The following is a 115,343-nucleotide window of genomic DNA, read 5'->3' as shown; positions in this document are numbered from 1 at the left end:
GCACAATTAAAATTTGAAGCAATACGCTTAATTGTGGTGAGTAACTAATCATGATGACCAATCAAGAAAAGCAAACTGAGCTACAAGCACAACAAAAAGTTGTGCGAATGGTTCCAAATCCTGATTTTGTTTATTGCCCTCCAATGTCTCCTTATCTTGATATCATTTATCAAGATAATGATATTGTTGTGCTTAATAAGCAAAGTGGCTTACTCACTGTTTCAGGCCGTTTGCCCGCTCATAAAGACTGTTTACAAAGCAGAGTCAATAAAGTCCTGCCTACGGCAACGGTTGTTCATAGACTCGATATGGCCACATCAGGTATCTTGATCATGGCATTGCACAAGCCTGCCCATGTAGCAATTAGCCGGATGTTTCAACAACGAGAAACAAAAAAAAGTTATATTGCCCGAGTATATGGTCATATGAAAGCAGAAAGTGGCTCGGTTGATCAGCCACTCATTTGTGATTGGCCAAATCGTCCTCGACAAATGGTTGACCATGAACGTGGTAAACAATCACTGACTCACTACAAAGTTTTATCTCGAGATACCGATGATAATGCTGTGCCAAGCACTTTAGTAGAATTAACCCCCATAACAGGGCGCTCTCATCAATTGCGTGTCCATATGCTATTTTTAGGTCACCCTATTCTCGGTGACCGATTATACTCACACGAAGCAGCGGTTACCGCTAGCCCACGTTTATTGTTACATGCACAAATGTTAGAACTAGCACATCCTGTTAATGAAAAGACCCTCACTTTCAACGTTCCTTGTCCTTTTATTTGATGCTAAGCTCTTTCTTGTTAAGAAAATAAAGTTTCTGCCGATAATTTATAAAGTACCTATTAACAAATTATCGGTAAATTTTTCCCCTTCGATCTCTAAGGAACTTATGATAAAACGTTTTTTAACTTCGTTAACCATTCTTTGCTTGTTCACTGTTAGTGCAAGTAATAGTTATGGTTTTCGCTATCAAGAAGAAACTAAAACTGAACAGAAAAAAACGAAAGAAAACAAAGCAGCAACCAAAGAAGTGGAAGATAAGCCCAGTGATGTTGAAAAGATAATCATTAAAAAGCGCCCTAAAATTTTTGCGCCTATTAATGCCCTTCTACAAAAAGAACAAGACCTGAGCCATTACTTAACCCCTGAAAAATTGACACCTATGCTCGCTGGAGCTCAAGATTTTATTACCATCATTAACGAGAATACGGCAAGTAATCAAAAGGGTGTAATGATATTACTGCCTGACTGGGAAATGAGTGCAAAAAGTAGTAATGCGTTAAATTACTTACAAAGAATGCTACCCAGTCAGGGGTGGACAACGATTGCTATTCAACCCCCCAGTAGGCCTGTAGATTACCCCTCTACTGCATTTAAGCAACCGCTACAACTTGAAGAAAATAATAAACACTTAATTGAACACCAAGACAAATTAACCATAATGATGACTGCAGTGATTAAGAAGGCGAAAAGTTATCCTGGAATATTTGTTGTAGTATCGCAAGGTAGTCATGCAATATTACTCGCCGACTTATACGCCACAGGAAAGCTTCAATCACCCAGTGCTTTGATAATGCTTAGTGGGTATATGAATACAGCGGTTGATAGCCTATCATTTGCCAAGTCACTGGCGAAAAGTCAGTTTCCTGTCTTAGACCTCTACTTATCAAGAGAACATCAATTGGCAAATACCGATGCAATACTTCGTAAAGCACAAGCAACGAAAGAAATGAAAGCGTATTACCGACAAACTCAACTACATAATAACCAAGTGGGCTATTACCCTGAGAAGCAACTTTTGAGGTCTATAAACGGTTGGCTTAAATCAATTGGTTGGTAAAATGAGCTCCCACAGCCTACAGTAGTAAAGAATGACAATATAAAAACAACAAACTAAAAGGCCTGTTGAATATATTTATTCAACAGGCCTTTTTTAATCGTTTACGCTTAAAGAAACGACAACTTTGTCGTCATTAATTTTAAGTTATTATAGTTTAAACTGTTGCACTGATTGCTGTAATTCTTCAGCTAACTTAGCCACTTCATTACTTGATTGAGCGGTTTGTTGCGAACCTGCAGTGGTTTGCTCTGCAATTGCAACAATAGACTCTAAGTTCTCACTTATTTCATGAGCAACAACACTTTGTTCTTCTGCTGCAGAAGCGATTTGAGTACTCTTGTCAAAGGCTTCATGAACCGAGTGAGTGATCGTTTGCAGTGCTTTCTCAGCTTCTTCACTTTGCTCAACACAATTGGCGGCTTGTTTTTTACCAATATCCATAACACTAACAGCACGTTGGGCACCACTTTGTAGTACCTCAATCATATTTTGTATTTCTTGTGTTGATACTTGTGTTCTACTGGCAAGCGTTCTTACTTCATCAGCAACAACCGCAAATCCACGACCTTGTTCACCCGCTCGTGCGGCTTCAATGGCAGCATTTAATGCCAGTAAGTTAGTTTGTTCAGCGATACCACGAATAACATCAAGAATGCCACCAATAGAGGCACTATCTTGTTGTAGTTTATTAATAACTTGTGCAGCTTCATCAACTTCATCAGCTAATAGTCCAATGGTTTGACGATTACGTTCAGAAATAATTTTGATACGTTTCGCTTCATCATCAGCTTGTTTTATTTCACCTAGCGTATCATTAGCACTTGATAAAACACTTTGAGAAGTACTGCTCATTTGTGTTGTTGCTGAGGCGGCTTGTTCAACCTGTGAACGTTGCTCTGCAATAGCAACCGTACCTTGCGCTGTTACGGCTGAAGTTTCTTCCGCAGCAGTTGCCAGTTGTGTTGAGCGACTGACAATACCCTGAATAAGGGTACGTAAACTATCAATTAATAAATTACAATTACGTGATAATTCTGCAAATTCATCTTTGCCACTTTCATCTAATTTATGTGACAAGTCGCCAGAAGAAACAATATTCAACATTTTATTCACAAGACTTAATGGACGAGTAATACTGATAAGGGTAAACCATGCAATAGTAATTGCCGCAGCAATTGAAAAAATCATAATACCAATCGTTTGTGTCGTACCATCAGAAACTTTCTCTTGAACAAGATAACCTGCAGCTTTGGCAGTTTTGTCTGCAAGGTTTACTTGCGTTGCTAATATAGCGTTGGCTTTTTTGATATTTTTTTCAGCCGCATCTAAATTTTCAGTTGCTGTTTGTAAGGCTAATAACTGTTTTTCTTTATGAGAAAAAATATCATTATCAGAATTAATGAGGGTAGTTAATTCACGTAAGGCCACCGATAAATCGTCTGCTACGTCTTTTGCGCCCTTATTAGACAATTCAGAAATAATATCTATAAATGATTTTTCAACATCTACAAAAGCATTAGTAATTTGATTACCGACTAAATCTACTGATGATCTATCAATTAATCCCCTGTATTCAAGTGCCGAACTTACAGCACCGTTAAGCAGCGTTTCTATACTCTCACCTAAACTAACCGCTCGCTGTAACTTAGTATCAGCCAAGTCATGATCCGCGAGATCTAATAATAATGTTGCCGCATCATCCGCTTTGTCTTCAAGGCTACTTATTTTTTTACGTAATGTAAGCGCTTCATTGATACTCATTTGTCGGTTACTAAAAACTAAGCCAATTTCTTGCTCAAGTTGTGCATAGACTGAATCGACTTTGCGTAAGTTAGACAATAATGAATTTTCATTTTGGACAACAGTTTTTAATTTTTGCAGCTCTGTTGAAAAACCTTCTTTTTCTTGGTTAAAAGAAGCGAGATTAGTACTAAGTGGCGCTAATTCTGTTTGATAGTATGCACGTAAAGTAACATTACCTATTTGCGTTAAGGTCGTAGCAAGTTTGTTGCTGCCTTGTAAGGTGGGTATCGCTAGTTCACTTTGCTGAACTGTAGAGCCTTTAATTATGTTTAAATTCCATAGAGATATGGCACTAGTTATTACCAGCAAAACTGCAATAATGGCAAAACCACCCATTATTTTCATTGCTACCGTTAAATTCATAAATGTCACCGTGTAAATAGATAGTATTGAGTACGAGTGTAAACTAAATTAACTGCTAATTTTTTAGTTGCAACTCTTTAGTTTCAAAGCCAATAATCATAGATTATTGATCATTATTGTCGATTAAATTATCGGCTAATGCTATGAAACATTAAGCCATGAAGTTCAGTATAACAAGCTTAATCTATTTTTCATCTTTAGTTATTGCTTTATCGTGCGTTTTTTATTTTTTTCTCTCGTTTATTCTCTCTATGGGAGTGTTCTGTAAATAATTTCTTATCAGACCATCTTAAGAGTGTTAGATGCCCGCCCCACACACAGCCTGTATCCAGCGCATAAATATTTTCAGCTGAACAATGTCCCATTAATGAAGCCCAATGACCAAATATCCATGAATAACCTTTTTGATTTTTAGAAAATTCAAACCAAGGCTTTATATAATTTGGCGCTTGTTCTATGGAAAGTTTACATGAAAACTCTAATGCCTGATTAAGTTGGCAGTAGCGCATTCTGGTCAGTGAATTAACGGTTATTCTAAATTTTTCATTAGGCGATTGAGCTAATGACCATAGTGTAGGATCTTCACCATACATAATTGCTAACCATTCTTTTCTGAGCCCTGAAGCCAAGTTTTCACTGACTTTTTGTGCTTGTAGCATTGCTTCTTCAGGAGACCAAAATGGCGGTAAACCCGCATGGCTCATGTAAACATTTTCATGAGGAATTTTTTGAATAAGAGGCTGTTTTGCTAGCCAGTCCATTAATTCATTAACATCTGGAGCCGCTAATAATTCATCAAAAAAATCTGCAGGTTTTGCTTTTTTTAACCCTGCATGAATCGCTAACAGATGCAGGTCATGATTACCTAAAACAACTTTGGCACTATTGCCTAGTGCCTTTACATACCTGAGTGTTTTTAAAGAATCGGGGCCTCTAGCAACAAGATCACCGGCAAGCCAGAGCTGGTCATTTAACGGTTCAAATGCGACTTGGTCAAGTAAAGCCCGAAGCTCATTATAACAACCTTGAACATCTCCAACAAAATAAATGGCCATAACGGTGGTCTCGCTCTTAATTTAAAATGAGAGGTTGAGCTAAGCCAAAAACAGGTATCTCAACTTGTTGCAAGTTTTTATCATCACTGAGCATTTGATAATGCCCCTGCATGGTGCCAACAGGCGTTTTTAAAACGCAACCACTGGTGTAGCTGTAGGTTTTTTCTGGTGCTATTGTCGGTTGCTTACCAATAACTCCCTCACCGACAACTGTCGAGGTTTTATTGTCGCCATCAGTAATTAACCAATAACGAGACAATAATTTAATGGGCTTGTTACTGTTATTAGTAATACTAATGGTATAACTAAAAATATAATTTTTTTCGTTCTCAATCAATTGCGAAGTAATGTATTCAGTTTTAACGCTTACTGAAATATTATCTTTCATTCCAATTGACTCGACTGTTTCCAGCGGTGACTTTACATTCATAACTCGACCGGATTATCTGTTAAAAAGTTGGCAAGCTTGATGTAGTCACTAATGGGTAGGTTTTCAGCACGAAGCCTAGCATCAATACCTAAATCGGCTAATTGCTCAACAGTAAATAACTTTTTAAAACTATTACGTATGGTTTTTCTACGTTGATTAAATGCCGCTAGACAAACTTGATTGAGCGAGCGAATGTCTTTTACAGGATTTTTAATTTCGCGATGCGGTATTAATCTTACAATAGCAGAGTCAACTTTTGGCGCAGGTTTAAACGCTTCAGGCCCTATTTGCATAACAGGAATAACCTGGCACTGATATTGAGTCATAATTGAAAGTCGTCCATAAGCTTTGCAATTTTCACTCGCCGCCATGCGTTGAACAACTTCTTTTTGTAGCATGAAATGCATATCTTTCACACTATCTTTAAAAGTAAGTAGGTGGAAAATTAATGGTGTTGAAATATTGTAAGGTAAATTGCCAAAAATTCTTAAAGGTTTTTCTTTGGTCGCTATCTCACTAAAGTCAAATTTCAATGCATCAGCTTCATAAATGGTCAATTTTGAAGCAATAAAAGGATGATGGCGTAAACGATGAGCAAGATCTCTATCAAGTTCAACCACTGAAATAGCACCTGCTCGTTCAATGACAGGCTCGGTTAATGCCCCTAACCCTGGACCAATTTCAATAAGGTTTTCACCCGGTTCTGGATCGATAGCGTCAACAATTTTGCTGATAACACCTTCGTCATGTAAAAAATTTTGTCCGAAGCGTTTTTTGGCCTGATGGCCTAAATGAGTTTTATTATTCATGATTGATTATTTGCTAATTTAATGGCGGTGTTGATAGCTTCAATAATACTTCCTGAATCAGCTAAATTTGTACCGGCTAATTCAAGTGCTGTACCGTGGTCTACTGAAGTTCTAATAAAGGGTAAGCCTAAGGTAATGTTAACCGATGAACCAAAGCCTTTATATTTCAATACAGGCAGTCCTTGATCATGATACATAGTTAAAATAGCATCGGCGTCTTTTAGGTACTTTTCTTGAAATATAGTATCTGCAGGCAATGGCCCTATAAGCTTGAGACCTTCATCCCTTAAGGTATTTAAGGCGGGGATCATTACATCGATTTCTTCTCGGCCTAAATGCCCATCTTCACCGGCATGAGGGTTTATGCCACAGACATAGATTTTAGGCTCTTTAATACCAAATTTGTTAATAAGGTCCGTATTTAAAATACGCGTTACTTTTTGTAAACGTTCTGCTGTTATCGCTTTAGACACATAAGCTAAAGGAATATGCGTTGTGACAAGAGCCACTCTTAAACCTTCAGTTGCCAACATCATCACGACATCCGCACAATTGGCTTGGCTGGCGAAATATTCAGTATGGCCACTAAAAGCAATGCCAGCTTTATTGATTAATCCTTTATGTACCGGGCCTGTAACGATGGCATCGATTTCTCCCGAAATGTTTTTTTCACTAGCAATTCTTAATGTTTCAATAACATAACTGCCATTTTCAGCATTAAGCTCACCTGGAACACAAGGTTCAGCCATATCAACCGAGAGTATTGTTAAAGTACCTGCTTTTTGTGGTTTTGCAGCTACCGCACTATCATAATCAATAAGTGTTAGTGGTAAACCTAAAGTGGCTGCTCGCTCTTGCATTAATTTTTTACAAGCAACAACCACAAGCTCAACTGACCAATCTTGTTGTGCTATAGCGATAGTTAAATCAGGTCCAATTCCCGCAGGTTCACCTGGAGTAATGGCTATGCGTTTTATCATTATTTTTTATCTCTATTGAAAATCTCTATATATGCTTCGTCGCGAAGCTCTTTAAGCCAGCGCGCACTTTCTAGACTAAACTTTCGATTAAAAAGAATTCTTCTTGCTTTATTTTCGTTCATCTGTTCTGTTGCATCAAGCGTTCTACGGCCTGTTAGCTGTGCTAAATGCCAGCCAAATGAAGATCTAAAAGGCTTATGTATTTCATCAACTTTCAAACGAGCTAACGCATTCTTAAAAGCGGGGTCATAAGCATCAGGGTCTGCCCAACCTAAGTCACCACCTCTCACTGAGGTAGGTCCATCAGAATGCGCTTTAGCGAGGTCAGCAAAATCGGCTTCTCCAGCATTAATTTGATCCATATAGCCTTGTAACAGCGCTTCTGCCTTGGCCTCGCTTAAGATAACGGATGGTTCTATCAATATATGTCGTGATTTTACTTCTTCTACTTCAACAATCTGTCTACCACGAATATCTATAATTTTTACGATACTAAAACCTAAGCCTGTACGGATAGGTCCTAAAATTGCTTCTTTACTTTCGCCATCAACAATAGATGAGAATAGCGTGGGTAATTCATTGATGTTTTTCCAGCCTAAGTCACCCCCTTCTAAAGCATTTGAACCACCAGAAGAAGCAATAGCAATTTTAGCAAAATCACTGCCGTTGTTAAGTAATTCAATCACTTTCTCAGCACGCACTTTTGCAGCGTTCATATCCGCTTGTGTAGGTTCAGTTGGAAATTCAATAAGTATGTGACCTAAGCGGTATTCAACGTCAGCAGTTGTTTGCTCTTTCATTGAAGAAAGTAAGTTAGCCACATCTTGTGGTGAAATATAAATACGGCGCTGCACACTGTTACGGCGAACTTCGCCAGAAATAAGCTCCGTTCTAACATCTTCACGATATTTGTCGTAATCTGTGCCATCTTTAACAATATTTTGACGGAACTCTTCTAACGTGAATTTTTCTTCTTTAGCAATATTCGTTAAGGTTTCATCAAGCTGAGCATCACTGACTTGCACACCCATACGTTCGCCAAGTTGAGTAATTAAACTATCGTTAATCAATTTTTCAGTAACCTGGGTTCTTAACGCTTTATCCGAAGGTAATTCTTGTTTTTTCTTTTCTGCTTGCTTTTTTATGGTTGCGATTAAGTCTTTGATTTCAGACTCTAAGACAACGCCACCATTTACAATAGCTGATACCCGATCAAGTTCAACCTGTTCGGCTTGTACTGGAAAAAAAGAAGTTATCGCCAAAGCGCTTGTTAAAAGTAAAAATTTCAATGATTTTTTCATGTATCGTCTATTTCTTATATTTAATTATTGAGAAAGTAAGGGCGTTTGTAGCCAAATATACTTGAGTTGAACATATCTGTAATGTCTTTTGTTCTCATGCTAAATCTTATCATAAAACCATTGTTGAATTCATCGCGATTTTCATTATTACCGGACGTCTCATCAAAGTTCGCAGTGATATAGCGATGATAAGCAAAGCTAAGTGACCAACAGCAACTTTGGTACTGTAAACCTGCATAAGTTTCTATGCTGCGATTTTGCTGTAAATCTTGAGTTATTCTCGTAATAACTTGCCAGTTTTTATTTATTCTGACGTTCCCCGCTAAAGACAATTGTTCTAATGTCATACCTGAGACATCACGAGTATATCGATGGTTCAATTGTATTGTTTGATTTTTACCAAAAAGATAATCAATGCTGGTTTGGCTCTTATTGGTGACATCATCTTCGGTATTATATTGAATGTCACTGCTGAACTGCCACTTTCTATTTATACGTGCGTATACTTCTGCTGCTAGCGCAGAGGTATCAGCGACAATACCTTGATTTTCATCTAACGTAAAATTACTGTCATTTAGATAAACAATTCGTCCTAAGCTCAAACGAAATTGCTCTTGGTTTGTACTATCTAATAAACGACTGGTCACCCCCCAGGAATATTGATTAGCTTGCGCTATTCTATCTAAACCACTAAAGCGTTTATCTCTAAACAACCCATTATAATCATCTTGTAACGGTGTCGTATCGTAAACTCCTATGTTACTTTGGTCTTTTTCTGGGATGTATAAATATTGTAACTGAGGCTCTAAAGTCTGTGTAAAACCCCTCCCCCAAAAGCGTGTTTGTCGGTCAAAGTTAACCCCACCATGAAAGCGCACTTTGGGTAAGGTTCTGCTGACACTTTCTTCAAGCTTACTGTCTACAGGAATATTGTCTTGTTCATAATGCGTTTGTAATAATTTAAATTCTGAATTTAAAAACCATGCGGGTGTAACCATCGGGAAAGTAAAGCCCGCTTCTACATGGTAACGCTTTGCTGTCGGTAGCGTTTCATCTGCGGTATCAAAATTTGTCATTTCTGAATAGACATCAAACAGCCCATCTAATAAATCAATTTCTTGATGGCTGTTTAGTTCAAGTTGAGCAAGCGCTTTATAATTTGTTTGATTATCCCCTAACACCTCAAAATCTTGTAATTTGACTTTTGCTTGCCAACTATCAGCGAAATAAGCTAACTCACCCGTTTGGTACAAGTAAGCATCATTGTCATTATAATGCTTACTACCAATGTCAGCTAAGTAGTTATCATCACTAATTGCCGTGTAATCAATATAAGCACGAAACCTTTCTGAAAAAGTACCTACATGCTGCATACGCACTAAATAACGTGCATCGCTACTTTGTTCTTGTTTATTGTCTTGATCTAAGTACTCGAGATCAAATTGTCCTTGTTGCTCATCGTACAAGTAACGAAATTCGGTAATCAACTGATTACCCCGTTTTAACATATACTTAGGAGTAATGGTTGCATCGATATTAGGCGCTATATTCCAGTAATAGGGAATTGACGTGGTGAAACCTGATTTACCTGAGCTACCAATTTCAGGATATAAAAAGCCAGACTGTCTTTCATCACCAATAGGAATGGTAAAATAAGGAAGGTATAAGACCGGCACATTAAACACTGAAAATCTTGCATGATAGGCTTCTAAATAATTTTCATTTTTAGAAATATTAATTTCACTAGCATTCATTTGCCAATCAGGTGAAGCGCCATAACAAGTCGTAAAAGAAGAATCAATTAATGACAGCGTACCTTCTTTAGAAACGGCAATAACTCCAGCACCTCCGTGACCTGCTGCTCCAGTAAGCTGGTATTGAGTATTGTGTAAGGTCGTTGCGCTTAGAGTTTCACTAATATTCAATTGATCCGCAAAAATATCAATACCTTTATTTTGAAAATGAATATCGCCTGTCGCATTAATTGTTGAGTTTTCTCGGTTTAGCTCAACCTCATTGGCTAGAACTGTCTGCTGATTATTTAACAGCATGACATTACCCGTAAATTTGGCCACTTTATTTTTATTAATACCCGTTTTTTCAGCCAAAATAGTAATTGCTTTACTATTTTCAATAGATTGAGGCTCAGTTAACTGCGGGTAAATAGGTATAGGGCATTGAGCCATATCATCGAGAATATGTGTAACTTGTTCAGCAAAGCTATATTTAGCTATTGATAAACAAGCAATTATTAAAATTAAATAACGCGGAAATGACATTAAAAGTCCGATGGGTGAATGATTAAAGCAATAAAAAGAAAATCGAGCAACATTTTATACTCAAACACTTAGATAATATAGCAATTTTCTTTAGTGTGCTAATTCGGTATATTGGTACTCCTAATGGACATTACATATTTTTGCTGCCATTAATGGACACCATGAGAATAATTTACATGAGGAATACAAAACTTGCCAAGCTCTAGAGTTCAAGCGCTACACCAATGGTTAAATCAACAATTTTCAAACGAAAACATTCACTTAACCCCCTTGTCTGGCGATGCTGGCTTTCGCTGTTATTACCGTTTTATTGTTCGTGGTCGTTCATTTATCGCTGTTGATGCACCCGCAGAAAAATCTAACAACGCTGCTTTTTCGTTTATGCAAAAAAGCCTTAGTAACAAAAGTGTTTTAGTGCCCGAAATTATTGCGGTTGACCTGTCGCTCGGTTTTTTTTGTTTAACTGATTTTGGCGAAACACTTTTAGCTGATGTTTTAACGACTGAAAATATGGCAATGTTCTATCAAAAAGCTATTGATATTTTACCAAAGATTCAATCAGCGTTACCTCACAACACCAAAGAATTAACACATTATAACCAAGAATTTGTTGAACTTGAGCTCAATATTTTTTCACAATGGTTATTAGCAGAGCACTTATCATTAGCATTAACTAATAATGAAGAAAAAGAGTTAGCGCACTGTTTTGCTATTCTTACAGAAAACATACTAAGTCAGCCACAAGCTCTTATTCACCGTGATTACCATAGTCGAAATATTATGGTGTTAAAAAATAATGCATTAGGCATTATTGACTTTCAAGACGCGGTTATTGGCCCTATTACTTACGACATCGTTTCACTGTTACGTGACTGTTACCTAAAATGGCCTAACAAGTCTGTTGCACTGTTATTAACCAACTATATTGAAATGATAACTAAACAGTATGCATTAACTGACATTAGTCGCGAACAATGGCAGCGCTGGTTTGATTTAACCGGGTTACAACGTCATATTAAGGCCAGTGGCATATTTGCACGCTTACATCACCGTGATAACAAAAGCAGTTATTTAGCTGATATCCCTCTTACACTTAACTACATCGTAGAGATAAGCCAGCAATACCCTGAATTAGCCTTTTTACATCAGTTTTTATTAAATAAAGTGCTGCCAGCAATGAACAAAATTAAGGAGAAAGCGTTAACATGAAAGCGATGATTTTAGCCGCTGGTCGGGGTGAGCGTATGCGGCCATTAACCGATTATTGCCCAAAACCCTTGCTTAAAGTAGCTGGCATTCCCTTAATTGAACACCACATTAATAAACTTGCCCAGAGCGGTATTACCGATATTGTGATTAACTGCGCTTGGTTAGGAGAGATGATTTCTACCTATTTGGGGGATGGTAAACAATTCGGTGTTAATATAAGCTACAGCCCTGAAAATGATGGTGCGCTTGAAACTGCCGGCGGCATCATTCAGGCATTACCTTTATTAACTAAAAATCAAGGCAATAAACCTTTTATGCTCATTAATGGTGATGTATTTACTGATTTTAACTTTGCTGACATGCCGATATTGGCTAACGACTGTTTAGCTCATATCTGCTTAGTTAACAATCCAGAGCATAATAAAAAGGGTGATTTTATCTTTGATCACCATCAACTAAAAAACATTCAAAATCAGTCAGCGTTGGAGCTAACGACATTGCAGACTTATACCTTTAGTGGTATCAGTCTTTTTCATCCTGATTTTTTTAAACGTGAAAATACTCGACAAGTGTCAAAATTGGGGCCAATGCTTAAAAGAGCCGTTGAGCAAGGTAAAGTTTCAGCCAGCATATTAACTTGTGCATGGACCGATGTTGGCACACCAGAGCGTTTAGCTAATCTAAATAAATAATACAGGTAATATTGATAATGAGAATATGGGGAAAACTTTTAGGCTTTATATTTGGCTTTATGCTGAGTAAAAACCTACTGGGTGCATTAATAGGTATGTTTATTGGCCATAACTTTGATAAAGGTAGAGCACTGAATTTCGGTCATTCATCTGGTTCAAAAGAGTCAGAAAGCGAACGTCAAACCACCTTTTTTTATACCTCTTTTTCAGTCATGGGTTATATGGCAAAAGCTAATGGCTTAGTGTCTAAACATGAAATTGAATTTGCAAATGCCTATATGGACAAGTTATCACTGCAAGGAGAATTGAGACAACAAGCGCAAGATGCCTTTCGAGAAGGGAAAATGGCTGGTTTTCCACTGAACGATCGTTTAGCTAAATTTAAACAGGTTTGTGGGAATCGTCATGATTTATTGTTACTTTTTTTAGAGATTCAAATTCAAGTAGCTTTCGCTGACGGCACATTAGACAGTGACGAACGTCAAGCTTTGCATACCATTGCGCAACATTTAGGATTTTCAAGTAAAGAACTCGACCAACTATTAGAAATGATCATAGCTGGCGCACAGTTTCACCAGGGGCAATCAGGTAAAAGCTCGCAGTCTCAATTAGACAATGCCTATAAAGTATTAGGCGTTACATCAGACACCCCAGAAAAAGATATTAAGAAAGCTTACCGAAAATTAATGTCACAGCATCATCCAGATAAAATGGTTGCTAAAGGGCTTCCTCCTGAAATGATGGAAATAGCCAAACAAAAAGCGCAAGATATTCAAGGTGCATATGAGTTAATTACAAAAAATAAATAACCGTTAATGCTTGTGATTATTGGCAGAGAATAGCCGCTGTAGTTTACTAGAAGCTAAATGAAAAAACGCATATTTGCCTATGCGTTTTTTTGCTTTTAAAAGGCTACTTTCGCTGATAGATACAAAAATCGAGATCAAAATGATTCTTTTCGTCGGCACTACATTTAGTACTTTGTGTTAATTGCCAATCATTATCAGTATCATATTCAGGAAACTCGGTGTCCCCTTCGATGTTGGCTTTAATATGGGTAACGTAAAGACGGTGAGCAAAGGGTAAACAATGTCTATAAATGGCCCCACCACCAATCACCATAACTTCTTCAACATCTCCTGCCAAAATAAGCGCTTGCTCAACAGAAGTCGCACAGTCTACGCCGACAGCTTGGTAGTTTACATCGCGTGAGATAACAATGTTTTGTCTACCGGGTAATGGTCGGCCAATAGATTCATAGGTTTTGCGTCCCATTATAATAGGCTTACCAAGTGTCGTTTTTTTGAAGTAAGCTAAATCAGCAGGCAAATGCCAAGGCATGTCATTATCTTTGCCAATAATACGCTTATTGGCATGTGCGACGATCAGAGAAAGTATTGTCATTAAAATTTTCGCTATAATTTTAATAATTCACTATTTTATTAATAAAATAACAAACTATTATTGTTAATGAGTTAAGTAATTGGATGGCACTTTAAACGTTATTGTGACACTTTACCACCGACGCTAGGGTTAGGTTGCTTCAATCTATTAAGGGGATTTACATCTGCCTGATAAATGACGAGCAGCAAGCATCAATGCCTAAGAACAGTCATGACCATTAATTTGGGATATAAAAATTGCCATATAAAAAAAGCTCAAGTAAGTGATACTTGAGCTCTCTTAAAAACTGAAATGCTAGGTTAATAATCTATTTACGATATTCAACTTCTACGTCGTATTCGTCTTCATCCCAGTCTTCATCATCAAGCATGTCTCCAGCCTCTGCAACAGCATCTTCGTGGTAAGTATCCCACTTAAATTCAACCGTTTTATCTTCAGGCGTCTCTTCGACTTCTGGAGGTAGACCTTCAATAAAGGTCATCACACCTTGTGTTAAGTCACCGGTGCCAGATCTATTGATTGCAGAAATACTACGTACTTCACCCTGCCAACCTAAACCAGCGATAATACTATCCGTTAACTCTTTCGCTTCATCTTCTAACATTAAATCAAGCTTGTTAAAGACTAACCAGCGTGGCTTAGCAAAAAGCTTAGATGAATGTCGTTCTAATTCACTGATAATAGTTTTAGCGTTTTCAAGTGGATCAGAACCATCAGCAGGCATCACATCAATAATGTGTAATAAAATTCGACAACGTTCTAAATGCTTAAGAAACTGTGTGCCTAGGCCTGCGCCTTCTGCTGCACCTTCAATCAACCCCGGAATATCAGCAATAACAAAGCTACGCTGGGTGTCTAAACGAACGACACCTAAGTTAGGCACTAATGTAGTAAATGGGTAATCTGCTACTTTTGGTCGAGCCGCTGATACACTGCGTATCAAAGTAGATTTACCCGCATTAGGTAAACCTAATAAGCCCACATCAGCTAAGAGTAGAAGTTCAAGCTTCAAGCTACGAATTTCGCCTGGCGTACCATCAGTTTTTTGACGAGGGGCGCGGTTAGTACTACTTTTGAAACGCGTATTCCCCAAACCGTGCCAGCCGCCTTTAGCAACAAGCATTTTTTGCTCATGATGGGTCAAATCACCTAATTGTTCACCGGTGTCAACATCAGCAGCACGTGTTCCAACAGGTACTTTCAAGATTAAATCGTCTGAACCTTTACCCGTACAATCACGACTTTGACCGTTTTGACCGCGCTTAGCACGATGAAAACGCTCAAAGCGATAATCAATTAAGGTATTCAGGCTTTCATCCGCCATTAAATAAACGTCACCGCCGTCACCGCCGTCACCACCATTAGGTCCGCCGTATTCAATGTACTTTTCTTTTCGAAAACTTACACAACCGTTGCCGCCGTCACCGGCCTCAACTCTAATTTCAACTTCATCAACGAATTTCATGGTGCTTTGAAACACTCCAAGATTAAACTATTGCCTTATTATAAGTTATTTTTCGCACTTACGAAAACAAAGTTATTTTTTATACAAAATGAATACCATTTGGATTAATTAAAATGACAAAATTCAATGAGAATAAATTTTCAAGAACAAGGTGCTTGATTGAACAAGAGCTGGCCATTGCGATGCAAAGCAACGACGTTATTGTCTATTTAAGTCATTTAAAAATGAACAGTTAATTAGTGCAATTGATATAAGATACTTATCTAATTAAGTATCAAAAAAAAACCCTGCTTAAAGCAGGGTCTTTATTAAGATTGAGTAGCGTTACTAAGCAACAATACTTACAAACTTACGGTTTTTAGGACCTTTAACATCAAATTGTACTTTACCATCTGTTAAAGCAAATAATGTGTGGTCTTTACCAATACCCATGTTTGTTCCAGCGTGGAATTTAGTACCACGTTGACGAACAATAATGTTTCCAGCTAATACAGCTTCGCCACCAAAACGCTTAACACCAAGGCGTTTAGCTTCTGAATCGCGACCATTTCGTGTACTACCTGCAGCTTTCTTATGTGCCATCTTGAATCGCTCCTAATTAGCCGTTAATGCCAGTAATTTTCACTTCAGTGAACCATTGACGATGGCCCGCTTCTTTACGTGAATGCTTACGACGTTTAAATTTAACAATCTTAACTTTATCAGCACGGCCTTGATTTACAATCTCAGCTACTACTTTACCACCGGCAATGTAAGGCGCGCCTACATTAACTTCTTCGCCGTTAGCGATCATTAAAACGTTATCGAATTCTACTGTTGCACCAATTTCAAGCTCAAGCTTTTCAAGGCGAACTGTTTGTCCTTCAGTTACGCGATGTTGTTTACCGCCACTTTGGAATACAGCGTACATACCTACTCCGTACAGCGTCATTTTATTTAGACGCTAAATATTAAAATATAGGGCGCGAATTCTACGCGAAGATTTTTATTCAGGCAAGTCTAATTCGCATCTATTTCCAATTAATTTGCTTATCGTTAAACTAATCCGCTACAGCCCTTTATTGCTCAATAATTTCGTGTAAACTCATGCTTCATAAAATGTCCTCAATACAACAACAAAGGTAGCTGTAGCTTTCTATGGATATCAAAAATATACAAGCCCTCGCTCAAAAAGATATGACTGCGGTAAATGATATAATTTATTCGCAAATAAACTCTGATGTTGCGTTAATTAATCAACTCGGTGTTTATATTGTTAATGCGGGTGGCAAAAGAATGCGGCCAATGCTAACGGTGCTATCTGCACGTGCATTTGGTTATCAAGGTGAAGAACATATTTCTATCGCCGCCATTATTGAATTTATTCATACCGCAACATTATTACATGATGATGTTGTAGATGAGTCGAATATGCGCCGTGGTCGTGAAACCGCAAATGCCTTGTTTGGTAATAGTGCGAGCGTACTTGTTGGTGACTTTCTTTACACCCGTTCTTTTCAGATGATGACCCAATTGGGCAACATGAGAATAATGGATATATTATCTGATGCCACCAATATTGTTGCAGAGGGTGAAGTGCTGCAGTTAATGAATTGTAACGACCCAGACACAACAGAAGAAAGTTATTTTGAAGTTATTTACTGTAAAACGGCCAAGCTATTTGAAGCCGCCACGCGTTTAGCTGCCGTTATTGCAGGGCAAGATGAAACAACTGAAAAAGCCATGCAGGAATATGGAAAATATTTAGGGACTGCTTTTCAATTAGTCGACGACATTATGGATTACACCGCTGATGCAAAAGCGATGGGTAAAAATATTGGTGACGATTTAGCTGAAGGTAAACCTACTTTGCCATTACTTTATGCAATGCAACACGGTAATACACAGCAGAAGCAGCTAATAAGAGATGCTATAGAACATTGTAATGGTATGGAGCACTTAGACGAGATACTCGCCGCAATGGAGCAAACAGGCTCTTTAGTGTACACACAAAAGAAGGCAGAGTTAGAAGCTGACAAAGCCATTAGTGCCTTACACATATTACCTGAATCAGAACACAAGCAAGCGTTAATTAGTCTTGCTCATATTGCTGCGAATAGAACGGTGTAATGATGAAAACTCATTTTGGCTTTCTTTTTAACGTCATCGCTATATTGTTATTTATTCCAGGCATATTTCTGCCGATGTTCTTTTTACAGATGGATGTTAGCGCGAGTATTAGTGGACCCGCACTTACCTCTGAACTGATAAACAAAGAACTTTCACTATTAACAACTATTCAAGAATTATGGCAACACGATCGTTTATTGGTGGCGGCGTTAATTTTTATTTTCTCTATTTGTATTCCGCTACTCAAAGCGTGCTTAGTGACTTGGTCTTATTTTAAAAGAAATACGCAGATAGAAAGAAAGATCATCAATTTTGTAGGAACTATTGGTAAGTGGTCGATGGCAGATGTTTTTGTAGTCGCAATATTTCTAGCGGTGTTATCCACTAATCATGCAGAAACGGCAAACCAACAAACACTCAGCATCATGGGTTTTAAACTTAACTTAATGATCAGCAGTGAAACGTTATCTTCTGTAGGGCATGGGTTTTATTTCTTTACCGCTTATTGCTTACTTTCATTGATAGGAACGCAGTTAAGCCAAAGTGGTTTGAAAAAGCAACCAAGCTAAACGATTATCTATTCACTCTGACAAACTAATTCTTTATCACGCTATTTTCATTCATTATTTTAACGCATAAAAAAACCGCTATTCTTTCCAGAGTAGCGGTTTTTTTTGCAGAGAATATCAAACAATAAATATAAATTTACCTATTAATATCAATGCTAACGTGCATCAAAATTAACCTTTGATGAAGTTAATGCCTTCAGTAATGTCAGCTTTTAATGTGTCTAACATATCTACTTTCGCTTTTTCTTCAAAAGCACTTAGTTTGCCGTAAGATAAAATTTCGCTCACGCCATTTACACCTAAACGTACTGGTTGTGCGAAAAATTGTGCATCTTCGCCTGCGCCTTCAACGTAAGCGTAATCAACCACGTCTTTGCCTTGTAAGCCTTTAACCAAAGACATACAAAAACGAGCGGCTGCTGCGCCCATTGATAAAGTAGCGCTACCGCCACCCGCTTTAGCATTAACAACTTCCGTACCTGCATTTTGAATGCGTGGCGTTAAAGCAGCAACTTCTTCATCAGTGAAAGTAACACCTTCAACTTGTGAAAGAAGCGGTAAAATTGTTGTACCTGAATGGCCACCGATAACGGGCACTTTAACTTCAGCTACGTTTAAGCCTTTTAATTCAGCAACAAAAGCTTCACTGCGAATAACGTCTAGTGTAGTAATACCAAATACACGAGCAGCGTCATAAGTACCTGCTTTTTTGAATACTTCAGCAACAATAGGAACCGTGCCGTTTACTGGGTTAGTAATGATACCAACCAACGCTTTAGGACAGTTAGCAACAATGCCTTCTGCTAACGTTTTAATAATGCCCGCGTTTACTGCGAATAAATCAGCACGATCCATACCTGGTTTACGAGGCATGCCAGCCGGAATTAAGACAATATCAGCACCTGTTAATGCATCGCCTAATGCGTCAGCACCAAAACCTTCAACTTTAACCGCTGTAGGGATGTGTGATAAATCGACAGCAACACCTGGAACAACGGGTGCAACGTCATATAAAGATAGCTCAGAACCAGCTGGTAATTGAGTTTTTAATAATAATGATAACGCTTGGCCGATTCCGCCAGCAGCGCCTAAAACAGCAACTTTCATTTGATGTCTCCGGTAGTTAAAGAATATTTGAGTAAATACGTAAATTTTCGTGCCCAAAAGATATAGCATCGGCCACTAAAAAACAATTAATATTAAACGATATATGGCATTAGGATACCGTATAATACTTTTAATGAAATAATACTTAGGTCTTACTTCCTCATCATTAAGAATTTAAGATTAAAAAAAGTGTAGTAGAAAAATAATAAAGAGTACCGTTAAATTATGACAGTTTCACAAAAACAAGAAGCATTAACACAAGCTTTTAAAGATTTATTAAAGCAAGAGCAGTTTGGCTCTCAGGGCGATATCGTTGAGGCTTTGAAAAAACAAGGCTTTGATAATATTAGCCAATCAAAAGTTTCGCGTATGCTCAGTAAATATGGTGCTGTTCGCACCCGTAATGCTCGCCAAGAAATGGTGTATTGTTTACCCGCTGAATTAGGCGTTCCAACAGCAAAAAGCCCTTTACGCCAGTTAGTTATAGATATTGAATACAATGAAGTGATGATCATTGTTAGAACAAGCCCAGGAGCGGCACAGCTCATTGCCCGATTACTCGACAGCTTAAGTAAGAGTGACGGAGTACTAGGAACGATTGCCGGAGATGATACTATTTTTATAGCCCCAACCCATGTTGGCCAAATAGAAGAAACCATTGCTAAGTTAGAGTTACTCTTTTCTAGAAACTTAAATTAAGCAAGCACCAAAAGAGTTGAAGCAAACGTATATGTTATTGTCATTCTAAAATTTCTGCATAACCTATCAATGAAGATAATTTCAGAATGACACGCCATCAACTGTATTTTTTCATGACTGAGCTAGTTTAGCTAAAAAATTCAAACTTGGGGCAAAGAAAGACGCCCCTGTTTCTGCCTGGGTATATTTCAGTAAATGGTCAAAATGACCATGTGCATCTGTTTTGATCATTGCTTTAAGCATCATCTCAAAAGGTTCTGGCGATCGGCAATATGCAACGAAAAATAAGCCCTGCAACTTCATATCACCGTATGGCATGCTTTGGCGTACTATCTCAATAGCATTACCGTCTGCATCTTTTAGGTTTACACGTTTAGTATGCGATGTGGGTGGTTTGTTTTCACTCGTATACTCTTCATTTTCTAATTTTGTACGCCCAAAAATATCTTCTTGGTCTTTAACTTTTAAACTGTTCCATAGATTTAAATTATGGCGATAGCGTTGAATATGTAAATAACTGCCCGCGGCAAATTCAGCATCATCTTCATTAGCAACCAACGCCACTATACGGCGGTGTGAGCCTTGTGGGTTCTCAGTGCCATCGACAAAGCCAGTTAAATCACGACCATCGAGAAACCTAAAGGCGCGTACCTGCTCAACAAGTTCAACACTATTTGCTAATAAAGCGCACACTTTTGTACTGACAATGTGATTGACATCAGCACGATCGCTTCTTATTTCAATATAGAGATCATAACTATCAGCAGGCGCTGCGCGGTCATCACATTCAATCGCTGAAAAAGGCTTAAGATTTTTGGGTCTTGCTTGAGGATAAAGTTCATCCCAGTAGTTAGCGCCAATAGCAATAACACCTGCAAGGTTTGATTCTGAAAAACGATCAGCGTAATGATCAAATAAGGCAGGTAATCGAGAAAGGGCTAGACGCACATGAGCATTTTTATCATCTAAAACATTAAACAATAGATAATAGCCGTGCAAACTAGGTTCCGCGCAAATACCAAATTGTTCTCTTGCCATCAAAGCTTCCAAAATAAAACGTGAGTTAATTTCTTAATTTTACACAGTTTTCTAAAATTGACAGTATATCTTTTGATTTATTAAAATAAGCACAAACTCAGTTGTTCTGTGACCTTCATGTGAGCGCACCATTGCTTGCATGGCAACACGACATACCGTTCATCCTGAACATCGTCGCTCTTTGCCATCCGTGGCAACACGACATACCGTTCATCCTGAACATAAAAAACAGCCCGTAGGCTGTTTTTTTATCTTTATTCATCTAATAAACTAAAGACTGATAAGTATTAAGTAAACTCTGGATAAGCTTCCATACCACAATCTGTTTTATCAACGCCTTCATATTCTTCTTCTTCAGTCACACGAATACCCATGACCTTTTTAAGCACATACCAGACAACAAAACTTGCACTAAATACCCAGACAAATATTGTTGCTGCGCCGATTAATTGTCCGCTAAAGGTTGAGGCTGGGTTTGTAAGAGGAACAAGTAGTAAACCAAAGAAACCAACAACACCATGAACTGAGATAGCACCTACTGGATCATCTATTTTCAACTTATCTAATCCAATAACCGATAGCACCACCAATACACCAGCGATCATGCCAAAGAGTGTAGATTGTAGCGCAGTAGGCGTTGAAGGTTCTGCCGTAATCGCAACTAAGCCCGCTAACGCACCATTTAATGTCATGGTTAAATCTGCTTTCTTAAATAAGATTTTAGCAAAAATCAATGCAGCTATTGCACCACCTGCGGCTGCAGCATTGGTGTTTAAGAAAACCATAGCAACAGAATGTGAACTGTTAATATCTGCAAGTTTTAATACTGAACCACCGTTAAAACCAAACCAGCCCATCCATAAAATAAACGTACCTAATGTGGCCATTGGCAAGTTAGCTCCAGGAATAGCATTTACACGACCGTCAGGACCATATTTACCTTTACGTGCACCGAGTAATAATACGCCAGCGAGTGCTGCTGATGCGCCGGCCATATGCACAATACCTGAGCCTGCGAAATCAGAGAAACCTAAGTCACCTAAAGTGTATAAACCAAATACAGCATTACCGCCCCAAGTCCAGCTACCTTCAAGTGGGTAGATTACTGCTGTTAGAGCAACGGTGAAAGCAAGGAATGCCCACAATTTCATACGCTCAGCAACGGCACCTGAAACAATCGACATGGCCGTCGCTACAAAAACAACTTGAAAGAAAAAGTCAGACGCTTTTGAATAAATAGCGCCGCCATTAAAACCATCTTCACGACCAGCAAATTCTTTTAATACTGCATCAGCATCAACCGTTTCGATGCCCGACAAGAAGAACCCACCACCGTACATAATTTCATAACCACACGCTAAATACATCATGCAAGCAATTGCATAAAGCGCAACGTTCTTAGTCAAAATTTCTGTGGTATTTTTCGCTCGAACTAAACCCGCCTCTAACATAGAGAAACCTGCTGCCATCCACATAACGAGGGCACCACAGACTAAGAAATAGAAAGTGTCCATTGCATACTGTAACTGAAAAATGTTTTGTTCCATGATTTACCCCTTAAATAGCTTCAACATCTTGCTCACCAGTACGAATACGTACAGCTTGCTGTAAGTCATAAACAAATATTTTACCATCGCCTATTTTACCCGTATGAGCAGATTCTGTAATTGCTTTCACTAAGCGTTCAACAACGTCGTCGTTCACTGCAATTTCAAGCTTCACTTTTGGTAAAAAATCAACTTGATACTCTGCACCACGATACAATTCGGTATGACCTTTTTGTCGTCCAAAGCCTTTTACTTCACTTACGGTTAATCCTTCGACACCAATTTCAGAAATAGCTTCTCTGACATCGTCCAGTTTGAAAGGTTTTATTATTGCGTTAACCATCTTCATTTTGTTTAGCCTTATTTGTGATTTGTACATAACAATACAAATGTTATGCCAAGCACTAAAAACAATAAAATTCAGTATGTTAAAATAAAAGTTAAAATAAAAACTGTTATTAAGCACTTCTGTGGTGCATAACATATTGCGAATGACTGTAATTGGTGCATGAGGTAATGATCACCGCCACTTAAGTTGAGAATTCACGGCAACCTGAGAATTTTGTTGAGGTTCAAAGAGCAAGCAGAAGCTAAAACCCTATATAAATCTGTATATAGAGACTACAAATAAGTAACTGTAGATACTTATTTGTAAGTAGGATCATATGTGGTTTCCAATTTAATTCGAAATTTTGTCAAGAGTACTTCAACTCAAAACATCCATGAATACATAGGTACATACTTCACTAGTGATATTGTTGGATATTAAATGGATTGAGTGGGGACAATATTCACTAATGCCACATTAGAGACATTAGATAATTGAGTTAAAACTGAGGTTAGGATTAGTTTTCGTATGGATAATATCGAAATAATCAGCATTTAAACTGTAAGTTAACCTCTGCAAAAAATAAAACCAACGGTAATTTGACAAACTTGAAAAGTCATATTCATAGAGTATTTAGTTTTTCCAAGTTAAATTCCTACAAATTATAGCTTCACTGCTTTTTGAGGAGTAGATGATAGTCTTGGGTAATAGCTCAATGTAAGCTTTCCCGTATCATCTTCATCAATAACAAAGTAGGCTAATGTACCTTTGTAGAAAAAGCTGTTTAGAGACATTGGGATTACTTCATAAGGTAATGAATCATCTCTTTTAGTGTATATAACTCCTTCTTCAACGAACAATGTACGTATTGAGTCGTTATCTACTTTATAACGTCCCAACAATTTATTAAGTTGAGTTTGTTCAATATCAAAGCGGCTATAGCCAGGGTGATTAATAGCAAACATTTCAGCCGATAATAATAGAGTCAAATTGAAAGGTTTTGAGGAGCTGTCATTACTCAATACTGCAATATAAATATCCTCTTCAGGGAAATACACTGAACTAGTTCTAAAACCAGGAGTTCCCCCTTGATGAATAATTGCTTTACGTTCGTGGATTTTAATATTGTTTAACCCGAAGCCATAACGAGATGAACTTCCATCATTAAGTTTAAACCCTGTAATCATCACCTTATAACTTTCTGCTGAAATGAGTTTTCCTTGGCTCAGGCTGCGATACCAAGTGGCCAAGTCGTCAACTGTTGAAACTAAACCTCCAGCAGAAAAAGCCCATGATACATCTACTGGATTTGCTTTTTTAATAACACCTTTACGTGTTCGATAATAACCTATCACGCCTTTTGAATTTGAATCCAGCCCGCCATAATAGCTGTTACTCATACCTAATTTATTAAATATGTTACTTTCTATAAATTGACCATAAGTTTGCCCGCTAACAATTTCAATAATTTTACCAAGCAACAGATAGCCTGTATTTGAATAACTCATCTTTTCACCAGGCTGAAATTTAATTTTTTCCTTCAGCAATAAAACCATTAATTTTTCTAAGGTTGTTGATGTCTTTCTATGTACAGCTATTTTTTTCGGGTTTCTGTAAAATCCTGAAGTATGACTCATTAGGTGTTCGATTCTTATTTCATTTTGTTGCGGTGGGAAGTTTGGAAAATATTTGCGAATATCATCTTTTATGGATAATTTACCCTGCTCTTGCAGCATCAATATAGCCGTGCTCGTAAATTGTTTTGTTATTGATGCAAGTTTGAATTCACTGCTTGTCTTTAGTACCCTTCCAGACTCAATATTAGCCATGCCGTAAGAACCAATATATATAGTTTCCCCACCTTTGGTCACGATGACAGACACTCCCGGTCCTTTTTCATCAACATGGCTCCTTAAAAGCTTATCAAAGCTTAATGAAGAGCTTGCAAAACATTGGCCAGCTAGAATAAAAACGGCTATTAGAGAAAGTTGAATTAGACCTTTGTTCATAACGTTCCTTGTAAATTATAGTTATTTAAACGGGGGAGATTGTCATATTAGCGTATTTTTACAGTTAGATTGTATAACCAATAATTTATAAAGTAATTCATTAGAAAATATATCGCAAAAAACTTATCTCTAAAGTCAGCAATGCGCACAGAGTGATCGTTAATAATTCAAAATTGACTGATAGCAATGGTGGTTTTGCGACGGTTAGATTAAGTAAAGTCATAGTGACTCTGAGTACGTTCATTTTTTGCACGTACTCATGGTCTCTAAGGTGCAATGCTTCTGTATGACCTATTACTACCTCTTTACTAAAAAAATAGTAAAGAGGTAGTAAAGCGTCTGCAATAGTGGATTAGTTGGCTATCAAAATAAAGTATAAAACCTTTAGCTAGGTTCATATAATCTGTATAACCTGGCAAGAATTTACTTCTTAAATACTAAATTTATATAAACTTATCCCCCTAATGCGCTCCTATGGTAGTAATAACCACAACAAAAATAACTAGATATTGCTTATTCTTCTTAGCATACTTTTGTTTGTGTAATGTATGCGATCTCATAATGTAATAAATCTCAAACTATAAGGCAGTAGTGTGAACAATTCTCAACTTAATTGGCAGTCAACAAATTCAAACAATCTGCAAACTATTGAAATATACGACTGTCACTTGCCTGAGATTCTCAGATTAAGTGGCAGTGATCATAACGAACGTTATATTCATAGCACAAACAGGTGGATGAAAAATTAAATCATTAAAAAAGGCGTAAAGATCTATTGTGGAGATAAATGATTAAATCAATGAAAGAAAGGGAGCCATCAGAAAATGTGTAGAGTAAGTTGTTGTGTGTTCAGCAAAGGGAAAGAATGCTTTTAATTTTAGTTAAAGAATTTATTTAACGATTGTTCATTGTTATTACACTATGGATGCAATAACAATGAGGTATTAATAAAGCATAAAAGCACTTGGATTAAGAACAGCCAAAATACTTAAACGTTCCATGTCACAGAAATCACTCGCATCACGTAATAGTTCTTTTTGAACAGCCAGTGAATCTAGTTTTTCATCTGTAATCACCACTGACGGATCATGACTTTTGCATTCATGGTTGAGCGTCATCACACGCTTAGCAATATAGAGTAATTTGGTTTCGTCGGTACTGTGTTCAAAGTCTTCACCATCTTGATCGCGTATAGGCTCAATCAAACTGTAAGGTAACTGCCATTGCTTTAATAACTCAGCCGTAACGTCAGCATAAGAAAAACCAAAAAATTGTAGCTGTTTCGTCCATGGTAATTCGTCTGAATTTACCTGTTTACAGGTCTCTACTTTTTCAGGCATAAATTGATGCATAACCAACTCACCTAAATTGTGTAGCAAACCCAAAATAAAGAGTCTCTCGGCATTTGGAACACTTAATTTAGCGCCTAAGAATTTCACCGTTAATGCACAATCAACACTACGCTCCCAAAAATCGTTTAAGTATTCAGGGTCTGTTTTGATTTTTCTACAGGCTTTGGTGCTAAAATAAGCGATAACTAGATTATAAACTTCAGTAATGCCAATAATTAAAACAGCTTTCGAAATAGTATCGATTTGACCGGGATAATTGAAAAATGAGCTATTAGAGAGCTTTAAAATAGTGCCCGATAAAGCAGGATCTAGTAAAATGACATCAGCAATATCATCAATAGTTGACGATTCATTATCAATTAATTCTTTAATACGAATAAAAGAATCTGATAAAACAAATATTTCACTTGCCTTCTCGGCGTATTCTGGAGCATTCATGAAGGAGATCCTAAAAATGTATAGGGTAATTGCATACCCAATTAAGTGAGTATGTTACTATTTTTAATCGATTAACGACTCACTTTCTATTTAAAATACAGTAAATTAGTGAATGGTCAAGAGTAAAAAAAAGTATAGTCACTAAATCGGTAATTAGTGACTTTTTATTATTATAATCGATATTACTCTTCAACCGTTAGTGCCACTTGGTAAGATCCAAATTTTCGTATATTAATAACACCCTTATCAAAGATCAAATATTGCCCTTTAATTCCTTGCAGTAGCCCTGAAACTTGTGCTGTTTTATCAAAGTTAAATGACGCTATTTTTTCCAAATATTGCTCTACTGGAAAACGTAAATTAACTACAGGCTCATCAAGTAACTCAACAGCATCAGCGCCAAAACGTAATTTAATGTCTTCTAATTCCGCGGCGATCTCTGGTAATAGTTCCTGCGCTTTTTCTTTTAAATCAACGGTTTTACCCATTCCTTTTAGCATAGCTCGCCAATTTGTTTTATCAGCAATAAATTTGGCGAGAGCTATTTCAACAAGCCCCGATTGTAAGCGCGTACTCACTCTAAATAATGGTAAAGCTTGTGTAGCGCCTTGATCAATCCAGCGTGTAGGTATTTGTGTATGGCGAGTAATACCCACTTTAATTCCCGAAGTGTTCGCTAAATAAACATAATGATTTACCATGCAATTTTTTACGCCCCACTCAGGCTCACGACAAGTACCTTGTGCATGGTGACAAGTTTCTGGCTTCATAATGCACATGTCACATTGTGCAAGTTTTTGCATACACGGATAACAAAAACCTTGTGAATAGCTTTTTTTCGTTACCCTTGAACAATGGCGACACGCTATTTTACCTTGATAATCGAAGGTTATTTTTTTCCCGATTAACGCATTCATATCGATTAACTGTTCACCGATAGGTAATTGATAATGAACAAGTCCGTTTTCATCTAATTGGGCAGTCATTTTACTCAAAGCACCAGCATCGTAATGGGTCATTTATTGTCTCGATAGTTTTCATGGGGAATTTAGAGGGCATGGTATAAAACTCTGGAAATGACAGCCAGCTTTTTATCGATTTCAATGATAAAAATTGCCATAATAAGCTTATGCCAGAAAAAAAAATCTCTCCCAAGCCAACCTGGTTTGTTTATTATTTACGTTGTGCTGACAATAGTTTGTACGCAGGTGTTACTACAAACCTTATTCGTCGGCTCTTTGAACACAATACCTGTAATAAAACGGGAGCTAAATACACGCGCGCGCGTCGACCAGTAAAATTAGTTTACGCTGAAGCTCAAGAAAATCGACAACTAGCCTGCAAACGTGAATATCAATTAAAGAAGTTTACCAAGGTAGAAAAAGAAAACCTAGTGCATAGTTTTGACCCCAATATTTTAACAAAAGTCCCTTGACGATACTGGTCTGCTTAGTTTCTGTTTTTTCAATTAATTTCCACTTATCTGTGGGTAACTGCTAATATACGGCGGTTTTCAAACAATAGATGTAGGTATTATGTTTCTAGAAAGTTACTGTAGCGTAACAGGCAGTCAAATAAGTTTCTCTCGTCAACAAGGTAGTGACTTTGCTAAAAAAATTGCTGACGATTTCAATCCGCTACATGATGTTGATGCAAAACGTTTTTGTGTACCCGGTGACTTACTTTTTTCAGTGGTATTAGAAAAATCAGGTTTATCACAAAACATGGGCTTTACTTTTTCGGGCATGGTTACTGATGGTCTTAAGCTAGATTTTCCAGAAAAAATTGTCGAATCAGCCTGTGTTACCGATGACAATGCTAAAGAGTACATGAAAATAGAAGCCTCGGGTGAATGTACAACGAATAGCCAATCGATCAATGCATTGATCCGCGCCTACGTTGAGTTTTCAGGCCATACATTTCCACATATTTTAGTAAAATTAATGTTTGAAAACAGTGTAATGATCAATCCGACACGGCCAATGGTGATGTACGAGAACATGTTTATTCATTTAGATAAGCTTAATTTTGTTGACGTACAATTGCAATTAACGACGCCCAGTTTACTTATTGATGGTAAACGCGGTAAAGCGACACTACCTTTTGATTTAGTGGCTAATGGTGAAGTTATCGGTCATGGTAAAAAACACATGCTACTCAGTGGCTTAAGAGATTATGAACAAGCAACTATTGATACACTTGTTAGCCATTACAACGATAAAAAAGCGCAGTATCTGAAATAAAATCTCAATAAAATGATGTTACTCAACAATAATAGTCCTCTCACCTTTCTCAAACGCTAACTGCTGTGTTCTTCTGTTTTCTACGCAATAAGCAAACTGACGAGTAGTCTTAGGCCGTAAACACTTTTTCGGCTGTTGATAATATTGTAGCCATGCTTGCAGTTGTTTACCTTGATAACGAGATTTTATTACAACGGGAGCTGACGTTTGAAAGGGTTTACTACTGCCCTTTTTAATATCTCTTGATAAAGTGGCTGATAACGGCTGATGGATATTTACTGCAATATTTCTTTGCTTTTTTTTATGGTTACCTTTTACCTTTTTTAACAGACCTCGTTCGCACTGCCACCATTTTTTCCGCGCCACTTTCTCTTGCTTATTTAAGTTTTTACTGCGTTTTAAGCCTTGGCCTTGCCTTTGTTGTGACTGAACATTACGTAATTTATCTGCATAAGATTGACATTCTTTTTTCCCCGCGTAACTTTCATAAGAAAAAGTTAACATGATGCCAACAAGCAAAATTTGAAAATAAGCACTCTTCACAGTTCCTCCTTGAGTCCCTACTAGAACACTTAATATATTAGTACACAAAATTAACATTACATTAGCAAGTCAGCAAATACGTTCTATACTCAGTTTTATCTAAAATGAGCAAGGACGTTCAATGTTGCACGCGTTTACAGTAAAGTTTTTATATTTATTAGCTTGCTACATGCTCTTGGCCCAGTGCTATGCAAAAGACTTACCCAAAATTCAACTCGCAACACCCTATAAAGCTGACAGGAAAAATCCTATCAGTATTAATGAATACTTTGTTAGCGAAAAGCTCGATGGTATTCGTGGTTACTGGAATGGTAAAAATTTATTCACTCGTGGAGGCAACCTCATTCATGCACCAGAGTGGTTTACCCTAGGTTGGCCCAAGATATACCTTGATGGTGAACTATGGAGCAACCGTGGTGAGTTTGAAAAAATCAGTAGCTGTGTCAGAAAACACCAGCCTACACCACAAAATAAAATGAGCTGTTGGCAGAAAATACGCTTTATGGTTTTTGACTTACCCAAACATGCGGGTACTTTTAGTCAGCGTATTACTCAGATGAATCATTTAATAGCATCATCGACCAGCCCTTATTGGCAGACAATAGAACAAGAAAAAATAAATTCAATCGCCTTATTGCATCAACAACTAGTAAATATCGTCAATATAGGCGGGGAAGGGTTAATGCTGCATCATCAAGCAGCCTACTACAACGTTGGTAGAAGTCATGATTTAATGAAACTAAAACAACATGATGATGCTGAAGCTATCGTTATTGCGCATATTAAGGGTAAGGGTAAATACAAAAATAAAATGGGCTCGTTAAAAGTAAAGATGCCTTCCGGTCTTACCTTTAAGATTGGTAGTGGTTTTACTGATAAGCAACGCGAAAAACCACCCGCTATTGGTAGTACGGTCACTTACAAATACATTGGTAAAACCGCGCGAGGTGTGCCAAAATTTGCGAGCTTCTTACGCATTCGTGAGCTAACACTCATTCAGTAAAATGCATAAACTGACTATCGGTCCCTATAAAAAGAGAATAATAATTAATGGAATTTCACTTATGGTTATCTTTTGTCGTCATTTGTATGATGGGCGCTTTATCTCCCGGACCAAGCTTGGCATTAGTCATCAAAAATACGTTGTCTGGAGGAACATCACAAGGTTATGCCACGGCTATTAGCCATGGTTTAGGTGTTGCGATTTATGCAGCCATTACGGCAACAGGTATAGCGGTGATTATCGTTAAATCTCCTTTGATATTCAGTATTATTCAATATGCAGGCGCGGCTTTTTTACTGTATTTAGGGGTAAAATCATTATTAAGCAAAAAAGTTAATACCGTATTTTCTCAAAATGACCCAGTGAAAAAAGCGCAAGTAAACGGCTGGCGTGATGGCTTTTTAATCGCTTTTTTAAACCCAAAACTCGCTATTTTCTTTCTCGCCTTATTTAGTCAGTTTTTAGGGGAAGACGCGAGCAGTGAGCAAAAAATGATAATGACCGCGACAGTAGGAAGCATTGATGCTTTATGGTATTGCTTAGTAACGTTTACACTATCACGCGGTAATATCATTAATAAATTACGTGAGAACAGCCATATTGTTGACAAAGTAACGGGCAGCTTTTTAATACTACTTGCTGCTCGTATAGTGATTAACTAAATACAACTTATTTAGCATATTTCCACGTAGCGAAAATAAAGCACCTTCAAGCCCTTACCTGCTTCAGCTTCAACGAATACCTTTGGGTTATCAATTCGATGCTGAAATTGGCACTGAGGGCATTCTCTAGAAACTTCAGCTAATAAAAAATCCTCACTTAAGTCAGGAGAATTTAAACAGAGCACTACATCACTATTATTTGCCATTAACTCAGGTAAGCGTTTAATGATTTTCTTGTAATCTCGCTCAATATTTACACTGCCCTTTTGAAATGAAGGAGGATCACAAATCAATAAATCGTAAGGGCCATTTTTTTTCAATCGATTGTACGATTTAAAAATATCAACACCTTCATATTTTACCTTGCTCGCATCTTGTTTATTAAGTTTATGATTTTCACGCCCTTTAGATAAAGAGCTTTTACTCATATCAATATTAACAACTTGCCGAGCACCCCCTGCAATAGCGGCAATAGAAAAGGCACAAGTATAAGCAAATAGATTTAAAACGTTCCTCCCTTCACTATGATTTTTCACCCAATCTCGGCCATTGCCCATATCAAGAAAAAGCCCAGAATTTTGTGCTTTACCTAAGCTAATATGATATTTAAGGCCATGTTCTTGCGCATTTAATTCCGTGATATCTTCTCCCCATAATACTTCGCTAGGAGCAAACTTTCGGCTACGGTATTGTACTTGAATCGATTGGCAGTATGGGATCAACTGCTTTATCACCGTCACTTGTTCATTCAACCAAGCTTCATCAACCTCTTGGTAAAGTGTAATGAGCACAACAGGCGAAAACCAGTCAACATTGACGTGAGATAACTCAGGATAAGTATGACCTCTACCATGAAATAATCGTTGGCAATCAGTTAAACTACTGAGTTTTTCAATAGACTGTAGCGAAGTTTTAAGGTGATCTTGAAGGTTTAGTGTCATAACTATATTGTTTAAAAGATAAAATAAAGCCGCATAATAACAAATTATGCGGCTTTTGGTTAAATCGTTTGTTCCTTTACATTACATCATCATACTACGAAGCAAAAATGTTGTAGGCAAAGAATTTTTGCGCAACAGTATTTAAGAAAATACATAAGACAATGAAGGGTATAAAAGTACCTAACGAGAAGTTAACATACTTCTCGACCCAAGAACCTTTATAGTTATCGTTGCCAATAGCTAGTTCGTCTGAAAGGTTATGTTTTTTCCAGCGATAACTTACAAACATACATAAAAGAAAGCCATTTAACGGTAAAATTGTATCGTAGAAAATATCATAAACCACATCAAAGAATGAACGTGAACCGCCAGCATACGTTGTAAATTCAGTAAAGAACGACACCATACCAAATGAAACCATAGCAAATACAGTTAATACACCACCTAAAATCATTAAAATTGATAAGGCTTTTTTACGACTATGCTTTTTTTCTGTGACTAAATAAGAAACCGGTACTTCAATAATTGAAACTAATGAGGTAATAGCAGCAAAAAACACTAAAAGGAAGAAAAATGCAGCGACGGCACTTGCACCAAAGTAGCCAATAGAGGTTTGTAGTGCTAAAAATATTTTAGGTAAAAAAGTAAAAATTAATGATACAGAACTATCACTTAACTCCGCTGGATTAACATTAGGGTTGAATGAAAATACCGCAGGTAAAATCATTAAGCCTGCAGTAAAAGCAACCGCAGTATCAGTTAAAGCCACTAATTTTGCAGAATTAACAATATCAGTTTTATTATTAATATATGAACCGTAAGTAATTAATATACCCATACCTAACGATAGCGAAAAGAACGCTTGCGACAAGGCGCCGTTAATCACGGTAGGGGTGATTTTATCAAAATCAGGAATAATAAAAAATTTCACACCAGCCATAGCGTTATCAAGGCTTAGTACATAAACCACCATGATTAACAGCATAACGAATAATGCTGGCATCAGTATTTTTGCTGCTTTTTCTATGCCCTCTTTTACCCCGGCAACTAAAATGAAATTTATAATGGCAGCAACAGCAACCATAGCCACAAATAAATAGGAACTATTAATGAATTCACTAAAGCCCTTACCGCTGGCTAAATAATCTAATTGACCCGATAATGTTAACGCGAGATAACCGAAAAGCCATACGGTTAACACCATATAGAAAACAGCAATCATAAATGGCGTAAGCACACCAAAGATCCCGGCTATTCCCCAACCTCTACTACCACCACTGAGTGCTTTATAGGCACCAACAGGTTCTTTTTGTGTTTTACGGCCAACGGCCATTTCGGCAATCATTACCGGTAAACAAATTAAAAATACGAATAATGCGTACATAATTAAAAATGCACCACCCCCATTTTTAGCAGCATTCACAGGAAAGCCGACTAAGTTACCAATGCCAACAGCAGAACCTGCTGCGGCTAAAATAAATCCGAGTTTAGAGCTAAAATGCTCTCTAGATGCGCTCATAAATGTCCTTAATTATAATTATTTGTAGGGCATATTTTGTACAGTTTATTAACTATACGAAAAAAGAATGGCCTGATGCTAGCAGGCTTTATAATTAATGTCTTGTTTTAGAACGAAGGTATTAGTAATTAAGTGTATAAATATGGTTGCACCTAGAAACCAAGTCGTAAAATCGCCTTATAAATCTCATAATTTCAGCAAGAACTCATCTATAGCCCCTTCCACAAATAGTATCCCTCTATTTTGAGAAAAGTCCGCCATTGATGATAGTGAGAATATTTTCCGTCTCTTCTGATGCAAAATCAACCGCCTGAGCTAAGTCATCACTAAAAATATTTAAATTCTGACATAAACGTTCATCAATACTGTCCTTATAATCGAACACATCGGGATGGCTATCAACTAATGCTAAACGAGAGGCTAAATAAAGGACTTTTACATCTTTATTAATTTGAATTTTTTTTGCTTCGTTAACGTGGCGAATAGGCAAAATTATTTTTTCAGGTATTTGCCATATTTTTAATAACTCTGCAGATATATCGGTATAAGTAAAACCCAGCACTTGCTTTTGCAGTGCCCAAGGCAACTGCTCGGTTGAATATTTTTCACATTGCTGAGCAATTTCAGGCGTTATTTTTGCAACAATCACTTCACCAAAATTTTGCAGAAGTCCAGCGACAAAAAGCCGCTCAATATCAGGGATCCCAGCCTTAATCGCTAAATTTTTAGTCGCCAAACCACAAAAAATGCTCATCCGCCAAAAACGTTTTAAATCAATTGCCTGATTTGAAAAGTGTTTAAAGGCTGTCGCCGCAACATCCACTAGCATCATGTTATAAATAGCTTGGGTGCCAATAATTGTGATGGCACGTGAGATAGTGCTAATTTCTCCCGGAAAACTATAAATAGCACTATTAGCAATTTGTAATAAACGAGAAGTCATTGAAGGGTCGACACTAATTACATTGGCAAAATCTTCAATCGTTGAGTCTTCATTTTCCATTAATCCTTTAATTTTGAAACAAGCGTCGGGAAGAGCAAAAGAGCCATTAGCTTGTAAAGCGTATTGGTGAGCATCCATGGTGGGTATCAATATTTTTATCGAGTCATGTTTATAGTGTAGCTTTTTAGTTAAAAGCAGAAAACAAAAAAAACGCAGTGATCTTCATCACTGCGTTTTATCTTTTTTACCGATGCATTTTACTGAGCGAAAGTTTTTCCAAAAAAGTCGCCTTGGTTCCACGTTGGACGTTTATCACCATTAGCAATTTCTAAACCTATCATCATATTAACCTCGGCAAAGCTTGCCGCGGCATCGTAACGAATAGGTAGGGTTATTTCATCACTATGTTGATGATAATGATTTTTAAGGAAGTCACCAAATACTGCACCGCCATCAATTTCAGGATCTTTAGATTTAAAGCCTGTCATTAAAAAGACTGATGGAATACCTGCTTTGACAAAGCTGTAGTGGTCGCTACGCGTAAATAACGCCTGCTCTGGCATTGGGTCATCACTTAGCGACAAATTAATTTTTTCTGCGGCACTCGCAACGATAGGACCTAAACTTGAATGTGTTGAACCGAAAGCAATAATATCAGCAAATGGGTATAAGATTAATGGCATATCTAAGTTAACGTTCGCAACCATTTGAGACGACGGTACCGTTGGGTTTGTTGCAAAATAGCTAGACCCTAATAGCCCCTTTTCTTCACCTGTAACTACAACAAATAAAATAGAACGTTTTGGTTTTTCAGGCATGCTCGATAATAAGCGGGCTGTTTCTAGCAAAATTGAAACGCCTGATGCATTGTCTAACGCGCCATTGTTAATTTTATCTTTTTCATCACCATGGCTACTAATACCAATGTGATCAAGGTGAGCACTAAAGACCACATATTCGTCTTTTAGTACGGGGTCACTTCCTTCAATAACAGCAATAAGATTAGGGCTGGTAATTTCTTCATGGCGACTTTTATTAGCCATGTTAACACTTGATTTCAAAGCAAAACCTTTAATGGCAATATTATTAGTATCGTCGCTAAGTAACGCTTCTAGTGTGCGTTCTGCTCCTTCAAATAAGGCTTGGGCATACTCTGAACTTAAATAAGCACCTCCTTTTATTTCAGGATGTTTCCCAAAAGGCATGCCCTCTTTGTTTAACCAGCTTAAACGTGGTGCTTCCGCATAAGATGCGCTTTTAGCAAAAGTTCTTACTGCATCACGTTTAGGGGTATGAATAGTAATAAAACCAACAGCTCCATTGCTAACGGCATGTTGAATTTTTTCACTGCTAGAACCGATGTGAGCACCTTCTTCTGACGGTAAATCATCAGGACGTCCTGTTAAAACAACAACAACTTTGCCTTCAACATCAATATCTTCGTAATCGTTATAACCAAATTCTTTAGAAACAATGCCGTAACCAACAAAAACAGTTTCAGCCGTAACGCTAGCGTCTGTCACGATACTATCGCCTGACATAATAAAAGCATCTTTAAAGGCTAACTCAATGGTACCTGAAGTATTAATAATAGAAAGCTCAGCACTATTTTCTTCAAGGAACGCTTTTCTAAAGGTTACTTTTTGTTCAAACCCTTCACGTTCACCCATAGGTGTTAAGCCTAACTGTTTAAAGTATGACTTTACATAATTAGCGGCTATTTGGTAGCCTTCACTACCAGTATCTCGCCCTAATAAAGTATCGTCAGCTAAAAACTCTATGTGGGCTTTTATATTATTTTCATTTACTTGTGGCATTTTTTCAGCAACTGACCTTGTTGCTTCATTGTTTTGTCCACACGCAGATAAAAACGCGATACTTAATAAACTTGCACTGGCTATTAATTTAAATTTCATTGGCTTCTTCATATTATTAATTAAATTTTAAGATATTTTAGAGGGGAGTTGATATATTTATATCACTATAATGATTGTAAAAATAAAACGCTAGTATAGACATAAAGTTATTCGTTAAAGCGCTCACAACTAAAGCTCATAAAACCCATACTAAAATGGCGGTATTCCTAATGAAATAACGCCATTTTATTGTAAGAATAGAACAACTACTTCAGTAAATATGCCTCTGTTTCAGTCGCCGGCATAGGTTTAGCATAATAATAACCCTGCCCAAAGCGACAGGCCATAGCCATTAAAAGCTCGGCATCTGCTAGGTTTTCAATGCCTTCACATACTGTTCCCATTTGTAAATTGGTTGCTAAATCTATAATGGTTTTTATGATCGCCTGATGATTATCATGCTCGTGCACATTATTAATGAACGAACGATCAATTTTTAGCACATCAATAGGAAAACGATGTAAGTAACTTAAACTTGAATAACCCGTGCCAAAATCATCAAGTAAAATTTTCACGCCTAATGTTTTTAGTGCATTCATATTTTTTAGCACTATGTCACTATTTTCGAGTAAAGCACGTTCGGTTAACTCAACTCTTAATTGCGGGGGTTTAATGCCAACACGTTGAATTATTTCTTCAATATCGACCGGTAGCGTTACACTAAAAAAATGATCACCGTATAAGTTACAACTAACGTACAAGTCATCGCGACCACACTTTTTTTCCCATTGCTTTAACTGCAAACAAGACTTCTCTATGATCAGAAAGTCAATCGCCATCACTAAATTAGTTTCTTCTGCGAGGGGAATAAAATCATTTGGAAGAACAAAGCCACGTTTCGTACTCTGCCAACGAGCTAGAGCTTCAAACCCAACAACCGCTTCAGTTTTTAAATCAACAATCGGCTGAAAGTAAGGTGAAAATTCATTATTTTCTATACCATTACGAATATCAGTTTCCAATTCCAATGCATGTTGAACTTTTTTTTGCATGCTAGAATCAAAAACTTCATAACGGCCCTTGCCTTGATTTTTTGCATGGTACATTGCGGTATCAGCATCTCTAAGCATAATGTCAGCGCTGTCATAACGTTCATGATTAAATAACACACCAATACTTGTGCCAATAAAAATACCTTGGTTTTCGATAATAAAAGGAGTAGCTAAAAAGTCAGTAATACGCTGAGCAACTTCATAAGCTTCATTATTAGAATCTAAATCTTCAATTAAAATAACAAACTCATCACCGCCTAACCGAGCCACCGTGTCTTTGTCTCGAACCAGTATTTTTAATTTTTTGGCTATTTTTTGTAAGAGCAAATCACCAGCATGGTGACCTAGGCTGTCATTAACCACCTTAAAGCGGTCAAGATCTAAAAATAACACCGCAAATTTCATCTTAGCTTTTCGTTTATGACAAGCAATAGCATGATTCAATAAGTTAATAAACAGCGTGCGATTTGGTAAGCCTGTTAAAATATCGTGTGACGCCGTATGTTGTAACTTCTCTTCAGCTTTTTTTCTTTGCTTTATTTCGTCTTCTAATGCGACCGTTCTTAGCTTAACTTGCTGTTCAAGAAGTAGATGCGATTGCCGTTCAAATTCTAATATGTCACGTCGATTAATCGCTGAAGCAACATGTTGAGAAACAAATTTTAATAGTTCCGCATCTTGCTCAGTGAATGTTGTCGCTAAATTATAACTTTGTAAGACCATTGCTCCAAGTACAACACCAGAATGTATTAATGGCACGCCCAGCCAAGATTTAGTTTCACCTTGTGGCTCTTTAGTCTTACCTTGCTCATATAAAGCATACATTTGCTGATAATTAAGTAATTGTGTTTCACCGGTACGAATGATGTGCTCGGTAAAACTATTTCCTAATGTTATTGGCTGAGAGTCAACATCGGCATTAGTAGAGTTTTGATCTAAATAATAAACAAAAGAAAGTGTTTTGGAATTTTGATCATATTTAGTGATATAAAAGTTTTGAGCGTTTATGAGCTGGCCAACAATGTTATGAACCATTGAGTAAAACTGATCAATGTGGAGCGTAGCATCATTGGTTAATTCTGATATTTTAAAAAGCGACTCTTGCAATAACTCTGACTTTTCTCGCTCTCTAATTTGCTTCATAAGTTCACGAGTGCGTGAATTTACTGCATTTTGTAAACGCTCATGATCTTTTAAGCGGGTCATCGCGGTAACGATATGCTGAGCCGTAAACTCCATCAACTCTAGGTCATCTACCAAGTAACGAATTTTCTCAGAATAACTCTGTACAGCCATAACCCCAATAACAACACCATCGTTCAGCAAGGGAACACCAAGCCAGTCAGTACTGTCAGAGCCCATACGTTTAATTGCATTCTTAGCCACTAATTCACCAACAACCTCAGGAGTTGCTAATAATGATTTAGCTGTTTCAATAACATAGCAAGTCATAGAACCTGCAAAAGCAGCTAAAGGAGACTTACCTAAAGGGAAATCATCTTTTTCATCAATATCATAGACAAACTCTAAGGTGGATAAGGTTTGATCGTAGAGCGCAATATAAAAATTTTCAGCTCTCATCACTGAAGCTATAGATTGATGAACTTGACCATAGAACATACTTAAATCGGCACAGTCATGTGATAACTGGTTTAGTTTAAAAAGTGCGGTATAGCGGTCTTCGAGCTTGCGATATTTGATAAGCAAAGCAGTCGTTTCGTTTGCTAACAAGTTATCGCTCTCATTACGATTATCAAGTTCATTATTTAAATGTTCTGCCATACAATCCAGAAATAAAGATAATAGAATGTTTAATGATAATGACTATATTTGGGTGAAATATCCACTAAACGAAAGAAAGAATTAACACTTTATTTGCATAGTGACAGTAGAGGAGCATAAAGCTCCTTTACAATTTATTGCTTAAATTTTAATAAATTACTTATGATAAGGCTTACTTAAGCGGTGAACTGATTCTATAAAGTGACCCGCATGCTCTGGATCCACATCAGGGTGAATACCATGACCTAAATTGAATACATGCCCAGTACCGCCTTCACCAAAGCCGGCAAGAATTTTGTCAACTTCTTGCTCAATACGCGGTAAGGGGGCGTAAAGCATTGAAGGATCCATATTACCTTGCAAAGCAACTTTATCACCGATACGTGCTTTTGCATTTTCAATATCTATGGTCCAATCAAGTGCTACTGCGTCACAGCCTGTTGCCGCGATAGACTCTAACCACATACCGCCATTTTTGGTAAACAAGGTTACAGGGACTTTACGACCTTCATTATGACGAGTTAAACCGTCAACAATTTTTGCCATATACTGTAATGAAAATTCTTGATAATCACGTGGAGACAATACGCCGCCCCAAGTATCAAAAACCATAACTGATTGTGCGCCAGCAGCAATTTGAGCATTCAAATATGAAATAACAGAATCAGCTAATTTGTCTAGTAACATGTGTAATGTTTTTGGTTCAGCAAACATCATTTTTTTGATTTTGGTGAACGCTTTTGAACTACCGCCTTCAATCATGTAAGTCGCTAATGTCCATGGACTACCAGAAAAACCAATAAGAGGAACTTCACCTTTTAATTCTTTGCGGATAGTACGCACCGCATTCATTACATATTGTAATTCTACTTCAGGATCTGGAATACCAATTTTTTCTACGTCAGCCTTACAAGTAATAGGACGCTCAAACTTTGGTCCTTCCCCAGTTTCAAAGTACAAACCTAAGCCCATCGCATCAGGGATCGTTAAAATATCACTGAATAAAATGGCAGCATCAAGCGGAAAGCGACGTAACGGTTGAATGGTAACTTCACAGGCAAGATCAGCATCACGACATACCGACATAAAGTCCCCCGCATTTTTGCGAACTTCGCGGTATTCAGGTAAGTAACGCCCTGCTTGTCTCATCATCCATACGGGTGTGTAATCTACAGGCTGACGCAAAAGCGCGCGTAAGTAAGTATCGTTTTTTAATTCAGTCATGAAGTATCTTCCCATTTTTATATGCGCGCATTCTATCATTAGCAATTTTTTTGGTCTATGTTCTAAATCAATTCTTAGCAGTAATAATATAAGCTTATTACCTTATAAGCGTAATAAGCAATGTGTTATCAGTTACTTATTTTTAACAAGTGTAAATTATTGTAACAAAAGTGACTTGTACGAAAAAAATCGTGGTATAAATGCTCTATTAAAGTTGTTGCGTTAGCTTTTTTGCTTTGCTATAAATTGCCCCGCGTTAAAGAAGTACATAAAATAAAAATAATAATAATAAAAGAAATAACTAAAAAGAAGCTAGTATAAACTAGACCTACAGCGAGCAATTCAAGCCTTACACTTTGTAAGGCTTTTTTATTGCCTAAAATAACCTATTAATATTTTTCGTGTTTAGGCTATAAACCTTTACAGTTTTATTAGGCAATAGTATTCACAACTCTACTTATTTATAAATAGGTTTTTTCAGCCTTCGTTACCTTCTCTAAATAATGGCGAGATTCAGCTTTTGGGTGCTTTTTCGTCAGTAAATAGTATACATCTTTAGGCAACTTGGCATTGAGCACTCTCATTGCAGTTTTACGATTACCATGAAAAGTTTTTAATACATTACCCGCACCGCCATTGTAAGCAGAAATAATAGAGTAGTGTCGACTGGTTAAATTTCGTACGGCTTTTAAATAATTATTGTTGAGAATGTATAAGTAGGCTGAGCCAATATCAATGTTAAACGCGGGGTCAAATAGCTGCTGCTTGGTTGGCATGCCCTTTTTCTTCTTAATGCGTTGAAAAACATCAGCGCCGGCTGTTTTAGGCACAACTTGCATTAAGCCATATGCATTAGCTGTACTCACCGCAAATGGATTAAAGCTACTTTCAGTTTCAATAATACCGTATATAAGTTGCGGTGATATTTGATAACGTTTAGCGGCTGCCAGTACATGAACACTGTATTTTTGTTCACGCAGGTGTTGATGTTTTGCCACCATCTTGATGCTAACCGCATAAATTTGTTTTTTATTTTTTTTGTATTTTTGTAAGTTAAATTCGGTTAAATACTCAGAGAATCGATTCGCGCGCCATTGGTATTGAATCGGCTTGTTGTCTCGGTCAACCACTTGTTGGTATAAGTAAGGTTGCCCTGATAACAGTGGTGCGTCGCTTGAAAATATATCAGTTTTTTGAGGATCGGATGTCGATAATAAAGTGGTTACTATTGCTTGTTGTAAATTATTCAGCGTTTTAGCTGAAGACTTATCAGCTAAAGATTCGATTAAAATTGTTCCTTTTTCAAAATCAACAATGGCACGGGCTTTGTAGTTGTTGGTATATTTAACAAGCTTTTTATTGTTAGGTATTTTTGGCTTAGCTTCGCCCCAAACCTCGTTAATCTGTTTCGTTAATTTTTCAAACAACGCTTTGATATTATTAACATCGTGTAAAATAAGTTTATTCGTTTTAACCGCTTGTTGAGCAATAGCAATAAGATCTGGGTCTTCAGATTTTATTTGTTTAATTAAGATTTCCGCACTGCGAAGTGAGGCAAGATTGGGCGTACTTTTACAACTGGTTAAACTAATGACGATAAGTAGCAACAACAGTTTTTTAAACATTAAACTACAACCTTTGATTTATTTACTCCCCGCAAAGCATATATATATTTAGCAATTAAAAATACCAATACATTGATAATATAAGGTGAGTTATACAAAGGTATTATCAGTAACACCCCGTAAAAAATATACCTGTAAAAGTGCCTAACATTCTTTTAAAGGTTGCTTTAGCCGTGACTACTTTCAATGTATAGCAGATATTGATCCTATTAATTTTTTATATGCTGTACAGTTAATTAACGAAATAATAACGCTCAATCATTACGCAAATTCTGATGAAAGAACCTATCATATTAACTAGTTCAACATTAAGTACTTCGGCTATGGCAGAAAAACAAGCTGGCTTGATATCTAGGGCTAAAGGCAGCTTAGACACTGAGCAAGGACAACAAGCAAAACAAGTCTTAACAAAGGGTTTAGGTAAACTGTTAGGTTAATTCTTTGTAGTCGTTAATATAAATAAAAAAGGTTCTTTAGGTATAAATTAAGATGACTGCTCAGCACATTAACTCAAGGTAAAAACTTTTAAATTAACCTACCAAAAGCTTAAAGCGAAACTGTTAATAAGCAATTGAGTTTCGCTAATGTCTTCATTTAATCATTTTATTATTGCGCCTACTTAAAAAGTATAAATGACGGTAATTCCATTCATCCCAGGCAAACATTTTATTGAGGTAAATAATTTTTACAAAATGTAAAATAATGTAAGTTACCATAAACAATTAACACACAATTTTTATATACTTTTGGCTTGTAACTCTCGGTAAAATCTTGTCGTAACCACTTGCGCCCTCCTTTTATATGCGCACTAAATTATTGAGAAAAGACTATGAAAAGATTATTACTTAGCGCTTTACTGTTAACCGGATGTGCAAGCCATGGGGTTGACCGAGCAGACCAACACCAAATAATTAAAGAATTTTATGCGACGATTGCGTCGGTTACGCCGGTAACTTTATCTTCAGAGGTCAAAACAGGTATTATTACCGGTGCTGGCATTGGCTTATTAGGCGAGCTTGACGGTAACCATGAAGATATGATTGCAGGGACCATTGCTGGGGCATTAGTTTTTGGGTTATTTACCGCTTTATTTGAGGGGAGTAATGAGGCTTTTCAGTACCATCTAAATTCGGCCACCCAAGGTGAATTTGATGTCATTCAAAAGAAAAAAATTCCTGAATCAGTAAGTTGTGTAAAAGTGCGAAGTGGTAAAACGATTACGTTAATGACTGCCTCACCTGAAAACTGTTCTAACTTATTTAAATAACTTATACTGATTTTACACAGGGTTCTAGAGCAAAAATATGCAAAAGTTATTATCTACTTTACTGATACTCTTTTTATTTTCTTGTGGTTCAGTATCGATGAGCGACGGACGACAAGAGATTATTATTAACGCTAAACCCGCTCCTTGCGATATTCACCGCAAGGAAATAGATCCCAATTGTAAAATTGAAGGTAAGAATGTATTGCTTCGCAAAAATCATTAAACCTGATAACCCCAGCGCGGTATAATAGATTGCTCAATGCTTAAATGGTCTAACATTCTTCCTACCATGAAATCGATTAAGTCATTAATTGACTGAGGATGATGATAAAACCCAGGCGCTGCTGGCATTATGGTTACCCCCATTTGTGAAAGTGTTAGCATATTTTGTAAGTGTATGGTGGAAAAAGGTGATTCTCGTACTACTAAAATCAACTGCCCTCTTTCTTTAATAACAACATCGGCTGCACGCTCAATCAAGTTGTCACTCATGCCTAGGGTAATAGCCGCTAATGTGCCTGTTGAACAGGGGCAAACAATCATCTTTTTAGGGGCTGCAGAGCCTGAAGCCACTGGTGAGAACCATTGTTCTTTGCCAAAAACAGTGATCTGTGAAGGCTTGGCTTTAAATTTTTCACTCAAAAATTGAGTGGCACCATCAGGAGAGCCCGGTATTTTGACGCCCACTTCTGTATCAAGAACAACCCGAGCTGCGCTTGAACATAGTACATAAATTTCTACATTCGCGGCCACTAAACACTCGATCAGTCGTAATGCATACGGCGCGCCAGAAGCCCCCGTAATAGCGACCGTTATTTTTTCTCTAAACTCGTGCATGTTGATCCTTTTTTTCCAATGCTATTAATAATTTATTGTGAATATCACCAAAACCACCGTTACTCATTACAACAATGGTATCGCGTGCTTGAGAGTTTTCAACAATATGACTGACTAAAGCGTCAATGTTCGTTTCAACAAAGCACGGCTGCTTACAATCTTGAATAAGGGTATTCACCGACCATTTCACTTGCTCACCTTGAAACAAATACACAACATCAGCTTGTGCTAATGAGGTAGCAAGTGTGTCTTTATGCACACCTGATTTCATGGTGTTTGACCTTGGCTCTAACACGGCAATTACCCGACAAGATTGATCGCCTTCACCATTAGCGCTGACATTAGATCGAACCCCAGCCAGTGTTTTAGCGATAGCCGTTGGGTGGTGCGCAAAATCGTCAAAAACGCGCACTTGCTGCACTTCGCCACGCAACTCTAAACGTCGTTTGGTATTAATAAATTCAGCCAGTGCATCAATCGCAACATGGCTAGGAACACCAGCATGTCTAGCGGCAGCAATCGCCATTAAACCATTGTCGATGTTAAAGTCGCCAATTAAGTTCCATTTTACTGTGCCTTGAATTTCACCTTTGAAACGCACAATAAACGCGCTGCCATCGACAATAAGCTTTTCTGCATGCCAGCCTTCTTGGCGAGCGCTATGTTCAACACTAAATTCTGTAGGTGTCCAACAACCCTGCGCTAACGTTTCAGTAATAGCCGATTCATTTTTTGGTGACAACACTAAGCCGTTACTGGGAACCATTCGAATAAGATGATGAAACTGGCGTTGAATATCTGACAAGTCATTAAAAATATCAGCGTGATCAAACTCCATATTATTAATCACCAAAGTACGTGGACGATAATGAACAAACTTAGAGCGTTTATCAAAAAAAGCGGTATCGTATTCATCGGCTTCAATAACAAAAAATGGCGCATCGCCTAAGCGTGCAGAACAATCAAAGTTTTGTGGAACACCACCGATTAAAAAGCCAGGCTTCATGTTAGCGTATTCTAAAATCCAAGCGACCATAGAACTGGTTGTTGTTTTACCATGCGTACCTGAAATAGCCACTACCCAGCGGTCTTTTAAGACATGTTCTAATAACCATTGTGGGCCTGAGGTATAAGGGATATTTCTATCGAGTACATACTCAACCATTATGTTGCCGCGCGCCATGGCATTACCCACGATCACTAAATCAGGTTCATCGTTTAAATGTGCGGTTAAATAGCCTGGTTTTAATTCAATCCCTAATTGTTCGAGCTGTGTACTCATTGGCGGATAAACATTAGCGTCACAACCTGAAACACGATGACCAAGTTGTTTTGCTATTGCCGCGATACCACCCATAAATGTGCCGCAAATACCTAAAATGTGAATATGCATATAATGTCCGTTAAAGCGCTGGTGCTCTGCTATTGCGTTGCCAACCAGTAATAAAAATAAGTTCAAAATAATGCCTAACAATATACCTGATCAGAAACAAAAAAGGCATTGCAATACCGTGTTAATTTAGTAAGTATGCATAGTCATAATAAAATAAAGGACGCGCTGTGCAATCACCTTCATTACAATCTCTTCATATATACCCTATAAAATCAGCTGCTGGCATTGCTTTGTCTAATAGTTGGGTTGACGATTTTGGCTTAAGTTTCGACCGACGCTTTGTGCTAACAGACCCAAATGGGCTGTTTATAACCGCTCGTACTGAACCAACACTTTGCCTTATTAAGGTTAATTTATCTGAGCAGGGGTTAATTTTAACCGCCCCCGACATGCCAGCGCTGCACATCTCTTATCATATGTTATCAAAAGTTTATAAAGACATTAGTGTATGGGACGACGGTATAAAGGCGCAGTATGGTCATAAGAATTATGATTTATGGTTTAGCCAGTATTTAAATAAACCTTGTCAGCTACTTTATTTTGGTGAGCAGTCGCAGCGTTATGTTCGTAATAGCCACAAGCAAGTCGCTTTTGCTGACGGTTATCCTCTTTTACTTCTTTCGCAAGCTTCTCTTGATGATTTAAATCGTAAAATGTCTCTGCAGCTAAATCAAAGCGTTAGTATGTCGCAATTTCGCCCTAATCTTGTTGTTGACCATTGTGATGCTTTTGCTGAAGACACTTGGCAACATATTCGCATTGGCGAAGTAGAATTTGAAATATCTAAGCCTTGTTCTCGCTGTATATTTACCACCGTTGATCCTAAGAATGCAGAAAAGCATCCACAGCAAGAACCCCTGACCACTTTAAAAAATTACCGACAAGTCGCCAGCGGTGACGTTATGTTTGGACAAAATTTAATTGCCCTAAATCAGGGAAGTATTAAGCAAGGTGATGAAATAGTTATTTTAAAGAAGCAGTCTTCACCTCTATTTATACCTCACCCAGCAAAGAAAACTGCCGAGACAAAATCTTCTCCCGATTTAACGGCGAATAAAGTGCTGAAAAAAAAGCCCAAAAGGAAAGTGAATTTACACTTTGACTCATGGAACAAAAACGTTATCGGTAACACCAAAGACTCTATTTTAGATCAAGGTGAAGCAGCAGGTATGCTCTTACCTTATTCATGTCGAGGCGGCATGTGTGGTCGTTGTAAGATAAAGCTAGAAAGTGGCGAAGTGAAACAGTTAGCGAATGATGGATTAAGCGATGCAGATAAAGAACAAGGCTTTGTATTGGCCTGTAGTTCTGTTCCGCAATCTGATTTAGTGTTAGCAAAGCGATAACACGCCAGCTCAATGGCTTAACAAGTACGGTAAGTTAAGCCATAAATGCAATGCCTTGATATATTTCATCATAAAAAATTCACCTTTATAAAATCTTTACCATTCTAAGATTATCCACCTATAACTATCGCTCTACTGTTTGATGTAAGTCAACAATGAAACAGCGGTGTTCCCTCAAAAAATAACAACTTGATATGAATCAAACTTTCCCTATTGGCAAGGTGACAAACTCTGCTCATCAATTATTTCAAATAAAATAGAAAATATTAACAATATTAACCCTCCCGTTCAATGCGGCTTCTTGGCATAGCAACACCAATTGGTATTCACAAAAAATTCAAGAATGAAATACATAGGATATAAATGATGAAGTTTATTAAAACAAAATTGTTACTCGCTATAATGACTAGCGCGATTATCTCGGCACCTTTTGCAATAGCAGACGATACCTCGTTCAATTCAGAAATAAAAAAAGCAATTGCGGATAGTAAAGTCGGTATTAGCTTTCGTGCTCGCTACGAAGGGGTTGATGAAGATGGCATAAATGGCGCTTCAGATATAGAGGCAACAGCGTTAACCATAAAGTCTCGTTTGACACTGCAAACAGGCGATTATAAGCATTGGTCAATAGGCCTTGAAGTTGACAACGTAACAGCCGTTATAGATAACTATAACGACTTAACAAATAGCTACAACGGCTCTGACTCTATTGTTATAGACCCCGAAGGAACTGACGTTAACCAAGCATTTTTACAATTCAATACTCAAAAAGTAAAACTTACTGCGGGTCGTCAACGTATTCTACATAACAACCAGCGTTTTATAGGGGGTGTAGACTGGCGTCAAAACGAGCAAACCTATGATGGATACCGTATTCAATATGCGGTAAACGATACAGTTTCATTAGATTATAGTTTTGTTCACAACGCTAATCGTATTTTTGAAGAGAATAGTAAAAAATCGAACAATCTTTCTGGAGCCTTCCACTTTGCAAATGCGGGCTACAAAATTAATAAAGCACATACACTTTCAGCATTTGCCTACGTATTAGATTTCAACAAAGCACATGCCATGTCTTCAAACACTTATGGCTTACTTTATCAAGGTAACTTTGGCGCGATAAAAGTTAACTTAAGCGCTGCAACACAAAGTGACGCTGGCGACAACCCGCTAAGCTACGATGCAAGTTATTACAATGCTGAAATAGCCACAGAGTTGGGTAAGATTACACTTTTAGGTGGTTTAGAAGTTTTAGGCAGCGATAAGGGTAAAGCAGCTTTTAGTACACCTTTTGCTACATTACATAAATTCCAAGGATTTGCAGATAAGTTCTTAGGTACAGGTAGTAGCACAGGGATGGCTAATGGCGTTGAAGATACATACATTACGGTAAAAACAACCTTGAATGATGTTAAGTTAGCAGCAACATTTCATGATCTTGTTTCAAATGAAGGTCATATTGATTGCGGAACAGAGGTAGACTTAATCGCTGCGTACTCCTTTAAAAAGGACTACGATTTACTGATTAAATTTGCAAGCTACAGTGCTAATGAGTTAAGTAATGATACCCATAAATTATGGATACAAGTTGCAACTAAGTTCTAAAACTTGCGTTTAGCCTTACTTAAATTCAAGGCCGTTACAAAAGTAACAGCCTTGAATGTACAGGATTTACGGTATGGTCATATAGATGTTAACGCGTAACGAATGTAAACAACGCAGACGTTGTCATAGTCAAATGACCGTTTTCACCTCCAAAGTCTCAACAAATTCGTGTACATAGAGACAAAATATTCATTTAAATAGTATTAAAAAACCTGCAAAAACAAGCGTCAAGCGCTAAACCATAAATATATAATGAATTGTCTATGGCGAGCGATTAGAATAACCGCGTTTATAGCCTTCCTATTCAAGGGATTATTTTGTTATTAATGCTCGACAATTACGACTCTTTTACATTTAATTTAGTACATTATTTTCAAGCATTAGGACAAGAAGTCGTGGTTGCCCGTAATGACCAAATAACGTTAGCTGAAATTAAGGCATGGTCGCCTCAGTATATTGTTATTTCGCCAGGCCCCTGCTCACCCAACGAAGCAGGTTTATCATTAGATATTGTTAAACACTTTGCAGGGAAAGTACCTATCTTAGGCGTTTGTTTAGGGCACCAGTGTATTGCACAACATTATGGTGCAATCATTGATAAAGCACGTAAAGTGATGCATGGTAAGACAAGTAAAATAAAGCATGTCGAAAAGGGATTATTTCACCGATTAAATAATCCACTAACGGTGACTCGCTATCATTCATTAATTGTTAATAAAAACACTTTACCTGAATGTCTCGAAGTCACCGCTTGGAGCTGTGATGAAAATGGTGAAAATGATGAAATTATGGCTTTAATGCACAAAAAATTACCCATTGCTAGCGTACAATTCCATCCTGAGTCAATTTTAACTGAACAAGGGATGATGTTATTGGGCAACTTCCTCAGTCACTTTAAGTAAAATGTAAAATGTAAAATGTAAAATGTAAAATGTAAATAAGACGAGTAATCTCATCCGCTATCACACATACTTTTGACTATATTGCCGACAAAAGACATAACTTCAACTTTATTGGAAAACATTATTTACGCTCATGCAGATATTTGAAAACAACGACTTAGTCGCCCCAATATACCGAAGAGCGATGAGCTTAATGATCAGTAAAGAGTTTGCTGAACAACAAAGTGGCAAAGTTACTATTGCTAGCCAGCAAAATAGTGAACAATCTAATCGACGCCGAGAGTTACTTGCTGTTGAAGAAGAAGCCAAAAAGAATAAAATAATTCGAGCACATGGTGAAAGTTTTTTTACTGACCAAGTGATGTCAAAATTTTTTGCCCATGTCACAGCCGAAGTGAATAAGAAGTTTGATAACAAAGAAAACCTCTACAACAATATATTAAAAATTGAAGATGCCGCCCCCAATATCATGGAAATACTGTCCGTGCGTGCCGCTTCAATTAACCGCATCATTCCTTTAGCAAAGTCACTACCTTGGTTAGCTGATGAACTTATAAACTTAGTCAATAAGCCTCAATATCGTAAGCGTGCTAATGTGCAAGTATCTGACGCAAGCCTAGCGCTAAGTTACATTGGCTTAGACAACTTAAAATTAGTCATGCCCACCTTTATGCTTAAGCATTGGTTGCCCAACAGCACAGCTCCCTATTCCTTAATGAAAAGAAAACTTTGGAATGACAGTTTAGCTATCGCGATGTCTTCCTCTGTATTGGCCAAAAAAGAGGGGATGGATGAATTTACAGCTTTTGCTGCGGGCATGTTTAGTCATTTAGGTTTAATTGCTGTGTCTCGTTGCTTTCTGACAACCTATAGCGAATTACACACCGCTGAATTAAAAACAGCTTACGAAAATAAAGATAAAAAACTTCACGATACCTTAGTTAAATTTGATGCCTCTCCTGATTTATTACTTGAACAGCTCATTACGCGCAGCAGTAAAATATCGGCAGATTTAGTTGAATTAATGCGCCTTGACCGATTACGGATCACTGAAGCTACATTTGATCTTGCTTATACAGAAACACTTGAAAAAATGTGCCCTTTAGCGCAAATTGTTACCAAGGCAAAGGCTTATGTGGCATTTAGAAGCTTAGCTAAAGATGAGTTGATCAGTAATGACGAAGCTAAGCTACTCTTAACGTCAGTGCGTATTACGCCTCAAGAGATCAGTTTACTAAAGAAAAGTGACATTGATCACATAAAATTAAATTTTAAATAATTTTTGATTATTTATTAAAATTTCACCTATTGTTAATTAAGCACTTAGTCAGCTACCTAACGAGCAATTCCGTCAATAAGCTCTTTAAATTCTCTTTATATAGTTATGCATCTATACTGAATAAAACCCGACAAGCCCCAGTTTTAAAAGGCTTGCGGTCACTTGGAGCAAGACAATGCTTGTTTTCTCTGTCATACTTAATACCTAATTTCTAGCTTCATCCTTTTTTGTCTGCTGAAATATAAACTAATATAAGGTTTTTATGTGCTGAATTATTCAGCAGTAATGCCAATATGCACTGCACAGCAGTGTTTAATCACTTGAGGAGTAAACAATGACTAACCATTTTCCTGTAGGCCGTGAATTATTTGATGACGTTATGGTACCGAACTATGCACCATCAACGGTTGTCCCTGTACGTGGTAAAGGCTCTCGTGTATGGGATCAACAAGATCGTGAATTCATTGATTTTGCTGGCGGTATTGCTGTTAACTGTTTAGGCCATTGTCATCCTGCATTGGTTGGCGCATTAAAAGACCAAGCAGATAAAATTTGGCATTTATCAAATGTAATGACTAACGAACCTGCCTTACGTTTAGCTAAAAAAATCGTTGATAATACTTTTGCAAATAAGGTTTACTTTGCAAACTCAGGTGCTGAAGCAAACGAAGCCGCACTAAAATTGGCACGTCGTTGGGCTCTTGATGTTCATGGAGCAGGTAAAACACAAATAATTGCGTTTAAACAAGGTTTCCACGGTCGTACTTTCTTTACGGTTACTGTTGGTGGACAAGTTACTTACTCTGATGGATTCGGACCGAAGCCAGGCGATATTGATCACGTTGATTACAACGATCTTGAAGCACTTAAAGCCATTATGTCTGACAAAACGTGTGCCGTAATGATTGAACCATTACAAGGTGAAGGCGGCTTAGTTTCTCCTACTCAAGATTTTATTGAAGGTGTTCGTGCACTTTGTGATCAACATCACGCTTTACTTATTTTTGATGAAGTACAAACAGGTGTTGGCCGTACTGGTGATTTATATGCTTATATGGGCTTAAACGTTGTACCTGACATTTTAACCACAGCAAAAGCATTAGGTGGCGGTTTCCCTATCGGCGCAATGATAACAACAACTGAGATTGCTAAACACCTTAAAATAGGTACTCATGGCAGTACTTATGGCGGCAACCCTTTAGCCTGTGCTGTAGCTGAAGCTGCATTTGACACCGTTAATACACCAGAAGTTTTAAATGGTGTAAAAGAAAAAGCAAAAATCTATGTTGCTGGTCTAAATGCCATTAATGCTAAGCACAACGTTTTTAAAGAAATTCGTGGTAAAGGTTTATTAATTGGTGCTGTATTAACTGATGCATATCAAGGTAAAGCAAAAGACTTTTTAAACGCGGCATTGACAGAAGGTGTTATGACTTTAGTTGCTGGCGCAAGCATTATTCGTTTTGCTCCGTCTTTAGTTATCCCAGATGCTGATATTGTTGAAGGTTTAGCACGTTTTGAAAAAGCCGTTGCTAAATTAGCAATATAGTCATTGTTAATTTAATAAAACAATTACACCGTTGAAATTGTGATTATTCTCTAAGAGTAACCACAATTTCTTTTTCTTTATAAAAAATGAGATTTTTCTATGATTATTATACGCCCTATTCAAGCAAGCGATTATGACTCCTTGCATCGTATTGCGATAGAATCAGGACACGGTTTTACATCACTGCCGATCAACGAAGGCTTATTAAAGCAACGTATCGCTCACTCTGAAGTTTCTTTCAATAAAGAAGTGTCGTACCCATCTAGCGAAGGCTATTTGTTTGTAATGGAAGATACTGACACTGGTCAAGTTGTTGGAACCAGTGGTATTGAAGCAGCAGTAGGCTTAGAGGATGCTTTTTACCATTATCATTTAGGTAAAGTCGTTCATAACTCTCGTGAGCTAGGCATTTATAATACCGTAGAAACATTATCGCTGTGTAATGACTACACGGGTGCATCTGAAATATGTACATTGTTTTTAGGTGAAAGTCATCGTAAAAACAAAAATGGTCGTTTTTTGTCTCGTTGTCGTTTTTTGTTTATGGCTGAGCATCAAGAACGCTTTGCTGAAACAGTTATCGCTGAAATGCGTGGTATTTCAGACGAGGAAGGTCGTTCTCCTTTTTGGAATTGGTTAGAAGAACACTTCTTCTCAATGGACTTTCCTACTGCCGATTACCTAACCGGTATTGGTAAAAAAGTATTTATCGCTGAATTAATGCCAAAGCATCCTATTTATGTCAACTTATTAAGTAAAGATGCCCAAAAAGTTATTAACGAAGTTCATCCAAAAACCCTACCAGCACTGCGTTTATTAGAAGCTGAAGGTTTTGCACGTCGAGGTTATGTCGATATTTTTGATGGTGGTCCAACCGTTGAAGTACAAACAGCAAAAGTAAAAACCATACGTAACAGTGTAAAATATCAAGTGATTATTGGTGATACTGATGACACGGTTAACTTTATTATCTGTAACACGAAAGTGGCAGGTTTTAGAGCTGTTCAAGCGAAGGTATCGTTAAGAGCAACAGCAGAGCAAGTAGTGATCCCTGGTGATATCGCAGAAGCACTACAAGTAAATGAAGGTGATTTTGTACGCTTAGTACTTAATTAAACTAAACTTTAATCTTTTAAGCTGGGCTTGAATTTTGCTTAACAGATAGCAGTAAAGTAATCATGAGTTCATCATGGAGGGTTAAATCACATGATGACGTCGCAAAGTATAAGGACAGAAAAATGTCACAAGCAATACAATTAATTAATGGTCAATGGCAAGTAGGTTTAGGCCACGATGTTAGCTCGTTAAATCCCGCTAAAAACGAAGTTATTTGGCAGGGTCAATCTGCTTCTAAAGAACAAGTTGATACCGCGGTAAAAAGTGCTAGAACGGCATTTGAGTCTTGGGCAGAAATGAGCTTAGAGGCACGTATTGCTATTGCAGAAAAGTTTGCTGTTTTGTTAGGTGAAAACAAAGAAAATTTAGCAATTACAATTGCACAAGAGACAGGGAAACCCCTTTGGGAAACACGCACTGAAGTTGGCGCAATGATGGGTAAAATAGCCATTTCTGTTAAGGCTAACAATGAGCGTACCGGCACTGTTGAAAACCCAATGCCTGGTGCAAAAGCAATGATCCGTCATAAGCCACATGGTGTTGTCGCTATTTTTGGTCCTTATAATTTTCCCGGTCATTTACCTAATGGCCACATTGTTCCGGCTTTAATAGCGGGCAATACGGTTGTATTTAAACCAAGTGAATTAACGCCGAAAGTTGCTGAAGAAACGTTAAAACTTTGGCTACAAGCAGGTTTACCTAATGGCGTAATTAATCTTGTACAAGGTGAAGTCGAAACAGGTAAAGCGCTTGCTTCTCATCCACAAATTGATGGTTTGTTTTTCACGGGTAGTTCAAACACCGGTCACTTATTACATGAGCAATTTGGTGGTCAGCCAGGTAAAATATTAGCGTTAGAAATGGGTGGAAACAACCCATTAATCGTTAAAGACATTAGTGATGTAAAAGCGGTTGTACACGATATTATTCAATCAGCTTTTGTAACGACGGGTCAACGCTGTACTTGTTCAAGACGTTTATTCATTGAAACGGGTGAGCAAGGCGATGCAATTATAGCTAAGTTAATTGAAGCAACTCAAGCCATTAAGATTGGCTATTATGATGACGAAGAGCAGCCCTTTATCGGTTCTATGATTTCTGAGAAAGCTGCTTTAAGCTTGGTAGCTGCTCAGCAACAGTTACTTGATTTAGGCGCTAACTCATTAGTTGAGATGAAACATTTGGAAGCTGGGACTGGCTTTATTTCTCCGAGTATACTTGATGTAACCGCGATTAATGAAATGCCTGATGACGAACATTTTGGTCCGTTATTAAAAGTATACCGTTACACAGATTTTGACGCAGCGATCAATGAAGCAAACAATACTTCATTTGGTTTATCTGCTGGTTTGTTAAGTGACAGTGAAGATTTATACAATCACTTTTTCCGCAGAATACGTGCTGGCATCGTTAATTGGAACAAACCAATTACCGGCGCAAGCAGTGCTGCACCGTTTGGTGGTATCGGTGCTAGTGGTAATCACAGAGCTAGCGCATTCTATGCCGCTGATTATTGTGCATACCCAGTAGCTTCTGTTGAAGCGCCTAAAGTGTCATTACCTGCTACTTTAAGCCCTGGCTTAAGTATCTAGGTTAAGTTTTAGTATGCTCACTAATAACCCTATATTGAAAGCTGGGCTTCGTCCCAGCTTTTTTAAAAATATAGATCAAATCTAACGATTCATTTGAATAGTTAGCAGTAACCCGCATTCAAATTGATCTTCCAAAAATGAACGCTATTCTTTAACTATTCGTTAGTACCCCATTTAAATATACTAAGGATGTTCACATGACTAATGCTATATCAAACCAACACCAACAAGTTACCGACTTGTTTACTAATATCTGGCAGAATTATATTAAAGTTACCCCTTCAGCTCATAAGATTCATGAGTTACTAAGCTCGGGTACTGACTTAATAAACGATCATGTTGCTTACCGCACCTTTGATACCGCTAAAGTCAATTTAGATAAACTAGCGGCTATTTTGATCGACCTAGGTTATAAATATGCTGGTGAGTATGACTTTTCAAGCAAAAAATTAAATGCAAAACATTTTGAGCATAGCGATACTAGCTTGCCTAAAGTTTTCATTAGTGAATTGCGTGTAAAAGAATTTTCTGCTGAAGTTCAGGCTATTATAGAAAAAATGGTGAGTGCTATAGACGATGACATCATTGCTGATAGTCGCTTTTTGTACTCAGGTACGCATTGGCAAGTCAGTAAAGCAGAATATCAAACCTTGTTAGCAGAAAGTGAATATGCTGCATGGGTTGCGGCCTGGGGTTATCGTGCTAACCACTTTACTGTAAGCATAAATCACCTAACAAACTTTACAGATATCGAAGATGTAAATGCAGCAGTTAAAGCAGGCGGTTTTTTATTAAACACCACCGGCGGAGAAATTAAAGGTGATTCGACGGTTAAACTAGAGCAATCTTCAACAATGGCTGATAAAGCGCTTGTTAAATTTTCAGACGGTGAAGTAGAAATCCCTAGTTGTTTTTATGAGTTTGCTAAGCGCTACCCTCTAGAGAACGGGCAGTTATATTCTGGTTTTGTTGCTGCTTCTGCAGATAAAATATTCGAAAGTACTAACGCCAGTTAAATATTATTATATTTTATCTGTATTATAATATTTGCTAGATATAGCGAGCAGAAATCACAAAATCTGCTCGCTAAAAATATCACACTTGTGGCCACCTCGTAATACATCTTAATAATTCAACGTTCCTTTCTTTTAGTTAACGCTTGCTAAATCAGTAATTGAAACTGAAGTCTTTGTCCGATCTAACAGTTTCAGCATAGCTGCTGAATTTTTGCCGTTATGTTCAACAAAGCTTAATAAATTTTTTCCATTACATTCAATGTTATTCGCTACATATTTTGAAGAGTATCCGGAAGACTTTATCGATTTGTACATTGCGGCTCTATTACCTGTGGCTGCTGTTACACATAAATTCGTTGCAATACTATTATCTATAGCTGTTACTTTTGCAGCTTGTGCTGATATTGAAAAACCCAATGTGATGATTGTCGCTACTGCTATATTTTTATAGTTCATGTTAACTCTCCAAATTAATATTTATGACAACACAGGTTGCGTTGTCTTATTAATAGTGACGCTAAAATGAAAAAAAGTTGTATTAAACTAATGTTGATATGTAATAACGCGTGTTTAATCTATTTAATTATTTATTATGGAATTCAACTCAACTGAATGTTTCAACAATCAAATATAAATTGAAACTCAAAATAATATAATCATACAATTTTACATTCAAAAACAATTAGACATAAAAAAGCCCCGATAAACGAGGCTTTTTACTTTCTATCTAAGCAATAAAGTCGCTATTAAAAGCGTGCTTCAAATCCTACACGAACGTAACGAGGTGTCTGCCAAGTCGCATCAGCACCGTAATATTGGTTTTGATTACCAGGAGACGTTTCCCACAATTCATTCTGTGTAGTCGCTGTTTGAATATCAAACACGTTAAAGATATCAATTGATGCTTCCATATCTATACCGTTAATTTCAAACGCGTAGCTACTTGATAAATCAACTTTAAATGTCCAGCTAGTTTCGCCAGCTGCACCACGAGGTAAACGATTAATTACATCATCTGCTTCGTCATCAGTACCGTTAGTATCAGTAGTGTAGAATGTATCACCGTAACCACCGAATAAATCAGGGTTGTCAGATGGGTAACTCTTACCAAATGCTGATAATGGACGACCACTTGCTAATGTACTGTTCCAACCAACTATCCAGTCATCAGTAATGCTGTAGCTACCGTATAACTTGAATACGTGGCGACGATCGTTAGCTTGATTACCATTTGCACCATCCATTAAGGCTGGGAAATCGAAATCTTGTGTAATACCTGCATCGGCTTGACCGATATCAGACTTAACAGCACCTTCGAAGTTACCGTAGCTGTGTGACCAGCTATAGCTAAGTGTCATGCTTAATGAATCAGTATTGTATTTAACAATAGTTTCTAAAGCGTAGTACTCGTTTTTAGCTTCAGGAAGCATAATTTGCGAATCATTAGAATGTGTAGTTAATGAACCTGCATCAGGAGAACCATCAAATAAATCACGATCAACAGTTAAATCGCCGTTACCATTGTAGTAGAAACCATCTTTGTACCATGAAGAATCTTCTCCTGGGTTAAGTAATACACAGTAAGGCCAAGAGAAAGCACCACAGTAATCATCAAGCGCTGTATCAACAGTACGGTAAGTACCTTTCACGGCTAAAGTGAATTCTTCATTTAACATTGTTTCATAACCAAGAATATACTCGATTTTTGAAAACGGGTCAGCTTCTTGTGCTTGGAATATATCTTTTTCTGGAATTGTAGCAACAGAACCAACTGTTTGAGAGTTAGCAATTGTACCACTTACTGGAGCAGCACCTTCTGGAGCACCATCAGCACCAGGCTGAGAGAATGTGTAATGCGTAGTCGTATCACTTACACCTGATGCAGCACGGTATACTGTGTTATTCGCAACGGGTAAGTAATATTGACCTAGAGTACCATAAAATTTGCTTTCTCCGTCACCTGTTGGATCCCAGCTGAAGCCCAAACGTGGAGCAACATCTGTTTCGAAAGACGTTAACAATTTACCTGTTGTACCCCAGTTTTCAAATTCATCAATACGTAAACCAAGGTTTAGTACTAAATTATCTGTAACCTGCCATTTGTCTTCAATGTAATAAGCTGTGATTTCAGAGTTAAAGCTACCACCACCATCAAAAATACGGTCAGAAACGATATCTTGTTCAGCGCCAGTGTTGTTAGTGTATAAAACACCGTTATCACCTTGAATATTAGCACCCGCTTCTAACGTATAGTAAGTATAGCTGTGACCAGTAATAGGGCGGTTTATACGTGAAGAATCACGTTCTTGGTATTCGTAACCAGCAGTGACTGTATGGTCGCCCAAGATATATTCAATATCTAATGCAAATTGAGTGTTTTCATCATTGTTTGCGCCAAATGAGCCACCAGGTCCACAAGAAACTGCAGTTGGATTATCACGAGAATCAGTTACTGAAGGACAAAGAAGATTATCAGGTGTGTTTTCATATTCTGTTTCGATACGACCAGCCATTGCAGTAACGATTAAATCATCTGTAATGTAACCTGTGTAGCTAAGACTATGCGTATCGCCACCACGTTTCTGTAAGAAACCACCAGAACGAGCGCCAAGTACGCTATTTTCAAGATCATATGCGTAAATATCTAGAGTAGTATCACTACGGTTTGAATACCCAAAGTAACTTAAACGATGATCTTCACTAATATCCCAATCAATTGTAGCGCCCCAAAAGATGTTGTCGCCACCTGAAGCATCGCGTGTGCTCCATTCGTCATCTGGAGTCGTACGACCACCACCAGAAGTTACAGCACTTGAAACGTCACGTGGGTTAACTAAAGCATAGAAGAATAATTTATCTTCAATGATTGGTCCGCCAACTGAGAATGTAAAGTCTGTTGTGTCAAATTCATCATTTGAAGCATCACGGTATACTTTGCCTACGCCGCCATCGCCACGAGACATTTGCGATTCAGATCTTAATGAATCAGGGGTAAATGAAGCTGTTGCTCCAAATTCCCAGTTGTTCGTACCGCTTTTAGCAGTCGCGTTTATTGCGCCACCTGTAGCACGACCATATTTAGCTGAGTAACCACCTGTTTTAACTTGGAATTCTTTATAAAATTCAAACGGTAATTCACCACAACCTAAGCCTTGACGAGTATTAGTCACCTCCATGCCGTTAATGTAACAAACGTTTTCTGCAACAGATGCACCACCAAAAGAGGCGGTGTTACCAAAGGCAGAATCACCTTGTACAACACCCGGAGCTAATAAAGCAACAGCAGTGATGTTACGTGCAATAGGCATACGGTCAATTTCAATTTCACCAACAACTAAACCAGCATCTGAAGAAGATACATCGATAGTAGCAATTGAAGAACCAACAACTTGAATAACTTCAGTATCGTCAGTTGCGGCAACATCGAAGTTTGTAACCGTGTTTCTACCTAAAGATGCACGAGCATCATCTTCAGCAATAACTACACCGTTTTGCATAACAGTAATTTTGTAATTACCAGAAGGCATTTTTGCTAAACGGTAACTACCGTCTTCATCGATACTTACTGTACGTTGTGTACCTGTATCAACGTTAACTGCTTTGACAGTAACGCCAGCTGTTGATGAGCCATTAATACGACCAACTAAATCATCTGCTGAAGCTGAGGTCATACCTAAAACGGTTGTTACAGCGATAGCTGCAATCGAGCGTTTAAATGTTTTTGAAATATTATTTCTCATAGTGTTTCTCTCTGGGCCTATAAATTTATTATTTTATGTTTATATTTTATAATTATTTTATGTTTATATTTTATATTTTATATTTGCATGCTAGAACAAATTGTTACAATAGATAACAATATCTTTCAATTCTGCCTGAATATAGAAATAATACAACCCCTATTACATAAATGATTCTGAACTTATACTAAAAACATTAACCAACTGTTTTTTATGGGATAAATAGAACAATAGCGATTTTATCATCTTGTATGTATCGTTTTATTGGCATGATAAGAATATTTTATCTTGGTGATTTTAATAAAGCCAGTCTGTTTTTGTTAAGTGGGAACTATAATAAATTCATATAAAGAGAGCTTGATAGTCTTGATTAAACGCCTGTATAAAGGGTATGGTATATCTTCATTTCTTAAGGTGTTTTTCAATGGTTACAGATACTGAAGGTTACATTCATATTATTGAATACTTAACAGAGCACTTAAGTTTGTTCGAGAACTCACCGTCATCCTCCTCTGGTTCTGACACCGTTATGGCTGTTATTGAGCAAGAATTAAGTGAGCAAATTATAAGTATTTGTAGTCAGAATCAAGCTTTGTCCTTTAATCAGCGTAACACGGTTATTCGAGAAGTTGACGCCATTGTTTATGATCTTGAAGAGATACTATCTGGTGTTGTAAACAACGCAGTAACCAATGAACAAAAAACATTTATTAAAGAGTTCTCTCTACTTATTAAAAACTTATTTGATACCGAAATTCATACTCAGTTTTTGTCTTAACCTTGTACGGTGGTCAATATTACTCACAAGCAAAACACCTGATCACGACCGTTGTCTTTCGCTTGATATAATGCTTTATCAGCACGAGTAAAAAAGTCGTCAAAGGTGTCATCTTCAAATGTTATACAAGTAACGCCAATGCTTACTGTTATTTTAATTGCTTGCTGCCATTGACCATTTATGGTCAAATTCCTTTGATTAAGTCGAATTCGCTCAGCAACAACTTTTGCTGACTGTAAGGTGGTTTCAGGCAGTAAGATTGAAAATTCTTCCCCCCCCATTCGCGCTAGAATATCTTCTTGTCGAACACAGGGTAATAAACATTGCGCCACTAAAATTAAGACTTTGTCTCCTACAGGATGTCCATAATTATCATTAATACTTTTGAAATGATCAATATCAATTGAAATTAAAGATAAAATACGTAAGTGTCTTTTAGCACGATGGAACTCTCGTTCAGCATGCTTTATAAAGTAGCGACGGTTATAAAGCTCAGTCAATGAATCGGTGTTCGCTTGTTTTTTAAATTGTTCCTTTAAAGTAAACAACTCACTTACATCTGTAGAAAAACCAATTAAAGCCGGTAATTCTCCTTGCTGTTGATAAGGTATTTTTGTACTAATATAGTGGAGTAAATTACCTTGCTCGTCTTCTGATGTCTCTTCTATTGTTAGCTTAATACCAGTATCAAATACTTTTTGGTCTGAGTGATAAAAATGTTCAGCGACATCAAATGGCAACACTTCTATGTCTTTTTTACCGATCATATTTTCTGGTGTTGTGCCAAATAATTCAGCTACTTTGCTATTTACATATTTGAATGTCCTCTCATTGTCTTTCATATAAATATAAGCATCTACATTATCAAGTACCGTGTGAAGTAACTTTTCCTGTGATTTAACTATTTTTTGTAGTTTTTTTTCTTCTGTAATATCTGTCGAAATACCACACATACCAATCACGTTATTATTATCATCAAACAGTGGCTTTTTAACGGTTTGATATATCCGTGTTTCCTTTAATGACCTGATAAAGTTTTTTTCTTCGCTCTTAACCGTAATCGCTTCTTTCATTACCTTCTGGTCATTTTCTCTGAGTTGTTGAGATAACGCTAAATCAAAAAAATGGGTATCATCAAAGCCAACAATTTCTGCGGTGGTCACATTCAATAGATCAAGTACCGCTTGATTCACGTAGGTGTAATGACCATTTAAATCTTTGGTATAAATACACGCCCCAACATTCGTCAATACTTCAGCTAACATTTTAACTTTTAGTAATAAATTATTATAGGATAGCACTGTTGATTGTTGTTCTTTACTCACTGATAAACCTTAAATATAAAAATATTATAGAAAGTCTAATTGTAGTTGAATATTTAAAATAGGCATTATGTCACCGACTTAAATCGTTCTTTAGCCGAGGTTTATATTATGATCTTAAACGATGATCTTAAAAAATAAGTGAAAAACGCCTGTATCCAATGCTCAACGCTGTCTTCTTAGTTTGAAAATTCAAATAACCTAACACCAATACGATCACTTTTAGACATAGGGGCAATTTTAAATTCCCCCTAATTGACAGCGAAAACATCTGTACACATTTCACTAATAATTCTGTCATCTTCAATAATTTCGGAGGGTTTCATTATTTTATACCAAGCCTGTATAAAACTTAACAGCAGCTTCTAAATGAGGTACTGAAATACCGATGTGTGAAAAATTCTGGGGGACGCTGCACTCATTTTTGTTACCTCATTAAATTTGATAGACAAGGTAAAGTAAACTTTATAAAGTATATAAAATTATTATTTGCAACAAAAATAAGAACATCTCGTTATGATAAACCTGGCGTGGTTAAAAACATTTTGCACACTTGCTGACGTAGGTCACTTTACTCAAACAGCAGAAATTCTTTTTATGACCCAATCAGGCGTAAGCCAACATATAAAGAAACTTGAGGCACAACTAGATACATTATTACTAACTCGAGAAGGGAAGTCTTTCTCGCTAACTGATCCAGGAATAAAATTACGCCAACGTGGGGAGATTTTGTTAAAAACATCAGCGGATATTGAAGCCTCAATTAAACAGGACGATGCTTTTATTGGAATAATTAAGGTAAGTACCCCTGGGAGTGTTGGCTTAAAGTTATACCCTTATATGCTCGATATACAACAACACTATCCAGCACTTGTTATTGATTACACCTTTGCACCGAATAAGCGTATTGAACAAGACTTGATTGAACGTAAAATAGACCTTGGCATACTAACCGAATTAAGCCGTAGCCCTCTATTACTTAATGAAAAGATAGCGATTGAACCTTTGGTTTTAGTCACACCCAGTCGTGTAAAACGCGTAAATTGGCAAGTACTGACTTCCCTCGGTTTTATTAGCCACCCTGACTCAGCACATCATGCACAACAGTTACTGAGTAAGAACTATTCTGAATTTGAACATACCAGTCAATTTGACCACAAAGGATTCTCTAATCAAATTAGTTTAATTTTAGAGCCTGTTAGCCGTGGGTTAGGCTTCACTGTACTACCGCTTCATGCTGTAAATGCTTTCCCTGATCAAAATAAAATTAACATACACTATTTAAAAGTACCGGTTAATGAAACACTTTACCTTTGTCAAAATAGGCATTCTTTTGAAACTAAAAGGCGAAGATACATCAAAAAATCTATTCATGAGTTTATTGCGTAATACCTATAATCAAAATCACCTCAATCAAGTAGTTGATATTAGAAACTAAAAAAGGCTTGATTCATCATTTATTTCCAGCCTACTAACCATTTATCACTTATTTTTAAATCACGCCAATCTATGGTGTATTCATTGTGGGTCATCACTGCTTCTATAATACAGTGGGTCACTATTTGGTCTTCATCAAACTCAACCTTAGTGATAACAAAATGCTTTTCTTTGTTAACAATATCAACTTTAGTCCATTTGCTGTTAATAAGTGCTTTAGGGTTAACTTTATTCATCTTTACCTTAGTCATTATTTATTCTTTTAAAAAAGAGAGTTTAAATACCGATAATGAAAATTGACCTGCAGTCTTTTTAGTCATTAAAAACCCTACTTCTCTAATTGCTACAGAATTAAGTATCGGCGCACTTTGTATCATTCTTCCTCGAAAACTTGCCTTAAAATCAGCAATTGAGAGCGTAATTTTTTCACGCTTATTAACTATGGTTTTAAAATCATGTTTGTAAGCTAAACGGTAACCATTAATATAAATAACTAGTCTCAATTGATAAGTCTGACCATCACCTTTTACATCAATAACGAGATTTCTAGCACCTTCAGGAAGATTTTCAACAGCACGGAAAACAGAGCTAAACCCTCCATTATTATCAAGTGAGATATTGCCATTAAAAATGCCATGGTCTTTTTCAAAAGTCATATTTCCATTTGATAAGCCTCCCATAACATTGTCATCGGTTACTCGCCAGAGTCCTTTTTCTTGCTTTGAAAAATCAATCATATAAGCCTTTTCATCCAAACTATCGCTTTCAATAACGTATCCATTACCGTTGTTACTATTTGCATAGACACTAAAAAGCATTAATAAACTTAATACCAATCTCATCAGTAAATCTCATTTAAGTATCTGTAGTTAAATATTCATATTGATACGTAGAGTTAACTTTTTAAGATCAAAAGATAAAGAATGAGCTAAAGTTTAACTTCTAACGTATAAAGCCCTAATTAAATTAATAATCAATGAGTCAATAAATACATGCGCATTTTTTTATTTATATTGTTCATCAGCCTAGCATCAGGTTGTAGCACAAAATATACAAATCAATCAGTAACAGGGATGTCTTTCCCTTCGGTTACCGGACAAACATTAGAAGAAAATACGGTAAAGATCCCTGAAGACTTTAACAAAGACTTTACCTTGCTACTCGTTGGGTACAAACAAAATTCACAGTTTGATATCGACCGATGGCTAATTGGTTTAGATATGACAGGGACTAACGTTGATGTTTATGAACTTCCTACCATTCAGGGATTATTCCCAAGGATGTTCAGTACATTTATTGATAACGGTATGCGTGCGGGTATCCCAAAACCCCTTTGGAAAGGAGTGATCACTGTTTACGAAGATGGTGATAAAGTACAAGCTTTTACGGGTAATGAGGCCCCTAATAATGCTAGAGTTCTATTGTTAGACAAAGATGGAATTGTGCTTTATTTTTATGATGATGGTTTCTCAGTTGCAGCACTTAATGAACTTAGAAATCAATTAACGCCTTCAAAATAGTGATAGACACTTTGTAGTAATGGTAAGAAATAATCTCTCAAAGCTATTATTTCTTACCGAATTTCTTTTCTCTCCCCTCTATAACAGATGCTCCCGTCCCTATGACCTCCCAAGAAATTTCAAAGAATATTGTTTTAAAATGAATGGTAAACGAGTGATATTTTTCACTGGCTGTCGCACCATCATGGGGCGTTTACTTAGATTGGTGCATTTATCAAATCCTTTAAGCATATTTATTTTTGCCTATTTAATAAATAATCATTATTTTACAAAAGACTAACAAACAAGTGCTCTGTTGAATTTAAGTGGCATGAGACTTGAACTGTAAACATATGAGTATTTATCTACAGTGAAAATTATGCTTTCAGCTTTTATTGCACACCACAAACTACCTAAAGAATTTGGGCACACCGTAAAGCAGTATTACCGACCACTTGCTGATCGGATATATCGACAATTTAAAAAGAATAACACACCATACTTTGTTGGCATTAATGGCTGTCAAGGTAGTGGAAAGTCGACATTAACCGACTTTATTGCTGAGTATTTAATTGCTAAGTACCAACTGAATGTTGTTGTCATGTCTTTAGATGATTTTTATTTAACCGGTGATAAGCGCAACAAGCTTGCTCATGATGTGCATCCACTATTGGCAACGAGAGGCGTTCCGGGGACTCATGATGTGGTAGCGCTTGAACAAGTACTTGACCAATTAAATACCCAAAAAACCGATTTTCTCATTCCTAAATTCAATAAAGCGACCGATGAACCCTTCCCGAAAGAACAATGGACAGTCATTGAAAAAAACGTTGATATCATTTTATTAGAAGGCTGGTGTTGGGGCGTAACACCGCAAACTCAAGCACAATTAAAGTCACCTATTAATGAACTTGAATTACAACATGACGCAAATGGCCAATGGCGAAATTATGTCAATGAACAACTCAAAAAAGCTTATGCCCCTTTATATAAAAAAATGGACTTTTGGTTAGCACTGCAAGCGCCATCATTTGACTGTGTTTATAAATGGCGATTAGAACAAGAGCAAAAATTACAAGTCAGAAATATTGGTTTAGTAAATTCAAAAGTGATGACTCCAGAAGAAATACTTAATTTCACCCAATATTTTCAAAGGTTAAGTGTGCAAAGCTGTACGAGCATATCACAGTCTGCTGACGCAATTTTTTACTTGAATTATGCTCGTCATATCACTGAAAAACCAGTGAAGGATGAGCAATGAGCCCATTTGAAATACTGATTTTTAGTGATCTAGATGGCACATTACTGGATCACTTCACTTATCAATCGACAGCAGCGATCCAAACGCTTGAACAATTGAAGCGAGCGAGTATTCCCGTTATTTTAAATACCAGTAAAACATTGGCAGAATTAGCGAGCATTAACAGCAAACTTAAGCTAAATAACCCCTTTATTGTAGAAAATGGCGCTGCGATTTATATACCACTCAATACCTTTGCGAAACAGCCCTCAGACACCGTAATTATTGATAACTATTGGGTAAAATCATTTTGTTTACCAAGACAGCATTGGCTAACGTTGTTGTCTGAACAAACCGATGAATTTAAAAAGTATTATCGAAGTTTTTCGATGATGTCATTGGAAACATTATCCCAAGAAACGGGGTTAACCTTAGCCGAAGCCCAACGTGCTAAGCAAAGGCAATATGGTGAACCTATTCAATGGTTAGGTGATGAAGCCACCAAAAATAAGTTTATAGATCACCTGCTTAATTTAGGCGCGAATGTTGTTCAAGGCGGAAGATTTATTCATATTGGAGGTTACTGTGATAAAGGCCAAGCCCTGATCTGGCTCACTGAACAATATCGAGAAAATGCTAATAATCCTGCAATTATGACCATTGCTTTAGGTGATGGAGAAAATGATAGCCCGATGTTAGAAGCCGCAGATATCGCGGTACAAATTCGTTCACCCGTTCATAATTTCCCCAAGTTATACCGTCAATTTAAAACGACTCGTACTCAATTATATGGTCCACAAGGCTGGGCTGAAGCGATACAAGTGCTTTTAGTAAAGCAACTATCCCATTCAACTAATACATACAATTAATGAAGAGGTAAACCATGGCTGATTTTTATCAAAACGGTACCGTAACAACGTTACATAATTTAGCACAGCGTGAACCAGCAGATATGGCTGCTGAATTATTAGACTTTTCTAAAAAACGCCCTTTAGGGCTTATTTTACCTTCATTGTTTTCTGAATTAGAAGGTGAAGCCTTACCCGATATTATTAATAAAATTAAAGATGTCGAGTATTTGTCTGAGATAGTTATTGGCCTCGACCGAGCCAACCTCAAGCAATACAAACATGCCTTAACTTTTTTTGGACAACTGCCACAGCACCATAGAGTGCTTTGGAATGATGGGCCTAGATTACAAGCGATAGATGAAAAACTACAAGCCCTTGGCCTAGCCCCAAAAGAGTTAGGCAAAGGGCGAAATGTTTGGTATTGCATGGGCTATATTTTGGCTTCGGGTAAAGCTGAATCTATTGCGTTACACGACTGTGATATTTTGACCTATGAACGAGAATTACTCGATAGGCTTCTATATCCAGTGGCGAATCCAATGTTTAACTATGAGTTTGCCAAAGGTTTTTATGCGCGCGTGGCGGGCGGGAAAATAAATGGCCGTGTCTCCCGTCTATTAGTAACACCACTGATTAAAGCGTTGAAAAAAACAGTCGGTCATTGCGACTATTTAGAATACATGGACAGTTTTTTATATCCTTTAGCAGGTGAGTTTTCTTTCCGTCGAGATGTATTAAACGATATTCGTATTCCCAGTGATTGGGGCCTTGAGATAGGCGTGTTATCAGAGATGTATCGCAACTATTCGCCTAACCGTTTATGCCAAGTAGATATAGCCGCAACGTACGATCATAAGCATCAAGATTTATCGTTAGATAATACTGATGGTGGTTTATCAAAAATGTCGATTGATATCAGCAAAGCCTTTATTCGTAAACTTGCTACTCAAGGTGAAACATTCACTGCAGAAAAATTTAGAACATTAAAAGCCACTTACTATCGAATTGCTTTAGATTATGTCGAAACTTATCGAAACGACGCGATGATGAATGGGCTTAAGCTGGATATCCATAATGAAGAAAAAGCGGTTGAGATGTTTGCACAAAATATACTAACCGCCGGCAATACTTTCTTAGATCAACCCATGGACACACCGTTTATTCCTTCTTGGAATAGAGTAGTCAGCGCCATACCTGATATTTTATCGCAACTAAAAGAAGCGGTAGAGTTAGACAATGAAGAATTTAGCCAAGCATTATAGAGAAAGGTGCATTATGCCAACGCCAGTCAATCCGTTAAAACAACCATTAAAAGATAAGTTAGTTCAGCAGCTTGCAACTATTTATCATGATGTTCCACTTGAACAGTCGTTTGATGATATTGCGCAATCCCTGCTTGATATCATGGCGCTATCTCGAAAGGCAGTAATAGCAAAACCTTTCACCAACCATTGGTCAGAAGAAGATATTGTTCTAATCACCTATGGCGACAGCATCATTAAGGCAGATGAAGCACCACTAAAAACCTTAAAAAACTTTGTTGATAATACGCTTAGCAAAACAATTAATAGCGTGCATATCTTACCTTTTTTCCCTTACAGTTCTGACGATGGTTTTTCTGTTATCGATTATTCATCCGTTAACGAATCGTTGGGTGCATGGCAAGATATCACGCAGATAAGTAAAAATTATCGCTTGATGTCTGATCTTGTTATTAATCATTGTTCAAGTCGCAGTGCCTGGTTTGACAATTTTATTAAAGGTGAAGGCCAAGGTAGTGACTTTTTCTTTACTGCACTTCCTGACGATAACTTGTCCGGCGTTGTTCGCCCGAGAACATCTCCACTTTTAAAAGAAGTAGAGACAGGTAAGGGGAAGAAATTCGTTTGGTGCACTTTTAGCCACGACCAAGTTGATTTTGACTTTCGTAATCCTGAAGTATTAAAAGCATTTACCTCAATAATTAAGCAATATATTGATGCAGGAGTACAAATTTTTCGTTTAGATGCCATCGCCTTTTTGTGGAAAGTCGTCGGCACACCCAGTATTAACTTATCTCAAACCCATGAAGTTGTCCGGTTACTCAGAACCCTTATTGAATCAGCAGAACAACACGCCATTATCATTACTGAAACCAATATTCCCAACACACAGAACCTCACTTATTTTGGTAATGCCAACGAAGCCCACGGGATCTATAACTTTTCATTACCGCCGCTGTTGCTAAACACCTTGCTAACCGGTAGTTGTTTATATTTAAAACGTTGGCTTATGAGCATGCCACCTTCGCAAGATGGCACCATGTATTTTAACTTTATAGCTTCGCATGACGGTATTGGGTTACGTCCAGCAGAAGGCTTATTAAGCGAAAGAGAACTTAATACCTTAGTACATACGGTAGAGTGTTTTGGTGGAAAAATATCATGGCGTACCTCAGACACCGGTGAACAAAAAGCCTATGAAATGAATATTGCACTTTATGATGCATTGCAAGGTACGGTGCATGGTAAAGATAAGTGGAATTTTGAACGTTTTATTTGTGCGCACGCGATAATGTTTGCGCTTGAGGGGACCCCTGGGATTTACATACACAGTATGCTGGGGACAAAAAATGATTATCAAAAACTAGCAAACACTCATCACAATCGTTCAATTAACAGACGTCGCTGGCATGTAGATGCTTTAGAAGAAGCTCTTGCTGATAAAGATTTACACCACGCTAAAGTACTTTCAACCCTAAAGTCTTTATTGGACATAAGAATTAAACAATCAGCTTTTCACCCAAATGCAACGCAATTCACGTTGCACTTAGGCTTACAACTGTTTGGTTTTTGGCGGCAAAGTAAAGACAGAAAACAAAGTGTATTTTGTGTGAGTAATATATCTGACCAACCTGTTGTATTGCCATTAAGTGAGCTAAATTTAATTATTACCGACTCTTGGCTTGAACTCATTACCCATGAAAAAATAACAGAGTTAACACAAGAACTGGTATTAACACCCTATCAAACAGTATGGATATCAAATATCTAAGGTGGAAGGTGAAATGAATACGCTAGACTCAATAAAAACAACTTCTAGGATAACGCTGGATTAACAACGACCCATTATTTTGCACCTCATGGGGAATTTAAATTACACGTGAGTAATAATATAATTATCGCGCGCTTAACGGGTTCCTGGAATAAAGAGTGAGCAAGAGTTTTTTAGCAGCATTTACAGCACAAGTAAAACTATTGGATAAACCTTCATGGGGACACTTGGTATTTCTCAATGATTGGGAAATTAGCGTACCTGAAATTTTTCCTGTTGTTACTGATTTAACAACCTTTTGTATTCATAATGGTTTAGAGAAATCAGCTCAGGTTTACAGTAAATCGATTTTAAAAAAAATGTATCTCGATAAAATGGTTATTAAGATACATGGCAACTTTGAAAGACGAGTTTTTCTGATGCTGATATGGCAGTAAACTGGCGCAAAGGCTACGGCTTTACTTAGCAAAAAAGCTTAGCTGCACACAATCGAGTATAAATAACGTCAGTGACTGCAGATAGCTATTAGAAATTTTTCGTAAATAGTAGCAGCAGATTTATACTGGTCTCATTGTCGACTAAAGGGCTTTGGGTAATACTTTCATCAAACCAAGTATACTCAATATTCAACCGTGTATAGCCACCGAATAAAATAGGCGTAGCGATTGAAAGCCCTGCACTTTTATTAAGTGCGCTTTTACCGCTGTAAACAGTTCTGTCTTGATTAATTTCATACTTTGATACGCCATAATAATAATCAACATGATCTTTATCTAATAAACTCAATGAGATTGAAGGCTCAAGGAATACAGGGCCAAACTTGTAAATACGGCCAAAACTCGATTTGATTTCAAAACCATTCGATCTATTTAACATATCAAACATCGACGAGATCCCAATCTTCCAATCATTTTTTTGATAATCGACACTAACACCCGCATCTAAAGAATTCTTTCTTTTTTCCATTCCTTTGAAAATATAACTGTCAGATTCATCAAACCCCTGAAACCTTGGTGATAGCTTCGCTGATACTGTAAAACGATTAACTTCTTTTAACTTATAACTTACAAAAGGCCCAAATATCGATAAATTTTCTCCTTTGTAACCAATCAAAGGAAGAGGCATCGTACGTGAGCTATAACCTTTGTATATTTCTTTGTTGACGCTAAGACCAACACCATATAAAAAACCCGTGGTTTTTTCTCGCGTTACTGAGGCTATTTGCTGCTCTGAGAAGGTGTAAAAAGGCAGAAAAAATAGACTTAATATTAAGATTTTATGGATGTTTTTCATTATTTAATTATCATCATTTATCCTTATAATTAATAAATTATACGTTTTAAATTGAAATTAGGTTTAATTTATCGCTAAATTATCTTAGTAACCTGTAATGATGATTAAAAAGGTGCAATCACTTGATTGAAAATATCATATCAGCAAAATATACCCATAGAATTTATTATTAGTGCAAACAACGATTAAAATATGTCCGCAGGTGATCGCGACTCGTGCTAATTACGTACCTATATGTAGAAAGACAATAAGGTAAAATTGAAATGCAACACTTCAGTCATGACGAACTGCTACACATGAACGCTCGCTACCGTGCTCAACTAGTTAATAGTTTGTCTGGTTTTAAGAGTGCTAACCTCATTGGTACGCGCAACGAGAAAAACCAAAACAACTTGGCGATGTTCAGTTCTGTTGTTCACCTTGGTTCGTCTCCAGCACTGGTCGGCTTTATTACCCGACCAGACAGTGTACAAAGACATACACTAGAGAATATCCTACAAACTAAACAATTTACGATAAACCAAGTCAGTGAGGGTTTCTGGCAAGAAGCGCATCAAACCTCGGCTCGGTATGACGCTGACCAGTGTGAGTTCGAACAAACGGGCTTAACCCCCTATGATATTGACGGTATCGAAGTACCTTTTGTTAAGGAGAGCCGACTGAAATACGCGTTAATACTACGCGATATAGTGCCTATTCAACTCAATGGTACCCAATTAGTTATTGGTGAAATAACAGATATACTTTGTGAAGCAGCAGCGCTTAAAAAAGACGGTTACATTGATATCGAGTCATTAAATACGGTTGCAATATCAGGTTTAGACGGTTACCACAAAAGTCAGCGATTATCTCGGTTGAGTTATGCCAAACCTGAGTGTCTGCCATCAAAAATACCTCTTGACGGTCAATAGCTAAACGGTAATTAATGCAAAGATTACCTAATATTTAAGGAAGAAAAATGAAAGTTTGGCAACTACTTGGGTACCTGGGTTTACTTCCTTTTATAGCCTTTTTATATTTAAGCGTTAATGCGGAAAACCCAAATATTACTGCTCAACAGGCTTTTGTAGCATACAGCGCTATTATTGTTAGTTTTATTGCAGGTACATTATGGCGTAAAGACGACCACCATATAAGTCAGCAAATAACGAGTAATACATTAAGCTTAATGGCATTTTCATCCTTACTTATTGCACCTGACCTTGCGCTGATTATTTTAGTATTTAGTTTTTTATTCCTGTTTATTTACGAACAAAAGTCAGCTAAGGATACTCAACAGAATACTCTGAACGCAAATTATATGAGAATGCGATTTTGGCTAACATTGATTGTTGTTTCACTCCATATTACAGCTTACTTTTTATGGTTTTATTAACATAAACACACAACAAAATTTAGGAATCCCCATGCTAACAATATTTTATGATGGCAATTGCCCAATGTGTGCAACTGAGATGATTCACCTCAAAAGATACGATCAAGATAACGTCATCTTTTTGGTGGATATTCACCAGAAAAATTTTCAATCACTCTACCCTAGGATTGACTTTTCGGCTGCAATGAAAATATTACATGCAACATTCAATGGCAAAGTGTTACTGGGATTAGAAGTAACACATCGCGCTTGGACACTTGTTGGTAAAGGCTTTTGGGTAGCACCACTTAATTGGCCAGTATTTAAAACATTAAGTCACTGGATTTACTTAGGGCTCGCAAAATATCGTCATCAAATATCTGCGCTTCTCGCCAAAATTTTTGGCATAAAAACCACAAACTGTAATTCTGGAACTTGTTATGATAAATCAACTAACACTGATCATTGGCGCAAATAGCGACATTGGCAAAGCACTCGCGACCCAAATAAACAACACAGCTGACACTGGGCTTGTGCTTATTAGTCGAGAGGTGAATAATGAAGAAAAATTTGTTAATGAACTTAACGCTAAATACATAAAAGTAAAAGATTATCAGCCGCAATCAATTGATATAGCTGTAGCCGAAATAGCGGCCCATAGTGACCTGCCAATAAGCCAGGTTTTTATTTGTAATGGCATACTTCATAGTGAAGATTTTCAGCCTGAAAAGCGTCTAGAGGACTTCGATGCCCAAGCATTTCATCAAGTGATTAGTGCAAACACACTAACACCGATGTTATGGGTACAAAAGTTGACACCAATACTGACAAGGAAGTCACCCTGTAAATTTGTAGTATTTAGTGCCCGAGTTGGCAGCATAAGTGATAATAACTTAGGGGGTTGGTACAGCTATAGAGCTTCAAAAGCAGCACTAAATATGATGCTTAAAACTGCCTCAATAGAGTTGGCGAGAAGAGCAAAAAATATAAAACTTATTTCGTTCCATCCCGGTACTACAGACACGCCTTTATCTAAACCATTTCAGAAAAATGTTCCACCAGAAAAGCTTTTTACCAGCGAATTTGTTGCTAAACAACTACTGAACATTGTAGAGAATACACCAATAGATAATACGTTGAGTTATCTTGATTGGGAGGGTAAGTCTATAAATTGGTAATAGAAAGAAAAGGTAAATTGTAAATGAAAACGGCAAGTACAAATTGCCGTTTTTAATTAAAGTTACTAGCTAACAGTAAATTTATTCGCTATTTTATGGAAGGATTCAAGTGTGTCTTTATGTTCATATTCTATGGAAAACCTGCCATGAAATAGCAAGGTTATTGTTAAATCTTTATAACCCAACCAACAAGTATAGCCATCAAAGTCGTGCCACGCCTTAATACCCGAATGCTTATATACACCATCGAGTTTAATTCCCTCTTTGGTGACAAAATCATAAATTTCTAAAAAATCTCTAAGTGTTAATTGTCTATCTTTCATCAGTTAAAACTTAATCATTTGGCTGCAGCGACCACTACTGCTGCTGGTACCACACATTTCATCATAGGCTGATTGATACTCTAGTGCGGCGTTAAATATATTATTATCTCTCAGGTAATTTTTAGCTTCAACTAAAGACCCCATTACAGCAACATCTTTAGATTGGTTTAAACCAATAAAATTATTGAGTGAATCAACAGACCCAACAAGATAGTGAGTCGATTCGGCTACACCAATAATAGTAGGTATCGTAACTTGGCTACTGCTAGTTAATGTATTTATCATAATAAACCTCCACATTACATTCAATTATCTAATACGATTGTCTAACGATTAAAGATCAACGTTTGGTTAGATTTATAAATATGCCTTGAGATTTAGTTCAGTGACTAGGTTTCAGGGACATCATAAATGCACAAAAATCGATAGCTGATCTTTTTTAGTCATTTTACTAACAACCAGCATATATGACTTGTCGATTATCCGTTAAAGACCGCCTTGTGGAACTGAATCGCCTAAAATAACACGGTTCCCATTCTTTTTATTGATGTAATCGCTACCGCTATTATTTTAAATACCACTAAAAATAATAGCGGTAGGCTAATTGGTATTGGCGTTCAATAAGTTCAACCGCTTGGTGCTCGTAATGGCGTGAAGGCCTATCTGATTTGAGCCAGTTATATTCTACCATTACAAAGCTATGTTGGGTTAATTTGTAACGATACGCAAGAGAAGCTCCGTTACCACTCTCATTATTGTTGTCACCCAAAGTATCATCTCGATCATCAACATCAAAATGTTCTAACCTAAATGCCAAGTGACTGCTCTGCCATTTTTTTCTAATGAGCACAAAAGCATTATTGAATTTTCCGTTAACAATATCTACACCGTATGGAGATTTCATATCAGTATTACCTTGCATATATTGTCCGATAATTTCCCATTGAGGCGCTACTTTATATTTAATGCCTAAGTGGCTAAATGTTGTCGTCCAAGTATATTGACCTTCTTCCACCAGCCCTTCTTCTGCTTGGTTATCATAGAAACCTAAATTTACTTTCAGTGCATTTTGATAGCGCCATGTCACCGAAAAGTGACCTCCCAACCGATTATCTAGCTCAATAAAAGGATCCGAGTTCGCCGCTTGCTCCGATAAGGTTGCATTGCGGGCAGGAAAGTTTTGTACCGTAAGTTTTTCTTGTAATAAGGTTTGCCTACTACCCATTGTCCAACCATGCCACGTTAACATAGCGCCAGCACTGTCGTTATTTTGAAATAAAGCAAAATCCATAGAAAATGTATGTGGTGATTTGGTTGCTTTACCCAATTTTTCTATTGTAAAATTTATGCCTGTACTTCTTAATTCTTCACCAATCCAATTATTTAGGCTGCTAGACGCTAGCGTATAAGGTGTTGACCATGCTGTTGAGACATTTTCCATACTAATTTGAGGATAAAAAACACCTATTTTGGATTTAATGCGCCAGCCTTGAACATTTGGTAAACCTTTATATTGTAAATAACCTTCCGTTAGCCCTATGTTGATATTTTCTTTGTCAGCAAACGCATTCGCGACAATCATCGCAGACCAGTTATTATCCCAACTCAATTGATATTGCAAACCTAATTGCCCCAACGCTAGCCCACTACCAGCATTATACCTGAACTTACCATACCCACCTTGAAGGTAGCTTTGTGCATGACGGGTGTTATTTACATAATAAGCACGAACATCAATAATACCTTTAAAGGTTGATTCTGCGCTCCAAATCTTCGAACTAATAAGGATGAGAACGATAGCTAGCGAATATTTTAACATTTAAGCCTCTATTCTATTGATATTATAAGATGTATTTTCCATCCATAAATTTAATGTATCGACAGGTAATGGTTTACTTATAAAGAATCCTTGGGCCAACTCGCAACCTAGAGATTTAAGCCAGAGTAAAGTGGGTTCATCTTCAATTCCTTCTGCCACAACAGAAAGTCCTAAATTGTGGGCTAACTCTAACGTTGAATGGACAATTATTTTATCGCTTTCATCCGTTGATAAATTTTGCACAAATGAGCGATCAATTTTTAACTCCTGTACCGGTAATTGTTTCAACTGCGCTAGAGACGAATACCCCGTGCCATAATCGTCAATTGACAATTTAAAACCTTGTTCACTTAAATAAGATAAAATTTCAGTCGCTTTTTCAGGGTCGGCTACGACTGCATCTTCAGTAACCTCTAACGTTATTGCGTTATCAGATAATTGATATTGTTGTTTTAGTGCTATAACGAAATCAGGATATGATTTATCTAAAATATTTTCGGCTGAAATATTAATAGCAATGCTGATATCTACTCCTTGATTTCGCCACTTCACGTATTGGTTAATTGCCGCTGTTGTTACCCACCGAGTTAGCGCCCCCATTTGTCCTGTTTTTTCAGCGATGCTGATAAATGAATCGGGTGGGATCAGCCCTTTATCCGGATGTTGCCAACGCACTAAAGCTTCAACATGACTAATTGTCATTGTGTCCAAAGTCATTTTTGGTTGATAAAATAATACCAATTCGTTCTGCTCTATCGCTTTCTTTAAACTGTTGGTCAAAAACAAGCGTTCAAGTGCATTGATATCAAATTGTGGCTCGTAAATTTGAAAACTCTTCTTATTCTTTTTTGCATACTGCAAAGCAACATTACTTTTTTGTAATAATTCATCGACATTATGCCCATTATGTAATGTAGAAACAGCCACACCAATAACAAACTGTAAGTGCAGACTAATGCTCTCAAACTGACATTGAATGTTCAATTCAGCTAGCAACTGTTCAATTAACGGTGACACGGATTGGTTTTCAACGAGCAATACAAAGTTTTCATTACCTAAATGAAAACAGGCAATCGGTAATTGGCTTTTCAACATCCGATTCGAAACTTGCAATACCACATCGTCACTCACTTTATATCCAAGAGTGTCGGTAATATCTGCTGCACCTATGAAACAAGTTTGGATCACGAGAAAATCGAGGTTGCTTACTTTTCGCTTATTCAATTCATTGATGAGTGCATTTCTATTAGGTAATTTCGAAAGTGGGTCATGAAATGCTTGAAAACTAATGGTTTCTTCTCTTGATACAATGGCCTTAGTCATATGATTAAATTCGTTTGATAACTGATAAAGCTCCTCACTTCCTTCAACCGCTACATTGCCATCATAATCACCATGGGTAATCGCTTTTACTTGGCTAACCAATTGCGTAATAGGTCGGGTAATACTTTTGGCTATAGCTAACGCACTAATAATGGAGAGTACCAGTGTCAAAGTAATCAATAGCACCAGATTTTCCCACTGCACACCGACTGTTTTCAAAACATCAACTTTTGACTTAAATAACAAAGCGATGAGTTTATCACTGCCAACTGAGCCAAGAGAATATTGCTGATAAATATAGTGTTTCTCTGTTTTTTTTATGATCGCTGAAAACAAATTGCTATCTATGGGATAACGTTCTTCGGCTGAATTCGCAGTAATTAGATAACCTGTATCAGATTCAATAGCGAAAGCGATATTGACATCTGTTAGCCTGGCGAGCTCTTGTGCCAATTCGGTGTCAATTAAATAACCAAAACCAATCCAGCCAATTGTACGATCGCCACTTTTAATGGCAGCTAAACTTAACTGATACAACTGACCATTAAGCTTAACTAGTTGGGCATTGTCTTCGTCAATGAAATCATTTTGTTGATCAAATAGCTGACCTTGCCCTGCGCCAATTTTAACTTTCTCTTTGCCATCTGGTGTTTTATAAGTCACTAATTGTGCAAACACAATACCATCCATATCGAATGCCATGGCAAGATTACTGTTAATCCTTTTTCGGTGATTATTAAGTGCAATTAAGAAGCTTTTATTATCTTCTTCTAGAACAGATTTTAAGCCATAATCTTTAGCTGCAGTTTCTGCAAACGCCGATAAATAATAACGTCGATTGTTTATTTGAGTTTTAAAAACATTTGTCGCATTGATAATACGATTGTTTAATTGAGTACGCTCTAATTTTTGACTCGCTTGATAAGTTGAAAAAAATGACACTAATTGCACAATTAGCAATAGAAATATGAATAGAATAAGTATTTTACTTTGCAAACTACGTACTTTTAAAAGCTTCATTTGATATTAGTACTCTTCTATAAAATTGAATTCATCTTGCCCTTTTTGTTCAGGTATAGGTAATAATTTTTTTGGCAGTGCAATTGTCACATTATTAATAGAATTATCAACAGTAACTAATTGACTGATCGTATTATTTTCGACATCTAATTGCGGGTGCCATGCTGTAATTACATATTCACCGGTATGAGGCAGGGTAAAGGTTAGTTGTCCCAAATCATCTGTTTTTCCATAATACGGTGTATCAACCACTAAAGTATAGCCGCTCATCCAGTCATGTATATTACAACCCATCGCTATTTCTTCCGCTACTAGCATAGGTTCGGTCATTTGTTCTACACCAGATTGAATCTTAAATTCGAAGCGATTTTCACCCGATACCGAATATATATGATGAGTTATATCATCTTGATTAACAAATTTAATCGCCTGCCCTTTTTGTAGCACCGTTATATAAGGCGAGAATTTTTTATCTTTTTGGTTGATTAAAAGTGCATTAGTATTAAGAGGTAAATGTTTAATCCCCTCAATTGGTCGAGCGTATACAACAATATCATTGATATCCTTATCCCGAGTATCAATAACGTTAACGATTAATTGACTCGATAATACATCAAACATAACCAACATTGCCGTAGTCATTAAAAATAAATATTTCAACTTTTTTCCTTCACATTAAATAGCGTTTTCTAATCCCTATTAGTTAAGCATAAACCACGAAAGATAGAAAAAAACTTTAAGGCAAATGGTCACTTATTAACTAGAACGGTAATAGTAAAATAAAATTACCATTTAAGGTAAATACTTGTTCAAAATAAACTACTTATTCGATTGTTGCAATCATCAAAGGTGGAGAAAAATAGATGCCTGATCTTTTTTCGTCATTTTACTAACAACCAGTATATATGATTTATCAATCATCCGTTCAAGCTCGCCTTGTGAAATTGAATCGTCTAAAATGACACTGTTACAATTTTTTTATTCATGTGATATCCAGAGATAATCGCGGGAAAAATATCACGTATTATTTCGGCTTCGCTTGGCCCACACTTTATATTCATCCAAAAGTATTGCTTGGCTTGGTTATCAACGTTGGCACTTTTAGCCGTAGAGCCATGAGCAATTGTCGCAAACATTTTATTTTTTACGTTAAAGACTTTAATATCATCACCAAAAGGATAATAAAGTGAGGCGACTGGCTTTGCTAATAAATAGTGTTCAACCTCTTACTCGTTCAAGCTACTTATTGAAGTTTATCTCCCTATTTATAACACTTTACTTCTCAATCAACTTTAGCCTATCAGTAAATAGACGTTTCAGCCTTGTCAGTTAGCTACAAAGCTTGCTAACAAGTATTTTGCTCAAAAAAATACCGATAAATAAATTATCGGTATTTAATAAGCAACAACCTAAGTTCAATTAATAATAAGAAACCTGCGTAGGTATTGTTAAAATACTTTTTCCAAAACGTTTTAACCAATAATATATCGCCGCAAAAACACCAATAACGACCAATATACTAACGCCCGCTGACAACGGATTATCAATAAAGGTAGCCACTTGGTAAGTGAATGTAGCCGCCAAATAGGCAAGTGAAAAACTCCATAAAGCTGCAAAGGAAGCCCAACGAGTTCCTACTTCACTTTTAATTGCACCCATTGCCGCTGCGCAAGGTGTATACAGTAGAATAAATAACAGGTAACTAAATGCCCCAATTTTTCCGGCAAATGCCGCTTGCATAACCGTAAAGGTTCCCTCGTTAACACCCTGTTGTTCTGCTGCAGTATGTAAGTTTGATACATCTCCAATATCAGTTCCTAAAGGGTCGTCAGCTTGAATACCTAATAAGTTTTCTTTTATTGAATCTATTGCATCATTCCACAGTTCAGGCATCGATTTTAATGCCTCGTTCTCAGCATTTGTATCAGTATACAAACTATTAAAAGTAGCCACTAGCGCTTCTTTGGCAAACAAACCCGTAATAATACCGACACTTGCTTGCCAGTTGTCTTCCTTAATTCCCATCGGTGCAAGTAAAGGGGTAACAACCTGAGCACTTTTACTTAATACAGACTCTTGAGAGTCTTGGTGACCAAACTGACCATCAGTACCTAATGAGTTAAAGAAGTTAAGGACACAAACCACTAAAACAATCGTCTTACCCGCTCCCAAAATAAATGAACGAGTACGTTGCCACACACGATGTACAAGATAAGAAAGTTTAGGTATTTCATAAAGCGGTAATTCCATAATATTAACAGAGTTTTTACCCATTAATACCGTATGCTTTAATAAGAAGCCGGTAAAAAGAGCCGCGGCTATTCCGATTAAATACAGTAGGAAAACTAAGTTTTGACCTGAGTCAGGAAAAAATGCAGCCGCAAATAACGCATATACGGGTAAACGCGCACCACATGACATAAACGGCGACATCATTATCGTAGTGATACGTTCACGCTCACTGTCAAGAATTCGTGCTGACATAACCGCAGGAACAGTACAACCAAAACCAACAATTAAAGGGACAAAAGCTTTGCCGGGTAAACCAATTTTTTGCATAGCACTGTCAACAACAAAGGCAGCACGCGCCAAGTAACCACTACTTTCTAAAATCGATAAACCAATAAATAAACAAGCGATAATCGGAATAAAGGTGGCAACGGTTTGAATACCTAAACCAGCGCCTTCAATGAGAGTGAGCAGCCACTGAGGTAAATCAAAACTGGATAAAAAATGTAGAGGGTAATCAACAAAAATAGCGCCAGCTAAAATATCAAAAAAATCAATAAAAGCACTACCTACATTAATAGCAAACATAAACAATAAGTACATCATACCCAGGAAAACAGGAACACCTAACCAAGGGTGAAGAATAAAATGGTCAAGGCGATCACTCAAACTTATCGCAGGTTCTTTTTTTGAGTGTGGCAGAGTTTTTTTAATATCAATTAATAATTGCTGAATGAATTCATAGCGCGCCTGCATAATACTAATAGCATCAGTATTCGTTTGCTGACAAGCACCTTGATCATTACAAGAGCCACATTCAAGGTCAATCAAGGCTTCAGTTGAATTTTGATCAGCAAGTTTACTAACAATGCTTGCTGATAAAATTAATTTTTTAGGACGTTGAGTCGCTTTAGGTAATTCAAGTAAAGCCTCTTCAACTTTCTTTAAAGTATCTTTAGCTAAACTATTGGCAATAATAACTTTACAGCCCAGTTCTTTGGCTAAAATATCGGTGTTAACTGTTTGAGCTTCTTTGCGATCTGATTTATTGATAACCAGTAATAAGGGTAAACCGAGTTCAAGTAATTGTGTGGTTAAATACAGTTGGCGCTTTAATTGCGTCGCATCAACAACATTGATCAAACAATCAATGCCTTTATTTTTAAGAAAGTCTTGGGTAATAGTCAGATCTTTACTTTGCTCAGCTCGGGTTGCAAGAGAGCTAATACCAGGTAAGTCTGAGAGTAAAACTTGATTATTATTAAATGAAAAATGATGCTGCTTTGTCGCTACAGTAACACCAGTCCAGTTTCCAGTCTGTTGTTTCGCACCCGTTAAGGCATTAAAAAAAGTGCTTTTTCCTGAGTTGGCAAAACCAACTAGAGCCAAATGTAAAGCTTGTGACATTAGACTATTTCTATACCTATTTGTTGAGCAATACTAGGCGCTAAACAAATCTTAGTACCATGAAGGTGAAAGGCAAGTGGCCCATTAAATGGAGCTTTATGGGCTAATGATATTTCAGTTTTCAACGCAAATCCTTGCTCGATTAACTTTGACGTTAAATCGAAATTTGTCGGTAACGTTCTGATCACCGCTCGCTGGGTACGCGTTAATTGTGAAAGGGTCATAAACAACAACTCAAATAATAATGATTATCATTTAATTCTACTTTACTATTAACTTTTCAGCAAGCGTATATGACAGCGGAATTGATCTAAATCAGTAAATAATAATCTATCCACTAATTTACTTTCAAATTTCATTAGCTAACAAACGATCTATATTCTTAGTATAAAAAACATGAGTCGCTTTTTATGTGCATTTCCCCTAGACAAGAAGATCTACAACCGTAAATGTGCTCCCACGTGTCGATGGTATGATGGCATCAATAGTTAAAGAAGCCCGTCATCGTTTTACTGTAAGCTCTATTGATGCCTTCAAAAAATTAATTCTGGTCATGAGTAAAAAATCAGTCATTTAACAGCCATGTCTTTATTGACTCTTCACCAAGCAAGCCACTTTTACCCTGAAATTTTCCCGCTTTATTCACAAAGTAACTACGTGGTAACTCTCCATACCAGTTAGGATCAATTTGATAACGGTTTTTGTCCGCCTGCCCGTCAACAAAATAAAAATTTTCATAGGGTTGCATGTTATAAAAAGCTAGTATCTGCTTACGTTCAAACTGAATGTCGCGATTGTCATCTGTATTAATGAAAACAATATTTAATGCTGTACTTTTTTCTGTTTCTTGAATGGCCTGAATAAGTTTTAACTCTTTAAAACACGCTGGACAATCTAATGACCACAAAACTAATAACCAACGCTTTCCTAACTTCCGCTGTTTTAAGTCTTTCAAAGCCTCATCACTAATAGGTTGAAGGCTAAAAGACTTCAATTTAGGAACTTGATTTTGTGCTTGTGAAACGCTACAAGACATCATAAAAAAAACTAAACATGCACAGATAAATTTACTCATAACGCGCTGAACCAATGCCCTTGCTTAGGACGTTGCCATGAAACATAACTCACCTTGCCTTTTTTTATAATAAAAGGACGATCAGCACCATTTTTTGCTTTAGCTAATACCACTACGTAACTAAAGGACTCTCCATTATTGGTTGAACGCTGGTGCATTAATTGATGTTCAACACCATTAAATTGTGTCCAAACAATATCGATATTGTCGTTATTTTTATTCAAATGTGGATGCGATGCCTGCGCAGAAAAATCCCCCACTGAAATAGGCTTAGTCAATGTATTACCTTGGTCAACACTCGACGCATAAAAAATACCTTTACCTACATCACCTTGATTAAACCACACCATATGGTAGCGGTTTTTGTCATCAATACTTATCGCCCCACCTTGATGAGGGCAGCCATTTATTTGCCAGTGATCGTAACTTATTTGATAAGGCTGCTTAGGTTTATCTTCATCGTGGCTCATTGTTAACAAAGCAAATTCACGAATATTATCGCCATATATTTGTCGCCAAAAAATAGCCAGTTCGCCTTGCTGATTAAAATCCATAGCGATCCGACAACAAACACACGTATCATTTGCTAACGGTTGGTTAGTAAAAATAACTGCACTATTATTCTTGGTGCTTCTAAGATTAGCTTGTCCTAAATAAAGTGCTGACCCTTTTGATTTTTTACCTGTTTTACGCTGTTGATGGGAAAGGCGACCATCGAGCCAAACGATGCTAACGTCACCATTGTCATTAACCAGCATTTCATTAAAACTATGTCCGGCTAATAAATTATCATTGTTCACCGTAATAGGTTGCGTAAACTTTTTTCCGTAATCATCTGAATAACTAAAGCGCACATCTGCGGTGTATTTTTTCTCTCGTGCCATTGCCCACGACAAGTAAACACCACCGATATTATCAAATGCTATTTTGGGACGATTCTCGTTCCTAGCTGATATTTTTTCAGCAGGTATATCTAATACGTTATGTGGTGAGAACGTTGTACCGTTATCTTGGGATATTTGAGCGATTAATTTGTCTTGGTTTACCCATAATCGCCATAAATCACCATTAGGTGCAAATGCCGACGTCACCGTTTTTGCACACGCAATCTCAGCATCATTACATTTATTATCTACAGTGACTTTTTTTTGTTTAGCCATCATCGCTTGGTGATCATGTTCGGCCGCAAAAGTTTGCGTATTAGGCAACCAAGCAATGGCTAAAAAAACAACCACTAAACTAAAGCGCTTCTGAAAATTTTTCATTGTTAACTTTCCTATTACCATTGGTAATTTAATCCAAAATAAACAGTGCGAGGCGCACCCGGTGAGTACGTAGTTTTTCCATAACGATAAGAAGCCTCTTGTGCATACTCTTTATCGCTTAAATTTAATAACCGTGCATGCAGAGCAAGTTTTTTAGATACTTGGTAGCGTGCTTTTAGATTGATGATTGTGTAACCCTGATAAATTCTGTCATTGCCTTCATCATCTCGGCTGTTGGCATCATCTAGCCAATATTTACCAATCGACTGAACCTCTAACATACTGATAAATCGTAATAAAAGTGATGGCTGATAACGTAAACGTACATTCACAATATAATCAGGCGCCATCGCCATTTCATTGCCTGAATACTCATCATGTTGATCAAATTCATGTTTTGCTTGGGTGTAAGCTGTACTGAGGTTAAATTTTTCAGAAATTTGCCACAACATTGCCGCTTCAAAACCTTGATGAATAACACGACTTGCGTTAGTTAAATAACGTTGCCCTGCATCGTTGTACGCCTGAACAATACCGTCATCAACATCCATATAATAAACAGCGAAATCAAAATTAACCTTTTCTAAATTAACTTTGTAGCCAAGCTCAAAGGTGTTTGAAACTTCTGGATCAACAGCTTTAGCATTGCCATCATCTTTAGTCGTTAAATGATAAAGACTACTCGCCGTTGGTAAGCGAAAACTATTCGCATAACGTAAATAAAGACTACTATCGTCACCCAAATGGTAATTCAAACTTGCTTTTGGGCTTAAATGAGTAAAGTCGTCATCACGATTTTCTAGACTTAAATGACCGTGACCAATATCTCCGTAAAGACTAAGATTATTATCGAATTCGTATTGAGCGTAATCGTAACGTGCTCCTAAGGTTAGATCGAGATTATCGCTTAACGTACGTGTATGCTGAATGTAAGGTGATAACCCCAAATATTTTGTGGTATCGTCATAGAATTTCTCACCTTTAGTAAAAGTGTCAGCCCCCCAACCTGATGTAGTAAAATCAAGTGGTTGGTATGACAACTGCCTCCCTTCAGTGAATTCGATATCGGTACCAATAATCGTTTCACTACCATCATGATGTTCAAAACTAGCTAATGCCAGTAAACCAAATGTTTTAACCTCAGATTCAACTTTTGGCATGTTTTGGTTCCACGTTGCGGTGTAATCATTAGTACGAGAGCGATAATAAGGAATAACTGAATAAAAGTAATTACCGTCAGTTTTATCCCATTGTGCTGAAAGTCGCATATATGCTGTTTTTCTTAATGGATCACTGGCTAATACTTCTTCAGATAGACCTGAATGGGTTTTATCAGTTTTATATAAGTCTTCGCTTAAGCTCGCCGCCATTTCCTGTTCTAAATCAGAAATAACAAACGAGGTGACTAAATGTTCATTGCTTGAGATTTCAAGTTCGTGGCGAAAAGTGACTTCTGCTCTTTTTGAACCGGTATGTTCACGCCAGCCTTCATTGTTTAAATAAGAACCGGCTAACCTAAAGCCTTGCTCATCTGAAATTGTATTGCTGTGATTTAACTGTATTTTTGAATACTTGTCTTCATCTAACATTAAGTCCATAGACGTTTCAGCTTGTTCAGCAACATCAGCAGATAATATATTAATGGTCGCCGCAACAGCACCTGAACCATAAAGCGCAGTACCCGCTCCCTTTAAGACTTCCATGCGCGACACATTTGAATTAAAACTCGACCACCATAAGGCGTTATGATTAAAAAAAGCAGGAGACTGCAGTGGAATATTATCTTGTAAATACAAGTAATAACCGCTGGTGTTTATTGGCATACGAATAGAGGCTTTATGCCCTTGCCCACCAGAAAGTTGGTCGATGAATACGCCTGAAAGGCTATTCAAAGATTCTGCAACATGTTGCCCGTTATCAATAGCTAACTCTTCTTTGCCGATACTGTGTACTGACATGGCGAGATCGGTATCAAGGGACTCTTTGCGGTTTGCGGTCACGGTAATTCGTTCTAAATCGTTCAATTCAACTTTTGTCGCACGTGTTTCAGCTGCTAAAGAGGTACCGCATTGGCTAATGAACAGTGTAAAAATTGATATTTTTGTTGTGGTTTTCATAACTTCTTTTTATTTTATAACCAAAGATATTTAAAGTTATAGTAATGAAATTTAAGGGGTTTGTAGTGTGACTAAATGTCGCAGTTTACGTTTTAGTAACAAGTTTTTTTGATATGAATCAAGAGTCAAAGAGATAAAAATTAATAGTCAATGAAAGGCCTTCCCCATAAGCTATATTCACTTATCGGTAAGCGCCAATGTTTATCATTATTTCAGTGTTAGCAGGTTAAAAGCTGTATGTCACTTCAGCCCAACCACTTGTACCTTCAGCAGGTAAACGATCCCTCAGTGTAATTTCACTGCCTTTCACTCGGTTATAGCCACCTAAATGATTTTGGTATTCTTTATCCAGCAGGTTATCAAGACAAAACGAAGGGTTAATTCATTATTAACGTAATACTGCGCATCTATATTGACCACACCATAACCTGCACTTACTTTTTACAGATTTGTTAATGAAACATTTTTTATGCCGACGCGATAACTAAAGCTGCGTTTGCTGACCAATTTTCAGTAAAATAACTGGTACTTAACTGGCCATTTAATGGCGCAATACGAGACAAGTTGTCGTTAATATCACGACGCTCAGCGCGAACATAACTGACTACTGCTGATAGCTGAATGTGATTATTGACACAGTAATGACCGTTTACATCTGAGCCATCATTTTTTCTGACATATCTAGTGGTGTACCTTGAATGTAGTTATCAATGTTTTGATAAAAAAGATGAGGCGCAATCATCACTTTTTTTGGGGGGGTAAGTGAAACCAATATCCGCTTGATAAGCCATTTCACTTTTAAGATTTATATCACCAATATAAGTGTTACCGTCAGCTAAGCCAACCGTTGACTCCATAGGTGTTAAAAGATAAAGCTCTTGATATGATGGCGCACAGTTTTTAAACATCCCCCCATATGCAGTGATAATTCTTTTTCCATACTTAACGCGATATCGAGATGAGTGTCAGCTACACTTCGGTCGCTATGATTAAAGTTATCACGTAAGTTTTTGGCTAAATCAGCCATACTAGGCATCGTTGAACTCATACCAGAATTGATTGCATTCATAGTGCTCGAAATAGGCATCATCATGGCCATTGATGTTGCTACTTCTCCAGCATCAGATTCTGCTCTTTTTAAGCGTGCCCTAACTGAATTTTAGTATCACTATAGGTTTCTGCCACGGGGCAAATAGTCCAAAGCGGTTATCTTTAACATCATTAAAGTTAACCACTGCAAACATTGCGTTGTTTGGATTCGTGATCACAGAGTCGTGTTCAGCTAAATATTCACCTAAACCGAATGATAAATCACCAGAAGAAAACGCTTTACCAATCGTAAATTTAAAATTAGTCGTCATGCCTGTAGGGGTATTGCGACGATATTTTTCAGGGTTACTGTTAAGTCGCATGTCAAAATCAGTTATGCCATAATCCGCACCGGTATAATCTAATAACCAGTCTGCTTAACAGTCTGCGGGCATAAAAGTACCGCCTAAACTTGCTCTATGACTATAAATATATTCAATATCCATCGGTAATGCTGGCGTACCTAAGTCGTGTGTGTCGGTATAATGGTAACTAAAACCGGTTTCACTCGCAGCGCCAACATAACCCAAATCAGCACCCAACTGACGTTTAGCATAAACTGTTGGTAATATTTTTTACCATCACCACTTTCAATGCTGTTACCTTCCTGCAAATTGGCGTAAAAAAAACTACCTAAATTACCTTTAGCAATATTAATGACTGAGGATAACGTTTGTGCTTCGTTGTTACTTCTTGCTCAAACTTGTAAATCCCCATCTACAGTTAATTTGTCACTATTATGTGATTCTTCTGTACGAATTTTGACATTAATAGCACCGCCAATAGTGTTAATACCTGCAAAAACAGGGGCAATACTCAAATATACGGTCATTGGCTCGACAATAAGTGGCGTCGAATAACTGAGTGGCGTATCCATAGCGTTCCGCCCTACGCCAATAACGGCTTGACCATCAAGGGTAGTGGAAATGCGATCACCGTATAATCCACGATATTATGTAATACCTGTTACAGGTCTATTTCTATTAACATTTGCACCGGGCACCGACATTAGCCAACGAACTAAGTCTGGCTCAGTCATTTTACCTTGTGCATCGCTTTCATTATTTTCAACACCAAGATGGTGGCGCTGGTTAGTAATGGTGATCACTTCTATATCATCTATAATGCCTTCACTCACATTTGGAGCAACCATATTATTAGTAAAAACATTGACTGAACAAAGGCTACTAGCAAGAAGAACAGAACTTACCGCAAAAAATAATTTTATTGAAAACGTCATAGGTATTTCACTTGTTTCTATTTAAATATAGAAAATGGATATAACGTTATTCTGCTAGCGAGAGCTTTTAAAAACTAATTTAAACAATGGGGTGCTACGTGTTATAGCAATAAAAGCCAATTATTTTATCTAAATCAAACGAACCGCTAATAAATTTTAAAAAATAAATATAAATAACTGTAAATAAAGAAATAAGTGGCTATTTTTTTGTATCTGCAGTTTTAGCTGCATTTATTTTTTCTAACGTTTTCATAATGTCTCGCCAAGTTAATATCCCTACTGGCATATTATTATTATTATTATCGACAATAGGAATACAAGACGTTTGAGTATGATTAAAAATATCTATCGCATCAAAAACATTAGCGTCAGCTGTTAGCGTGATTAGCTTTCTGTTCTGAATTTGATGGGCTTTTTTGTTTAAGGTCGCTAAATCTCTGGCTAGCTCTCCAGCAGTACCAATATAGGGGCTAAGCGCCTTTAATAGATCTCTGTCCGAAATAATCCCTGATAATTTTTCATTATCAATAACCAGTAAATGATGAAAATTAGCATATTCAAAAATATTTTTTATCGTCAGTAAATTATCGTCCAAAGAAACACTAACAAAGGCTTTAGTCATAATGCTTGCTATTTTCATTCCCCTCTCCCTCTCATCAATTTATTATTAATTATAGAATACATTTCGAAACAACAAAGAGAATTTACTTTATTTAGGGATAATAGATGACAATTCCTCTAACAGTGGCACAATGAGATAAGACTAAAAATAAGGAATATAAATGAAGGGTTTAACTACCTTAATTTTATTGTGTGTTAGCACGATAAGTTATGCCACAGAACAAGCAGAAGAAATATTCAAGCAACTTGCTCCGTCACTTTATCAAATACGACTCATCGATATTGCCAGTGGTGAAAAGTCATCTATAGGTTCGGGTTTCCAAATCAGCAGCGATGGTTTAATAGCAACGAACTATCATGTCATTTCTGGCTATGCACGCCATCCAAATAAATACACCATTGAAATTTTGGATCACCAAGGTAAAAAAGCTCCACTTACCTTACAGAGTGTTGACGTTATTAATGATTTAGCCTTAGTCAAAAGAGTCGCTAATAGCGAAATGCCTTTTTTTGAAATTGCGCAAAGTGTTCCCCACAAAGGTGAAGAACTTTATTCTTTAGGAAATCCACACGACCTAGGCATGATAGTAGTACCTGGCACCTATAACGGGTTGAAAAAAGAATCATTCAATGACCGAATCCATTTTACTGGCTCAGTAAACTCAGGTATGAGTGGCGGACCTGTTGTTAACAAACGTTCTGAAGTTGTGGGAATAAATGTTGCCACGTCAGGTAATCAAATCGGATTTTTAGTGCCACAGGATAAATTGCTTAACTTGTATGAGCGCTATAAAGTATCTGAACCTGAAAATATTAAAGCACAAATGGCGCAACAACTTGCTGATAATCAAGATAAATTAATAACAACATTGCTTAATAGCGAATGGCAAATGCGACCTTTAGGCGAAGGGTTAATACCGGTAGTGAATATTCCTTTTATTCGTTGCTGGGGGGAATCAAATGCAGATAAAGCAGATGCCATTGTTTTAGCGGTTGTGGCCAATTGCTCTTTAGATGAAAATACTTATATTTCAAATGATTTTTTCACTGGCTCAATTGAAATGGAATATCGGTATATGCAAGCAAAAGAGCTTAGCGACACCAAATTTTATCAAATTTTTGAACGCCAACTCAACCAAGTTATGCCGGGTAATAAAGCAGGAAAAGAAGATGTGTCTGAGTTTAAATGTCAGCACGATATTGTTACGCCATCAAACCAGGCAATTACCAACAAATCTGTTTTTTGTACACGCGCTTATAAAGACTTCCCCAAATTATTTGATGTTTTATACATAGCGATTTCTGTTGATAAGGGTGATAAAGCGCTATTAAGCCACTTTACCATTGCAGGTGTTAGCCAAAACAGTGCGCTTAACTTCACAGAGAAATTTATGGAGTCTATCTCATGGAAATAATCATTGAAGAAATCACCCGCGCCCATAAGTTAATTGCTCGCCATAAGTTCATGCAAAGTAACGTTAATATTGGTCGTGGTTATAATAATGATATTATTATGGCAGACCCACATATTTGTGCCCAACACCTTAACCTAAGCTTCAATGGCGAGCATTGGGTCTTAAATGACAAAGGCTCTGTTAATGGTAGCTTCTATGAAGATGGATTTTCAAAAACAAAATCAGCGATTAATGAGCATATCGTTCATTCTGGGCAGGTGTTTGTTATTGGCAAGAGCTTAGTACGAATTGTTTTCCCTGAACATCCTGTGCCTGAGAGCGTCAGTTTCAGTCCTTTTGAAAGCCTTTTAACACTGACAAGGCACCCTATTGTTTTAACGTTAAGTATTATGTTATTTGCCAGCGTCACCGGTTGGTTATTTAATCTTCATAACCCCGTGGAAGTTAATTTCACCCAACTATTAGTTCCTGCCATTGGCATGACGTTACTCTTTTCGCTTTGGCCTGCCGGTGTTGCTTTGGTTTCACATTTAACAAAACACGATGCTCGATTTTGGGGACAGTTAAGTATCTGTTTTGTCTTTTACAATTTAATGTGGTTAAGTGATTTTATTGAAAATATAGTAAGCTTTAATGCTTCATCTCAGTCAATGCTTGGTGTGACTGCTGCCTTATTACCAATCGTATTAGCTTTTTGTTTATTCTGGTTAAATTGCCATATTGGTTTTCACATGAGTAACCAACGCAGAACAGTAATCGCGAGTTGCATGACCTTCTTATTATTTGGCGGTAGCTTTTTAATTAAATTAAGCAAAAAACCTGAATTTAGTATTCAACCAGCCTTTAATAGCACTTTACTGGCGCCAAGTTATTTGTTTACTGGCAGTATTAATGTGCAAGGGTTTATTGAAAACAGCAAAGCATTATTTAATGATGCGCAAGAAGCTGCAAAAAAAGAAAAACAATAATAACTAAATTGCACAAATTAAAAAGGCTAACGAGTAATCGATAGCCTTTTATGTCATAGCATTCTAACTGATTATAGATTATGGGCGAGGGATAAAGCCTACTGCCTCATAAACTTTTGCTAGTATTCCACTCGCTCGAGCAGACGCTTTTTCAGCCCCTGCTTTCATAACAGAATCTAAATAAGCTTGGTTATGTCGAATTTCCTGATACCTTTGCTGAATCGGTTCTAATAAGGCAACCACTGCATTAGCAACATCCCCTTTTAAATGCCCATACATTTTATCTTCATATTGTGGTACTAACTGCTCAACAGTTTCACCGGTACAACAAGACAATAAAGACAATAAATTTGATACTCCGGGTTTTTCTTCAATATTAAAATAGATGTTAGCTTCTTCGTCGGAATCAGTCATGGCACGCTTAATTTTTTTACTGATTTTTTTCGGATCTTCTAATAAGCCAATAAAGTTACCTGGATTAGCATCAGACTTTGACATTTTTTTGGTTGGTTCAAGTAAGCTCATTACCCGTGCGCCAAATTCAGGAATATAGGGAGCTGGAACAGTAAAGGTGTCACCATGAAGATTATTGAAGCGCGTAGCAATATCTCGTGCTAATTCTAAATGCTGCTTTTGGTCTTCACCTACAGGTACACGGTCAGCATTATAAAGTAGAATGTCTGCAGCCATTAATACCGGATAAGTAAATAAGCCAGAATTCATATTTGCTTCAGACTTTTGAGACTTATCTTTGTATTGCGTCATTCGATTCAACTCGCCCATTTGTGTGTAACAATTTAACACCCAGCTCAGCTGAGCATGTTCAGGGACATGCGATTGAATAAATATGGTACTTTTTTCAGGGTCAACACCACATGCTAAATATAATGCTAGGCCGTCAAGTGTCGCTTTTCTCAGGTCTTCCGGGTTTGGGCGAACAGTAATAGCGTGTTGATCTACCAGCATGTAATAGCATTCATGACTATCTTGCATACTCACCCATTGTTTTAACGCACCTAAATAATTACCAATGGTTAAATCACCTGATGGCTGACAGCCGCTTAATACGATAGGTTTACTCATAGTTTCTCTTTATTTAATTAATTTGTTTATAAATCTATTGGCTAACTTTCGTTAATTCAGTGCGCATTTCGTCAATGGCAACTTTGTAGTCTGGTTTTGAAAAAATGGCGGAACCTGCAACGAACATATCAGCACCAGCTGCTGCTATTTCTGCAATGTTATCAGCATTAACACCACCATCAACTTGCAAGCGAATATCACGACCACTAGCAACTATTCGCTCTTTTACTAATCTTAATTTATCTAACGTGGTAGGAATAAATGATTGCCCACCGAAGCCGGGGTTAACTGACATCAATAAGATAACATCAAGCTTATCCATAACGAAGTCTAAGCAATGCAATGGTGTTGCTGGGTTTAATACCAGCCCAGCCTTACAACCGTGGTCTTTAATCAATTGCAAAGTACGATCAATATGATCACTCCCTTCCGGATGAAAGGTAATAATATCAGCCCCTGCTTTAGCAAAACCTGGAATTAAACTATCAACAGGCTTCACCATTAAATGCACATCAATGGGTGCAGTAATACCGTAATCGCGTAGTGACTGACAAATCATTGGGCCAAACGTTAAGTTGGGTACAAAATGATTATCCATTACATCGAAGTGCACAACATCAGCACCGGCAGTTAGGACCTTAGCAACATCATCACCTAAACGTGCGAAATCAGCAGACAAAATAGAAGGAGCAATTAAAAATGAAGACATAGATAAACCTTTTTAGAATATTGCGCGCTATTATAACAATGACCTAAGGGAAAACTCTATAGATTCATTCATCCCTGCACCATTTAACTTAATGATAATGATAAATGTTAATAATAAATATTACTGATTATCATCGAACGAACAATTCTTTTTACTCTACTGTTAGTTTTTTAATATCATTGTTTCTATAAAAGGACTGAAAGAGTGACTAAAATTTTTAAATCATTTACTTAAAAATTTGATTCTATTTCATGCTCTGTTTATGAGCGTTAGCTTTTTAATTGCACCAAAAAAGCTCATTTCTTATAATAATTAAATAGTAACCTTAACTCCCGCTCACTTAATCAATTGAAATTATTAAATAAAAATTTATTACTCTTAGTTGGTCGTACAGGCATCTACCTTGCAGTGTCTTGTGTAGTAATAGAATAGTAAATAAAAAATCCATTATATAAAGAGACTCTCATGAAAAAAACACTATTATCAATATCGTTAACATCTTTACTTGCCGCCACTTCATTGTTGTCGACACAAGCTACGGCCGTCGAAGGTTTATCTGCTAATGTTGGCGCTACCAGTAACTATATATGGCGTGGTGTAAGCCAAACAGATAACGCTGCGGCGATTTCTGGAGGTATTGATTACGCAGACGATTCTGGTTTTTATGCTGGAACGTGGGCTTCAAACATTGATTTTGGTGATGATGCGAGTGCTGAATTAGATTTTTACTTAGGTTTTAGCGGTCAACTCAATGAAGTAGTCAGTTACGATGTAGGTTATATCTATTATGCCTACCCTGACTCAGCACAAACTGACCCTGCAAATGAGTATGATTTTGGTGAAATATATGGTGCTTTGTCTTATTCATATTTTTCACTTTCGGCCAGCTACGGTATTAATAATGATGACGGCGCAGCATTTGCTGATGCCAGTTTATATGTTTCTGCTGATGCTGAATTTGAAGTCGCTGATGGCTTAACATTAGCGTTCCATATTGGTGATTATTCTTATGATGACGCAATGGTTGCAGAAGACTATAACGATTTCAGTGTCAGTCTAAGTAAAGACGGTTTTACCTTTGCTGTATCTGATACGGATATGGATAACGATGACATGAAATTTGTCATTTCTTATGCTGTTGATATCGACTTATAACAATACCAAAGCCAGTAATATCGATTACTGGCTACACTTCCTTTTAAAGACAGTGCAAAAAAATTCCCATCGTAGTAGAATAAAATTTGTGTTGATTTAAAAATAAACGACAGCATAGCTAAAAGACTTAAAACATTATAATAAGGTATTTTTAGCTAGGTAAAAAGTCGATTTTCATCACAATAACTATTTGCATCCATTAGTGAAATTATAAATTTACACCTAATTAAATTAAATTTTAAGGATTTTACATGCAAATAATTATTTTTGATAATGCTGAACAAGTTGCAGAAAATGCAGCCCATTGGGTTAGCGAATTAATCACGAAAAAAGCAAAACCTGTTCTAGGTCTTGCTACCGGTAGTACTCCAATTAGCCTCTACAAACAATTAGTAAACAAACATAATAATGATGGACTGAGTTTTAGTAATGTATCCTCATTTAACCTTGATGAATACCACAATATTAATGCTGATAATTTACAAAGTTACCGTAGTTTTATGAAACAACATTTATTTGATCATGTAGATATAGATCAATCTAATACCTATCTACCTACCTGTACTAATGAACAAAACCCTCGTGTGCAAGGGGTTAGTTACGAAGATAAAATTAAATCATTAGGGGGTATAGATTTACAAATTTTAGGTATTGGTGCGAATGGCCATATTGGTTTCAACGAACCTACTTCAAGCTTGTCATCTCGTACCCGTATAAAAACGTTAACTCAGCAAACGCTAACTGATAACAGTCGATTGTTTAAAGTAGGTGAAGAACAACCTTCAATGGCAATGACCATGGGTATTGCCACGATTATGGATGCACGCTATGTATTATTAATGGCTACTGGAAAAAATAAAGCCAAGGCGGTGAACACAATGATCACTGGCCCAGTATCAGCGATGTGTCCAGCATCAGCATTACAAATGCATGAGAATGCAATTATCTTGTTAGATAAAGCCGCAGCAAGTCGGCTAAAAGATCATGAGTATTATATTTGGGCTAACAAACAGCATCATAAAATAAACGAAGCTTATGGTTTTTATCATAAATATTAACGCGATAAAGCTCAACAAAAGGCGCTAATATTTAATAGCGCCTTTTTAAGTTAGAGCATCAACGTATCTTTTGAAGTTTTTTTCGCTGTACATTTTCATATCCACTATCGATATTAATTGTTCTAAGTTATTTGATTGTTCAGGAAAGAATGCTAAACCAAATAAAAATGCTAATGATAATTAATGTTCTCCAACATGATAAATCTTTTATTGTAGTGCATAAAACCCCTCATGAATGTTTTGTGAAGCGATTTCCAATGTTTGAATTGTTTATCCTTGGACCAATAACAACAAAAATCCATCACCTCCCTATCGACATCAGAAATCAGAAATCAGAAATCATCAGAACGTAGCGTATTTTTTAAGTTAATAGCAAAAGCTTTTAAAAGTTCATCACCAACATTATGACCATACAGATCATTAATTCGCTTAAAGTCGATATTACTAAGGTATAACAATCGTTTCGCGTAATGTTGCTGAAAGCTTCATCATAATCAACGATCAATCTAATCGTTAGATACAACCAATAAATTAGACGTTAATTGGGAAAAACATTTTAAATAAAGTATCAGTAAAAACCAGAGACAAGTATAAAGAGAAACATTTAAGATTGTTTTGGTACGTAAAATAAGCGATTATGATGTTACCATCCGACAAGAATATCTTATGATGCCAACAGAAAATTTATCTAAAAAATCAAATTCTTCAGATAATAACAGTGCTTTTAAAACGACCGCTAAAAGTGTTGGCGCCGCTTTTTTTGGTGTACAAAGTGATAATAATAGAGAGCGAGATTTTAGCGAAGGCAAACTCAGCCATTTTATTATCGCTGGTGTTATAGGTGTTGCTCTTCTTATCGGCGCTTTGATTGCCGTTGTTTCTTTAGTTCTCCCCTAGTGTAAGTTACTTATAGAGAACGAGTAACTCTGCAACTTTATTACGTTTAGTCGCTTTTTGACTGATAGTACGTGATACTTGTATCGTTTTTTGCTTATTCGCGTGTTCATAAATCTTGCGCGTCCAAATAGTGTCATGATTACTGATCAACACTGATATTTTATGTTGCTCAGTGACCTCTTCTGCAATATTCGCTAAGTCGGCTTGTTCATCCAAGCCAAAGCCATTGCCGACATAGCTAGTAAAACTCGCTGTTTTACTTAAAGGCACATAAGGAGGATCACAATAAATTACATCACCCGTTTTTACCCGTGCAAATGTTTCACGGTATCCTTCACAAACAAATGTAGCTTTTTTTGCTTTTTCAGCAAAAAATAGCATCTCATTCTCAGGAAAGTATGGTCGTTTATATTTACCAAAAGGGACGTTATAACCACCTGACTTATTATAACGGCACAAACCATTATAACCATGGCGGTTCATATAAAGAAAAACAAGCGATCGGAAATAGCTATCAGTACTCGCATTAAACTCTGCGCGTAACCGATAATATACATCAGCTTGATTATACTCAGGTGTAAAATATACAGCCGCATCTTTGATAAAATTTTGCGGGTTTTCTTTGATAATGTTGTAGAGGTTGATTAAGTCTTGGTTTATATCATTCAACAAGTAATGTTCAAATTTACTGTTTAAAAATACTGAACCAGCACCTACAAAAGGTTCGATTAAGCGCTCACCTTTAGGTAGCATTTTATTAATCACATCGCTGAGACCATATTTTCCGCCAGCCCACTTTAAAAATGCTCGATGCTTTTTGATCATTTAACCCATTTGCCTTACAACTCATTATTTAAGTATGACGCTTAAATAGACGTTTAAAAAAGAAAACGGATTGTATCCTGATTAGCTTATTATTGGGAGCGTTGATAAGCATTGATTTCATTATTAATTGCTTCAACCGACTTTACCCAAGGTTGATGCACCTGAATGCTACTTGGCAGTAATGTAACAGCTTTTTCAGCCGTTAAACGAGTTTTAAAAACCTCTGAGGTGATCATTAGCATAGTTTGTTGATTAAAGAGCCTATAGTAGCTCTTAATGTTTATATCTTTAAAGTCAGGTATAAATTCTTGATAGACGGGGAGACGCGTAAATCCAGCAATTTGAATAACAAATCCAGTCTGTTCACTCTTATAATAGTTGGCTTTAGCACCCACACTTTCAATTAAGCCAATATTACTTTTAGGTATTTTACTCTGCACATCGCCTGATACAGCGGCGACTAAAGTTAATATTGGTGCTATTTTTTTTTGTTTTTTATCCAAAAAAGACTCAAAGCGTTTGGTTTTATTGACTAATTTTGGTGCTATTAACTCAGTCGCGGTACTTTCAGGGTTCATAATCGCTTTAACAATATCTGTAGGCTTGGCGGGGACGTTTGTTCTTTGTTTTACTGTTTGTTCATTTGCAGTTAAAGAGATAAAAATGTCTTCAACTTCTGCCGATGTGCTCAGGTTTTTCTTACTGTAAGCTGAAATAATACTGGTGGAATTTGACGTCACCTCTTGTAACTTAAGCTTTGTATTTACACTAAAAACATCTTGTTGAAACAACCAATAACCTGTGAACGCTAAACAAATGACAAACCCTATAAAAGCCATGGTCCACTTTGTGAATCGATTGAATTTAAAAAAGGATGAGTTACCTTTAAATGCTTTTGAACTCAACGTTAATAATTGTCCTGTTTGACCCGATAATACCGATATTTTTTTATGAAATAATGATTTATTTTTCGCAAGTGTCAACCCTGCTTGGGGTGTGCCTAGCATAAGAACGCTAATGGCATAATTGGCTTTTTTAGCAATGTCTGTTAATTGACATAATTCATGCAAAATCTGTACTGATAAAAACTGAGCGTGCTCTATCACAATATCAATCGTTTGTTTTTCTTGCTTCGCTAAATTGATCACGCTAACAGCCAATGACTGTTCGGGATCAAATAAAGTATCAACGAAGAGTTGTTCAACAATACGACAACGAATTTGTATATCGTTTAATTTAGGTGAAATAGCAATAAAAGCTGCATTATGATCATTACCCAAAGAGCCAAGAAACTGACTCGCTACTTGAGAATAAACATTAGCGTCTTGGTCGACAACCAATACAGCATGCTTTGAAAAGCGTAAAATATAGTCAACACGCGCATTGGCGCTAATCGTGGTAACACTTTGGGGAGCATTATATTCTATGGCATGTGCTTGTGCTTGTGCAGACATGGTTCACCTGTTCTGTATTAAAAATTACAGAATTTGCTGAAGCATGTCCTCACTAATATCATCGCGCATTTCTGATTGACCAATAGCGGTGGGTACAATTAAGCGTAATACACCTGCTAAATTCTTTTTATCACGACGCATGTGACAAATGAATTCTTCAAACCCCATATTTTCAGGAGCTTTTAGTGGTAAATCAAACGCGGCAATTAATGTTTCAATGCGACGAAGATCTGACGCTTCAAGCAAATTCATTGCTACTGATAACTTAGAGGCAAGTACCATGCCAGTAGCAACAGCTTCGCCATGAAGCCAGTTCCCGTAGCCCTGGTCAGCTTCTATAGCATGGCCAAATGTATGACCTAGATTTAATAATGCACGAATACCTGCTTCAGTTTCGTCAGCCGCAACAATGTCAGCTTTACATTGACAACAGGTTTTAATCATTTCAATTAGGGTGTTTTTATCCCCTGATTTTATTTTTTTAATGTTTTTTTCTAACCAAGTGAAGAAATCACTATCACCTAGAATACCGTACTTAATGACCTCAGCCATGCCCGCATTAAATTCGCGAATAGGCAGTGTAACTAAACTATCAATATCAATAAGTACGGCTTTCGGCTGATAAAAAGCGCCGATCATATTTTTACCTAAGGGATGATTGACCGCCGTTTTACCACCGACAGAAGAATCGACTTGTGAAAGTAATGTTGTAGGTACTTGAATAAAATTAATACCTCGTTGATAACATGCTGCAGCAAAGCCAGTAATATCACCAATCACACCACCACCTAACGCGATTAAAGTAGAATCTCGACCGTGACCATTGGCAAGTAAATGCGACATAATCACATCAAAATTTGCTAATGATTTTTGGGCTTCACCATCTGGCAGTATAATTTCATCAACTTGAAAATCCGCTAGCTTTGCTTTTAAAGTAGCAAGATATAACGGTTTAACAATATTATTAGAAACGATACATATCCGTTTTCCACGGATGTGTTGAGTTAGCAGACTATTATTATTTAATAGTCCGCTGTCAATATAGATGGGATAACTGCGTGTGCCGAGTTCAACCTTTAGCGTTGTCATTTTGGGATCTTTTTTTTGAGTGCTTACTCGCTTTTAGAAATCTAAGCGCTCAACAATTTTATGGGCAACAACTTTAGCACTTTGATCATCAGTCTTTACAATAACGTCAGCAATTTCTTCGTATAAAGGATTGCGTTCTACTGCAAGATTTTCAAGTACGGTGCGTGGCTCTTCTGAGGTTTGCAATAATGGACGTTTACGATCACGCTGTGTACGTGCCACTTGCTTGTCTATGGTTGTTTCTAAATAAACAACTATGCCTCTTGCTGATAGACGATTACGTACTTGTGTGCTTATTACTGAACCACCGCCTGTAGCTAAAACAATACCTTGCTTCTCGCTGAGGTCTTCAATCACACCTTCTTCTCTTTTACGAAAGCCTTCTTCGCCTTCAAGATCAAAAACCCATGCGATATCTGCACCTGTTCGGCGCTCTATTTCCTGATCAGAATCAAAAAATTCAAGATGTAGCCTGTCAGCTAATTCTCTACCAATTGTACTTTTACCAGCGCCCATAGGCCCGATAAGGAAAATATTACGTTTTTCTGCCATTAGATTAACTTCAGCTCGTATAAATAATTACGTTTACAAATATGAGGGAACCCCCTCCGAAAATTTTGAGGCCGTAATTATCGCAATTGTTCGGTGTAAATTGCAAGTTAACTAAGACGAAAATAAAATGAAATTACTCAGTAACTCACAAACTTGTTTAAAAACGCTCAGTTACGATGCGCGGTGTCACAAAAATTAATAGTTCTTTTTTCTCATTAAAGTTGTTGCTATTTCTAAATAACCAACCGAAATAGGGAATATCGCCTAAAACAGGTACTTTTGATACGGTACTGATAATTGCTTGTTGATAAATACCACCGAGTACAATTGTTTCACCATTGTTTACTAACACCTGTGTACCGATTCTTTGCGTGTCAATTGCAGGTGCTTGACCATTTTGAACATCAGATACCGTATCTTGAGTAACAACTAAATCAAGGATGATACGATCGTCTGGTGTAATATGTGGTGTAACAGTTAAACTAAGCACGGCTTTTTTAAACTGTGTTGACGTTGCACCACTTGAAGATGCCTCTTGATAAGGGATCTCAACACCCTGCTCAATGTAGGCCTGTTTTTGATTAGCCGTAGTAATTCGTGGACTCGCAATGATTTCACCTTTATTTTCTTTCTCCATTGCACTTAGCTCAAGATCTAGAATAGAGCCATCTGCTAATCGAGCCACTTGAAAAGCAATACTTCCCGCAGGATTGGCTACCGGTAAGTTAACATTTAATCGGTCAGCTAAATTAGGTACCAAGCCACTTGCTGCAGAACTAGCTCCCTCTAACGAGCCAGAACCGGCATATTCGCCGTCAGTATCAGTCACCCCCCAACGTATACCTAACTCTTCATTAATACTGTCTTTAACAGTTACCATACGCGCTTCTATAATAACTTGGCGTACAGGGATATCTAAAACATTTACCATTCGCTTAATATCTTCAATACTTTTAGCTGTATCACGTATTAATAAGGTATTCGTTCGTTCATCAACACTGACACTCCCACGCGTTGATAAAATACTGTTTTCATCATTTTTAATGAGGTTAGCAAAGTCAGTTGCTTTGGCATAATTTACTTGTACATATTCTGAATATAACGGCGCAAGCTCAGCAACTTGTTGTTTTGCTTGTAAGTCACGAGCTTCACGAGCTGAAAGTTCATCACTGGGGGCAACCATTAATATATTGCCTTCCATGCGCTTATCTAAGCCTTTCACTTTTAATATAATATCAAGGGCTTGATCCCATGGAACACCATCTAAACGCAAGGTCACATTACCAGAAACACTGTCGCTAGTGACTAAATTAAAGCCGTTATAATCAGCTATTATTTGTAAAACGGTTCTAACTGAAATATCTTGAAAATTCAAAGAAATAGCTCGTCCACTAAAGTCAGCATCTTCTTCTAAATAGCCAGGCGCCTTATCATTCTTAACAACAACCAATGAAAAAACGTTATTAAGCTGTTGATGTTTAAAGGTAAAGTCACTATTGATATCTACAATCAGTTTTGCATTGCGCCCTTTTTTAAACGTTTCAATGCCCGTGACTAAGGTACCGAAGTCAATAACATCTAATTTATAAATTAAGTCGTCGATAATTTGTGTATTATGAAATTCGATGTACAATTTGCCAAGTTTATCAGTGACATCAACGGCAACCATACTATCATCAAGGTAAACAAGTATTTGTGCTTCGTCATTATCACCCTTACGAAAGTCTATCGAATCAATGTTATTAATGAAGTTATGGCCTAATGGGTTTACCTGAGTAACCGGAGAATCACCAATAGCTTTATTCAGAATTAACGAAAATAAATTTCCATTTTGTTGAATATCGAAAACAGAAAGTTGATCTAAATGCACGGTTGCAACAACTTTGCCAGCGAGTCTTTGAACACTAATATGGCTAACACCCGCATGTTCAACAGAGGTTTTTAGTAAGTTTTTATTGAAATTATCAGCATCAAAAGTGATTTTAATTTGAGCAGGATTCATCACCGTTTTCATTTCAGGTGGGTTGACAATTTCTTTTGTCAATTCAAACTGCAATTGTATTTCGTCATTTTGTAAAGTGTTATATTTGATACCAATGAGATCACTAGACCATGCTGAAATAGCAAACGAATAAAGCATAATTACAGCGACAACACTTCGGGTTATCGCCAATGGAATTAAGTGGTGACTTTTCATTTTATTAAATAGCAACATTACTTCTCTTGCCCCTCTGTACCTGATTTGATCATTTTAATCGTCGTTTCTCGTTCTACCCAACAACCTGCGCCATCAGAAATTAACTCGATAACTTTAACATCAAATGGACTAACCGTCGTAATATGACCATTATTCAGTCCTAAGTAACTACCGACCGCGACTCTATGTAATGTTGCATCAGAAGCTTCTACAAGCGCCCAAATAACATCTTGTTCACCTAAAGTGCCTCGCATTGATAAATTACTCAGTGGATACTTTTCCAGGGGTTGCTTGCGTCGACGAGGATCCGGACTTAAACAGCCCGACATCTGTTGAATCTTCTGCTGAATAGCTTCAGCTTCTGGTTTATCAAATGGGCTTCTTAATGCTTGAGCTGAATAATCAAAGTGACCAAACGTTGATATGGCTGGCATTGCCTCAATGACATTTAGCGTCTTTGATTGCACTGTAGTGATATGAGTCCTTAAATCACTCGTATCATCAAAACAGCCACTCGCACCAATAAGAACCATTATAAGTAATGCTGATTTTTTCATTTTTCTTCAGCCTCTCTATAACGATAAGTTTTTGCCTGTAGTTTTAAACTCAGTAAACCATTGGCCATTTTATTTATATGTACGTCAAAATCATGCAAAGTAACAATGCGAGGTAACCCTGCTATTTTACTAACAAAATTACCAAACTCATGGTACGAACCCACCACTTCAATATCAATAGGAAGCTCAATATAAATTTCACGTGCTATCTCTGGCTGCCAATTGAGTTTCACAAACTTCAACCCACTTGTTGTCCCTACAAAAGTTATATCGTCAAGTAAACCTGGCGTTTCATGACTTTCAGGTAAACGCCTTAATTGATTGGCGAATAAGGCCTCTGCTTCTATCATTTGTTGTTCAAATAATTCTAGATTAGCAGCCACATGATATTTTATTTGATATTGGCGTTTTAGTGAGACTTCTTCTGCCACATAATTGTCAAGTGTGGTTATTTTACTATTTATTAATAGGAAATATCCTAGCGCCAAAACCACTAACGCTATAAAAATAGCCAAGGTTATCTTCGCGGCTTTTGGCCATTGCCCAATATTGTCGGCTTCTAAACCTTCAAATTGTTCAAAGAATTGAGTTAAATCTATGTTCATGATTTATCTCCGTCATTGACCGTTTTCCCGTCTTCTATGCTATTTAATAAACCTTTAATACGCACACGCATTTTAAAGTCACTAAGGAGTTTGTTGTTTGCTTCATTGGTGGTAATAGATTCTAGAATGGCATCAGTAAATAACAGCGAGCTTTCTATTTCTCGAATCATATTCGCTAAATGGTTATTTGACTCACTTTTTCCAATAATTTTAATGCTATTACCTTGTTTCTCTAAACGTGTTAAATAAACACCTGTTGGTACTATTTTTGCTATTTCATCAAGTACTTGTGTACCAACATTTCTGCTTCTCTGAAGCTGTTCCACCACTTCAGTTCTTTTTTGTAACTCTTTTTTCTTTTCTTTTAAATTTTTGATTTTTATAATACGTGCATCTAAAAGTTTAATTTCAGTTTTTAAAAACTGATTCCGTGAGTTTTGACCATCTACACGCATTTGATAAAATTGGCTAACCGCGAAGACTAACGCGAAAGCGACAACGGCAACAACCGTCAATAATGTGAAATATTCACGTTGTTTAGCTTTCTCGGCTTCTTCACGCCATGGGAGTAAATTTATAAATGCCATGGCACAAAGCTCCTCAATGCTAAACCTGCTGCCACCATGTATTGAGCAGCGGTTTTATCGAGCATTTCTTGATCAATACTTTTTACAACAGACATCGATTTAAATGGGTTGGCGATAAAGGTATGAATGCCTAGCTCTTCAGTTAGCAGTGCTTCGAGACCTTCTACATTAGCACTGCCACCAGAAACAATAAGATAATCTATTTTATTTTTACCACTGGAGGTTAAAAACATTTGAATTGCCCGACGAATTTGCTGAGTAAAAATGGTATGAAAGGGCCCTAAAACTTCAAAGGTATAATTAGGTGGTAAGTCATTAGTTATTTTTGCGTGTTCCGCTTCTTCAAATGTTAGATTGTAATAAGAGACAATTGAACGGGTATATTGCTCGCCACCAAAGAGTTGATCACGGCTATAAATATGCGTTCCCGCATCCGTGACAGAAAAGAGTGTCATCACGGCTCCCACATCAACAATAGCAACAATTTTATCTTTTGCATCATCAGGCAATTGCGACAGACTAAGATCATAAGCCCGACTCACTGCATATGACTCTACATCAATCACTTTAGTTTGAAATCCTCCTAACTCTAAAGCAGCAACTCTCGCTTCTACTGACTCAGTACGTGCCGCACTTAATAAAACATTAACCTTGGAGGGATCGGCCTCATTAATATCAAGTTTTTCGAAGTCTAAGCTAACTTCATCTAAAGGGTAGGGAATTAAACTGTCCGCTTCAATTTCAATTTCACTGGCAAGTTCGTACTCAGACAAATTAACATCCATATAGATAACTTTAGTGATAACTGTTTGTCCAGAAACTGCCGCCGCAGCTAACTTCACTGAAGAGGTAATCTCTTTTCTTATTTTAGCGACAACTTTGCCAACAGCATCAATATCTTGGATTTCTCGGTCAATAATAGCCCCACGAGGCATAACTTCTGTTGCTAATGCTTCGAGAATATATCCATTATCACCTTGACCGAGCAAAACCGCTTTTATTGCATGAGAACCAATATCAATACCAAGTATCAAAGATGTATTTTTTTTTAAAAAATTACTGAGCATAACATCCTACTAATATGAATAAATTTACCAATAACAACACCAAATAAATAAATAAATTAAAATAATCTTAATTGTATTGCTATATATTAGGCACAAACTTGGGATAAATACATTTATTACATGCTTTTACAGGATATACTAGCGTTATTAATCGTTTTTTTGTCCAATATTGAGAGAATAATTTAGTGCATTTATTGAAACGTCTCATAAAAGTCGGGCTAATTTTTACATTATTAGCTTGTTTATCTTTAGTTGCTTTATATTTATCAATGCGCAGTGAATTGCCCAATGTGGAATCGCTAAAAGACATGCAATGGCAAACGCCTATGCAAATTTTTAGTGCAGATAATAAGCTAATCAATCAATTTGGCGAAAAAAAACGTATCCCACTAACGCTTAACGAATTTCCGCAGCAACTTATCAATGCTATTTTAGCCAGTGAAGACGACCGTTTTTACCTACATTTTGGTGTTGACCCCATTGGAATAGGGAGAGCAGTTTTAGGCAAGCTTATGGGGAAAAATAAAGGGGGAGCCAGTACCATTACGATGCAAGTTGCCCGAAACTTTTTCTTGTCACGTGAGGTGACTTACACGCGAAAAATTCGCGAAATATTTTTATCTTTTCATATTGAAAGCTTACTGACAAAAGATGAGATACTCGCCCTATATATGAACAAAATTCCACTGGGGCATCGCAGTTTTGGTTTTGGCGCAGCAGCACAAGTTTATTACGGTAAGGATGTTAAAGACCTTACCCTAGCGCAAATAGCTGTTCTTGCTGGCTTGCCTAAAGCGCCTTCTAACTTGAATCCCATAAGGTCTCCCAAGAATGCAAAGGCTAACCGTGGCATTGTTTTACAGCGTATGTATAGCGCAGGATATATCAACTTGGCTGAGTTATCAAAGGTAAACCAAGCGCCTATTACCGGTAAAAGACATAGTGCAAAAATCGAATTAAATGCACCTTACATTGCAGAAATGGCACATCAAGAGATGATAGATCTCTACGGTAAGGAACTCGCTTATACCGGTGGCTATAATGTTTACTTAACCGTGAATTCAACGTTACAAAATGCAGCAAAAAAAGCAGTGGTAGATAATCTACTTGCTTATGATCAACGCCATGGTTATCGAGGTGCAGTTCTTTCTTTACGATCCGACATGAGTGATAACGAAAAAAACATTGCTAATGCCAACCGAAACCTTATCAACTCGGCAGATCAGAACTATGAACTCAGCGATGATGAAGTTTTCCAAGCACTTAAAAAAGTAAAAAATTATCAAACATTAGTCCCAGCCGTGATTATTAGCGTTTCAGAACAGTCAGCAAAGATTAAGTTTTTGGGCGCTGAGAAAAATTCTCGTGTAACGTTGCAAGAGGGTGAAATTTTTTGGCAAGGTATGTCATGGGCACGCGAATTTATCAATGATGAAAAACAAGGAGCAGCACCTAAAATTGCCAGCGATATATTACATTATGCAGATATGGTATTTGTTATTAAAACGACACAAGGTTTTACATTAAGCCAGCTACCAGAAGTTAGCTCTGCTTTAATTTCTTTATCAACCGATAATGGCGCAATAAAAGCGGCTATTGGCGGATTTAGCTTTCAACAAAGCCAATTTAACCGAGTAACGCAAGCAAAACGCCAAGTAGGTTCTAATATCAAACCTTTTATTTATTCTGCTGCTTTAGACAATGGGTTTACGTTAGCAACATTGGTTAATGATGCTCCTATCAATCAATGGGATAAAAGTACAGGTGTTGTTTGGCGTCCAGAGAATTCGCCACCAATCTATAATGGTGATATTCGTGTTCGATTAGCGTTAGCACAATCTAAAAATGTTATTGCCGTGCGACTATTAAGAGCTGTTGGATTAGACAAAATAATTCCTCATCTAGCTGCTTTTGGTTTTGTACCCAATGAATTACCCCGTAACGAATCGTTAGCACTGGGCTCGGCATCTTTAACACCGCTAGAAGTGGCCACTGGATTCGCGACCTTTGCCAACGGTGGGTTTTTAATTAAACCTTATTTAATTGACAGAATTGAAGATTCTTTTGGCAAAGTGCTTTTCCAAGCGAATCCTGCTATTGCCTGTGAATATTGTCTAGTAGACAATACTAAACAAGGTATTGCTCCCACTTTGAAGGCTTTTGCCATATCACCCAAGAAAGAGCCACTCCCGCTTATCAAAGCGGCGCGAGTAATAAGCCCACAGAATGCGTTCTTGGTTACACAAGCATTAAATGCAGCAATTTGGGGTTCAGACTGGCGAATGAAACCCTATTGGCAAGGAACAGGCTATCGAGCCCAATCATTAAAGCGACATGATATTGCAGGAAAAACAGGTACAACCAATGAATCAAAAGATGCATGGTTTTCTGGCTTCAGCCGTCGGTTAGTTACAACATCTTGGGTTGGCTTTGACAATCCAGGAAGAAACTTAGGGAGAACTCGTTATAATAGTAATCTTGATAAAAATCAAGTTACTGGCGGAGAAGCAGGTGCAAAATCGGCACAACCAGCATGGATAAAGTTTATGGAAGTTGCCTTGGTTGATTACCCAGAAGAACCTTTTGTTCAACCCGTTGATATCGTCTCGGTACGCATTGATAAAAGTACGGGTAAACTTACTAATAAAACCGATAAATCTAGCTTTTTCGAATATTTTCAGTTTGGTACTGCACCAACCGAATCGGTAACACAAGACAACAGTAGTGAAATACTCGACGGCTCACATTCTCTTGATGAAAGCAGTAACAGTGACATTTTTTAATTTAACAACACATTACCTAGCAATATAGTTAATGTGTTGACTTAATTTATGTAATTATTGTGCATTAATTTTTTTATTTTGCTGTATAACTTTCATTTGCGAATATTTTCTTACGTAACAAAACATTTAATTGATCTTTTTATCTCTTTTATGAAAATAAATCCTACTTTATGTTAAGTAAATTAACTGCATAATATAAAAGCTATTATAGAACGATTAAATATCAACACTTCAACTAACCAATTGTAATAAAAGAACTAAATTCAACAAAAAATATTATAACATAAAATATTCATCCCTAAATATTTATTCACATTTATCTCCTCCCCCCTACTATAAATGAAAGTTATAATGAAAACTTTCACAACGAAAGAAATTTTACTTTCGTTTTGCCTAATAATCGCCTAAAATTGCGTTCTCAAACATGTTTAATAAATAAATGTTCACCATCATACTTTTAGGAGAGTATTCGCTATGGCTTCTTTAGAAAGCTCAATTGATTTATCTGTATATGGCATCAATGATGTTGCCGAGGTTGTTTACAATCCTTCTTACGAGTTACTCTTTGCTGAAGAAACAAAGTCTGATCTTACAGGTTTTGATAAAGGCGTAGAAACCGAGCTTGGCGCGGTTAATGTCGATACCGGTATTTTTACTGGTCGTTCACCTAAAGATAAGTACATTGTTCGCGATGATACAAGTCGTGATACTGTTTGGTGGTCTGATCAAGGTAAGAATGATAACAAACCAATGACGCAAGAAACTTGGGATCATTTAAAGACTTTAGTGACAACTCAGCTTTCTAAGCAACGCTTATTTGTTGTTGATACCTACTGTGGTGCAAATGCCGATACCCGTTTAAAAGTTCGCTTTATCACTCAGGTTGCGTGGCAAGCTCACTTTGTTAAAAACATGTTTATTCGCCCTTCGGATGAAGAGTTAAAAGATTACGAACCAGACTTCATCGTAATGAATGGCGCTAAAACAACGAATGATAAGTGGCAAGAACAAGGGCTTAACTCTGAGAACTTTGTTGCCTTTAACCTAACTGAAAAAATTCAATTAATCGGCGGTACTTGGTACGGCGGAGAAATGAAAAAAGGTATGTTCTCAATGATGAACTACCTACTCCCTTTAAAAGGCATAGCTTCAATGCATTGTAGTGCTAACGTTGGCGAAGATGGCGATGTTGCGGTATTTTTTGGCTTGTCAGGCACAGGTAAAACTACACTGTCTACTGACCCTAAACGTCAGCTTATTGGCGATGACGAACATGGTTGGGATGATAATGGTGTTTTCAACTTTGAAGGTGGTTGTTATGCTAAAACAATCAATTTAAGTAAAGAAAATGAACCTGATATATACAATGCTATCCGTCGTAATGCACTATTAGAAAATGTTACTGTTGATTCAAATGGTAAAATTGATTTCGACGATAACTCTAAAACTGAAAACACGCGTGTTTCATACCCCATTGATCACATAGAGAATATTGTTAAACCAATTTCTCGTGCGGGCCATGCGAAAAAAGTTATTTTCTTAACTGCCGACGCTTTTGGTGTTTTACCACCTGTTTCAAAATTAACGCCAGCCCAAACTGAATATTACTTCTTGTCTGGTTTTACAGCAAAACTAGCGGGAACCGAGCGTGGTATTACCAAGCCTACCCCAACATTTTCGAGTTGTTTTGGTGCAGCATTCCTAAGCTTGCACCCAACACAGTATGCTGAAGTTTTACGCAAACGTATGCAAGCTGTAGGCGCTGAAGCTTACTTAGTGAACACTGGCTGGAATGGCACAGGCAAGCGTATCTCAATAAAAGCCACACGTGCAATTATTGATTCTATTTTAGATGGCTCAATAGATAGCGCTGAAACGACTGTTTTACCTTTATTCAATTTAGAAATCCCAACGAAAGTTGACGGTGTTGAAGGTGATATACTTGACCCTCGCGATACTTATACGGATAAAGAAGAATGGGACATTAAAGCAGTAGATTTAGCTAAACGCTTTGTTAATAACTTTAATAAGTTTACCGATACTGACAATGGTAAGTCATTAGTCGATGCCGGACCTCAGCTATAACTTTTACGTTATAAATAAAAAGCCGCTAAACGTTACCGTTTAGCGGCTTTTTTATGTTCAGGATGAACGGTATGTCACGATCACATGGATGTGAAAGAGTGACCATGTTCAGGATGAACGGTATGTCACGATCACATGGATGTGAAAGAGTGACCATGTTCAGGATGAACGGTATGTCACGATCACATGGATGTGAAAGAGTGACCATGTTCAGGATGGCCATTCTTAGGCATCCTTGCACGTCAACGGTATAACGCGGTGCCATGACTGCAGGGATGAACAGTTACCGAGATAACGAGGAGGTTAAGCTAAAAGTAATACGATAATAAAATTTACTTAATCGGTAATAAAACTTTTGCAGACAAACCACCTTCTTCACGGTTAGTTAAATGAACGTGCCCACCATGAGTGTTCACAATTTTCTTTATTATTGCTAAGCCTAAACCACTTCCTTCTGTGCCTCGCGCTATATCTCCTTGAGTAAAAGGTTGAAATAAACGTTCTATATCTTCTTCAAGAATACCCGGACCGGAATCACACACACAAAAATAAACAGACTGTTTATTATCTGAAATTCCCGTAGTAATCTCAATATCACCATCAGAGTAGCGTAAAGCATTTTGTATAATATTGGCAACAGCCCTTTTCATTGCGACAAAACGCAGCGGTATTTCAGGTAACTCTTGTTCCAAAAACTTTATCTGGCGACCAGAAATCATCTCCGTTTGCATAACATCATTAATTAAATGATTAAGATCGCAAAGCTCAGGCTTATCTTTACTGTTATGGCGAATGTAATCGATAAACTGATCAATAATACTGTTCATATCATCAATATCGCCTTCGATACCCTCTTTTAAAAACTCATCTTGTGTTGACATCATCTCCGCCGCAAGGCGAATTCTGGTTAATGGCGTGCGTAAATCATGAGAAATTCCGGCCATCAATAAGTTACGATCGTCTTCAAGCTGTTTTATACCTCGAGACATATGATTAAAAGCTTGAGTTACCGCAACAATTTCAGTAGTACCTTGTTCAGCTAACGGTTGAGGAAATTCACCACGACCAACATCTTCGGCAGCTTTTTGTAGTGCTTTTAAGGGGCTATTTATTTGCCTGACAAATAACCAGCCACCAATAACACTGAGCAAGCCAAGAAAAATTAACACCACAGTAAGCGGAGAAAAGTTTGCTTCTTCTAGACCTGAAAGGGGAATCCTGATCCAATAATGTGGTGATTGCGGAGGCCTTATCCAGAATATATATTGCTCCCCTCCTTGGGTAAGTCTCAGTTCAGCATCGCCATCAAGTAATTTTGACATCTCTTTAGAGCGATGTGCAAGATAGGTAGCTTCTGCCAGCCCTGACGATAATGCGTCACTTTCACGATAAACTTCAATACCCGTTTTTTCTTGAAATGATCTTGAAAATGCCTTTCTAAGCAGATCATCATCAATAAGCACAACCCGTACTTGTTTTGCTAACAACTCATTAGTTAGCTGAGTATTAGGTTGGATGATGTAATAAACCATAGATACCCAAGAAACAACTTGATTAATCAAGAGTAAAAAACCGATCAGCAGAACGGTTTGCCCAAAAGCACTACGTGGTAATATTCTCATGGCTTACATCCATCGTTTGACATTACGTTATATGAAGTGTTTATCAATATTAAAATTATTGAGCAACATCTTTACCCTCAGGAACAAAAACGTAACCTAAGCCCCAAACGGTTTGAATATAACGAGGTTTAGCGGGGTCTACTTCCAGCATTCTTCTTAAACGTGAAACCTGTACGTCAATACTACGCTCTAATGCTGAATAATCTCTGCCACGTGCTAAGTTCATCAATTTGTCACGAGAGAGAGGCTCTCTCGGGTGTGTAATAAGTGCTTTTAAAACAGCGAATTCACCACTGGTTAATGGCATATTGATATCGCCTTTTACCATTTCTCTTGTTGCAAGGTTTAGCTGATACTCGCCAAACGAAACAATATTTTCTTCTTGTGATGGCGCACCTGGTGCCTCTTGAACTCTTCGTCTTAAGACCGCTTTAATGCGAGCTAATAATTCTCTAGGGTTAAACGGTTTAGGCATGTAATCATCCGCCCCCAGTTCCAAGCCAATAATACGATCCACTTCATCACCTTTTGCGGTTAACATCACAATTGGCATATCATTAGATTGTTGGCGTAAGCGACGACAAATAGATAAGCCGTCTTCACCGGGTAACATCAGGTCTAATACTAACAGGTGGAAGTTTTCTCTCTCGAGTAAACGATCCATTTGCTCTGAGCTTGCCGCGGTACGTACAACAAAACCTTGTTCAACTAAATATCGCTCTAGCAGCGCTCGAAGGCGCATATCATCATCAACTACTAATATTTTTTTAGTTTCATTACTCATGGGTTTTCATCCTATAATATTCTCGCGTTTACTATAATCTAAAAAAAGTAATAATAAAGCTGCTGTTAAGAATTAAAGTAAAGGTATTTGTTACAATTTATGAAATTTGCCTTTTTACAGGTATAAGGAGATTGATGTTTTCAGTACCACTTAAAAGTTCCAATAGAGTGAAGTTCGTACAAATAAAAGGCTGATAATTGTTTTTTGAACTCAATGACTAAAAATACTGGGGTTTGAAGGGCTTTTAGTGAGGTCATTTTGTTTCTAGCTATTTCGACCTTCATTGATATGGTTCAGAGGACTTAATGTTATGGTTCTAGTTAAATAGAGCCATAACTTTAATGTTTTGGTATTTTTACCATAAGAACAAATATCTGAGTATGTGTTGATCACAGAAAATAATGCGTGAATAGACATGACTAATGAGATTTTCAGACACAAAATGAGATTGAAGCATTTTTATGATATTCACTAATGCCACATTCGAGACATTAGTTTTAAAGACAATCAACACTTCGGATTAGGTTTTGTATCGGTAACACCCAAAAAACAGGCTAATTAACGGTCGCTAAAATTAGTAACAAAACGTAGCCACCGTTACATATTATTATTTATTTTCTTATTAGCTTTTGTTTAATGAATAATCTACGTTATTAAAAGGCCAACTTGTTGAAATCCATCCGTGAATATCGTCCTTAATCTCTTCAAATTGTGGAGTAGATAAAAATTCCTTTATAACCCATATAAAGACAGCAGCATCACTATCCTCATCATATGTTTGACTGATATAAAAGCATCCTATTAATTTTTTTTTCTGCATCGAATATATGAAAAGTAAAATTCTCCCTCTCATTAAATGCGGTTAAATCACCAACTAAAGACTCTGTGTTTTCCTTTAACGTAAATTCATCAGAAGGCCACTCACTATTTAACTGCTCCCGAATAAACTCCTTTGCAGACATTAAAGCCTCAAAGTCGAGTTTTGTAAATTGAGGACTAACTTTAACAAAACTAAAGTTAGAAGTTGCCTTTCCCAAAGGAACAACAAATGAGTCAGGGACAAACTTCACATCTTTTGATATAAATTTAAATGACAACAAGCCTAAGAGAAACAAACCTAAACAAGACAGTAAAATTTTACGAACCATACAACATCGTTATTTAATAGGTATTTTTCGATTAATTGATTATGCCTTGTAACTAAATTTTTGCAAATATTCATAAACTTTTCGTATAAAGTTATCGTTATTTTTTTCCAGATTCGACAACTTATGAGTTAGTGTAAATAGACATAACTAGTGAAATTTTGAGAACAAAAATGAGATTGAGACGTTTCGATAAAATTCCCTATTGCCACTGAGCGGTCATTACGTGCAAATTGTAAAAACAAAGTTTGGATTATATTTTGTATGGGTAAAGCCAGTGTAGCGGCTGACGTAAGACTGTAGATCCTGCCTCTTATTGTTCTATTTTTTCCCCTATAATTTCAGCAACTTTTTCTTTGTCTAAATGAATATGACCATAATTGGCCTGAATATATATACCGCCAAACCCCTTTGTCGCATATAACATTTCAAATACATTTATACCTCTCATTTTACCAACTTTACAGTCGAATTCTGTTAAACGTAAAGCCAAATCTGAATTAGTGTAAACAACAATATAAATGATAATAAACAAGAAGTAAGCCATCGTGTATCAAGTAAAATTAAGGAACTACAGAAATCGGGTGAATTAGAAAAGCTAGTTAAAGACGCTGAGATAAAAGCTTTATTACTAGGTCAAAAGTACTTTTGACTAAATAATTATTAATATAAATCCCTACAGTCCGCTCTTGGCAAAAAGACGTCCTTAAAATGCAAATTTTAGTTTATATGAAAGGTCAGCAATGTGGCAAAAGTGATCAATCTCATTTGGTGATTGGTAATATCAATCATTATATGCAGTCACATATCTATAAAGATACGGTGATATTTACTCTGTAGAAATAACCTGCTCTGTGTTAGTAACGTTGACTGTTTTGCTAAAATTTAGAGATAAAAAAGACGCCTAAGCGTCTTTTCTTGAATTCTCGTGAAAACTAAAATCAGCAATCATACAATGCCTCTTTTAGGTACAGCGATACAACACCTGTTCTGTGTTAGTAACGTTGACTGTTTTGCTAAAATTTAGAGATAAAAAAAGACGCCTAAGCGTCTTTTCTTGAATTCTCGTGAGCACTAAAATCAGCAATCATACAATGCCTCTTTTAGGTACAGCGATACAACACCTGCTCTGTGTTAGTAACGTTGACTGTTTTGCTAAAATTTAGAGATAAAAAAAGACGCCTAAGCGTCTTTTCTTGAGTTCTCGTGAGAACTAAAATCAGGAACTAGTCAATGATTTTAGATACAACACCAGCACCAACTGTACGACCACCTTCACGGATAGCGAAGCGTAAACCTTCGTCCATCGCTACTGGGTTGATAA

The 115,343-nt window shown here is 37.1% G+C and carries 112 protein-coding genes and 1 pseudogene (1 of these 113 running past the window's edge); 44 read left to right on the top strand and 69 right to left on the bottom strand.

What is annotated here, in order from left to right:
• The 3 genes from rapA to H4J73_RS00840 all read left to right on the top strand — a co-directional run.
• A protein-coding gene (rapA, locus tag H4J73_RS00850) for an RNA polymerase-associated protein RapA (RefSeq protein WP_182223834.1) crosses the window boundary here: on the top strand, window positions 1-48 show its final stretch. Its footprint begins 2,880 nt before the window's first position; the window shows 48 of its 2,928 coding nt (coding positions 2,881-2,928); the start codon falls outside the window, past its left edge; the stop codon is at window positions 46-48.
• A gap of 59 nt (window positions 49-107) precedes the next feature.
• Entirely contained in the window at window positions 108-791 is a 684-nt protein-coding gene (locus H4J73_RS00845; RefSeq protein WP_182179299.1) for a pseudouridine synthase, read from the top strand.
• A 106-nt stretch (window positions 792-897) separates the two neighbouring features.
• Complete coding sequence (locus H4J73_RS00840; RefSeq protein WP_182179134.1) at window positions 898-1,848, top strand: DUF3530 family protein; 951 nt, start codon at window positions 898-900, stop codon at window positions 1,846-1,848.
• Between the two features lie 147 nt (window positions 1,849-1,995).
• Here the strand turns inward: H4J73_RS00840 and H4J73_RS00835 are convergent, their stop codons facing one another.
• From H4J73_RS00835 to H4J73_RS00805, 7 genes are all read right to left on the bottom strand, one after another.
• Entirely contained in the window at window positions 1,996-4,014 is a 2,019-nt protein-coding gene (locus tag H4J73_RS00835; RefSeq protein WP_182179132.1) for a methyl-accepting chemotaxis protein, read from the bottom strand.
• A gap of 209 nt (window positions 4,015-4,223) precedes the next feature.
• Window positions 4,224-5,069, bottom strand: coding sequence for a symmetrical bis(5'-nucleosyl)-tetraphosphatase (locus H4J73_RS00830; protein ID WP_182179130.1), 846 nt, complete (start codon window positions 5,067-5,069; stop codon window positions 4,224-4,226).
• A 16-nt stretch (window positions 5,070-5,085) separates the two neighbouring features.
• A complete protein-coding gene (gene apaG, locus H4J73_RS00825) occupies window positions 5,086-5,499 on the bottom strand; it encodes a Co2+/Mg2+ efflux protein ApaG (RefSeq protein ID WP_259367810.1) in 414 nt (137 codons plus the stop codon).
• A complete protein-coding gene (rsmA, locus tag H4J73_RS00820) occupies window positions 5,496-6,308 on the bottom strand; it encodes a 16S rRNA (adenine(1518)-N(6)/adenine(1519)-N(6))-dimethyltransferase RsmA (protein ID WP_182179126.1) in 813 nt (270 codons plus the stop codon). Before rsmA ends, apaG begins: the two co-directional genes overlap by 4 nt.
• A complete protein-coding gene (gene pdxA / locus H4J73_RS00815) occupies window positions 6,305-7,288 on the bottom strand; it encodes a 4-hydroxythreonine-4-phosphate dehydrogenase PdxA (protein WP_220460024.1) in 984 nt (327 codons plus the stop codon). The genes rsmA and pdxA overlap by 4 nt, the downstream gene beginning before the upstream one ends.
• A complete protein-coding gene (surA, locus tag H4J73_RS00810; RefSeq protein WP_182179124.1) occupies window positions 7,288-8,589 on the bottom strand; it encodes a peptidylprolyl isomerase SurA in 1,302 nt (433 codons plus the stop codon). Before surA ends, pdxA begins: the two co-directional genes overlap by 1 nt.
• 20 nt (window positions 8,590-8,609) lie before the next feature.
• On the bottom strand, window positions 8,610-10,868 hold the full coding sequence (locus H4J73_RS00805) for an LPS-assembly protein LptD (RefSeq protein ID WP_182179122.1): 2,259 nt from the start codon (window positions 10,866-10,868) through the stop codon (window positions 8,610-8,612).
• 192 nt (window positions 10,869-11,060) lie between these two features.
• On the opposite strand from H4J73_RS00805, the gene H4J73_RS00800 reads away from it, so the two are divergent.
• From H4J73_RS00800 to djlA, 3 genes are read left to right on the top strand one after another with little or no spacing between them, the layout of a single operon-like run.
• Window positions 11,061-12,077 carry an aminoglycoside phosphotransferase family protein gene (locus H4J73_RS00800; RefSeq protein ID WP_182223835.1) on the top strand — a complete coding sequence of 339 codons (1,017 nt, stop codon included), beginning with the start codon at window positions 11,061-11,063 and terminating at the stop codon, window positions 12,075-12,077.
• Complete coding sequence (murU, locus tag H4J73_RS00795) at window positions 12,074-12,769, top strand: N-acetylmuramate alpha-1-phosphate uridylyltransferase MurU (RefSeq protein ID WP_182179112.1); 696 nt, start codon at window positions 12,074-12,076, stop codon at window positions 12,767-12,769. Before H4J73_RS00800 ends, murU begins: the two co-directional genes overlap by 4 nt.
• Before the next feature lie 17 nt (window positions 12,770-12,786).
• A complete protein-coding gene (gene djlA, locus H4J73_RS00790; protein WP_182179110.1) occupies window positions 12,787-13,578 on the top strand; it encodes a co-chaperone DjlA in 792 nt (263 codons plus the stop codon).
• Between the two features lie 103 nt (window positions 13,579-13,681).
• Here the strand turns inward: djlA and folA are convergent, their stop codons facing one another.
• Both folA and cgtA read right to left on the bottom strand, forming a co-directional pair.
• Entirely contained in the window at window positions 13,682-14,173 is a 492-nt protein-coding gene (folA, locus tag H4J73_RS00785) for a type 3 dihydrofolate reductase (RefSeq protein WP_182179108.1), read from the bottom strand.
• 307 nt (window positions 14,174-14,480) lie between these two features.
• The gene (gene cgtA / locus H4J73_RS00780; protein WP_182179106.1) at window positions 14,481-15,638 is read right to left on the bottom strand and encodes an Obg family GTPase CgtA; all 1,158 of its coding nucleotides are present in this window, start codon (window positions 15,636-15,638) and stop codon (window positions 14,481-14,483) included.
• Between the two features lie 113 nt (window positions 15,639-15,751).
• Here cgtA and H4J73_RS20270 point away from each other — a divergent pair, with 113 nt between their 5' ends.
• Complete coding sequence (locus tag H4J73_RS20270; protein WP_259366539.1) at window positions 15,752-15,874, top strand: hypothetical protein; 123 nt, start codon at window positions 15,752-15,754, stop codon at window positions 15,872-15,874.
• A gap of 91 nt (window positions 15,875-15,965) precedes the next feature.
• Here the strand turns inward: H4J73_RS20270 and rpmA are convergent, their stop codons facing one another.
• Window positions 15,966-16,220: a 50S ribosomal protein L27 gene (rpmA, locus tag H4J73_RS00775; RefSeq protein WP_070375738.1), complete on the bottom strand. Its 255-nt coding sequence runs from the start codon at window positions 16,218-16,220 to the stop codon at window positions 15,966-15,968.
• A 16-nt stretch (window positions 16,221-16,236) separates the two neighbouring features.
• Window positions 16,237-16,548, bottom strand: coding sequence for a 50S ribosomal protein L21 (rplU, locus tag H4J73_RS00770; RefSeq protein WP_182179099.1), 312 nt, complete (start codon window positions 16,546-16,548; stop codon window positions 16,237-16,239).
• Window positions 16,549-16,775: 227 nt separating this feature from the next.
• On the opposite strand from rplU, the gene ispB reads away from it, so the two are divergent.
• A complete protein-coding gene (gene ispB / locus H4J73_RS00765) occupies window positions 16,776-17,747 on the top strand; it encodes an octaprenyl diphosphate synthase (protein WP_182179097.1) in 972 nt (323 codons plus the stop codon).
• Window positions 17,747-18,316 (top strand): paraquat-inducible protein A, encoded by a 570-nt coding sequence (locus H4J73_RS00760; protein ID WP_310649633.1) that lies wholly within the window; start codon window positions 17,747-17,749, stop codon window positions 18,314-18,316. Before ispB ends, H4J73_RS00760 begins: the two co-directional genes overlap by 1 nt.
• Window positions 18,317-18,487: 171 nt before the next feature.
• On the opposite strand, the gene mdh is transcribed toward H4J73_RS00760, so the two are convergent.
• Window positions 18,488-19,423, bottom strand: a complete 936-nt coding sequence (gene mdh / locus H4J73_RS00755) for a malate dehydrogenase (RefSeq protein WP_182179095.1) — start codon at window positions 19,421-19,423, stop codon at window positions 18,488-18,490.
• Window positions 19,424-19,648: 225 nt separating this feature from the next.
• Here mdh and argR point away from each other — a divergent pair, with 225 nt between their 5' ends.
• Window positions 19,649-20,122, top strand: coding sequence for a transcriptional regulator ArgR (argR, locus tag H4J73_RS00750; RefSeq protein WP_182179093.1), 474 nt, complete (start codon window positions 19,649-19,651; stop codon window positions 20,120-20,122).
• A gap of 111 nt (window positions 20,123-20,233) precedes the next feature.
• Here argR and H4J73_RS00745 read toward each other — a convergent pair whose 3' ends face one another.
• The 6 genes from H4J73_RS00745 to H4J73_RS00720 all read right to left on the bottom strand — a co-directional run bounded on the left by H4J73_RS00745 (window position 20,234) and on the right by H4J73_RS00720 (window position 27,853).
• Window positions 20,234-21,160, bottom strand: a complete 927-nt coding sequence (locus tag H4J73_RS00745) for a Dyp-type peroxidase (protein ID WP_182179091.1) — start codon at window positions 21,158-21,160, stop codon at window positions 20,234-20,236.
• A gap of 287 nt (window positions 21,161-21,447) precedes the next feature.
• Complete coding sequence (locus tag H4J73_RS00740) at window positions 21,448-22,707, bottom strand: ammonium transporter (RefSeq protein WP_182179089.1); 1,260 nt, start codon at window positions 22,705-22,707, stop codon at window positions 21,448-21,450.
• A 10-nt stretch (window positions 22,708-22,717) separates the two neighbouring features.
• Window positions 22,718-23,056, bottom strand: a complete 339-nt coding sequence (locus tag H4J73_RS00735) for a P-II family nitrogen regulator (RefSeq protein WP_070375731.1) — start codon at window positions 23,054-23,056, stop codon at window positions 22,718-22,720.
• A 641-nt stretch (window positions 23,057-23,697) separates the two neighbouring features.
• Window positions 23,698-25,044 (bottom strand): serine hydrolase, encoded by a 1,347-nt coding sequence (locus H4J73_RS00730; protein WP_182179087.1) that lies wholly within the window; start codon window positions 25,042-25,044, stop codon window positions 23,698-23,700.
• Window positions 25,045-25,988: 944 nt separating this feature from the next.
• Window positions 25,989-26,834 carry an HDOD domain-containing protein gene (locus H4J73_RS00725; RefSeq protein ID WP_182179085.1) on the bottom strand — a complete coding sequence of 282 codons (846 nt, stop codon included), beginning with the start codon at window positions 26,832-26,834 and terminating at the stop codon, window positions 25,989-25,991.
• Between the two features lie 182 nt (window positions 26,835-27,016).
• Window positions 27,017-27,853 (bottom strand): DUF2797 domain-containing protein, encoded by an 837-nt coding sequence (locus H4J73_RS00720; RefSeq protein WP_182179084.1) that lies wholly within the window; start codon window positions 27,851-27,853, stop codon window positions 27,017-27,019.
• A gap of 110 nt (window positions 27,854-27,963) precedes the next feature.
• Here H4J73_RS00720 and H4J73_RS00715 point away from each other — a divergent pair, with 110 nt between their 5' ends.
• A complete protein-coding gene (locus H4J73_RS00715; RefSeq protein WP_182223837.1) occupies window positions 27,964-28,269 on the top strand; it encodes a GIY-YIG nuclease family protein in 306 nt (101 codons plus the stop codon).
• Window positions 28,270-28,369: 100 nt separating this feature from the next.
• Window positions 28,370-29,077 (top strand): DUF3581 family protein, encoded by a 708-nt coding sequence (locus tag H4J73_RS00710; RefSeq protein WP_182179080.1) that lies wholly within the window; start codon window positions 28,370-28,372, stop codon window positions 29,075-29,077.
• Between the two features lie 18 nt (window positions 29,078-29,095).
• On the opposite strand, the gene H4J73_RS00705 is transcribed toward H4J73_RS00710, so the two are convergent.
• Window positions 29,096-29,620 carry a hypothetical protein gene (locus H4J73_RS00705; RefSeq protein ID WP_182179078.1) on the bottom strand — a complete coding sequence of 175 codons (525 nt, stop codon included), beginning with the start codon at window positions 29,618-29,620 and terminating at the stop codon, window positions 29,096-29,098.
• Window positions 29,621-29,741: 121 nt separating this feature from the next.
• Here H4J73_RS00705 and H4J73_RS00700 point away from each other — a divergent pair, with 121 nt between their 5' ends.
• Window positions 29,742-30,623 (top strand): DNA ligase, encoded by an 882-nt coding sequence (locus H4J73_RS00700; protein ID WP_182179076.1) that lies wholly within the window; start codon window positions 29,742-29,744, stop codon window positions 30,621-30,623.
• Between the two features lie 47 nt (window positions 30,624-30,670).
• Window positions 30,671-31,285 carry a LysE family translocator gene (locus H4J73_RS00695; RefSeq protein ID WP_182179074.1) on the top strand — a complete coding sequence of 205 codons (615 nt, stop codon included), beginning with the start codon at window positions 30,671-30,673 and terminating at the stop codon, window positions 31,283-31,285.
• An 11-nt stretch (window positions 31,286-31,296) separates the two neighbouring features.
• On the opposite strand, the gene H4J73_RS00690 is transcribed toward H4J73_RS00695, so the two are convergent.
• The 7 genes from H4J73_RS00690 to H4J73_RS00660 form a co-directional block, all read right to left on the bottom strand.
• Window positions 31,297-32,226, bottom strand: a complete 930-nt coding sequence (locus H4J73_RS00690; protein ID WP_182179072.1) for a class I SAM-dependent methyltransferase — start codon at window positions 32,224-32,226, stop codon at window positions 31,297-31,299.
• Between the two features lie 94 nt (window positions 32,227-32,320).
• Window positions 32,321-33,745: a sodium-dependent transporter gene (locus H4J73_RS00685; RefSeq protein WP_182179070.1), complete on the bottom strand. Its 1,425-nt coding sequence runs from the start codon at window positions 33,743-33,745 to the stop codon at window positions 32,321-32,323.
• Between the two features lie 238 nt (window positions 33,746-33,983).
• Window positions 33,984-34,826: an HDOD domain-containing protein gene (locus tag H4J73_RS00680; protein ID WP_182179068.1), complete on the bottom strand. Its 843-nt coding sequence runs from the start codon at window positions 34,824-34,826 to the stop codon at window positions 33,984-33,986.
• A 119-nt stretch (window positions 34,827-34,945) separates the two neighbouring features.
• Window positions 34,946-36,604, bottom strand: coding sequence for a M28 family metallopeptidase (locus H4J73_RS00675; protein ID WP_259367809.1), 1,659 nt, complete (start codon window positions 36,602-36,604; stop codon window positions 34,946-34,948).
• Between the two features lie 206 nt (window positions 36,605-36,810).
• Window positions 36,811-39,378 carry an EAL domain-containing protein gene (locus H4J73_RS00670; protein ID WP_182223839.1) on the bottom strand — a complete coding sequence of 856 codons (2,568 nt, stop codon included), beginning with the start codon at window positions 39,376-39,378 and terminating at the stop codon, window positions 36,811-36,813.
• A 156-nt stretch (window positions 39,379-39,534) separates the two neighbouring features.
• Entirely contained in the window at window positions 39,535-40,602 is a 1,068-nt protein-coding gene (gene hemE / locus H4J73_RS00665) for a uroporphyrinogen decarboxylase (protein WP_182179062.1), read from the bottom strand.
• Between the two features lie 461 nt (window positions 40,603-41,063).
• Entirely contained in the window at window positions 41,064-42,227 is a 1,164-nt protein-coding gene (locus tag H4J73_RS00660; protein ID WP_182179060.1) for a murein transglycosylase domain-containing protein, read from the bottom strand.
• 275 nt (window positions 42,228-42,502) lie between these two features.
• Between H4J73_RS00660 and H4J73_RS00655 the strand changes: the two genes are divergently transcribed.
• The 3 genes from H4J73_RS00655 to H4J73_RS00645 all read left to right on the top strand — a co-directional run bounded on the left by H4J73_RS00655 (window position 42,503) and on the right by H4J73_RS00645 (window position 43,717).
• Complete coding sequence (locus tag H4J73_RS00655) at window positions 42,503-42,664, top strand: hypothetical protein (protein ID WP_182179058.1); 162 nt, start codon at window positions 42,503-42,505, stop codon at window positions 42,662-42,664.
• Window positions 42,665-43,056: 392 nt separating this feature from the next.
• Window positions 43,057-43,494: a hypothetical protein gene (locus H4J73_RS00650; RefSeq protein ID WP_182223840.1), complete on the top strand. Its 438-nt coding sequence runs from the start codon at window positions 43,057-43,059 to the stop codon at window positions 43,492-43,494.
• Window positions 43,495-43,531: 37 nt separating this feature from the next.
• Window positions 43,532-43,717: a hypothetical protein gene (locus H4J73_RS00645; protein WP_182179054.1), complete on the top strand. Its 186-nt coding sequence runs from the start codon at window positions 43,532-43,534 to the stop codon at window positions 43,715-43,717.
• On the opposite strand, the gene H4J73_RS00640 is transcribed toward H4J73_RS00645, so the two are convergent.
• Window positions 43,714-44,331 (bottom strand): flavin prenyltransferase UbiX, encoded by a 618-nt coding sequence (locus H4J73_RS00640; protein ID WP_182179052.1) that lies wholly within the window; start codon window positions 44,329-44,331, stop codon window positions 43,714-43,716. The two genes, H4J73_RS00645 and H4J73_RS00640, sit on opposite strands and share 4 nt — an antisense overlap.
• Complete coding sequence (mpl, locus tag H4J73_RS00635) at window positions 44,318-45,724, bottom strand: UDP-N-acetylmuramate:L-alanyl-gamma-D-glutamyl-meso-diaminopimelate ligase (RefSeq protein WP_182179293.1); 1,407 nt, start codon at window positions 45,722-45,724, stop codon at window positions 44,318-44,320. Before mpl ends, H4J73_RS00640 begins: the two co-directional genes overlap by 14 nt.
• 167 nt (window positions 45,725-45,891) lie before the next feature.
• Here mpl and H4J73_RS20735 point away from each other — a divergent pair, with 167 nt between their 5' ends.
• The 8 genes from H4J73_RS20735 to H4J73_RS00595 all read left to right on the top strand — a co-directional run bounded on the left by H4J73_RS20735 (window position 45,892) and on the right by H4J73_RS00595 (window position 56,129).
• Entirely contained in the window at window positions 45,892-47,070 is a 1,179-nt protein-coding gene (locus H4J73_RS20735; RefSeq protein ID WP_182179050.1) for a YcbX family protein, read from the top strand.
• A gap of 363 nt (window positions 47,071-47,433) precedes the next feature.
• A complete protein-coding gene (locus H4J73_RS00625) occupies window positions 47,434-48,675 on the top strand; it encodes an alginate export family protein (protein ID WP_259366537.1) in 1,242 nt (413 codons plus the stop codon).
• 317 nt (window positions 48,676-48,992) lie between these two features.
• The gene (locus H4J73_RS00620) at window positions 48,993-49,577 is read left to right on the top strand and encodes an aminodeoxychorismate/anthranilate synthase component II (protein WP_182179048.1); all 585 of its coding nucleotides are present in this window, start codon (window positions 48,993-48,995) and stop codon (window positions 49,575-49,577) included.
• Between the two features lie 133 nt (window positions 49,578-49,710).
• Window positions 49,711-50,856 carry an HDOD domain-containing protein gene (locus tag H4J73_RS00615; RefSeq protein WP_182179046.1) on the top strand — a complete coding sequence of 382 codons (1,146 nt, stop codon included), beginning with the start codon at window positions 49,711-49,713 and terminating at the stop codon, window positions 50,854-50,856.
• Between the two features lie 334 nt (window positions 50,857-51,190).
• The gene (locus H4J73_RS00610; RefSeq protein WP_182179044.1) at window positions 51,191-52,405 is read left to right on the top strand and encodes an aspartate aminotransferase family protein; all 1,215 of its coding nucleotides are present in this window, start codon (window positions 51,191-51,193) and stop codon (window positions 52,403-52,405) included.
• Window positions 52,406-52,504: 99 nt separating this feature from the next.
• Entirely contained in the window at window positions 52,505-53,521 is a 1,017-nt protein-coding gene (astA, locus tag H4J73_RS00605; protein ID WP_182179042.1) for an arginine N-succinyltransferase, read from the top strand.
• 122 nt (window positions 53,522-53,643) lie between these two features.
• Window positions 53,644-55,113 carry a succinylglutamate-semialdehyde dehydrogenase gene (gene astD / locus H4J73_RS00600; protein ID WP_182179040.1) on the top strand — a complete coding sequence of 490 codons (1,470 nt, stop codon included), beginning with the start codon at window positions 53,644-53,646 and terminating at the stop codon, window positions 55,111-55,113.
• A gap of 197 nt (window positions 55,114-55,310) precedes the next feature.
• On the top strand, window positions 55,311-56,129 hold the full coding sequence (locus H4J73_RS00595; protein WP_182179038.1) for a DUF1338 domain-containing protein: 819 nt from the start codon (window positions 55,311-55,313) through the stop codon (window positions 56,127-56,129).
• A gap of 132 nt (window positions 56,130-56,261) precedes the next feature.
• Here the strand turns inward: H4J73_RS00595 and H4J73_RS00590 are convergent, their stop codons facing one another.
• Window positions 56,262-56,585, bottom strand: coding sequence for a DUF3718 domain-containing protein (locus tag H4J73_RS00590; RefSeq protein WP_182223841.1), 324 nt, complete (start codon window positions 56,583-56,585; stop codon window positions 56,262-56,264).
• 290 nt (window positions 56,586-56,875) lie between these two features.
• Window positions 56,876-59,869 carry a TonB-dependent receptor gene (locus H4J73_RS00585; protein WP_182179034.1) on the bottom strand — a complete coding sequence of 998 codons (2,994 nt, stop codon included), beginning with the start codon at window positions 59,867-59,869 and terminating at the stop codon, window positions 56,876-56,878.
• A gap of 424 nt (window positions 59,870-60,293) precedes the next feature.
• Here H4J73_RS00585 and H4J73_RS00580 point away from each other — a divergent pair, with 424 nt between their 5' ends.
• Window positions 60,294-60,647, top strand: coding sequence for a DUF3802 family protein (locus tag H4J73_RS00580; protein ID WP_182179032.1), 354 nt, complete (start codon window positions 60,294-60,296; stop codon window positions 60,645-60,647).
• Window positions 60,648-60,670: 23 nt separating this feature from the next.
• Here the strand turns inward: H4J73_RS00580 and H4J73_RS00575 are convergent, their stop codons facing one another.
• Both H4J73_RS00575 and H4J73_RS20260 read right to left on the bottom strand, forming a co-directional pair.
• A complete protein-coding gene (locus H4J73_RS00575; protein WP_310649634.1) occupies window positions 60,671-61,972 on the bottom strand; it encodes a sensor domain-containing diguanylate cyclase in 1,302 nt (433 codons plus the stop codon).
• A 179-nt stretch (window positions 61,973-62,151) separates the two neighbouring features.
• Window positions 62,152-62,359, bottom strand: a pseudogene (locus tag H4J73_RS20260) (glyoxalase); the annotation flags it as partial.
• A 126-nt stretch (window positions 62,360-62,485) separates the two neighbouring features.
• Here H4J73_RS20260 and H4J73_RS00570 point away from each other — a divergent pair.
• Window positions 62,486-63,358 (top strand): LysR family transcriptional regulator, encoded by an 873-nt coding sequence (locus H4J73_RS00570; protein WP_182179030.1) that lies wholly within the window; start codon window positions 62,486-62,488, stop codon window positions 63,356-63,358.
• A gap of 68 nt (window positions 63,359-63,426) precedes the next feature.
• On the opposite strand, the gene H4J73_RS00565 is transcribed toward H4J73_RS00570, so the two are convergent.
• Window positions 63,427-63,642 (bottom strand): TIGR02450 family Trp-rich protein, encoded by a 216-nt coding sequence (locus tag H4J73_RS00565; RefSeq protein ID WP_182179287.1) that lies wholly within the window; start codon window positions 63,640-63,642, stop codon window positions 63,427-63,429.
• 18 nt (window positions 63,643-63,660) lie between these two features.
• Window positions 63,661-64,248, bottom strand: coding sequence for a CIA30 family protein (locus H4J73_RS00560; protein WP_259366536.1), 588 nt, complete (start codon window positions 64,246-64,248; stop codon window positions 63,661-63,663).
• Between the two features lie 150 nt (window positions 64,249-64,398).
• Between H4J73_RS00560 and H4J73_RS00555 the strand changes: the two genes are divergently transcribed.
• The 6 genes from H4J73_RS00555 to H4J73_RS00530 all read left to right on the top strand — a co-directional run bounded on the left by H4J73_RS00555 (window position 64,399) and on the right by H4J73_RS00530 (window position 70,466).
• A complete protein-coding gene (locus H4J73_RS00555; protein WP_182179028.1) occupies window positions 64,399-64,926 on the top strand; it encodes a hypothetical protein in 528 nt (175 codons plus the stop codon).
• A 358-nt stretch (window positions 64,927-65,284) separates the two neighbouring features.
• Window positions 65,285-66,166, top strand: a complete 882-nt coding sequence (locus H4J73_RS00550; RefSeq protein WP_182179026.1) for a kinase — start codon at window positions 65,285-65,287, stop codon at window positions 66,164-66,166.
• Window positions 66,163-67,014, top strand: a complete 852-nt coding sequence (locus tag H4J73_RS00545; RefSeq protein WP_182179024.1) for a mannosyl-3-phosphoglycerate phosphatase — start codon at window positions 66,163-66,165, stop codon at window positions 67,012-67,014. The genes H4J73_RS00550 and H4J73_RS00545 overlap by 4 nt, the downstream gene beginning before the upstream one ends.
• Before the next feature lie 14 nt (window positions 67,015-67,028).
• Entirely contained in the window at window positions 67,029-68,258 is a 1,230-nt protein-coding gene (locus H4J73_RS00540; protein WP_182179022.1) for a glycosyl transferase, read from the top strand.
• A 13-nt stretch (window positions 68,259-68,271) separates the two neighbouring features.
• Window positions 68,272-70,029: an alpha-amylase family glycosyl hydrolase gene (locus H4J73_RS00535; protein WP_182223842.1), complete on the top strand. Its 1,758-nt coding sequence runs from the start codon at window positions 68,272-68,274 to the stop codon at window positions 70,027-70,029.
• 158 nt (window positions 70,030-70,187) lie between these two features.
• Window positions 70,188-70,466 (top strand): hypothetical protein, encoded by a 279-nt coding sequence (locus H4J73_RS00530; protein WP_182179018.1) that lies wholly within the window; start codon window positions 70,188-70,190, stop codon window positions 70,464-70,466.
• Window positions 70,467-70,554: 88 nt separating this feature from the next.
• On the opposite strand, the gene H4J73_RS00525 is transcribed toward H4J73_RS00530, so the two are convergent.
• Window positions 70,555-71,322, bottom strand: coding sequence for a MipA/OmpV family protein (locus tag H4J73_RS00525; RefSeq protein ID WP_182179016.1), 768 nt, complete (start codon window positions 71,320-71,322; stop codon window positions 70,555-70,557).
• Between the two features lie 263 nt (window positions 71,323-71,585).
• On the opposite strand from H4J73_RS00525, the gene H4J73_RS00520 reads away from it, so the two are divergent.
• From H4J73_RS00520 to H4J73_RS00505, 4 genes are read left to right on the top strand one after another with little or no spacing between them, the layout of a single operon-like run.
• On the top strand, window positions 71,586-72,233 hold the full coding sequence (locus H4J73_RS00520; protein ID WP_182179014.1) for a flavin reductase family protein: 648 nt from the start codon (window positions 71,586-71,588) through the stop codon (window positions 72,231-72,233).
• A gap of 47 nt (window positions 72,234-72,280) precedes the next feature.
• Window positions 72,281-72,697: a DUF3429 domain-containing protein gene (locus H4J73_RS00515; RefSeq protein ID WP_182179012.1), complete on the top strand. Its 417-nt coding sequence runs from the start codon at window positions 72,281-72,283 to the stop codon at window positions 72,695-72,697.
• 31 nt (window positions 72,698-72,728) lie between these two features.
• Window positions 72,729-73,154, top strand: a complete 426-nt coding sequence (locus H4J73_RS00510) for a thiol-disulfide oxidoreductase DCC family protein (protein WP_182179010.1) — start codon at window positions 72,729-72,731, stop codon at window positions 73,152-73,154.
• Complete coding sequence (locus tag H4J73_RS00505; protein ID WP_182179008.1) at window positions 73,117-73,854, top strand: SDR family NAD(P)-dependent oxidoreductase; 738 nt, start codon at window positions 73,117-73,119, stop codon at window positions 73,852-73,854. The genes H4J73_RS00510 and H4J73_RS00505 overlap by 38 nt, the downstream gene beginning before the upstream one ends.
• Window positions 73,855-73,919: 65 nt before the next feature.
• Here H4J73_RS00505 and H4J73_RS00500 read toward each other — a convergent pair whose 3' ends face one another.
• The 17 genes from H4J73_RS00500 to H4J73_RS00420 form a co-directional block, all read right to left on the bottom strand.
• The gene (locus H4J73_RS00500; RefSeq protein ID WP_182179006.1) at window positions 73,920-74,177 is read right to left on the bottom strand and encodes a DUF3081 family protein; all 258 of its coding nucleotides are present in this window, start codon (window positions 74,175-74,177) and stop codon (window positions 73,920-73,922) included.
• 3 nt (window positions 74,178-74,180) lie between these two features.
• Window positions 74,181-74,462: a DUF6482 family protein gene (locus H4J73_RS00495; protein ID WP_182179004.1), complete on the bottom strand. Its 282-nt coding sequence runs from the start codon at window positions 74,460-74,462 to the stop codon at window positions 74,181-74,183.
• 295 nt (window positions 74,463-74,757) lie between these two features.
• Complete coding sequence (locus H4J73_RS00490; RefSeq protein WP_182179002.1) at window positions 74,758-75,996, bottom strand: outer membrane beta-barrel protein; 1,239 nt, start codon at window positions 75,994-75,996, stop codon at window positions 74,758-74,760.
• On the bottom strand, window positions 75,997-78,339 hold the full coding sequence (locus H4J73_RS00485) for an EAL domain-containing protein (RefSeq protein ID WP_182179001.1): 2,343 nt from the start codon (window positions 78,337-78,339) through the stop codon (window positions 75,997-75,999).
• A 6-nt stretch (window positions 78,340-78,345) separates the two neighbouring features.
• Window positions 78,346-78,999 carry a hypothetical protein gene (locus H4J73_RS00480; protein WP_182178999.1) on the bottom strand — a complete coding sequence of 218 codons (654 nt, stop codon included), beginning with the start codon at window positions 78,997-78,999 and terminating at the stop codon, window positions 78,346-78,348.
• Between the two features lie 293 nt (window positions 79,000-79,292).
• On the bottom strand, window positions 79,293-79,502 hold the full coding sequence (locus tag H4J73_RS20730) for an MmcQ/YjbR family DNA-binding protein (protein WP_310649637.1): 210 nt from the start codon (window positions 79,500-79,502) through the stop codon (window positions 79,293-79,295).
• A 256-nt stretch (window positions 79,503-79,758) separates the two neighbouring features.
• Window positions 79,759-81,975 (bottom strand): ferrous iron transport protein B, encoded by a 2,217-nt coding sequence (gene feoB / locus H4J73_RS00470; RefSeq protein ID WP_182178997.1) that lies wholly within the window; start codon window positions 81,973-81,975, stop codon window positions 79,759-79,761.
• Window positions 81,975-82,199, bottom strand: a complete 225-nt coding sequence (locus tag H4J73_RS00465) for a FeoA family protein (protein WP_070375663.1) — start codon at window positions 82,197-82,199, stop codon at window positions 81,975-81,977. The genes feoB and H4J73_RS00465 overlap by 1 nt, the downstream gene beginning before the upstream one ends.
• Before the next feature lie 341 nt (window positions 82,200-82,540).
• Window positions 82,541-83,050 (bottom strand): redoxin domain-containing protein, encoded by a 510-nt coding sequence (locus tag H4J73_RS00460; protein WP_182178995.1) that lies wholly within the window; start codon window positions 83,048-83,050, stop codon window positions 82,541-82,543.
• Window positions 83,047-84,315 carry an exo-alpha-sialidase gene (locus H4J73_RS00455; protein WP_259366535.1) on the bottom strand — a complete coding sequence of 423 codons (1,269 nt, stop codon included), beginning with the start codon at window positions 84,313-84,315 and terminating at the stop codon, window positions 83,047-83,049. The genes H4J73_RS00460 and H4J73_RS00455 overlap by 4 nt, the downstream gene beginning before the upstream one ends.
• 14 nt (window positions 84,316-84,329) lie before the next feature.
• Complete coding sequence (locus H4J73_RS00450) at window positions 84,330-86,432, bottom strand: TonB-dependent receptor (protein WP_182178991.1); 2,103 nt, start codon at window positions 86,430-86,432, stop codon at window positions 84,330-84,332.
• Between the two features lie 862 nt (window positions 86,433-87,294).
• A complete protein-coding gene (locus H4J73_RS00445) occupies window positions 87,295-87,501 on the bottom strand; it encodes a hypothetical protein (RefSeq protein WP_182178989.1) in 207 nt (68 codons plus the stop codon).
• Window positions 87,502-87,580: 79 nt separating this feature from the next.
• Window positions 87,581-87,844 carry a hypothetical protein gene (locus tag H4J73_RS00440; protein ID WP_182178987.1) on the bottom strand — a complete coding sequence of 88 codons (264 nt, stop codon included), beginning with the start codon at window positions 87,842-87,844 and terminating at the stop codon, window positions 87,581-87,583.
• 54 nt (window positions 87,845-87,898) lie between these two features.
• Window positions 87,899-88,051 (bottom strand): hypothetical protein, encoded by a 153-nt coding sequence (locus tag H4J73_RS00435; RefSeq protein WP_182178985.1) that lies wholly within the window; start codon window positions 88,049-88,051, stop codon window positions 87,899-87,901.
• A 167-nt stretch (window positions 88,052-88,218) separates the two neighbouring features.
• Window positions 88,219-88,398 carry a hypothetical protein gene (locus tag H4J73_RS00430; protein ID WP_182178983.1) on the bottom strand — a complete coding sequence of 60 codons (180 nt, stop codon included), beginning with the start codon at window positions 88,396-88,398 and terminating at the stop codon, window positions 88,219-88,221.
• Window positions 88,399-88,473: 75 nt separating this feature from the next.
• Window positions 88,474-88,761 (bottom strand): hypothetical protein, encoded by a 288-nt coding sequence (locus tag H4J73_RS00425; RefSeq protein WP_182178981.1) that lies wholly within the window; start codon window positions 88,759-88,761, stop codon window positions 88,474-88,476.
• A gap of 199 nt (window positions 88,762-88,960) precedes the next feature.
• On the bottom strand, window positions 88,961-89,401 hold the full coding sequence (locus H4J73_RS00420; RefSeq protein ID WP_182178979.1) for a CBS domain-containing protein: 441 nt from the start codon (window positions 89,399-89,401) through the stop codon (window positions 88,961-88,963).
• A 142-nt stretch (window positions 89,402-89,543) separates the two neighbouring features.
• Here H4J73_RS00420 and H4J73_RS00415 point away from each other — a divergent pair, with 142 nt between their 5' ends.
• A complete protein-coding gene (locus H4J73_RS00415) occupies window positions 89,544-90,797 on the top strand; it encodes a serine protease (protein WP_182178970.1) in 1,254 nt (417 codons plus the stop codon).
• On the top strand, window positions 90,788-91,765 hold the full coding sequence (locus H4J73_RS00410; RefSeq protein WP_182178968.1) for an FHA domain-containing protein: 978 nt from the start codon (window positions 90,788-90,790) through the stop codon (window positions 91,763-91,765). The genes H4J73_RS00415 and H4J73_RS00410 overlap by 10 nt, the downstream gene beginning before the upstream one ends.
• A 78-nt stretch (window positions 91,766-91,843) precedes the next feature.
• On the opposite strand, the gene trpS is transcribed toward H4J73_RS00410, so the two are convergent.
• On the bottom strand, window positions 91,844-92,848 hold the full coding sequence (gene trpS, locus H4J73_RS00405) for a tryptophan--tRNA ligase (protein ID WP_182223843.1): 1,005 nt from the start codon (window positions 92,846-92,848) through the stop codon (window positions 91,844-91,846).
• Between the two features lie 34 nt (window positions 92,849-92,882).
• Window positions 92,883-93,557 carry a ribulose-phosphate 3-epimerase gene (rpe, locus tag H4J73_RS00400; protein ID WP_182178964.1) on the bottom strand — a complete coding sequence of 225 codons (675 nt, stop codon included), beginning with the start codon at window positions 93,555-93,557 and terminating at the stop codon, window positions 92,883-92,885.
• A 465-nt stretch (window positions 93,558-94,022) separates the two neighbouring features.
• On the opposite strand from rpe, the gene H4J73_RS00395 reads away from it, so the two are divergent.
• Window positions 94,023-94,712, top strand: coding sequence for a TorF family putative porin (locus H4J73_RS00395; protein WP_182178962.1), 690 nt, complete (start codon window positions 94,023-94,025; stop codon window positions 94,710-94,712).
• A 251-nt stretch (window positions 94,713-94,963) separates the two neighbouring features.
• A complete protein-coding gene (gene nagB / locus H4J73_RS00390; RefSeq protein WP_182178960.1) occupies window positions 94,964-95,770 on the top strand; it encodes a glucosamine-6-phosphate deaminase in 807 nt (268 codons plus the stop codon).
• Window positions 95,771-96,102: 332 nt separating this feature from the next.
• Here nagB and H4J73_RS00385 read toward each other — a convergent pair whose 3' ends face one another.
• A complete protein-coding gene (locus H4J73_RS00385) occupies window positions 96,103-96,228 on the bottom strand; it encodes a diguanylate cyclase domain-containing protein (RefSeq protein ID WP_182178958.1) in 126 nt (41 codons plus the stop codon).
• A gap of 208 nt (window positions 96,229-96,436) precedes the next feature.
• On the opposite strand from H4J73_RS00385, the gene H4J73_RS00380 reads away from it, so the two are divergent.
• Window positions 96,437-96,667, top strand: coding sequence for a DUF2970 domain-containing protein (locus tag H4J73_RS00380; protein ID WP_259366534.1), 231 nt, complete (start codon window positions 96,437-96,439; stop codon window positions 96,665-96,667).
• A gap of 6 nt (window positions 96,668-96,673) precedes the next feature.
• Here the strand turns inward: H4J73_RS00380 and H4J73_RS00375 are convergent, their stop codons facing one another.
• The 9 genes from H4J73_RS00375 to H4J73_RS00335 all read right to left on the bottom strand — a co-directional run bounded on the left by H4J73_RS00375 (window position 96,674) and on the right by H4J73_RS00335 (window position 105,600).
• Complete coding sequence (locus H4J73_RS00375; protein WP_220460640.1) at window positions 96,674-97,492, bottom strand: Dam family site-specific DNA-(adenine-N6)-methyltransferase; 819 nt, start codon at window positions 97,490-97,492, stop codon at window positions 96,674-96,676.
• 89 nt (window positions 97,493-97,581) lie between these two features.
• Window positions 97,582-98,946 carry an SPOR domain-containing protein gene (locus H4J73_RS00370; protein WP_182178951.1) on the bottom strand — a complete coding sequence of 455 codons (1,365 nt, stop codon included), beginning with the start codon at window positions 98,944-98,946 and terminating at the stop codon, window positions 97,582-97,584.
• A 24-nt stretch (window positions 98,947-98,970) separates the two neighbouring features.
• The gene (gene aroB, locus H4J73_RS00365; RefSeq protein ID WP_182178949.1) at window positions 98,971-100,035 is read right to left on the bottom strand and encodes a 3-dehydroquinate synthase; all 1,065 of its coding nucleotides are present in this window, start codon (window positions 100,033-100,035) and stop codon (window positions 98,971-98,973) included.
• 33 nt (window positions 100,036-100,068) lie between these two features.
• Complete coding sequence (aroK, locus tag H4J73_RS00360; RefSeq protein WP_182178947.1) at window positions 100,069-100,587, bottom strand: shikimate kinase AroK; 519 nt, start codon at window positions 100,585-100,587, stop codon at window positions 100,069-100,071.
• Window positions 100,588-100,744: 157 nt separating this feature from the next.
• Complete coding sequence (locus tag H4J73_RS00355) at window positions 100,745-102,802, bottom strand: type IV pilus secretin PilQ (RefSeq protein WP_259366533.1); 2,058 nt, start codon at window positions 102,800-102,802, stop codon at window positions 100,745-100,747.
• Window positions 102,802-103,341, bottom strand: coding sequence for a pilus assembly protein PilP (locus tag H4J73_RS00350; RefSeq protein ID WP_182178945.1), 540 nt, complete (start codon window positions 103,339-103,341; stop codon window positions 102,802-102,804). Before H4J73_RS00350 ends, H4J73_RS00355 begins: the two co-directional genes overlap by 1 nt.
• On the bottom strand, window positions 103,338-103,946 hold the full coding sequence (locus tag H4J73_RS00345; RefSeq protein ID WP_182178943.1) for a type 4a pilus biogenesis protein PilO: 609 nt from the start codon (window positions 103,944-103,946) through the stop codon (window positions 103,338-103,340). Before H4J73_RS00345 ends, H4J73_RS00350 begins: the two co-directional genes overlap by 4 nt.
• Window positions 103,943-104,533 (bottom strand): PilN domain-containing protein, encoded by a 591-nt coding sequence (locus tag H4J73_RS00340; protein WP_182178941.1) that lies wholly within the window; start codon window positions 104,531-104,533, stop codon window positions 103,943-103,945. Before H4J73_RS00340 ends, H4J73_RS00345 begins: the two co-directional genes overlap by 4 nt.
• Window positions 104,521-105,600 (bottom strand): pilus assembly protein PilM, encoded by a 1,080-nt coding sequence (locus H4J73_RS00335; protein WP_182223844.1) that lies wholly within the window; start codon window positions 105,598-105,600, stop codon window positions 104,521-104,523. The genes H4J73_RS00340 and H4J73_RS00335 overlap by 13 nt, the downstream gene beginning before the upstream one ends.
• Before the next feature lie 185 nt (window positions 105,601-105,785).
• On the opposite strand from H4J73_RS00335, the gene H4J73_RS00330 reads away from it, so the two are divergent.
• Window positions 105,786-108,383: a penicillin-binding protein 1A gene (locus H4J73_RS00330; protein WP_182178937.1), complete on the top strand. Its 2,598-nt coding sequence runs from the start codon at window positions 105,786-105,788 to the stop codon at window positions 108,381-108,383.
• A 474-nt stretch (window positions 108,384-108,857) separates the two neighbouring features.
• Window positions 108,858-110,468: a phosphoenolpyruvate carboxykinase (ATP) gene (pckA, locus tag H4J73_RS00325; RefSeq protein ID WP_182178935.1), complete on the top strand. Its 1,611-nt coding sequence runs from the start codon at window positions 108,858-108,860 to the stop codon at window positions 110,466-110,468.
• A 332-nt stretch (window positions 110,469-110,800) separates the two neighbouring features.
• Here the strand turns inward: pckA and envZ are convergent, their stop codons facing one another.
• From envZ to H4J73_RS00300, 5 genes are all read right to left on the bottom strand, one after another.
• The gene (gene envZ / locus H4J73_RS00320) at window positions 110,801-112,090 is read right to left on the bottom strand and encodes a two-component system sensor histidine kinase EnvZ (RefSeq protein ID WP_182178933.1); all 1,290 of its coding nucleotides are present in this window, start codon (window positions 112,088-112,090) and stop codon (window positions 110,801-110,803) included.
• A 55-nt stretch (window positions 112,091-112,145) separates the two neighbouring features.
• Window positions 112,146-112,874, bottom strand: a complete 729-nt coding sequence (gene ompR, locus H4J73_RS00315; protein WP_182178926.1) for a two-component system response regulator OmpR — start codon at window positions 112,872-112,874, stop codon at window positions 112,146-112,148.
• Between the two features lie 770 nt (window positions 112,875-113,644).
• Complete coding sequence (locus H4J73_RS00310; protein WP_182178918.1) at window positions 113,645-114,022, bottom strand: hypothetical protein; 378 nt, start codon at window positions 114,020-114,022, stop codon at window positions 113,645-113,647.
• 310 nt (window positions 114,023-114,332) lie between these two features.
• Window positions 114,333-114,554, bottom strand: coding sequence for a hypothetical protein (locus H4J73_RS00305; RefSeq protein WP_182178916.1), 222 nt, complete (start codon window positions 114,552-114,554; stop codon window positions 114,333-114,335).
• A 691-nt stretch (window positions 114,555-115,245) separates the two neighbouring features.
• A partial coding sequence (locus tag H4J73_RS00300) for a hypothetical protein (protein WP_220460028.1) occupies window positions 115,246-115,343 on the bottom strand: 98 nt, incomplete at its 5' end.

This window comes from Colwellia sp. MB3u-41 (genome assembly GCF_014076845.1).
Taxonomy (GTDB): Bacteria; Pseudomonadota; Gammaproteobacteria; order Enterobacterales; family Alteromonadaceae; genus Colwellia_A.
Note: the sequence above shows the minus strand (reverse complement) of the source record. Positions and strands in the feature narration are given on the sequence as shown.

Coding starts and splice junctions, on each gene's coding strand:
- ispB (WP_182179097.1), top strand. CDS start 16,776: ATGGATATCAAAAATATACAAGCCCTCGCTCAAAAAGATATGACTGCG.
- H4J73_RS00735 (WP_070375731.1), bottom strand. CDS start 23,056: ATGAAGATGGTTAACGCAATAATAAAACCTTTCAAACTGGACGATGTC.
- H4J73_RS00595 (WP_182179038.1), top strand. CDS start 55,311: ATGACTAATGCTATATCAAACCAACACCAACAAGTTACCGACTTGTTT.
- H4J73_RS00495 (WP_182179004.1), bottom strand. CDS start 74,462: ATGATAAATACATTAACTAGCAGTAGCCAAGTTACGATACCTACTATT.
- H4J73_RS00510 (WP_182179010.1), top strand. CDS start 72,729: ATGCTAACAATATTTTATGATGGCAATTGCCCAATGTGTGCAACTGAG.
- astA (WP_182179042.1), top strand. CDS start 52,505: ATGATTATTATACGCCCTATTCAAGCAAGCGATTATGACTCCTTGCAT.
- H4J73_RS00535 (WP_182223842.1), top strand. CDS start 68,272: ATGCCAACGCCAGTCAATCCGTTAAAACAACCATTAAAAGATAAGTTA.
- argR (WP_182179093.1), top strand. CDS start 19,649: ATGACAGTTTCACAAAAACAAGAAGCATTAACACAAGCTTTTAAAGAT.
- H4J73_RS00845 (WP_182179299.1), top strand. CDS start 108: ATGGTTCCAAATCCTGATTTTGTTTATTGCCCTCCAATGTCTCCTTAT.
- H4J73_RS00830 (WP_182179130.1), bottom strand. CDS start 5,069: ATGGCCATTTATTTTGTTGGAGATGTTCAAGGTTGTTATAATGAGCTT.
- H4J73_RS00740 (WP_182179089.1), bottom strand. CDS start 22,707: ATGGAACAAAACATTTTTCAGTTACAGTATGCAATGGACACTTTCTAT.
- H4J73_RS00585 (WP_182179034.1), bottom strand. CDS start 59,869: ATGAGAAATAATATTTCAAAAACATTTAAACGCTCGATTGCAGCTATC.
- surA (WP_182179124.1), bottom strand. CDS start 8,589: ATGAAAAAATCATTGAAATTTTTACTTTTAACAAGCGCTTTGGCGATA.
- H4J73_RS00460 (WP_182178995.1), bottom strand. CDS start 83,050: ATGAGTAAATTTATCTGTGCATGTTTAGTTTTTTTTATGATGTCTTGT.
- H4J73_RS00710 (WP_182179080.1), top strand. CDS start 28,370: ATGTTTCTAGAAAGTTACTGTAGCGTAACAGGCAGTCAAATAAGTTTC.
- H4J73_RS00465 (WP_070375663.1), bottom strand. CDS start 82,199: ATGACCCTTTCACAATTAACGCGTACCCAGCGAGCGGTGATCAGAACG.
- H4J73_RS00340 (WP_182178941.1), bottom strand. CDS start 104,533: ATGGCATTTATAAATTTACTCCCATGGCGTGAAGAAGCCGAGAAAGCT.
- H4J73_RS00640 (WP_182179052.1), bottom strand. CDS start 44,331: ATGCACGAGTTTAGAGAAAAAATAACGGTCGCTATTACGGGGGCTTCT.
- H4J73_RS00395 (WP_182178962.1), top strand. CDS start 94,023: ATGAAAAAAACACTATTATCAATATCGTTAACATCTTTACTTGCCGCC.
- H4J73_RS00415 (WP_182178970.1), top strand. CDS start 89,544: ATGAAGGGTTTAACTACCTTAATTTTATTGTGTGTTAGCACGATAAGT.
- H4J73_RS00680 (WP_182179068.1), bottom strand. CDS start 34,826: ATGGATGCTCACCAATACGCTTTACAAGCTAATGGCTCTTTTGCTCTT.
- H4J73_RS00555 (WP_182179028.1), top strand. CDS start 64,399: ATGCGCATTTTTTTATTTATATTGTTCATCAGCCTAGCATCAGGTTGT.
- H4J73_RS00580 (WP_182179032.1), top strand. CDS start 60,294: ATGGTTACAGATACTGAAGGTTACATTCATATTATTGAATACTTAACA.
- H4J73_RS00730 (WP_182179087.1), bottom strand. CDS start 25,044: ATGAACAAAGGTCTAATTCAACTTTCTCTAATAGCCGTTTTTATTCTA.
- H4J73_RS00445 (WP_182178989.1), bottom strand. CDS start 87,501: ATGAATGCAATCAATTCTGGTATGAGTTCAACGATGCCTAGTATGGCT.
- H4J73_RS00525 (WP_182179016.1), bottom strand. CDS start 71,322: ATGAAAAACATCCATAAAATCTTAATATTAAGTCTATTTTTTCTGCCT.
- H4J73_RS00550 (WP_182179026.1), top strand. CDS start 65,285: ATGCTTTCAGCTTTTATTGCACACCACAAACTACCTAAAGAATTTGGG.
- aroK (WP_182178947.1), bottom strand. CDS start 100,587: ATGGCAGAAAAACGTAATATTTTCCTTATCGGGCCTATGGGCGCTGGT.
- feoB (WP_182178997.1), bottom strand. CDS start 81,975: ATGTCACAAGCTTTACATTTGGCTCTAGTTGGTTTTGCCAACTCAGGA.
- H4J73_RS00660 (WP_182179060.1), bottom strand. CDS start 42,227: ATGTTTAAAAAACTGTTGTTGCTACTTATCGTCATTAGTTTAACCAGT.
- H4J73_RS00560 (WP_259366536.1), bottom strand. CDS start 64,248: ATGAGATTGGTATTAAGTTTATTAATGCTTTTTAGTGTCTATGCAAAT.
- H4J73_RS00345 (WP_182178943.1), bottom strand. CDS start 103,946: ATGAACATAGATTTAACTCAATTCTTTGAACAATTTGAAGGTTTAGAA.
- H4J73_RS00520 (WP_182179014.1), top strand. CDS start 71,586: ATGCAACACTTCAGTCATGACGAACTGCTACACATGAACGCTCGCTAC.
- H4J73_RS00670 (WP_182223839.1), bottom strand. CDS start 39,378: ATGGCAGAACATTTAAATAATGAACTTGATAATCGTAATGAGAGCGAT.
- rpe (WP_182178964.1), bottom strand. CDS start 93,557: ATGTCTTCATTTTTAATTGCTCCTTCTATTTTGTCTGCTGATTTCGCA.
- H4J73_RS00370 (WP_182178951.1), bottom strand. CDS start 98,946: ATGTCTGCACAAGCACAAGCACATGCCATAGAATATAATGCTCCCCAA.
- H4J73_RS00725 (WP_182179085.1), bottom strand. CDS start 26,834: ATGAATGCTCCAGAATACGCCGAGAAGGCAAGTGAAATATTTGTTTTA.
- H4J73_RS00350 (WP_182178945.1), bottom strand. CDS start 103,341: ATGAAAAAATCAGCATTACTTATAATGGTTCTTATTGGTGCGAGTGGC.
- murU (WP_182179112.1), top strand. CDS start 12,074: ATGAAAGCGATGATTTTAGCCGCTGGTCGGGGTGAGCGTATGCGGCCA.
- ompR (WP_182178926.1), bottom strand. CDS start 112,874: ATGAGTAATGAAACTAAAAAAATATTAGTAGTTGATGATGATATGCGC.
- trpS (WP_182223843.1), bottom strand. CDS start 92,848: ATGAGTAAACCTATCGTATTAAGCGGCTGTCAGCCATCAGGTGATTTA.
- H4J73_RS00485 (WP_182179001.1), bottom strand. CDS start 78,339: ATGAAGCTTTTAAAAGTACGTAGTTTGCAAAGTAAAATACTTATTCTA.
- H4J73_RS00610 (WP_182179044.1), top strand. CDS start 51,191: ATGACTAACCATTTTCCTGTAGGCCGTGAATTATTTGATGACGTTATG.
- H4J73_RS00715 (WP_182223837.1), top strand. CDS start 27,964: ATGCCAGAAAAAAAAATCTCTCCCAAGCCAACCTGGTTTGTTTATTAT.
- H4J73_RS00615 (WP_182179046.1), top strand. CDS start 49,711: ATGCAGATATTTGAAAACAACGACTTAGTCGCCCCAATATACCGAAGA.
- H4J73_RS00430 (WP_182178983.1), bottom strand. CDS start 88,398: ATGGATACGCCACTCAGTTATTCGACGCCACTTATTGTCGAGCCAATG.
- H4J73_RS00760 (WP_310649633.1), top strand. CDS start 17,747: ATGATGAAAACTCATTTTGGCTTTCTTTTTAACGTCATCGCTATATTG.
- H4J73_RS00440 (WP_182178987.1), bottom strand. CDS start 87,844: ATGCGACTTAACAGTAACCCTGAAAAATATCGTCGCAATACCCCTACA.
- H4J73_RS00625 (WP_259366537.1), top strand. CDS start 47,434: ATGATGAAGTTTATTAAAACAAAATTGTTACTCGCTATAATGACTAGC.
- astD (WP_182179040.1), top strand. CDS start 53,644: ATGTCACAAGCAATACAATTAATTAATGGTCAATGGCAAGTAGGTTTA.
- rsmA (WP_182179126.1), bottom strand. CDS start 6,308: ATGAATAATAAAACTCATTTAGGCCATCAGGCCAAAAAACGCTTCGGA.
- nagB (WP_182178960.1), top strand. CDS start 94,964: ATGCAAATAATTATTTTTGATAATGCTGAACAAGTTGCAGAAAATGCA.
- folA (WP_182179108.1), bottom strand. CDS start 14,173: ATGACAATACTTTCTCTGATCGTCGCACATGCCAATAAGCGTATTATT.
- H4J73_RS00835 (WP_182179132.1), bottom strand. CDS start 4,014: ATGAATTTAACGGTAGCAATGAAAATAATGGGTGGTTTTGCCATTATT.
- hemE (WP_182179062.1), bottom strand. CDS start 40,602: ATGACTGAATTAAAAAACGATACTTACTTACGCGCGCTTTTGCGTCAG.
- H4J73_RS00500 (WP_182179006.1), bottom strand. CDS start 74,177: ATGAAAGATAGACAATTAACACTTAGAGATTTTTTAGAAATTTATGAT.
- H4J73_RS00645 (WP_182179054.1), top strand. CDS start 43,532: ATGCAAAAGTTATTATCTACTTTACTGATACTCTTTTTATTTTCTTGT.
- H4J73_RS00545 (WP_182179024.1), top strand. CDS start 66,163: ATGAGCCCATTTGAAATACTGATTTTTAGTGATCTAGATGGCACATTA.
- H4J73_RS00700 (WP_182179076.1), top strand. CDS start 29,742: ATGTTGCACGCGTTTACAGTAAAGTTTTTATATTTATTAGCTTGCTAC.
- H4J73_RS00805 (WP_182179122.1), bottom strand. CDS start 10,868: ATGTCATTTCCGCGTTATTTAATTTTAATAATTGCTTGTTTATCAATA.
- H4J73_RS00590 (WP_182223841.1), bottom strand. CDS start 56,585: ATGAACTATAAAAATATAGCAGTAGCGACAATCATCACATTGGGTTTT.
- H4J73_RS00685 (WP_182179070.1), bottom strand. CDS start 33,745: ATGAGCGCATCTAGAGAGCATTTTAGCTCTAAACTCGGATTTATTTTA.
- H4J73_RS00655 (WP_182179058.1), top strand. CDS start 42,503: ATGAAAGAACCTATCATATTAACTAGTTCAACATTAAGTACTTCGGCT.
- envZ (WP_182178933.1), bottom strand. CDS start 112,090: ATGAGAATATTACCACGTAGTGCTTTTGGGCAAACCGTTCTGCTGATC.
- H4J73_RS00840 (WP_182179134.1), top strand. CDS start 898: ATGATAAAACGTTTTTTAACTTCGTTAACCATTCTTTGCTTGTTCACT.
- H4J73_RS00455 (WP_259366535.1), bottom strand. CDS start 84,315: ATGAAAAATTTTCAGAAGCGCTTTAGTTTAGTGGTTGTTTTTTTAGCC.
- mpl (WP_182179293.1), bottom strand. CDS start 45,724: ATGCATATTCACATTTTAGGTATTTGCGGCACATTTATGGGTGGTATC.
- apaG (WP_259367810.1), bottom strand. CDS start 5,499: ATGAATGTAAAGTCACCGCTGGAAACAGTCGAGTCAATTGGAATGAAA.
- cgtA (WP_182179106.1), bottom strand. CDS start 15,638: ATGAAATTCGTTGATGAAGTTGAAATTAGAGTTGAGGCCGGTGACGGC.
- H4J73_RS00355 (WP_259366533.1), bottom strand. CDS start 102,802: ATGTTGCTATTTAATAAAATGAAAAGTCACCACTTAATTCCATTGGCG.
- H4J73_RS00425 (WP_182178981.1), bottom strand. CDS start 88,761: ATGACGTTTTCAATAAAATTATTTTTTGCGGTAAGTTCTGTTCTTCTT.
- H4J73_RS20270 (WP_259366539.1), top strand. CDS start 15,752: ATGACAAAATTCAATGAGAATAAATTTTCAAGAACAAGGTGCTTGATT.
- H4J73_RS00380 (WP_259366534.1), top strand. CDS start 96,437: ATGATGCCAACAGAAAATTTATCTAAAAAATCAAATTCTTCAGATAAT.
- H4J73_RS00745 (WP_182179091.1), bottom strand. CDS start 21,160: ATGGCAAGAGAACAATTTGGTATTTGCGCGGAACCTAGTTTGCACGGC.
- H4J73_RS00505 (WP_182179008.1), top strand. CDS start 73,117: ATGATAAATCAACTAACACTGATCATTGGCGCAAATAGCGACATTGGC.
- H4J73_RS00420 (WP_182178979.1), bottom strand. CDS start 89,401: ATGAAAATAGCAAGCATTATGACTAAAGCCTTTGTTAGTGTTTCTTTG.
- pdxA (WP_220460024.1), bottom strand. CDS start 7,288: ATGATAAAACGCATAGCCATTACTCCAGGTGAACCTGCGGGAATTGGA.
- H4J73_RS00450 (WP_182178991.1), bottom strand. CDS start 86,432: ATGAAAACCACAACAAAAATATCAATTTTTACACTGTTCATTAGCCAA.
- H4J73_RS00490 (WP_182179002.1), bottom strand. CDS start 75,996: ATGTTAAAATATTCGCTAGCTATCGTTCTCATCCTTATTAGTTCGAAG.
- H4J73_RS00410 (WP_182178968.1), top strand. CDS start 90,788: ATGGAAATAATCATTGAAGAAATCACCCGCGCCCATAAGTTAATTGCT.
- H4J73_RS00570 (WP_182179030.1), top strand. CDS start 62,486: ATGATAAACCTGGCGTGGTTAAAAACATTTTGCACACTTGCTGACGTA.
- djlA (WP_182179110.1), top strand. CDS start 12,787: ATGAGAATATGGGGAAAACTTTTAGGCTTTATATTTGGCTTTATGCTG.
- H4J73_RS00375 (WP_220460640.1), bottom strand. CDS start 97,492: ATGATCAAAAAGCATCGAGCATTTTTAAAGTGGGCTGGCGGAAAATAT.
- aroB (WP_182178949.1), bottom strand. CDS start 100,035: ATGACAACGCTAAAGGTTGAACTCGGCACACGCAGTTATCCCATCTAT.
- H4J73_RS00565 (WP_182179287.1), bottom strand. CDS start 63,642: ATGAATAAAGTTAACCCTAAAGCACTTATTAACAGCAAATGGACTAAA.
- H4J73_RS00720 (WP_182179084.1), bottom strand. CDS start 27,853: ATGACCCATTACGATGCTGGTGCTTTGAGTAAAATGACTGCCCAATTA.
- H4J73_RS00540 (WP_182179022.1), top strand. CDS start 67,029: ATGGCTGATTTTTATCAAAACGGTACCGTAACAACGTTACATAATTTA.
- H4J73_RS00515 (WP_182179012.1), top strand. CDS start 72,281: ATGAAAGTTTGGCAACTACTTGGGTACCTGGGTTTACTTCCTTTTATA.
- H4J73_RS00695 (WP_182179074.1), top strand. CDS start 30,671: ATGGAATTTCACTTATGGTTATCTTTTGTCGTCATTTGTATGATGGGC.
- pckA (WP_182178935.1), top strand. CDS start 108,858: ATGGCTTCTTTAGAAAGCTCAATTGATTTATCTGTATATGGCATCAAT.
- H4J73_RS00335 (WP_182223844.1), bottom strand. CDS start 105,600: ATGCTCAGTAATTTTTTAAAAAAAAATACATCTTTGATACTTGGTATT.
- H4J73_RS00675 (WP_259367809.1), bottom strand. CDS start 36,604: ATGAAATTTAAATTAATAGCCAGTGCAAGTTTATTAAGTATCGCGTTT.
- mdh (WP_182179095.1), bottom strand. CDS start 19,423: ATGAAAGTTGCTGTTTTAGGCGCTGCTGGCGGAATCGGCCAAGCGTTA.
- rpmA (WP_070375738.1), bottom strand. CDS start 16,220: ATGGCACATAAGAAAGCTGCAGGTAGTACACGAAATGGTCGCGATTCA.
- H4J73_RS00650 (WP_182223840.1), top strand. CDS start 43,057: ATGAAAAGATTATTACTTAGCGCTTTACTGTTAACCGGATGTGCAAGC.
- rplU (WP_182179099.1), bottom strand. CDS start 16,548: ATGTACGCTGTATTCCAAAGTGGCGGTAAACAACATCGCGTAACTGAA.
- H4J73_RS00310 (WP_182178918.1), bottom strand. CDS start 114,022: ATGGTTCGTAAAATTTTACTGTCTTGTTTAGGTTTGTTTCTCTTAGGC.
- H4J73_RS00690 (WP_182179072.1), bottom strand. CDS start 32,226: ATGACACTAAACCTTCAAGATCACCTTAAAACTTCGCTACAGTCTATT.